Source organism: Aurantimonas manganoxydans SI85-9A1 (assembly GCF_000153465.1).
Lineage (GTDB): Bacteria > Pseudomonadota > Alphaproteobacteria > Rhizobiales > Rhizobiaceae > Aurantimonas > Aurantimonas manganoxydans.
Window position 1 is genome coordinate 981,212 of sequence record NZ_CH672387.1, and the last position, 114,447, is coordinate 1,095,658.

Annotated in this window: 100 protein-coding genes, 1 tRNA gene, 1 other RNA gene and 1 riboswitch (2 of these 103 only partly in view); of the genes, 60 read left to right on the forward strand and 42 right to left on the reverse strand. The window is 65.2% G+C overall.

The genetic code is table 11. The features are described from left to right. From SI859A1_RS04660 to SI859A1_RS04690, 7 genes are all read left to right on the forward strand, one after another. Window positions 1-531, forward strand: partial view of a tetratricopeptide repeat protein gene (locus SI859A1_RS04660; RefSeq protein ID WP_009208692.1) — the 3' portion only. It extends 516 nt beyond the left edge of the window; only the last 531 of its 1,047 coding nucleotides appear in the window; its start codon lies off the left edge, out of view; it ends in the stop codon at window positions 529-531. Between the two features lie 205 nt (window positions 532-736). After that, complete coding sequence (efp, locus tag SI859A1_RS04665) at window positions 737-1,300, forward strand: elongation factor P (protein WP_009208693.1); 564 nt, start codon at window positions 737-739, stop codon at window positions 1,298-1,300. 70 nt (window positions 1,301-1,370) lie between these two features. After that, window positions 1,371-2,192: an inositol monophosphatase family protein gene (locus tag SI859A1_RS04670; protein WP_009208694.1), complete on the forward strand. Its 822-nt coding sequence runs from the start codon at window positions 1,371-1,373 to the stop codon at window positions 2,190-2,192. Between the two features lie 173 nt (window positions 2,193-2,365). After that, window positions 2,366-3,415, forward strand: a complete 1,050-nt coding sequence (locus SI859A1_RS04675) for a MotA/TolQ/ExbB proton channel family protein (protein ID WP_040325270.1) — start codon at window positions 2,366-2,368, stop codon at window positions 3,413-3,415. A gap of 2 nt (window positions 3,416-3,417) precedes the next feature. Then, on the forward strand, window positions 3,418-4,446 hold the full coding sequence (locus SI859A1_RS04680) for a peptidoglycan -binding protein (RefSeq protein ID WP_009208696.1): 1,029 nt from the start codon (window positions 3,418-3,420) through the stop codon (window positions 4,444-4,446). A 211-nt stretch (window positions 4,447-4,657) separates the two neighbouring features. Beyond that, on the forward strand, window positions 4,658-5,872 hold the full coding sequence (locus SI859A1_RS04685) for a PQQ-dependent sugar dehydrogenase (protein WP_420804762.1): 1,215 nt from the start codon (window positions 4,658-4,660) through the stop codon (window positions 5,870-5,872). 71 nt (window positions 5,873-5,943) lie between these two features. Next, complete coding sequence (locus SI859A1_RS04690) at window positions 5,944-6,279, forward strand: c-type cytochrome (protein WP_040325272.1); 336 nt, start codon at window positions 5,944-5,946, stop codon at window positions 6,277-6,279. 95 nt (window positions 6,280-6,374) lie between these two features. Here the strand turns inward: SI859A1_RS04690 and SI859A1_RS04695 are convergent, their stop codons facing one another. Beyond that, the gene (locus SI859A1_RS04695) at window positions 6,375-8,180 is read right to left on the reverse strand and encodes an ABC transporter transmembrane domain-containing protein (RefSeq protein WP_040325273.1); all 1,806 of its coding nucleotides are present in this window, start codon (window positions 8,178-8,180) and stop codon (window positions 6,375-6,377) included. A 230-nt stretch (window positions 8,181-8,410) separates the two neighbouring features. Between SI859A1_RS04695 and rpmE the strand changes: the two genes are divergently transcribed. After that, on the forward strand, window positions 8,411-8,632 hold the full coding sequence (rpmE, locus tag SI859A1_RS04700) for a 50S ribosomal protein L31 (protein ID WP_024348891.1): 222 nt from the start codon (window positions 8,411-8,413) through the stop codon (window positions 8,630-8,632). 127 nt (window positions 8,633-8,759) lie between these two features. Here the strand turns inward: rpmE and SI859A1_RS21825 are convergent, their stop codons facing one another. The 7 genes from SI859A1_RS21825 to rcdA form a co-directional block, all read right to left on the reverse strand. Then, window positions 8,760-8,927, reverse strand: a complete 168-nt coding sequence (locus tag SI859A1_RS21825) for a hypothetical protein (protein ID WP_085931385.1) — start codon at window positions 8,925-8,927, stop codon at window positions 8,760-8,762. Window position 8,928: 1 nt separating this feature from the next. Next, a complete protein-coding gene (locus SI859A1_RS04705) occupies window positions 8,929-10,263 on the reverse strand; it encodes an amidase (RefSeq protein WP_009208699.1) in 1,335 nt (444 codons plus the stop codon). Further along, window positions 10,253-11,671: a TRAP transporter large permease gene (locus SI859A1_RS04710; RefSeq protein WP_009208700.1), complete on the reverse strand. Its 1,419-nt coding sequence runs from the start codon at window positions 11,669-11,671 to the stop codon at window positions 10,253-10,255. The genes SI859A1_RS04705 and SI859A1_RS04710 overlap by 11 nt, the downstream gene beginning before the upstream one ends. Continuing rightward, window positions 11,668-12,252, reverse strand: coding sequence for a TRAP transporter small permease subunit (locus SI859A1_RS04715; RefSeq protein ID WP_009208701.1), 585 nt, complete (start codon window positions 12,250-12,252; stop codon window positions 11,668-11,670). Before SI859A1_RS04715 ends, SI859A1_RS04710 begins: the two co-directional genes overlap by 4 nt. Before the next feature lie 74 nt (window positions 12,253-12,326). Continuing rightward, window positions 12,327-13,487, reverse strand: a complete 1,161-nt coding sequence (locus SI859A1_RS04720) for a TRAP transporter substrate-binding protein (protein ID WP_009208702.1) — start codon at window positions 13,485-13,487, stop codon at window positions 12,327-12,329. A gap of 430 nt (window positions 13,488-13,917) precedes the next feature. After that, the gene (locus SI859A1_RS04725; protein WP_009208704.1) at window positions 13,918-14,925 is read right to left on the reverse strand and encodes a zinc-dependent alcohol dehydrogenase family protein; all 1,008 of its coding nucleotides are present in this window, start codon (window positions 14,923-14,925) and stop codon (window positions 13,918-13,920) included. A 158-nt stretch (window positions 14,926-15,083) separates the two neighbouring features. Further along, on the reverse strand, window positions 15,084-15,614 hold the full coding sequence (gene rcdA / locus SI859A1_RS04730; RefSeq protein WP_024348885.1) for a protease adaptor protein RcdA: 531 nt from the start codon (window positions 15,612-15,614) through the stop codon (window positions 15,084-15,086). 409 nt (window positions 15,615-16,023) lie between these two features. Here rcdA and SI859A1_RS04735 point away from each other — a divergent pair, with 409 nt between their 5' ends. Both SI859A1_RS04735 and SI859A1_RS04740 read left to right on the forward strand, forming a co-directional pair. Then, the gene (locus SI859A1_RS04735) at window positions 16,024-17,031 is read left to right on the forward strand and encodes an NAD(P)H-quinone oxidoreductase (protein WP_009208706.1); all 1,008 of its coding nucleotides are present in this window, start codon (window positions 16,024-16,026) and stop codon (window positions 17,029-17,031) included. Between the two features lie 160 nt (window positions 17,032-17,191). Then, window positions 17,192-17,893 carry a DUF1013 domain-containing protein gene (locus SI859A1_RS04740; protein ID WP_009208707.1) on the forward strand — a complete coding sequence of 234 codons (702 nt, stop codon included), beginning with the start codon at window positions 17,192-17,194 and terminating at the stop codon, window positions 17,891-17,893. 125 nt (window positions 17,894-18,018) lie between these two features. Here SI859A1_RS04740 and SI859A1_RS04745 read toward each other — a convergent pair whose 3' ends face one another. Beyond that, window positions 18,019-18,810: an SDR family NAD(P)-dependent oxidoreductase gene (locus tag SI859A1_RS04745; RefSeq protein ID WP_040325275.1), complete on the reverse strand. Its 792-nt coding sequence runs from the start codon at window positions 18,808-18,810 to the stop codon at window positions 18,019-18,021. A 249-nt stretch (window positions 18,811-19,059) separates the two neighbouring features. Here SI859A1_RS04745 and SI859A1_RS21585 point away from each other — a divergent pair, with 249 nt between their 5' ends. From SI859A1_RS21585 to SI859A1_RS04760, 3 genes are all read left to right on the forward strand, one after another. Then, on the forward strand, window positions 19,060-20,280 hold the full coding sequence (locus SI859A1_RS21585; RefSeq protein ID WP_040325277.1) for a hypothetical protein: 1,221 nt from the start codon (window positions 19,060-19,062) through the stop codon (window positions 20,278-20,280). 132 nt (window positions 20,281-20,412) lie between these two features. Continuing rightward, complete coding sequence (locus SI859A1_RS04755) at window positions 20,413-21,720, forward strand: ATP-binding protein (protein ID WP_148233734.1); 1,308 nt, start codon at window positions 20,413-20,415, stop codon at window positions 21,718-21,720. Between the two features lie 151 nt (window positions 21,721-21,871). After that, window positions 21,872-22,924 (forward strand): PstS family phosphate ABC transporter substrate-binding protein, encoded by a 1,053-nt coding sequence (locus SI859A1_RS04760; RefSeq protein ID WP_009208711.1) that lies wholly within the window; start codon window positions 21,872-21,874, stop codon window positions 22,922-22,924. 52 nt (window positions 22,925-22,976) lie between these two features. Here SI859A1_RS04760 and SI859A1_RS22250 read toward each other — a convergent pair whose 3' ends face one another. Beyond that, window positions 22,977-23,105, reverse strand: a complete 129-nt coding sequence (locus tag SI859A1_RS22250; RefSeq protein WP_276324886.1) for a hypothetical protein — start codon at window positions 23,103-23,105, stop codon at window positions 22,977-22,979. 2 nt (window positions 23,106-23,107) lie between these two features. On the opposite strand from SI859A1_RS22250, the gene pstC reads away from it, so the two are divergent. Genes pstC through phoB form a run of 5 tightly spaced genes read left to right on the forward strand, consistent with a single transcriptional unit; the run spans window position 23,108 to window position 28,262 of the window. Further along, complete coding sequence (gene pstC / locus SI859A1_RS04765) at window positions 23,108-24,598, forward strand: phosphate ABC transporter permease subunit PstC (protein ID WP_009208712.1); 1,491 nt, start codon at window positions 23,108-23,110, stop codon at window positions 24,596-24,598. Beyond that, complete coding sequence (gene pstA, locus SI859A1_RS04770; RefSeq protein WP_009208713.1) at window positions 24,595-25,914, forward strand: phosphate ABC transporter permease PstA; 1,320 nt, start codon at window positions 24,595-24,597, stop codon at window positions 25,912-25,914. Before pstC ends, pstA begins: the two co-directional genes overlap by 4 nt. Before the next feature lie 23 nt (window positions 25,915-25,937). Further along, the gene (pstB, locus tag SI859A1_RS04775; protein WP_420804763.1) at window positions 25,938-26,747 is read left to right on the forward strand and encodes a phosphate ABC transporter ATP-binding protein PstB; all 810 of its coding nucleotides are present in this window, start codon (window positions 25,938-25,940) and stop codon (window positions 26,745-26,747) included. A 25-nt stretch (window positions 26,748-26,772) separates the two neighbouring features. After that, window positions 26,773-27,513, forward strand: a complete 741-nt coding sequence (gene phoU / locus SI859A1_RS04780; RefSeq protein WP_050767670.1) for a phosphate signaling complex protein PhoU — start codon at window positions 26,773-26,775, stop codon at window positions 27,511-27,513. A 5-nt stretch (window positions 27,514-27,518) separates the two neighbouring features. Next, window positions 27,519-28,262 carry a phosphate regulon transcriptional regulator PhoB gene (gene phoB / locus SI859A1_RS04785; protein ID WP_009208716.1) on the forward strand — a complete coding sequence of 248 codons (744 nt, stop codon included), beginning with the start codon at window positions 27,519-27,521 and terminating at the stop codon, window positions 28,260-28,262. A gap of 106 nt (window positions 28,263-28,368) precedes the next feature. Here phoB and SI859A1_RS04790 read toward each other — a convergent pair whose 3' ends face one another. Then, on the reverse strand, window positions 28,369-28,932 hold the full coding sequence (locus SI859A1_RS04790) for a GcrA family cell cycle regulator (protein ID WP_009208717.1): 564 nt from the start codon (window positions 28,930-28,932) through the stop codon (window positions 28,369-28,371). Between the two features lie 449 nt (window positions 28,933-29,381). Here SI859A1_RS04790 and SI859A1_RS04795 point away from each other — a divergent pair, with 449 nt between their 5' ends. Genes SI859A1_RS04795 through SI859A1_RS04805 form a run of 3 tightly spaced genes read left to right on the forward strand, consistent with a single transcriptional unit; the run spans window position 29,382 to window position 32,579 of the window. After that, window positions 29,382-30,596 (forward strand): aspartate aminotransferase family protein, encoded by a 1,215-nt coding sequence (locus tag SI859A1_RS04795; protein WP_009208718.1) that lies wholly within the window; start codon window positions 29,382-29,384, stop codon window positions 30,594-30,596. A gap of 8 nt (window positions 30,597-30,604) precedes the next feature. After that, a complete protein-coding gene (gene argF / locus SI859A1_RS04800) occupies window positions 30,605-31,558 on the forward strand; it encodes an ornithine carbamoyltransferase (protein ID WP_009208719.1) in 954 nt (317 codons plus the stop codon). Then, the gene (locus SI859A1_RS04805) at window positions 31,551-32,579 is read left to right on the forward strand and encodes an Hsp33 family molecular chaperone (RefSeq protein ID WP_009208720.1); all 1,029 of its coding nucleotides are present in this window, start codon (window positions 31,551-31,553) and stop codon (window positions 32,577-32,579) included. Before argF ends, SI859A1_RS04805 begins: the two co-directional genes overlap by 8 nt. An 85-nt stretch (window positions 32,580-32,664) precedes the next feature. Here SI859A1_RS04805 and SI859A1_RS20745 read toward each other — a convergent pair. Continuing rightward, window positions 32,665-33,613 (reverse strand): IS630 family transposase gene (locus SI859A1_RS20745; RefSeq protein WP_085931386.1). Its coding sequence is split into 2 segments (ribosomal slippage): window positions 32,665-33,276 and window positions 33,278-33,613, totalling 948 coding nucleotides; the frame shifts between segments, so codons are not numbered across the junction. Between the two features lie 90 nt (window positions 33,614-33,703). After that, on the reverse strand, window positions 33,704-34,096 hold the full coding sequence (gene apaG / locus SI859A1_RS04820) for a Co2+/Mg2+ efflux facilitator ApaG/CorD (RefSeq protein ID WP_009208723.1): 393 nt from the start codon (window positions 34,094-34,096) through the stop codon (window positions 33,704-33,706). A 94-nt stretch (window positions 34,097-34,190) separates the two neighbouring features. On the opposite strand from apaG, the gene SI859A1_RS04825 reads away from it, so the two are divergent. Together SI859A1_RS04825 and SI859A1_RS20750 are read left to right on the forward strand one after the other, a co-directional pair. Beyond that, on the forward strand, window positions 34,191-34,796 hold the full coding sequence (locus SI859A1_RS04825; RefSeq protein WP_040325282.1) for a CDP-alcohol phosphatidyltransferase family protein: 606 nt from the start codon (window positions 34,191-34,193) through the stop codon (window positions 34,794-34,796). A 195-nt stretch (window positions 34,797-34,991) separates the two neighbouring features. Then, window positions 34,992-35,999, forward strand: coding sequence for an FRG domain-containing protein (locus SI859A1_RS20750; protein WP_009208725.1), 1,008 nt, complete (start codon window positions 34,992-34,994; stop codon window positions 35,997-35,999). A 109-nt stretch (window positions 36,000-36,108) separates the two neighbouring features. On the opposite strand, the gene SI859A1_RS04830 is transcribed toward SI859A1_RS20750, so the two are convergent. Next, window positions 36,109-37,305, reverse strand: a complete 1,197-nt coding sequence (locus SI859A1_RS04830; RefSeq protein ID WP_009208726.1) for an O-succinylhomoserine sulfhydrylase — start codon at window positions 37,303-37,305, stop codon at window positions 36,109-36,111. Between the two features lie 71 nt (window positions 37,306-37,376). Then, a riboswitch (SAM riboswitch) is annotated at window positions 37,377-37,454 on the reverse strand. A gap of 89 nt (window positions 37,455-37,543) precedes the next feature. Between SI859A1_RS04830 and SI859A1_RS04835 the strand changes: the two genes are divergently transcribed. Further along, a complete protein-coding gene (locus SI859A1_RS04835) occupies window positions 37,544-38,641 on the forward strand; it encodes a 2'-deoxycytidine 5'-triphosphate deaminase (RefSeq protein WP_040326289.1) in 1,098 nt (365 codons plus the stop codon). Between the two features lie 32 nt (window positions 38,642-38,673). On the opposite strand, the gene SI859A1_RS04840 is transcribed toward SI859A1_RS04835, so the two are convergent. Next, a complete protein-coding gene (locus SI859A1_RS04840) occupies window positions 38,674-39,213 on the reverse strand; it encodes a YgjV family protein (protein ID WP_009208728.1) in 540 nt (179 codons plus the stop codon). A 105-nt stretch (window positions 39,214-39,318) separates the two neighbouring features. On the opposite strand from SI859A1_RS04840, the gene ssrS reads away from it, so the two are divergent. Further along, window positions 39,319-39,475, forward strand: a non-coding RNA gene (gene ssrS / locus SI859A1_RS20755) — 6S RNA. An 89-nt stretch (window positions 39,476-39,564) separates the two neighbouring features. After that, window positions 39,565-40,146, forward strand: a complete 582-nt coding sequence (locus SI859A1_RS04845; RefSeq protein ID WP_009208729.1) for a 5-formyltetrahydrofolate cyclo-ligase — start codon at window positions 39,565-39,567, stop codon at window positions 40,144-40,146. Here SI859A1_RS04845 and SI859A1_RS04850 read toward each other — a convergent pair whose 3' ends face one another. Continuing rightward, window positions 40,147-40,662: a CAP domain-containing protein gene (locus tag SI859A1_RS04850; RefSeq protein WP_148233735.1), complete on the reverse strand. Its 516-nt coding sequence runs from the start codon at window positions 40,660-40,662 to the stop codon at window positions 40,147-40,149. A 427-nt stretch (window positions 40,663-41,089) separates the two neighbouring features. On the opposite strand from SI859A1_RS04850, the gene SI859A1_RS04855 reads away from it, so the two are divergent. Next, a complete protein-coding gene (locus SI859A1_RS04855) occupies window positions 41,090-41,911 on the forward strand; it encodes a TIGR00282 family metallophosphoesterase (protein ID WP_009208731.1) in 822 nt (273 codons plus the stop codon). A 30-nt stretch (window positions 41,912-41,941) separates the two neighbouring features. Here the strand turns inward: SI859A1_RS04855 and SI859A1_RS04860 are convergent, their stop codons facing one another. Further along, the gene (locus SI859A1_RS04860; protein WP_009208732.1) at window positions 41,942-42,331 is read right to left on the reverse strand and encodes a winged helix-turn-helix transcriptional regulator; all 390 of its coding nucleotides are present in this window, start codon (window positions 42,329-42,331) and stop codon (window positions 41,942-41,944) included. A 98-nt stretch (window positions 42,332-42,429) separates the two neighbouring features. Between SI859A1_RS04860 and SI859A1_RS04865 the strand changes: the two genes are divergently transcribed. Beyond that, complete coding sequence (locus tag SI859A1_RS04865) at window positions 42,430-43,497, forward strand: SDR family oxidoreductase (protein ID WP_040326291.1); 1,068 nt, start codon at window positions 42,430-42,432, stop codon at window positions 43,495-43,497. Between the two features lie 108 nt (window positions 43,498-43,605). Here SI859A1_RS04865 and SI859A1_RS04870 read toward each other — a convergent pair whose 3' ends face one another. From SI859A1_RS04870 to SI859A1_RS04880, 3 genes are all read right to left on the reverse strand, one after another. After that, window positions 43,606-44,415 carry an MBL fold metallo-hydrolase gene (locus tag SI859A1_RS04870; protein ID WP_009208734.1) on the reverse strand — a complete coding sequence of 270 codons (810 nt, stop codon included), beginning with the start codon at window positions 44,413-44,415 and terminating at the stop codon, window positions 43,606-43,608. A gap of 31 nt (window positions 44,416-44,446) precedes the next feature. After that, on the reverse strand, window positions 44,447-45,076 hold the full coding sequence (locus tag SI859A1_RS04875) for a tetratricopeptide repeat protein (RefSeq protein WP_040325283.1): 630 nt from the start codon (window positions 45,074-45,076) through the stop codon (window positions 44,447-44,449). A 168-nt stretch (window positions 45,077-45,244) separates the two neighbouring features. Continuing rightward, window positions 45,245-45,760: a GFA family protein gene (locus SI859A1_RS04880; RefSeq protein ID WP_009208736.1), complete on the reverse strand. Its 516-nt coding sequence runs from the start codon at window positions 45,758-45,760 to the stop codon at window positions 45,245-45,247. Window positions 45,761-45,839: 79 nt separating this feature from the next. Here SI859A1_RS04880 and SI859A1_RS04885 point away from each other — a divergent pair, with 79 nt between their 5' ends. The 6 genes from SI859A1_RS04885 to ruvB all read left to right on the forward strand — a co-directional run bounded on the left by SI859A1_RS04885 (window position 45,840) and on the right by ruvB (window position 50,968). Beyond that, the gene (locus SI859A1_RS04885) at window positions 45,840-46,589 is read left to right on the forward strand and encodes a YebC/PmpR family DNA-binding transcriptional regulator (RefSeq protein ID WP_009208737.1); all 750 of its coding nucleotides are present in this window, start codon (window positions 45,840-45,842) and stop codon (window positions 46,587-46,589) included. Window positions 46,590-46,856: 267 nt separating this feature from the next. Then, entirely contained in the window at window positions 46,857-47,576 is a 720-nt protein-coding gene (locus SI859A1_RS04890) for an SAM-dependent methyltransferase (protein WP_040325285.1), read from the forward strand. A gap of 175 nt (window positions 47,577-47,751) precedes the next feature. Continuing rightward, window positions 47,752-48,243 (forward strand): PRC-barrel domain-containing protein, encoded by a 492-nt coding sequence (locus SI859A1_RS04895; RefSeq protein ID WP_040325286.1) that lies wholly within the window; start codon window positions 47,752-47,754, stop codon window positions 48,241-48,243. A 236-nt stretch (window positions 48,244-48,479) separates the two neighbouring features. Further along, a complete protein-coding gene (ruvC, locus tag SI859A1_RS04900; protein WP_009208740.1) occupies window positions 48,480-48,998 on the forward strand; it encodes a crossover junction endodeoxyribonuclease RuvC in 519 nt (172 codons plus the stop codon). Between the two features lie 151 nt (window positions 48,999-49,149). Continuing rightward, the gene (gene ruvA / locus SI859A1_RS04905; RefSeq protein WP_009208741.1) at window positions 49,150-49,770 is read left to right on the forward strand and encodes a Holliday junction branch migration protein RuvA; all 621 of its coding nucleotides are present in this window, start codon (window positions 49,150-49,152) and stop codon (window positions 49,768-49,770) included. Window positions 49,771-49,921: 151 nt separating this feature from the next. Next, on the forward strand, window positions 49,922-50,968 hold the full coding sequence (gene ruvB, locus SI859A1_RS04910) for a Holliday junction branch migration DNA helicase RuvB (RefSeq protein WP_040325290.1): 1,047 nt from the start codon (window positions 49,922-49,924) through the stop codon (window positions 50,966-50,968). A gap of 10 nt (window positions 50,969-50,978) precedes the next feature. Here the strand turns inward: ruvB and SI859A1_RS04915 are convergent, their stop codons facing one another. Beyond that, the gene (locus SI859A1_RS04915; RefSeq protein WP_148233736.1) at window positions 50,979-52,439 is read right to left on the reverse strand and encodes a DUF2254 domain-containing protein; all 1,461 of its coding nucleotides are present in this window, start codon (window positions 52,437-52,439) and stop codon (window positions 50,979-50,981) included. Between the two features lie 174 nt (window positions 52,440-52,613). Further along, entirely contained in the window at window positions 52,614-52,844 is a 231-nt protein-coding gene (locus tag SI859A1_RS04920; protein WP_040325291.1) for a DUF2188 domain-containing protein, read from the reverse strand. A 250-nt stretch (window positions 52,845-53,094) separates the two neighbouring features. On the opposite strand from SI859A1_RS04920, the gene SI859A1_RS04925 reads away from it, so the two are divergent. Then, the gene (locus SI859A1_RS04925; protein WP_040325292.1) at window positions 53,095-54,759 is read left to right on the forward strand and encodes a hypothetical protein; all 1,665 of its coding nucleotides are present in this window, start codon (window positions 53,095-53,097) and stop codon (window positions 54,757-54,759) included. A gap of 96 nt (window positions 54,760-54,855) precedes the next feature. Here SI859A1_RS04925 and SI859A1_RS04930 read toward each other — a convergent pair whose 3' ends face one another. Next, window positions 54,856-56,967, reverse strand: coding sequence for an esterase-like activity of phytase family protein (locus SI859A1_RS04930; protein ID WP_081451456.1), 2,112 nt, complete (start codon window positions 56,965-56,967; stop codon window positions 54,856-54,858). A 202-nt stretch (window positions 56,968-57,169) separates the two neighbouring features. Here SI859A1_RS04930 and SI859A1_RS04935 point away from each other — a divergent pair, with 202 nt between their 5' ends. The 14 genes from SI859A1_RS04935 to serA all read left to right on the forward strand — a co-directional run bounded on the left by SI859A1_RS04935 (window position 57,170) and on the right by serA (window position 74,154). Then, entirely contained in the window at window positions 57,170-57,616 is a 447-nt protein-coding gene (locus tag SI859A1_RS04935) for a YbgC/FadM family acyl-CoA thioesterase (protein WP_081451332.1), read from the forward strand. Window positions 57,617-57,863: 247 nt separating this feature from the next. Continuing rightward, complete coding sequence (tolQ, locus tag SI859A1_RS04940; protein ID WP_009208748.1) at window positions 57,864-58,580, forward strand: protein TolQ; 717 nt, start codon at window positions 57,864-57,866, stop codon at window positions 58,578-58,580. Between the two features lie 43 nt (window positions 58,581-58,623). Continuing rightward, entirely contained in the window at window positions 58,624-59,073 is a 450-nt protein-coding gene (gene tolR, locus SI859A1_RS04945) for a protein TolR (protein WP_009208749.1), read from the forward strand. Between the two features lie 16 nt (window positions 59,074-59,089). Then, window positions 59,090-60,163: a cell envelope integrity protein TolA gene (locus SI859A1_RS04950; protein WP_009208750.1), complete on the forward strand. Its 1,074-nt coding sequence runs from the start codon at window positions 59,090-59,092 to the stop codon at window positions 60,161-60,163. 250 nt (window positions 60,164-60,413) lie between these two features. Beyond that, window positions 60,414-61,718 (forward strand): Tol-Pal system beta propeller repeat protein TolB, encoded by a 1,305-nt coding sequence (tolB, locus tag SI859A1_RS04955; RefSeq protein WP_420804764.1) that lies wholly within the window; start codon window positions 60,414-60,416, stop codon window positions 61,716-61,718. Between the two features lie 237 nt (window positions 61,719-61,955). Then, complete coding sequence (gene pal, locus SI859A1_RS04960; RefSeq protein WP_009208752.1) at window positions 61,956-62,489, forward strand: peptidoglycan-associated lipoprotein Pal; 534 nt, start codon at window positions 61,956-61,958, stop codon at window positions 62,487-62,489. A gap of 184 nt (window positions 62,490-62,673) precedes the next feature. After that, window positions 62,674-63,621, forward strand: a complete 948-nt coding sequence (gene ybgF / locus SI859A1_RS04965) for a tol-pal system protein YbgF (RefSeq protein ID WP_009208753.1) — start codon at window positions 62,674-62,676, stop codon at window positions 63,619-63,621. A gap of 155 nt (window positions 63,622-63,776) precedes the next feature. Beyond that, complete coding sequence (gene tilS / locus SI859A1_RS04970; RefSeq protein WP_009208754.1) at window positions 63,777-65,009, forward strand: tRNA lysidine(34) synthetase TilS; 1,233 nt, start codon at window positions 63,777-63,779, stop codon at window positions 65,007-65,009. 127 nt (window positions 65,010-65,136) lie between these two features. Then, entirely contained in the window at window positions 65,137-67,074 is a 1,938-nt protein-coding gene (gene ftsH / locus SI859A1_RS04975) for an ATP-dependent zinc metalloprotease FtsH (RefSeq protein WP_009208755.1), read from the forward strand. A gap of 290 nt (window positions 67,075-67,364) precedes the next feature. Beyond that, window positions 67,365-68,711, forward strand: coding sequence for a phosphoglucosamine mutase (glmM, locus tag SI859A1_RS04980; RefSeq protein WP_040325296.1), 1,347 nt, complete (start codon window positions 67,365-67,367; stop codon window positions 68,709-68,711). Window positions 68,712-68,840: 129 nt separating this feature from the next. Next, on the forward strand, window positions 68,841-69,845 hold the full coding sequence (locus tag SI859A1_RS04985) for an outer membrane protein (protein ID WP_244400907.1): 1,005 nt from the start codon (window positions 68,841-68,843) through the stop codon (window positions 69,843-69,845). Window positions 69,846-70,074: 229 nt separating this feature from the next. Then, window positions 70,075-70,923, forward strand: a complete 849-nt coding sequence (locus SI859A1_RS04990) for an outer membrane protein (RefSeq protein ID WP_009208758.1) — start codon at window positions 70,075-70,077, stop codon at window positions 70,921-70,923. Window positions 70,924-71,122: 199 nt separating this feature from the next. Beyond that, window positions 71,123-72,298 (forward strand): phosphoserine transaminase, encoded by a 1,176-nt coding sequence (locus SI859A1_RS04995; protein WP_009208759.1) that lies wholly within the window; start codon window positions 71,123-71,125, stop codon window positions 72,296-72,298. A 248-nt stretch (window positions 72,299-72,546) separates the two neighbouring features. Continuing rightward, window positions 72,547-74,154, forward strand: coding sequence for a phosphoglycerate dehydrogenase (gene serA / locus SI859A1_RS05000; protein WP_009208760.1), 1,608 nt, complete (start codon window positions 72,547-72,549; stop codon window positions 74,152-74,154). Between the two features lie 47 nt (window positions 74,155-74,201). On the opposite strand, the gene SI859A1_RS05005 is transcribed toward serA, so the two are convergent. Next, window positions 74,202-75,113 carry a DMT family transporter gene (locus SI859A1_RS05005; protein ID WP_009208761.1) on the reverse strand — a complete coding sequence of 304 codons (912 nt, stop codon included), beginning with the start codon at window positions 75,111-75,113 and terminating at the stop codon, window positions 74,202-74,204. A 227-nt stretch (window positions 75,114-75,340) separates the two neighbouring features. Here SI859A1_RS05005 and SI859A1_RS05010 point away from each other — a divergent pair, with 227 nt between their 5' ends. Continuing rightward, on the forward strand, window positions 75,341-76,636 hold the full coding sequence (locus SI859A1_RS05010) for an adenylosuccinate synthase (protein WP_009208762.1): 1,296 nt from the start codon (window positions 75,341-75,343) through the stop codon (window positions 76,634-76,636). Between the two features lie 51 nt (window positions 76,637-76,687). After that, entirely contained in the window at window positions 76,688-78,673 is a 1,986-nt protein-coding gene (locus SI859A1_RS05015) for a hypothetical protein (protein WP_009208763.1), read from the forward strand. A gap of 148 nt (window positions 78,674-78,821) precedes the next feature. Here the strand turns inward: SI859A1_RS05015 and rpoH are convergent, their stop codons facing one another. Both rpoH and SI859A1_RS05025 read right to left on the reverse strand, forming a co-directional pair. Continuing rightward, complete coding sequence (gene rpoH, locus SI859A1_RS05020; RefSeq protein ID WP_009208764.1) at window positions 78,822-79,733, reverse strand: RNA polymerase sigma factor RpoH; 912 nt, start codon at window positions 79,731-79,733, stop codon at window positions 78,822-78,824. A gap of 185 nt (window positions 79,734-79,918) precedes the next feature. Further along, window positions 79,919-80,953: an RluA family pseudouridine synthase gene (locus SI859A1_RS05025; protein WP_009208765.1), complete on the reverse strand. Its 1,035-nt coding sequence runs from the start codon at window positions 80,951-80,953 to the stop codon at window positions 79,919-79,921. A gap of 117 nt (window positions 80,954-81,070) precedes the next feature. Between SI859A1_RS05025 and SI859A1_RS20760 the strand changes: the two genes are divergently transcribed. Beyond that, complete coding sequence (locus SI859A1_RS20760) at window positions 81,071-81,409, forward strand: hypothetical protein (RefSeq protein WP_040325298.1); 339 nt, start codon at window positions 81,071-81,073, stop codon at window positions 81,407-81,409. A 70-nt stretch (window positions 81,410-81,479) separates the two neighbouring features. Next, a tRNA-Glu gene (locus SI859A1_RS05035) sits at window positions 81,480-81,554 on the forward strand. A gap of 202 nt (window positions 81,555-81,756) precedes the next feature. Here the strand turns inward: SI859A1_RS05035 and SI859A1_RS05040 are convergent. The 10 genes from SI859A1_RS05040 to SI859A1_RS05080 form a co-directional block, all read right to left on the reverse strand. Continuing rightward, window positions 81,757-83,643 carry an Hsp70 family protein gene (locus tag SI859A1_RS05040; protein ID WP_009208766.1) on the reverse strand — a complete coding sequence of 629 codons (1,887 nt, stop codon included), beginning with the start codon at window positions 83,641-83,643 and terminating at the stop codon, window positions 81,757-81,759. Continuing rightward, complete coding sequence (locus SI859A1_RS21310) at window positions 83,640-84,944, reverse strand: coiled-coil domain-containing protein (protein WP_148233737.1); 1,305 nt, start codon at window positions 84,942-84,944, stop codon at window positions 83,640-83,642. Before SI859A1_RS21310 ends, SI859A1_RS05040 begins: the two co-directional genes overlap by 4 nt. Then, window positions 84,941-86,074 carry a hypothetical protein gene (locus tag SI859A1_RS05050; protein ID WP_040325303.1) on the reverse strand — a complete coding sequence of 378 codons (1,134 nt, stop codon included), beginning with the start codon at window positions 86,072-86,074 and terminating at the stop codon, window positions 84,941-84,943. The genes SI859A1_RS21310 and SI859A1_RS05050 overlap by 4 nt, the downstream gene beginning before the upstream one ends. A gap of 137 nt (window positions 86,075-86,211) precedes the next feature. Beyond that, a complete protein-coding gene (locus SI859A1_RS21315; protein WP_009208768.1) occupies window positions 86,212-86,631 on the reverse strand; it encodes a hypothetical protein in 420 nt (139 codons plus the stop codon). A gap of 8 nt (window positions 86,632-86,639) precedes the next feature. After that, complete coding sequence (brxL, locus tag SI859A1_RS05055) at window positions 86,640-88,700, reverse strand: protease Lon-related BREX system protein BrxL (RefSeq protein ID WP_009208769.1); 2,061 nt, start codon at window positions 88,698-88,700, stop codon at window positions 86,640-86,642. Then, the gene (pglZ, locus tag SI859A1_RS05060; RefSeq protein WP_009208770.1) at window positions 88,660-91,254 is read right to left on the reverse strand and encodes a BREX-1 system phosphatase PglZ type A; all 2,595 of its coding nucleotides are present in this window, start codon (window positions 91,252-91,254) and stop codon (window positions 88,660-88,662) included. Before pglZ ends, brxL begins: the two co-directional genes overlap by 41 nt. Continuing rightward, window positions 91,254-94,799, reverse strand: coding sequence for a BREX-1 system adenine-specific DNA-methyltransferase PglX (gene pglX, locus SI859A1_RS05065; protein WP_009208771.1), 3,546 nt, complete (start codon window positions 94,797-94,799; stop codon window positions 91,254-91,256). Before pglX ends, pglZ begins: the two co-directional genes overlap by 1 nt. 16 nt (window positions 94,800-94,815) lie before the next feature. Beyond that, window positions 94,816-98,427 carry a BREX system P-loop protein BrxC gene (brxC, locus tag SI859A1_RS05070; RefSeq protein ID WP_040325304.1) on the reverse strand — a complete coding sequence of 1,204 codons (3,612 nt, stop codon included), beginning with the start codon at window positions 98,425-98,427 and terminating at the stop codon, window positions 94,816-94,818. A gap of 5 nt (window positions 98,428-98,432) precedes the next feature. Then, entirely contained in the window at window positions 98,433-99,023 is a 591-nt protein-coding gene (locus tag SI859A1_RS05075; protein WP_009208773.1) for a DUF1788 domain-containing protein, read from the reverse strand. Then, window positions 99,020-99,649, reverse strand: coding sequence for a DUF1819 family protein (locus tag SI859A1_RS05080; RefSeq protein WP_009208774.1), 630 nt, complete (start codon window positions 99,647-99,649; stop codon window positions 99,020-99,022). Before SI859A1_RS05080 ends, SI859A1_RS05075 begins: the two co-directional genes overlap by 4 nt. Before the next feature lie 618 nt (window positions 99,650-100,267). Between SI859A1_RS05080 and SI859A1_RS05090 the strand changes: the two genes are divergently transcribed. From SI859A1_RS05090 to SI859A1_RS05115, 7 genes are all read left to right on the forward strand, one after another. Next, complete coding sequence (locus SI859A1_RS05090) at window positions 100,268-100,915, forward strand: hypothetical protein (protein ID WP_040325308.1); 648 nt, start codon at window positions 100,268-100,270, stop codon at window positions 100,913-100,915. Then, window positions 100,912-102,894 carry an AAA family ATPase gene (locus tag SI859A1_RS20170; protein ID WP_009208777.1) on the forward strand — a complete coding sequence of 661 codons (1,983 nt, stop codon included), beginning with the start codon at window positions 100,912-100,914 and terminating at the stop codon, window positions 102,892-102,894. Before SI859A1_RS05090 ends, SI859A1_RS20170 begins: the two co-directional genes overlap by 4 nt. Before the next feature lie 450 nt (window positions 102,895-103,344). Further along, entirely contained in the window at window positions 103,345-103,497 is a 153-nt protein-coding gene (locus tag SI859A1_RS21590; RefSeq protein ID WP_154653358.1) for a hypothetical protein, read from the forward strand. Window positions 103,498-103,520: 23 nt separating this feature from the next. Beyond that, window positions 103,521-104,144 (forward strand): hypothetical protein, encoded by a 624-nt coding sequence (locus SI859A1_RS05100; RefSeq protein ID WP_148233739.1) that lies wholly within the window; start codon window positions 103,521-103,523, stop codon window positions 104,142-104,144. Further along, a complete protein-coding gene (locus tag SI859A1_RS20175) occupies window positions 104,141-106,408 on the forward strand; it encodes a TnsB C-terminal domain-containing protein (RefSeq protein WP_009208779.1) in 2,268 nt (755 codons plus the stop codon). The genes SI859A1_RS05100 and SI859A1_RS20175 overlap by 4 nt, the downstream gene beginning before the upstream one ends. Further along, on the forward strand, window positions 106,408-107,523 hold the full coding sequence (locus SI859A1_RS05110) for an ATP-binding protein (RefSeq protein ID WP_009208780.1): 1,116 nt from the start codon (window positions 106,408-106,410) through the stop codon (window positions 107,521-107,523). The genes SI859A1_RS20175 and SI859A1_RS05110 overlap by 1 nt, the downstream gene beginning before the upstream one ends. Beyond that, entirely contained in the window at window positions 107,520-109,412 is a 1,893-nt protein-coding gene (locus SI859A1_RS05115) for a TniQ family protein (protein WP_009208781.1), read from the forward strand. Before SI859A1_RS05110 ends, SI859A1_RS05115 begins: the two co-directional genes overlap by 4 nt. A gap of 78 nt (window positions 109,413-109,490) precedes the next feature. On the opposite strand, the gene SI859A1_RS21320 is transcribed toward SI859A1_RS05115, so the two are convergent. From SI859A1_RS21320 to SI859A1_RS05140, 6 genes are all read right to left on the reverse strand, one after another. Beyond that, complete coding sequence (locus SI859A1_RS21320; RefSeq protein WP_009208782.1) at window positions 109,491-109,844, reverse strand: hypothetical protein; 354 nt, start codon at window positions 109,842-109,844, stop codon at window positions 109,491-109,493. Between the two features lie 320 nt (window positions 109,845-110,164). Beyond that, on the reverse strand, window positions 110,165-110,821 hold the full coding sequence (locus SI859A1_RS05120; RefSeq protein ID WP_050767438.1) for a hypothetical protein: 657 nt from the start codon (window positions 110,819-110,821) through the stop codon (window positions 110,165-110,167). Between the two features lie 200 nt (window positions 110,822-111,021). Then, entirely contained in the window at window positions 111,022-111,339 is a 318-nt protein-coding gene (locus tag SI859A1_RS05125) for a hypothetical protein (RefSeq protein ID WP_040325314.1), read from the reverse strand. A 22-nt stretch (window positions 111,340-111,361) separates the two neighbouring features. Continuing rightward, complete coding sequence (locus SI859A1_RS05130) at window positions 111,362-112,273, reverse strand: ComEC/Rec2 family competence protein (RefSeq protein ID WP_040325316.1); 912 nt, start codon at window positions 112,271-112,273, stop codon at window positions 111,362-111,364. After that, the gene (locus SI859A1_RS05135) at window positions 112,273-113,448 is read right to left on the reverse strand and encodes a patatin-like phospholipase family protein (protein WP_009208785.1); all 1,176 of its coding nucleotides are present in this window, start codon (window positions 113,446-113,448) and stop codon (window positions 112,273-112,275) included. The genes SI859A1_RS05130 and SI859A1_RS05135 overlap by 1 nt, the downstream gene beginning before the upstream one ends. Next, window positions 113,441-114,447: the end of an anti-phage 6A-MBL system cap2_3 protein gene (locus SI859A1_RS05140; RefSeq protein ID WP_244400909.1), read on the reverse strand. Its footprint extends 1,180 nt past the window's final position; the window shows 1,007 of its 2,187 coding nt (coding positions 1,181-2,187); its start codon lies beyond the right edge, outside the window; it ends in the stop codon at window positions 113,441-113,443. Before SI859A1_RS05140 ends, SI859A1_RS05135 begins: the two co-directional genes overlap by 8 nt.

The window sequence follows — 114,447 nt, forward strand, 5'->3', positions numbered from 1 at the left end:
CAGGGCCTGCCGCTGGCCCAGTACAATTACGCCCAGATGATCGTCCAGGCCTCGCCCTCGGGCGGCTTCGAGGAGGCCTTCGGCTATTTCCAGAAGGCCGCCAATGCCGGCGTCGCCGACGCGCAATATGCCATGTCGCAGCTTTACGAATATGGCCGCGGCGTGCAGGCCGACAGCGCCGTGGCGCGCAAATGGCTGCGCGCGGCGGCAATCAACGGCCTCGGCGCGGCGCAGGTGGAATTCGGCATCTGGCTGATCAACGGCAAGGGCGGCCCGCCGCAGCTCGAGGACGGCTTCCGCTTCCTCAAGCGGGCGGCCGACCGGGGCAATCCCATCGCCATCAACCGGGTGGCGCATCTCTACAAGGATGGGGTGGGAACCGCGCCGGACCGGCTGCAGGCAGCGAAATGGGCGGTGCTGGCCAAGCGGGTGGAAAACTCCGACCCGACCCTCGACGACTTCTTCCGCGGGCTCGATCCGCAGACCCAGAAGTCGGCGCTGGAGGCAGCCAACCGGTTCCGTTCGCGCTGAGCGGCACAGCCGAAACCCGCCACGAGGCTTGAATGGCGGGGTAAATTATGGTCTTGAGCCCCGACCAGCAGAGATCGTCAGACGAAGGCATGGAGCCCGGCACCGGCCGGCCGCCCCCTTCCGGCGAGCGAGCCTGCCGATCAATAACGCTGCCGCTGCCGTGCGACCGGATCGTCGCCGACGCGAGAACCCTTCGAGAGCATCGATGAAGATCAACGGAAACGAAATTCGCCCCGGCAACGTCATCGAGCACAATGGCGGCCTGTGGGCGGCGGTGAAGACCGCCCATGTGAAGCCCGGCAAGGGCGGCGCCTTTGCCCAGGTCGAGCTGAAGAACCTGATCGACGGCACCAAGCTGAACGAGCGCTTCCGCGCCTCCGAGACCGTCGAGCGCGTCCGCCTGGAGCAGAAGGACTACCAGTTCCTCTATGCCGAGGGCGAGATGCTGGTGTTCATGGACACCGAGACCTACGAGCAGCTGGAGCTCCAGAAGGACTTCGTCGGCGAGCGCGCGGCCTTCCTGCAGGACGGCATGATGGTCACGGTGGAAAGCCACGAGGACAAGCCGATCGGCATCAAGCTGCCCGACCAGGTGGTGCTGGCGATCGTCGAGGCCGACCCGGTGGTCAAGGGCCAGACGGCGGCCTCGTCCTACAAGCCGGCGGTGATGGAGAACGGCATGCGCGTGATGGTGCCGCCGTTCATCGAGACCGGCGAGCGCATTCTCGTCGACACCAACGAGATCACCTATCTGCGCCGCGCCGACTGAGGCTGAGCCCGAGATTTCCTGACGGCGGCCGCCATCCGGGCGGCCCTCTCTTATTCGACGAAAGCAGACGATGGCCCGATCCGCGCTTCTCCATGTGATGACGCAGGCCGCCATGAAGGCCGGCCGTTCCCTGATCCGCGACTTCGGCGAGGTGCAGAACCTGCAGGTCTCGATGAAGGGACCGGCGGATTTCGTGTCCAATGCCGACCGCCGGGCCGAGGAGATCGTCCATCAGGAACTGTCGCGGGCGCGCCCGGACTGGGGCTTCCTGATGGAGGAGCGCGGCGTCGTCGAGGGCAGCGACCCGCAGCATCGCTGGATCGTCGATCCGCTGGACGGCACAACCAACTTCCTGCACGGCATTCCGCAGTTCGCCATCTCGATCGGCCTGGAGCGTGACGGCCAGATCGTCGCTGGCGTGGTGTTCAACCCGGCGATGGACGAGCTCTACACGGCGGAGAAGGGCGGCGGCGCCTTCGTCAACGACCGGCGCCTGCGGGTCGCGGCCCGCAAGTCGCTGCCCGAAGCGCTGTTCGGCACCGGCACACCGTTCCTCGGCCATGGCGACCATGCCGGCTATCTGTACGAGCTGCGCCAGATCATGGGCGAGACCTCGGGCGTACGCCGCATGGGCGCGGCCTCGCTGGACATGGCCTATGTGGCGGCAGGCCGGCTCGACGGCTTCTGGGAGCGCAAGCTGAAGCCCTGGGACGTGGCGGCCGGCGCGATCCTAGTGCGCGAGGCGGGCGGCTTCATCAGCGGCATGAACGGCGCCAAGTTCGACCACGAGATCGGCGACGTGGTCTGCGGCAACGAATTCATGCGCAAGGCGCTGAGCGACCAGATCGCCCTGGCCGAGCGCAAGCGCACGGCGGCCGCCCAGAACGGCTGAGACGACCGCGGCCGCATCGTCGGCCGGGGCAGACGGCAGGGGACGACTGGCGGGGCGACGTAACGGGCGTTTAAAAGAGCCGCATTATTCCTTACCTTGCCTTATGGTTCGAGCGAACGCGGGCAGCGGGGTCCGTGCCGTGGACCCGAACCGGCGGAGTTGATTGGAACGCGATGCAGGTCTTCAGATCGTCTACGGACAACACCGGGCGGCCGGATGATTTCGATCCGAACCGGCTGTCGAGCCCCATGGTCTTCCTGTGGTCGATGCTGGTGTTCCTGGCGCTGGCCTCCTTCGTGGCGGCAATCCTCGGCCGGCAGATCTCCACCGCCTTCGCCACCAATCCCGGGCTGAACGGCCTGATCATCGGCGTTCTGGCCGTCGGCATCCTCCTGGCCTTCCTGCAGGTGCTGCGGCTGTCGCGCGAGGTCCGCTGGGTCAACGCCTTCCGCGAGGGCTCCTCGGATTTCGACCGGCTGAAGGACCCGGTGCTCCTGGCGCCGATGCGCGGCCTGATCGGGCGCCGGCGTTCGATCTCGCTGTCGACCCATTCGATGCGCTCGATCCTCGATTCGATCGCCACGCGCCTCGACGAGACCCGCGACATCGCCCGCTACCTGATCGGGCTGCTGGTGTTTCTCGGCCTGCTCGGCACATTCTGGGGCCTGTTGCGCACCATCGGCTCGATCGGCGCGACCATCCAGGGCCTCGATCCGGCCGCCGGCGACACCGCCAGCGTTCTGGACGCGTTGAAGGCGGGTCTCGCCGCGCCGCTGTCGGGCATGGGCACGGCGTTTTCCTCGTCGCTGTTCGGCCTGTCCGGGTCGCTGGTGCTCGGCTTTCTCGACCTGCAGGTCGGGCGGGCGCAGAACCGGTTCTATACCGAGCTGGAAAACTGGCTGTCCTCGGTGACCGATGTCGGCTCCGACATGGTGCTGCCGCCGACAGGCGAGGGGGCGCACGTCGCCGCCGGCGGTTCGGAGCAGCTGCGGCAATTGTCCGAGCAGATCGACAAGATCGCCAAGGACCAGACCACCACGCCGCGCACCAGCGCCGCCATGGCCAATCTGGCCGAGAGCATCCAGGGCCTCGTCACCCACATGCGCAGCGAGCAGCAGATGCTGCGCGACTTCGTGGAGACCCAGGCCGGTGAGCAGCGCGAGTTGCGGCAGGTGCTGGACCGGCTCGCCGGCAGCCTCGACGACAAGCGCAAGGGACCCTAGCCATGGCGCTGTCGCGCAACCGCAGGAGCGATCGGTCGGTCGATTACTGGCCGGGCTTCGTCGATGCGCTGTCGACGCTGCTCCTGGCGATCATGTTCCTGCTGTCGGTGTTCGTGCTGGCGCAGTTCCTCTTGAGCCGCGAGATCACCGGCAAGGACGAGGTGCTCGACCGGCTGAACAGCCAGATCAACGAACTGACCCAGCTCCTGGCGCTGGAGCGCTCGACCACCCAGGACAACGAGGACCAGATCGCCAATCTGCGGGCGTCGCTCGCCGGCGTCGAGGAAGAGCGCTCGCGCCTGCAGGAAGCGCTGGAATCGGGCTCGGGCTCGGCCGCCGCCGCCTCGGCCCGGGTCGAGGGCCTGCAGACGGCGCTCAGCGAGGAGCAGGAGCTGTCGCAGCGGGCCCGCTCGCAGGTGGAGCTGCTCAACCAGCAGCTTGCGGCCCTGCGCCAGCAGATCGGCGCCCTGGAGCGGGCGCTGGAGGTGTCCGAGAGCCGCGACGCGGAAAGCCAGACCAAGATCGCCGATCTCGGCCGGCGCCTGAACGTCGCGCTGGCCCAAAGGGTGCAGGAGCTGTCGCGCTACCGCTCGGACTTCTTCGGCCGGCTGCGCGAGATCCTGTCGGATCGCGAGAACATCCGCATCGTCGGCGACCGCTTCGTGTTCCAGTCGGAAGTGCTGTTTCCCTCGGGCTCGGACGTCCTGCAGGAGGCCGGCACCGACGAGATGGCCAAGCTCGCCGAGGCGATCGTCGCGCTCAATCGCGAGATCCCCTCGGACATCAACTGGATCATCCGGGTCGACGGGCACACCGACAACGTGCCGATTTCCGGTGGCCGGTTCGAGGACAATTGGGAGCTGTCGACCGAGCGCGCCGGTGCGGTGGTCAAGTATCTGATCAGTCAGGGCGTGCCGCCCGAGCGGCTGGCGGCGACGGGCTTCGGCGAATACCAGCCGATCGACCCGGACAACACGCCGGAGGCCCGCGCCCGCAACCGCCGCATCGAGTTCAAGCTGACCGAACGCTGAGCCGGCGCGCCCGCGCGCACCGCCGAAGCTCGAGCGACCATGCGGTGCGCTGCCGGTGCCGGTGGGCGCTGCATGATTGACGTTGTCGCGAACACCATGCCAGCATCCTGCCCGAGGGGACGGGCACCCCCTCCACAACGATCGCGCCAAGCGCGGCAGGGGAGGAAACATGCACAGGATCCTGATGAGTACGGTCGCCGTGTTCGCACTCATGGCGGTATCGCCGGCGGCGGCGCAGTCCGACGACAACATGAAGAAGCTGCAGGGCATGCAGTCGACCGGCACCTCGATGGACTTCCAGACCATCGACCAGACCGGCGAATATGCCGACCAGCTGCGCAAGAACCTCGACGCCATCAAGCTGCCGGACGGCTTCGAGATCTCGCTCTTCGCGGTGGTCCCTGACGCCCGCCACATCGCCGTCGGGCCGCAGGGCGTCGCCACCTTCGTGGGCACCCGCAAGCAGACCGTCTGGGCGATCACCGACCGCGACCGCAACCGGGTCGCCGACGAGGTGAAGCAGTTCGCGCCGTCGATCGACTTTTCCATTCCCAACGGCGTCTGCTTCTCCGACGACGGCTTCCTGTTCATCGCCGAGCAGAACCGGGTGCTGGTGCTGCCGGCCGCCGAATTCTTCTACGAGAGCCCGGACGTGGCCGTCGGCGTGGTGGTCGACAAGGGCAAGCTGGTTCCCACCGCCGAGGAATCCTTCAACCACACCGCCCGCGTCTGCCGGATCGGGCCGGACAACAAGCTCTACATCTCGCTCGGCCAGCCCTACAACGTGCCGCCCGAGGAGAAGAGCGACCTCTACAAGCGCGAGGGCATCGGCGGCATCGTGCGCATGGAGCGCGACGGCAGCGGCCGCGAGGTCTTTGCCACCGGCGTGCGCAATTCGGTCGGCATGGACTTCAATCCGGAGAACGGCGACCTGTGGTTCACCGACAACCAGGTCGACGGCATGGGTGACGACATCCCGCCGGGCGAATTGAACCGGGCGACCGCGGCCGGGCAGAATTTCGGCTTCCCCTGGTATGGCGGCGGCAACGTGCGCACCAACGAGTACAAGAACGCCGAGGTGCCCGCCGATGTGGTGGCGCCGCAGGTCGAGATGGACGCCCATGCGGCCGATCTGGGCATGACCTTCTACGAGGGCGACAGCTTCCCGCGGAAATATCGCGGCGGCATCTTCTCGGCCCAGCACGGCTCCTGGAACCGCACCGATCCGGTCGGCGCGCGGGTGATGTTCACCTCACTCAACGAGGACGGCACGGCCAAGGACACGGAGGTGTTCGCCGAGGGCTGGCTGTCGGACAGCGGCGAGTATATCGGCCGTCCGGTGGACGTGGCCACGTTGAAGGACGGCTCGCTGCTGGTCTCCGATGATCTGGCGGGCGCGATCTACCGGATCGCCTACACCAAATAGGCGTCCTTGACGCCGACAGGGCCGCGCCGGGACACCGGGGCGGCCTGCCTTCCTCCAGACGGATAACCCTCATGACCACGTTTTTGCCGCGCGGCCTTGCCGCAGCGCTGCTCGTTCTCGCTACCCCCGCTGCCATGGCTGCCGATCTGGCGGCCGGCAAGGAGAAGGCCGCCATGTGCGCCACCTGCCACGGCCTCGACGGCGTGGCGACGGCGCCCGACGCGCCGAACATCGCCGGTGACAGCGCCTTCTACCTCGTCGAGCAGCTCAAGGCGTTCCGCTCCGGCGCCCGCCAGCACCAGCAGATGTCGATCATCGCGCAGGGGCTGGAAGACGACGACATCGCCGATCTGGCCGCCTGGTATGCGGCGATCGAGGTGACGGCGACCATGCCCGAGGTGGATTAGCCGGGACGCCAGCCCTGGCGGGCGCAAGGTCCGCCGGTCCGGGGCAAAGGCACGACGGATCGCGCGGCGCGCTGCGGGACGCCGCGTTCGCGCCGCTATTCGGCGGCGCCGAGCATCGCGTCGGTGCGGCCGGCCTCGAACTGCAGGCGGGCGAGGCGGGCATAGATGCCGCCTTTGGCGATCAGCGAGGCGTGGGTGCCTTCCTCGACGATCTGGCCGCCATCGAGGACGAGGATGCGGTCGGCCTTCAGCACCGTGGCGAGGCGATGGGCGATGACCAGCGTCGTGCGGCCCTCCATCAGCTTTTCCAGCGCCCGCTGGACTAGGATCTCGCTTTCGGCGTCGAGGGCAGAGGTCGCCTCGTCGAGGAGCAGGATCGGCGCGTCGCGCAGGATCGCCCGGGCGATCGCCACACGCTGGCGCTGGCCGCCCGACAGGGTGATGCCGCGCTCGCCGATGACCGTGTCGTAGCCGTCCTGCATGGCCTCGATGAAGCCTTCGGCCAGCGCCGAGCGGGCCGCCGAGACCACCTGCGGGCGCGACGCGTCCGGATCGCCGAAGCCGATGTTCTCGGCGGCGGTCGCGGCGAAGATGGTCACGTCCTGCGGCACCAGCGCGATGCGGCTGCGCAGTTGCTCCAGATCGGCCGTGCGCACGTCGACACCGTCGATCAGGACGCGGCCGGCATCGGGGTCGTAGAAGCGCTCGATCAGCGAGAAGATGGTCGACTTGCCGGCGCCGGACGGGCCGACGATGGCGACGGTTTCGCCATGCTTCACGGTGAAGGACAGATCGTGGACCGTCGAGACGTCGGGCCGCGTCGGATAGGCGAAGCTGACCCTGTCGAAGACGACCTCGCCGCGCGCCGGCCGCGGCAGGGCGACGGGATCTGTGGGCGAGCGGATGGCCGGTTCCTCGGCCAGGAGCTCGGACAGCCGCTCGGCGGCGCCGGCGGCCTGGGCGATCTCGCCCCAGACCTCCGAGAGCTGGCCCACAGCGCCCGCGGCGAAGACGGCGTAAAGCAGGAACTGGCCGAGCGTGCCGCCGCTCATCGTGCCCTCGGTGACCTGCTGGGCGCCGATCCACAGGACGGCGATGATCGAGGAGAAGATCAGGAAGATGGCGAAGGCGGTGAGGAAGGCGCGGGCGCTGACCGAGGCGCGGGCCGCCTGGAAGGCGCGGTCGACGGCGGCAGCGAAGCGGTTGCCGGTGGCGGTCTCGCTGGTGAAGGCCTGGACGGTGCGCACAGCGCCGATCGCCTCGGTGGCATAGGCAGTGGCGTCGGCCAGCGTGTCTTGGGCATAGCGCGAGCGCCGCCGCACGGAGCGGCCGAAGGCGACCAGCGGCACGATGATGACGGGAATCGCGGCGATGACGATCAGCGACAGGCCGGGGCTGGTGATGACCATCATGGCGACGGCGCCGATGAACAGGATGGCGTTGCGCAGGGCCAGCGACGCGGTGGCGCCGACGACGGACTTGATCTGGGTGGTGTCGGCGGTCAGGCGCGAGACGATCTCGCCGGTCAGCGCCTTGTCGTAGAAGCCCGGCGACAGGCGCGTGACCCGTGCGAAGACATCCTTGCGCAGATCCGCCACGACGCGTTCGCCCAGCGTGATGACGAAATAGTAGCGGCCGGCACTGGCGACCGCGAGGACGGCGGCCAGGACCACCAGCATGGCGAAATAGGTGTCGATGAAGGCGGTGCTGGGGGCGTCGAAGCCCTTGTCGATCACCCGGCGCACGGCGAGCGGCAGGGAAAGCGTGGTGAGGGCCGCCAGCGACAGGAAGAAGATCGCGCCGACGACCTTGGCCTTGTAGCGCTTCAGATAGGGAATCAGGCGGGCAAGGGGCTTCAGGTCGCGGCGCTTGCGTTCGGCTTCGCGCTCGCCGGCTGTCATCTGGCGCAAGCCCGCCTCCAGTCATTCTCGCAGTTCATGAACCCGCCGCGCACACCGCGACGGGGATGGCCGCCGGCTCTTGTGCCGACAGGTGCCCTCATGTATAGGCTCGTCCTCGAATTTGAAAGCGATCGCGCTTTCCAACTCCGCGACATCGAGACCTGCAGGCGGCCCTGTCCGCAGCTGTGTCGGTTTGGCGGGGATCCGGCCAGACCCAAGGATCGAAGGCGATGAAAGACAAAATCCACCCGGACTACCACACGATCACCGTCGTGATGACCAATGGCACCGAGTATCAGACCCGGTCGACCTGGGGTTCTGACGGCGACAAGATGAATCTCGACATCGATCCGACCAGCCATCCGGCCTGGACTGGCGGCAACCAGCAGCTGCTGGACCGTGGTGGTCGCGTGTCGCGCTTCAAGAAGCGGTACGAAGGCCTCGGCATGTAAGACGCCGACACGGCGTCGACATGAAAAAAGCCCGGCCATCGTGCCGGGCTTTTTGCTGTCTGGGGCTAGGCAAGCACCGGGCCGGCTGGGCCGCGCGATCGCCGGCCGCTGGCGCGCGCGGCGCGCGTCAGGGCCTGGGCGTCGGATCGTGGAAGAACAAATCGTAGCCGGCCAGCAGCACGGTCGCCAGGAGTACCAGGCCGAGATCGGGCGTCGGCACGTGGGTGATGAGAATCAGCAGGAAGGCGCAGAGGATGGCGTAGGCCACCAGCGACAGCTTGCGTTCCAGAGTCATGTCAGGCGCTCCCGTTGGTCAGTTGCGTTTCCAGCCAGTGCGCGGTGCGCAGAAGCCGGCCGTCCTCGCCGCGCCGGCCGACGAGCTGGACGCCGATGGGCTGGCCATCGGGGGTCTCCAGCAGCGGCAGCGTCACGCAGGGCACCCCGAGGAAGGTCCACAGGGCATTGAACACGTTCTCGCCTTCCGGCGCCACGCCGGGGCGGGCGGGCCCGATGGCGGCGGGAGTGAGGATGGCGTCGCAGCGCGACAGCACCGCCTCCAGCCCCGCATAGAGCACGGCGCGCCAGTCGAGGGCGGCGAGGTAGTCGCGGGCGAGGATGGCGTCGCCCTGCTCCAGCAGGGCCGTCAGCTCGGCCGAGACGGCGCCGGGATAGCGCTGGCGCGTGCCGAAGAGGTTCTTGGCGGCTTCGGCCAGCCGGACCCGTTCGGCATGGATCAGCCCGTCGGCGAAGATCTCCGGCAGATCGGCGTCGAAACAGCGCTCGCCGAGTTCGGCCGCGACCTCGCCGATGCCTTCCTGCGTGAGCGGATCGGCGCGGTCCCACCAGGGTGTGCGCACGATCGCCAGCGTCGGCACGACGGGCGGCGTCATGCCGGCCTGGGCGAGGAGCTGCGGATGCGGCGTCGCCTCGGTCGAGGGATCGGCCAGATCGTTGCCGAACAGGCATTCGGCCAGAAGCGCGACGCCCGAGATGCTGCGGGCGCAGACGCCCGGGACGTCGAGGCTGGGGGCCACGTCGCGGACGCCGCGGCGCGGGATCGCGCCGAAGGTCGGCGTGTAGGCGGTGACGCCGCTGGCCGAGGCGGAGCGGATCAGCGCGCCGTCGCCGGACATGCCGACGCCGAGCGACGCGGCGCCGCGGGCGACCGCCGTGACGCAGCCGTCGATGGCGGTGGCCGGCGCATCGGTGTCCGTCGAAGTGATGGCGGGCCCGATGCCGAGTTCGCGCACCGCCGTCTTGCCGGCGATCAGCGCGCCGGCCGAGCGCAGCCGCTCGACGATGGCGGAATCGGCTTCGGGTACGCGACCGGCAAAGGGGGCGAAGCCGGCGATGGCCGGCATGCGCGCCGCGTCGATCATGTCGTCGACGGCGACCGGCAGGCCGTGCAGCGCGCCGATGGAGCGCAGGCGGCCCCGCTGGGTGTCGAGATGGACGCCCTGACGGCGGGCGAAATCGGCGTCGAACCAGGCGAAGGCGGCGGCCGCCGCCGGATCGCTCTCGACGCGGGCGGCGGCGGCGTCGGCGACCTCCGCCGAGCGTGCGGCTCCCCCTGCCAGCCGCTCGCGCAGGACGAGCGGCGGCAGGTCGGTCAGCGAACTCCTAGCGGCCATAGAAGACTTCCGGGAGGTAGTAGACCGACTGCGGGATGACATAGACGACCGCCATGGCCAGGAACACCATCAGCAGGAAGGGCAGGACCCCCTTGAAGATGTCGGTGAGCTTCACGTCCGGTGGCGCGATGCCCTTCAGGTAATAGGCCGACATGGCCATGGGCGGCGTCAGGAACGAGGTCTGCAGGTTCAAGGCGACGAGGATGCCGAAGAACAGCGGGTCGATGCCGAACATTTCCAGCAGCGGCAGGAAGATCGGCACGAAGATGATGATGATCTCCGACCATTCCAGCGGCCAGCCGAGCAGGAAGATGATCAGCTGGGCGAGCAGCAGGAACTGCAGCGGCGTCAGGTCGAGGCCGCGGACGAACTCGGAGATCACCTGCTCGCCGCCGAGATAGGAGAACACCGAGGAGAAGATGTAGGAGCCGACGAAGAGCCAGCAGACCATCGCCGTGGTGCGGACCGTCAGATAGACGGATTCGCGCAGCCGCTGGAAGGTGAGGGCCCGGTAGCCGATGGCCAGCAGGATGCCGCCGAGGGCACCGATGGCCGCCGCCTCGGTCGGGGTGGCGAGGCCGAACAGGATCGAGCCGAGGACGGCGAGGATCAGGAAGGCCAGCGGCAGGAACGACGTCAGGATCATGAAGGTCAGCCGCATGAACGGCACGTCCGGCACCTCGTCCCTGGTCGGGCGCGGGGCGGCGCTCGGCTGCAGGATGGAACGGCCGACGATGTACGCCAGGTAGAGGCCGACGAGGATCAGCCCCGGCAGCAGCGCGCCGGCATACAGCCGCACGATGGAGACGCCGGAGGCCGCCGCATAGACGATCAGCATGATCGAGGGCGGGATCAGGATGCCGAGCGTGCCGCCGGCGCAGATGATGCCCGAGGCGAAGGACTTGTCGTAGCGCGCATTCAGCATCGCCGGCAGGGCGAGCAGGCCCATCAGCGTGACGACGGCGCCGACGATGCCGGTGGCGGTGGCGAAGAGGGCGCAGGTGATCAACGCCGCGACGCCCATCGAGCCGGGCATGTTCTTCGACGCGATGTTGAGGGTCGAGAACAGGCGGTCGACGATGTTGGCGCGTTCGACGATGTAGCCCATGAACAGGAACAGCGGGACGGCCGTCAGCACCTCGTTCGCCATCACCGTATAGGTCTGGTTGATGAACAGGTCGAAGACCGTGTTGCTGAAGAACCCGTCTATCCAGAGGCTGAAGCTGTCCCAGCTGGAGGCCAGTTCGTCGAGCCGGTTGTAGCTGCGCCACATGCGATTGGGGTCGAAATAGGCGTAGTAGCCGAAGCCGATACCCATCGCCATGAGGGTGAAAGCGATGGGGAAGCCGAGGAAGACGAGGAAGATAAACAGCCCCAGCATCAACAGGGCGAGTTGCGGGTCACTCATGGATGGGCATCTCTCTCGGCCGCGGTCGCCTTGTTGAGGATCGTGTCCTCGGTTTCCTGGACGTCTTCCTCGGGCCGGATCCATTCACCACCGCGGATGCACTGGATGCAGCGCATCATCTCGGCAATGCCCTGGATGAAGAGGAGGATGCCGGCGGCGACGATGACGGTCTTGAACTGGTAGATCGGAATGCCGGCCGGGCTGTTGACGCTGACCTCGCCGTAACGCCAGGAGCGCGCGGCGTATTTCCAGCCGGCCAGGATCAGCGCCGTGACGCCGGGAAAGAAGAAGAAGACGTAGAGCACCAGGTCGACCATGGCCTGGGTGCGGGGCTTCCACATCCGGTAGAGGAAGTCGCCGCGGACATGGCCGCTGCGCGACAGCGTATAGGCGCCGCCCATCATGAAGAGCGTGCCGTACATGATGAAGGAGACGTCGAGGGCCCAGGCGGTAGGCGATCCGAGGACGTATCGCACGAAGACCTCGTAGCTCGTCCCGAACGTCATGAGAATGATCAGCCAGGCGAAAGCCTTGCCGAAAGCTGCCGACAGGGCGTCGGCAAAACGAATGAATGCGATCATGGACTCCCGATCCTCGTACAGAAATGTCCGGCGGTATCAGCCGCCGGACATTCCGTTCTTCGACGCAGCCGGCGTCAGCTCGGCAGCTTGCCCGGGAAGAAGAAGTTGTAGGCCAGACGGTAATCCGGCGAGTTGAGCAGCTCGTAATAGGAGACGCGCTCGACCCATTCGCGCTGGCTGTCGAGGATCTTCTTGAAGAAGGTGTCTTCCTCGAGCCCGACGATCAGCTCCTTCCAGGCCTCCAGCTGGGCTTCCAGGATCTCCGGCGGGGTCTGGCGGACCGTCACCCCGTCGACGTCCTGCAGTTCCTGCAGGTCCTTGGAATATTCGTTGAGGGCGAGCGCGGTGTTGGCCGTGGAGGCTGCCTCGACGCTGTATTCCATGATCGCCCGCAGGTCGTCGTCGAGATCCTCCATGAAGTCCTTGTTGAACAGGAACTCGAAGGCCTCGCTCGCCTGGTGGTAGGAGCCGAGATAGTAGTTCTTGGCCACGTCCTGCGCACCGAAGCGACGGTCGGAGGAGGGGTTGTTGAACTCGAAGGCGTCGATGACGCCGCGCTCCATCGCCGGGACGATTTCACCGCCCGGAAGCTGGGCGACGCTCATGCCCATGGACTGCATCAGATCGGCGGCCAGACCTACGGTGCGGTACTTGAAGCCGTTGATGTCGGCGACCGAGTTGACCGGCTCCTTGAACCAGCCGAAGGGCTGTGCCGGCATCGGGAAGCCCATCATGCCGATGACGTTCAGGCCCATGACGTCCTGGGTCAGCTCCTTGTAGAGCTCGCTGCCGCCGCCCTGGTAGAACCACGACAGCATGGTGGTCGGATTGCCGCCGAAGACCGGGCCGGTGCCGAACAGCGAGGCGGCCTTGTTCTTGCCGTACCAGTAGGCCGACACCGAATGGGCGGCATCGATGACGCCGTCATTGACCGCGTCCATCACCTGGAAGGCGGCGACGACGGCGCCGGCCGGCAAGAGATCGATCTTGAGGCGGCCGCCAGACATGGTCTCGACGCGCTCGACATATTGCCGGGCGAAATCCATCCAGATGTCCGAGGCCGGCCAGGACGTCTGCATCTTCACGACCAGCGGCGACTGGGCCAGCACGGCCGGTGCAGCGAGAGTGCCGGCAGCCGCTCCCGCAGCAACGACGCCACCCCTCAGGAACTTGCGGCGAGAAACGCCGTCATTCGACTTGGACAGGCTCTCAACGTTGTTATTGCGGCGCAGCATTATCTACTCCTCCCTTATGAATTCACTCGGAATGACCTGTTGCCTCCCAGCGCGTGCAAGATTGCCGATTAAAAACTCCACGTCAATCAAGGCAGAAGCCAGTCGTCTTGAGCAGCCACTCATGTGAGGAAGGCAGCGCGCCGGGCGGGGCCGGCCAATCGCGGGCCAGCCACAGGGTGCAACGGCGCTGCAGCAGGTGGAACAGCCGCCAGCCGATGGTTTGCAGGGGGTTGCGTGCGATTTACGTTTACGGAAGAGGCAGGTTCGGATGCGCCAGGGCGGGGTCCGCTGGGACCTGCGCGCAGCGATGCGGGGCCGCGATCACGATGGCGGGAAACGCTGCGTCGGCCGCGCCGGGTCGCAAGATGAGACCAAAGTCTAACGTGCCGGGCGGTGCAAAACCGCGCCGCCCGGCTGTGCCGATCGGTGCCTAGAATTCCAGGCAGATCTTGCCGAAATGCGCGCCCGATTCCTCGTGGCGGAAGGCGTCGGCGATGTCCTCCAGCGCGAAGCTGCGGTCGATGACCGGCTTCATGCCGATGGCGTCGATGGCGCGGACCAAGTCCATCTGGTGCCGCCGGCTGCCGACGATGAGCCCCTGCAGGCGCTGGTGTTTCGCCATCAGGGCGGCGGTCGGCACCTCGCCGGCGCGACCGGTGAGGACGCCGATGAGGGCGATGTGGCCGCCGATCCGACAGGCGGTGATCGACTGCGGCAATGTGCCCGGACCGCCGACCTCGATGACGTGGTCGACGCCGCGGCCCTCGGTGAGGTCGAGGACGGTCTTTCCCCAAGTTTCGTCGCGCTTGTAGTTGATGGTGTGGTCAGCGCCCATCTCGCGCAGCCGTTCCAGCTTCTCGTCAGAGGAGGAGGTGGCGATGACGCGGGCGCCCATCAGCCGCGCGAATTGCAGCGCGAAGATCGAGACGCCACCGGTGCCCAGAACCAGCACGGTGTCGCCGGCCTTGATGCCGCCATCGACGACGAGAGCGCGCCAGGCGGTGAGGCCGGCGGTGGTCAGGGTGGCGGCTTCGGCGTGGCTGAAACCCTTCGGGGCATGGGTGAACCAGGTGGCGGGACGCACGACCTCCTCGCGGGCATAGCCGTCGACGCCGTCGCCGGGCGTGGTCTTGAAGTCGGCCACCGGCGGTTCGCCGTCGAGCCACAACGGGAAGAAGGTCGAGACGACATGGTCGCCAACGGTAAACTCGCTGACGCCGTCGCCGACGGCCTCCACGGTGCCGGCGCCGTCGGACATCGGGATCCGGCCGTCCTCGGTCGGCATGCGGCCGCTGACGACGCCGTAATCGTGGAAATTGAGGGAACTGGCGCGGATGCGGACGCGGATTTCACCGGGGCCGGGCGCGCCCGGTGCGTCGCGCTCGACGAGTTGCAACTGGTCGAGGCCGCCGGGCTTGCTGAGCTGGATTACGCGCATCGCGTTGTCTCCTGGGTTCGCTGGAAGGGGTGGGGAGCGAACGCAAGGAGGCGAGGGCGGTTGCGGCTTGGCGGCGAACACACCGTCGCCTGCGTCGCTCGAGAGCGGGCCGTGGACCCGCAGATGAGGCGATCGGCGTTCGCCGACCGCGGTGGCGATCAGCCGTGGAAGGCGGTCTTCAGAAGGTCGATCTGTTCGCCGACGGGGTTGCGCGCGGCGTGCTCCGGCTCGGCAGCGTTCTCGCCGTAGATCTCGCGATCCAGCATGGCGATGCGGCGTTCCAGCATGAGGGCGCGTTCGACGAGATCGCGGAAGGCTTCCGGCAGTTCGCCGTAATTCGGCGAATCCTTGGCGCTGCCGAGACCTTCCAGACGGACCTTGACCTTCTCGGCCTCGACCTGGGCGCGCGACATGTCGCCCTGATTGGCGGCGCGCTGGAGCAGCAGCCAGGAGGCGACCTGCATCAGCCGGGTGGTCAGGCGCATGGATTCGGCGGCGTAGAGCGTGGTGCCGTGCTTGGACAGCGCCTTCGCCTCGACCCGGCCGGCGCCGTCGAGATAGATCGCCGTCTCGTCGACCAGGGCCATGCCCTGATTGAACAGCGGCTGGAAGGAGCGCGAGAAGGCCAGATGCTCGGCGAGCCGGATCGTGCGGTCGCCGTCCGATGTGCCGTTTGATTGGATCGTCATCGGGCCGAATTCACTCCCCATCGCGGACACCTTTTCGCACTGCCAGAATCGGTCGGACCGCGAACAGGGCGCGATCGTCGAACGAGAACAGGGTGCGTCCGTTACCAAGGCTTTGCAAGCGAGGGCGCCGGATAAGGTTAATTGCTGTTAAGCAAGCGCGGCAGGGGCGGGACGGTTCCGCCGGTCCGTCAAAAAAAGGGGCCGCGTGAGCGGCCCTTCAGGAGTTTTCAACAGGGAGGCGTCAAACGGGGCGGAAACCGCTCCGTCTATCCATCAATCCGGCGTTCCTTCAATCTGGACTGATCTCAGTTAAACCCCGGAAACCTTACTCAGGGCTTAACGGTGGTTCGCTTTCGTAGGAATTTCTCTACGTTTCGAGGCGACGGCCAACACGGAGATCACGCAGACCATGACGATACCCCAGGACATGCAGGCGGCCCTTCTCGACGGATTCGGCGGCCCCGAGGTGCTGAAGCCCGGCACGCGGCCGGTGCCGAAGCCGGCCGCCGGCGAGGTGCTGGTGGCGGTGGCCGCGGCCGGGGTGAACCGCCCGGACGTGATGCAGCGCCAGGGGATGTATCCGGCGCCGGCCGACGCGCCGGACTGGCCGGGCCTGGAGATCGCCGGCACCGTCGCGGCACTGGGCGAAGGCGCCAGCCGCTTTGCCGTGGGTGACCGGGTGATGGCGCTGGTGCCGGGCGGCGGCTATGCCGAATACGCCACCGTGGCCGAGGTGAACGCGATCCCGGTGCCGACATCGCTGTCGATGATCGAGGCGGCCGGCGTGCCGGAGACCTATTTCACCGTCTGGCACAACGTCTTCCAGCGGGCCAGGCTGACGGCGGGCGAGAGCTTCCTCGTCCATGGCGGCACGTCGGGCATCGGCACGACGGCGATCCAGCTGGCGAAGCATTTCGGGGCGCGGGTGTTCGCCACGGCGGGCAGCGACGACAAGTGCCGCGCGGCCGAATCCCTCGGCGCCGAGGCCTGCATCAACTACCGCACGCAGGATTTCGTCGAGGGGCTGCGCGAGAAGACCGATGGCAAGGGCGTCGACGTGATCCTCGACATGGTCGGCGGCGAGTACACGCCGCGCAATCTGCAGCTGGCTGCCGAGGACGGGCGGATCGTGCAGATCGCCTTCCTGAAGGGGCCGAAGACGCAGATCGACCTGACGCCGCTGATGCGCAAGCGGCTGACCTTCACCGGCTCGACCCTGCGCAACCGGCCGGTCAGCTTCAAGGCGGTGATCGCCTCCGAACTCACCGAGCAGGTGGTGCCGCTCCTGGAAGCGGGGACGGTGAAGCCGCTGATCGACGAGGTCTATCCGCTGGAAAAGGCCGCCGATGCGCATCGCCACATGGACGAGGATCACATCGGCAAGATCATCCTGACGACGCGCCATCTGGAGAGCTGAGCGCGTCGCGGCGGCCCCTGCCGGGCCGCCGCGACGGGAAATCCGGCGATTTCCTTGCACCAATATGGCTAACGGCCTATAAGGGCGCCCGAATTCCCGTACATGTGGTGAGTATCCACGGCCGGCCCTTTCCGGGGCAGGCACTTAGGAGGATTGTATCGTGGCACAGCAATTATTGATGCCAAAAGCGACCGCCGTCTGGCTGGTCGACAACACTTCGCTGTCCTTCGAACAGATCGCGGATTTCTGCACGCTGCACCATCTCGAGGTGAAGGCGATCGCCGACGGCGAATCGGCCCAGGGCATCAAGGGTCTCGACCCGATCATGACCGGCCAGCTGTCGCGCGAGGAGATCGAGGCGGCGGAGAAGGATCCGAACCGCAAGCTGAAGCTCGCCGCGCCGAAGGTGCGGGTGCCCGAGGCCAAGCGCAAGGCGCCGCGCTACACGCCGGTGTCGAAGCGCCAGGACCGCCCGAACGCGATTCTATGGCTGGTGCGCAACCATCCGGAGCTGAAGGATTCGCAGATCTCGAACCTGGTCGGCACGACCAAGAACACGATCCAGCAGATCCGCGACCGCAGCCACTGGAACTCGGCCAATCTGCAGCCGATGGACCCGGTGACGCTGGGCCTGTGCACGCAGATCAATCTCGACCTGGAAGTCGAGAAGGCCTCGCGCGGTATCATCCGCCCCGAGGAGATCGCCGAGGAAGAGCGCCTGCTGTCGGCCTCGCAGACCCAGAACTGGGACCGCTCGCGCGAAGACCGCGAGGAGGGCGAGCTCGACGCGGCGGCAGTGTTCGCCAAGCTCTCCTCGATGCAGAGCACGGACACCGACGAAGACGACGGCAGCCAGAACTGAGATCGCCCGCGGCCGCACAGGCTTCGGGACATGTCAAAGCGGCGCCGGAGTGATCCGGCGCCGCTTTCGTTTGTGGGAATGTTTCGGGAGGCGGGACGGCGGCCGGGCGGCCTGCCGCCCTGCGCTCAGTCGGGCTCGGGCGGCGCGACGGTGTAGTTGAGGCCGAGGCGGCCGCCATCGGCATAGAGCGTCTGGCCGGTGACGTAGCTGGCCTCGGCGGAGGCGAGGAAGGCGGCCAGCGCGGCGATCTCCGACGGCTCGCCGATGCGGCCCATCGGGGTGCGCGACAGGATGCGCGCCGTGGCGTCCTTGTCGGCGACGACCGAGCGCAGCATGTCGGTCATGATCGAGCCCGGTCCGATGGCGTTGACGCGGATGCCGTAGGGCGCCAGCGACTGGGCCATCACCTTGGTGAGCTGGTTCATGCCGCCCTTGGAGACCGAATAGCCGACCTGGTCGGGCAGAGCGAAGACGGCGTTGACCGACGACATGTTGACGATCGATCCCGCCTCGCCGCCATCCTTGACCTTCTGCACCAGATGCCGCGCCACAGCCTGGCCGCACAGGAAGGCGCCCTTCAGATTGACGTTCAGCACCCTGTCGAAGGCTTCCTCTTCCAGATCGAGGAAGTCGGCCTTGTGAACGATGCCGGCATTGTTGACCAGGATGTCCACGTCGCCGAAATCGTCGAGGGCGGTGGCGACGAGATTGTGGACATGCAGCCGGTCGGCGACGTTGCAGACCACCGAGCGGATCTCGCCCAGTTCCTTCAGTTCGGCCGCGGCAGCGAGGCCGGCCCGCTCGTCGACATCGGCGATGATCACCCGGGCGCCGTCCTGCAGGAAGCGGCGGGCGATGGCCTGGCCGATCCCCTTGGCGCCACCGGTGACGATCGCGACCTTGCCTTCGAGTGACATGGCGCTTCTCCTTTGACATCTCAGCCGCGCCGAACGCGGCAACGCGCTCTCCATACCAGAATGGGCGGGCAAGGGCAGGGGCGCCGGCCCGGTTCGCCGGTCGCCGCGTCAGCCTCGGTCCAGACGGCGATGCTTATGCTGCCGGCAGGCACGGGATTGAACGCCGCAGGGGCGCCGATTAGTGTCGCCCTGTCTCTTCCCATCGCGCGCAAGGCGCCGAGGGGCTCTTTGCAAGTGGAGTGACCGTCCTTGGCCAGCGCGATCGAACAGAGCGTCAGACGCGCGCTGCAGAAGGGGAATGCCGCCGATCCGGATTTTCGCCTCGTGGTCTACGAAGCGGCCGAACGCGCCATTCTCCGCGTGCAGTCGGCGCAGCACAGCGACGAGGCGGAAGCCGATCGCAAGCGCCAGGCGCTGATCAGCGCGATCGAGGCGATCGAGGCGGAATATCCGGCGCCGGGCGGCTATGGGGACGATGCGGTGTCCGGGGACGGCGACGCGACGGCATCGGCCGAGCCGGAGGTCGCCGCGCCCGCGACGCCACCGCGCCCGGCGGAAACACCGGACGCGATGCCGACCCCCGACGACGAGACGCAGGCGGGCGAAACGCCGTACACCGCCGCGCCGGTGGCTGGTGCGACGCGCACCGCCGAGGCGGCGCCCACGTCACCGACGCCCGCCGCAAAGGCGACTTTCGCAAAGACGCCGGCCGCCAAGGTGCCCCCGGCCAAGGTCGATGCGAAGGCCGCCAAGCCCGGCGCCGCGACATCGACCAAGCCGGTACGCGACCGCTGGTCGCCCGACCACAAGCCGAAGCGCGGCCGTCCGTTCAGCGAGGCCAGCAACAAGCTGATCGGCGCGGTCATCGTCGTCCTGTTGCTGCTGCTGATCGCCGCGGCGGCCTGGGTCGTGCTGCCGCTGTTCTCCACCACGCCGGCGCCGGTCGCCAGCGAGGATGGGCCGACCATCGCCGAGACGATCCAGTCGGCCGGCGAGGACCCGGCGCTGACCGGCGGTCCGTCACCGGACAACTGGATCGACGTCTTCGCCGGCACCGACCTGGAGAAGATCGCGGCCGAGGGCGGCGCGCGCGCCAGCGCGGTGGCGGGATCGGGCGGCCGGATGGCCGTGCAGATCGCCGCGCCGGCCGATGGCGACGGGTCGGAGGTCAGCCTGGTCATCGGCGCCGGGATCGTCGAGCAGATCGCCGGCAGCCGGGCCCGCGGCGAACTGGCCGTCGGATCGCCCGACGACCAGGGGCGCGAGTTCAGCGTGAGCTGCCTGTTCGCCGGCGAAACGGTCTGCGGACGCCAACGCTTCCAGGTGAGCGCCGCGGAGGAGACCTTCGTCTTCGACATGGCGGTGCCGGAAGGCGCCATGGGCGCCGCGCAGCTGGTCATCGATCCGCAGATCGGCGCCGGGGCGGGCGACCTGAACGTCTACGGGTTCCGTGTCCAGGCCATCGACTAGCGCCGCCGCCGCGCGCTCGCGAACCGCGCCGGGCGCCAACCGGCGTCATCGATCTTGGACAATTCTGCGCTAGGAAGGACGGATGTCGCATTCGTCCCGCCGCTATCCGATTCCAGCCCGCAGGGTGCCCGCTTGAGCCCGCTTGAACCCGGCGAGCCGGAGACCGCATCCACCGGCCCCTCTGGCGTGCGGGCCCGGTCCGTGGCGCTGGCGGCGCTGATCGGGCTCGGCGGGCTGGGCTGGTTCGTGCCGCAGGCCGCACCCGGATGTGTGGCGGTTTTCCTATTTCTCATGGCGGTGCTCTACGTGCCGCAGCGGGTCGATCGGCGCGGACGAGCGGTGACGGCCAGCGAACGCGCCGACACGACCTGGCCGGGCCGCGGCGTCAAGGCGGTGGTCGAGGCGTTGCAGCAGCCGGCCTTCATCATCGACCGCCAGATGCTGCTGCGCTACCGCAATCCCGCCTCGCTGATCGGTTTCGGCAACATGGCGCTGGGCGACGCGCTGTCGCTGCGCTTCCGCTCGCCGGAATTCCTGGCGACGGTCGAGGCGGTGCTGCGCGACAACCAGCCGGGCAGGGTGACGATCGAGGAGCGGCGCCCGGTCGAGCGGGTCTGGCAGATCGAGATCCTGCCGATTCCGCCCTATCAGGGCGAGCGGCCGCATTTCTTCCTGATAAGGTTCAGCGACCGGACCGCCGAGCTGCGCATCGAACGGATGCGCACCGATTTCGTCGCCAATGCCAGCCACGAATTGCGCACGCCGCTGGCCTCGCTGTCGGGTTTCATCGAGACGCTGCTGGGGCCGGCCAAGGACGACCCGGCGGCGCGCGAGAAATTCCTCGGCATCATGCGCGAGCAGGCGACCCGCATGTCGCGGCTGATCGACGACCTCCTGTCGCTGTCGCGGATCGAGATGAAGCGGCATGTGCCGATCTCGACCCGTGTCGATCTGGGGGCGATCCTGCGCAAGGTGGAGAGCCAGCTGGCGCCGCTGGCCGCGCAGCTGGATGTCGAACTGTCGCTGGACGTGCCGGACGAGCCGGTGGCGATCCCCGGCGACGAGGACGAGCTGATGCAGGTGTTTTCCAATCTGGTCGAGAACGCCTGCAAATACGGCGAGACCGGCAAGCGCGTGGAGATCAGCCTGACGCGGACGGTCGAGGCGGGCGAGAGCTTCGTCGACGCGGCGGTGCGCGATTTCGGTCCCGGCATTCCGGCCGAGCACGTGCCGCGGCTGACCGAACGCTTCTACCGCGTCGATCCGGGCCGCTCGCGCGCCAAGCGGGGCACCGGCCTCGGCCTGTCGATCACCCGCAACATCCTCCTGCGCCATCGCGGGCGACTCCTGGTCGAGTCGACCATCGGAAAAGGCTCGGTGTTCACGGCCCGGCTGCCGTTGCCGCAGGTCGAATCCGGCGATCCCAGAGAAGAGGTATAGAAAACAGCGGCTTGCGCTGTCATAAAGGTGCAATCCGACTGTCATATAGACTTCTTCCAGCGCCGCTAGACGTGTCGGCGAGCAGCAGCTGCCAGACAGGGTGGCCCAACAGCGCTCGGTTCGAAACGAAACTCCTTGAGGAGACGCACCCGTGAACAAGAAGCTCATTGCCAGCCTCGCGCTCGGTACCGCCCTGGCACTGACCGGTCAGGCCGCCGCGCAGTCGAACGAACAGGTCCAGGTCGCCGGTTCCTCCACGGTTCTTCCCTACGCCCAGATCGTCGCCGAGAATTTCGGCGAGGTCTTCCCCGATTTCCCGACTCCGATCGTCGAGTCCGGCGGTTCCTCGGCCGGCCTGAAGCAGTTCTGCCAGGGCGTCGGCCCCGACACCATCGACGTCGCCAACGCCTCGCGGGCGATCCGCCCGAGCGAACTCAAGGCCTGTGCCGACGCCGGCGTGACCGACGTGCAGGAAGTCCGGTTCGGCTATGACGGCATCGTCTTCGCCTCGGACGCCGCCGGCCCGGACTTCGCCCTGACCCCGGAAATGGTCTTCAAGGCGATGGCCGCCAAGATCGTTCAGGACGGCAAGGTCGTCGACAACCCGTACGGCAACTGGTCGGAGATCGACGCGTCGCTGCCGGACCAGAAGATCACCGCCTTCATCCCGGCGTCGAACCACGGCACCCGTGAAGTCTTCGAGGAGAAGGTCCTGGCGGCCGGCTGCGAAGCCTCCGGCGCCATCGAGGCCTTCACCGCGTCCGGCATGGACGAGGATGCGGCCGAGGACCAGTGCCTCCAGATCCGCAACGACAACACCGTCTCCGAGATCTCGGGCGACTACACCGAGACCCTGTCGCGCATCGACGCCGACAAGCAGGCCATCGGCGTGTTCGGTCTCGCCTTCTACGAGCAGAACCAGGACAAGCTGAAGGTCGCCACGATCAACGACATCGTGCCGTCCGCCGACGCCATCGCCTCGGGCGAGTACCCAGTCTCCCGGCCGCTCTACTTCTACGTCAAGAAGGCTCACATCGGCGTCGTACCGGGCCTCAGCGAGTATGTGCAGTTCTTCCTGTCCGACCAGATGACCGGCCCGGACAGCCCGCTGGTCGAGTACGGCCTGGTTCCGGCGCCGGAGGCCGAGCGCGAGGAGCAGCGCTCGACGTTCGAAGCCGGCGACACGATGAGCGTCGAAGGCTGATACCGCCGACCCGTGCGCCGCGGCGCATGACAGCATCGAAGCCGCCGGTCCTCTACGGCACCGGCGGCTTCATCCGGTCCGAGACGGCCACCGACGAGACCGCCCGGTTCGCGCCGCGCTTCGCAGCCTTCACCTCGACGCCGACCTCATCGGCGGCGCAGCCGTCACTGGCGGGAGACATGCATGCCGACCTCCACCCTCGTCCTGATCCTGCTGCTGATCGGCGCAGCCGCCTTCTATCTCGGATACCGGCGGTCGAAGTCGCTGGCCGCCGAGGCGGGACGCAAGCTCCATTCGCGTCCGGTCTATCACGGCTCCTACGCCCTTTCCTGGACGCTGGTGCCGTCGCTGTTCGTCCTCGCCGCCTGGCTGCTCGCCGCGCCCGTCCTCATCGCGACGGAGATCCGCAGCGAGTTTCCCGAGGGCGTGCTGGCCGAGACGGGACTGACCGAGGATCTGGCCTACGGCATGGTCGAATCCATCGGCGCCGGCCTGCGTCTTCTGCCCGATGACGAGCGCGCGACGATTTCGGCAAGCTCGCAGATCGCGACGCTGAAGCCGCTTCTGGAAGCGCGCGGCATGCCGGTCGCCTCGTCGAGCGCCGACTTCATGATCCCGCTGGCGATCCAGCGCAATCGCCTGGAGGCGATCAGCCATACGGCGATGACGGTCGTCGTGCTGGTGCTGGCGCTGGCTGGCGCCGCCTGGGCCTACCGTTCGATCGCGGTGCGCCTGCGGGCCCGTAACGGGGTCGAGGCGGTGGTCCGCAACGGCCTGATCGTCTGCTCCTCCATCGCCATCCTGACCACCGCCGGCATCGTCTTCTCGATGCTGTTCGAGACGATCGACTTCTTCTCGCGGGTGTCGCCGGCGAATTTCTTCTTCGGCACGGTCTGGGAGCCGCGCTTCGCGGCGGCCGGGTCCGGCGGGGCGGAAGGCCAGTTCGGCCTGATCCCGCTTCTGGCCGGCACGCTCTACATCGCCGGCGTGGCGATGGCGGTGGCGGTGCCGGTCGGCCTCTATGCCGCGATCTACATGGCCGAATACGCCACCCGCACGACGCGCTCGGTGGTCAAGCCGCTGCTGGAGGTGCTGGCCGGCATCCCGACCATCGTCTACGGCTTCTTCGCCCTGGTGACGGTCGGCCCGTTCCTGCGCGACCTGTCCGGCCAGCTGGCGGGGCTGGTGACCGGCGAGTATACGAGCTTCATCCAGGCCCAGAGCGTGCTGACCGCCGGGCTGGTGATGGGCATCATGCTGATCCCCTTCGTCTCCTCGCTGTCGGACGACATCATCACCTCGGTGCCGCGCAGCCTGCGCGACGGCTCGCTCGGCCTCGGCGCGACCCGCTCTGAGACGATCAAGCGGGTGATCATGCCCGCCGCGTTGCCGGGCATCGTCTCGGCGCTGCTCCTGACCGCCTCGCGGGCCATCGGCGAGACGATGATCGTGGTGCTGGCGGCGGGCGTTGCCGCCAATCTCACCCTCGATCCGTTCGAGGCGATGACCACCGTCACCGTCAAGATCGTCAACCAGCTGACCGGCGATCTGGAATTCACCTCGCCGCAGACGCTGGTCGCCTTCGCGCTGGGCATGACGCTGTTCGTCATCACCCTGTGCCTCAACATCTTCGCCCTCTACATCGTCCGCAAGTACCGGGAGCAGTACGAATGACCGACGCGACAGCCAACGGCGTGCGCGACGGCACCGCCGCGCCCGGACGCCGCGACATCGGCATCAAGCGCCGCTACCGTGCCGAACGCCGCTTCAAGATCTACGGCATCGTGGCCATCGCCATCGGCCTGTTCTTCCTGGTGGCGCTGCTGTGGAGCGTCGTGTCGAAGGGCTACACCGCCTTCTGGCAGACCGAGATCCAGGTGCCCGTGACCTTCTCCGAGGAGGTGATCGGCAGCCGTCAGGACGCGCTCGACAATCCGACCAAGCTGATGATGGCCAATTATCCGACGCTGGCCCGCGACGGGCTGGTGCAGATGCTCGGCGTCGACGCCGAGGACCGGGCCGCGGTCAAGGAGGTCGGCAAGCTGATCTCCTCGGGCGTCCGGGTGCAGCTGCGCGACATGGTGCTGAACGATCCGTCGATCATCGGCACGACGCAGGACATCTGGCTCTATGCCGGCTCGGAACTCGATAGCGCGCTGAAGGGCCAGTACGATCTCACCGTGGCGGAGGGACGCCGTCCGATCAGCGACCGGCAGCTCGGCTGGATCGACCGGCTGCAGGAAAGCGGCGCCATTGAGAAGCGCTTCAACTGGGGCCTGTTCACCTTCGGCGCGTCGAGCCGGGCCGAGACGGCCGGCGTTGGCGTGGCAATCGTCGGCTCGCTCTACATGATGGGCATCGTGCTCGTCCTGGCACTGCCGATCGGCGTGGCGGCGTCGATCTATCTGGAGGAGTTCGCGCCGAAGAACCGCTTCACCGACCTGATCGAGGTGAATATCAACAATCTGGCGGCGGTGCCCTCGATCGTGTTCGGCCTTCTGGGCCTGGCGGTGTTCATCAACTGGTTCGGCCTGCCGCGTTCGGCGGCGCTGGTCGGCGGCCTGGTGCTGACGCTGATGACCCTGCCGACGATCATCATCGCGACGCGCGCGGCGCTGAAGGCGGTGCCGCCGTCGATCCGCTCGGCGGCGCTGGGGCTCGGCGCTTCGAAGATGCAGATGGTGTTCCAGCACGTCCTGCCGCTGGCCATGCCGGGCATCCTGACGGGCACGATCATCGGGCTGGCCCAGGCGCTGGGGGAGACGGCGCCGCTGCTGCTGATCGGCATGGTCGCCTTCGTGGCGGATTATCCGTCCTCGCCGATGGACGCGTCCACGGCGCTGCCGGTGCAGATCTTCATGTGGGCCAACGAGGCCGAGCGCGCCTTCGTCGAGCGGACGTCGGGGGCAATCATGATCCTCCTGGCGTTCCTGGCGGTCATGAACATCACGGCGATCCTTCTGCGACGCCGCTTTGAGAGGCGCTGGTAGACATGCGACAGGAGACCTCCATGATGGAAAATATCCAGGTGACGTTAGCGAAAGGGCCTGTCGTGCAACCCAGACGTCCGATCAAGATGCGATCCGAGAAGGTGACCGTCCATTACGGGACCAAGCAGGCGCTCTATGACATCGATCTCGATGTCGAGGAGAACCAGGTCACGGCGCTCATCGGGCCGTCGGGCTGTGGCAAGTCGACCTTCCTGCGCTGCCTGAACCGGATGAACGACACGATCGACATCGCCAAGGTCGGCGGCAAGATCACGCTGGACGGCGAGGACGTCTACGATCCGGCGATCGACGTGGTCGAACTGCGGGCACGGGTCGGCATGGTCTTCCAGAAGCCCAACCCGTTTCCCAAGTCGATCTTCGACAATGTCGCCTATGGCCCGAAGATCCACGGGCTCGCCTCGACCAAGGCCGAGCTCGAGGAGATCGTCGTCACCAGCCTGCGCAAGGCCGGCCTCTACGAAGAGGTCAAGGACCGGCTCGCCGAGCCGGGCACCGGCCTGTCGGGCGGCCAGCAGCAGCGCCTGTGCATCGCCCGCGCCATCGCGGTGTCGCCCGAGGTGATCCTGATGGACGAGCCCTGTTCGGCGCTCGATCCGATCGCGACCGCCAAGGTCGAGGAACTGATCGACGAGCTGAAGCAGAACTACACCATCGTCATCGTCACCCATTCGATGCAGCAGGCGGCGCGCGTCTCGCAGCGCACGGCGATGTTCCATCTCGGCTATCTGGTCGAGGTCGGCCCCACGGAGAAGATGTTCTCCAACCCGGACGACAAGCGCACCCAGGACTACATCACCGGCCGCTTCGGCTGAACGAAGGCAAGGAAGCGTCATGCCCATGACCGAACATACAGTCACGTCTTACGAAGACGAGCTGAAGCTGATCGTCCGCCGGATCTCGGAAATGGGCGGGATGGCCGAGCGGATGGTCGAGCAGTCCGTCGCCGCGCTGATGCGCAGCGACTGGGGGCTGGCCCAGTCGGTGGTCGCCGACGACATGCAGCTGGACGATGCCCAGCGGGCGCTCGACGAGCGCGCGATCATGACCATCGCCAAGCGCCAGCCGATGGCCGTCGACCTGCGCGAGATCGTCGGCGCCATCCGCATCTCCAACGATCTGGAGCGGATCGGCGACCTGGCCAAGAACATCGCCAAGCGGGTGATCGCGGTGCACGACCATGCCCATCCGGTGCAGCTGGTGCGCGGCATCGAGCATCTGTCGGAGATGGCGCTGGAGCAGCTCAAGGAAGTGCTCGACGCCTATGGCGAGCGGGACTACGAGCGCGCCCTCGCCATGCGCGAGAACGACGAGCAGATCGATGCGATGTACACCTCGATCTTCCGCGAGCTCCTGACCTACATGATGGAGGATCCGCGCAACATCACGTCGTGCACGCATCTCCTGTTCTCGGCCAAGAACATCGAGCGGATCGGCGATCACGCCACCAACATCGCCGAGACGGTCTATTACATCCAGACCGGCAAGCAGCCGGCGAACGAGCGGCCGAAGGGCGACACCACGGCGACGATGACACAGCCGGTGCCGAACGACCCGCCGACCCAGGCTGACGAGGGCTGAAAGCGATGAGCGCACGGATCGTCGTCGTCGAGGACGAGGAAGCCCTCGGCATTCTCCTGCGGTACAATCTCGAGGCCGAGGGCTACGTCGTCGACGTCATCGACCGGGGCGACGAGGCCGACATCCGGCTGAAGGAGGAGGTGCCCGACCTCCTGATCCTCGACTGGATGCTGCCCGGCCTGTCGGGCGTCGAGCTCTGCCGGCGGCTGCGCCAGCGCGAGGAGACCGAGCGCCTGCCGATCCTGATGCTGACGGCGCGCGGCGAGGAGAGCGAGCGGGTACGCGGCCTGTCGGTCGGCGCGGACGACTATGTCGTCAAGCCGTTCTCGACGCCGGAGCTGATCGCCCGGGTGCGGGCCATGCTGCGCCGCTCCAAGCCCGAGAAGATCTCCAGCCAGCTCGTCGCCGGCGACATCGATCTCGACCGCGAGACCCACCGGGTGCGCCGCGCCGGCCGCGAGCTGAAGCTCGGACCGACCGAGTTCAAGCTGATGGAGTTCTTCATGCAGTCGCCGGGCCGGGTGTTCTCCCGCGAGCAGTTGCTCGACGGCGTCTGGGGCCGGGACATCTATGTCGACGAGCGCACCGTGGACGTGCATGTCGGCCGGCTGCGCAAGGCGATCAATCGCGGCCGCGAGCGCGACCCGATCCGCACCGTGCGCGGCGCCGGCTATGCGCTGGACGAGCAGTTCAGCGCCGCCAGGTCTCCGGCCGCGCCGGCCCGCGCCCGACTGAGCGCCGGCGCCTGACTGGCGGCCGCCCGGCGCCGGGCGGCTTCTTCACGCGCCTGAAACGCAAACACCCCGCGCGGCCTGGCCACGCGGGGTGTTTCGCATTCGGTGGGACCTGCGACGCCTAGCGGGCGCGCCGGCGATCCGAGAAGGGCTGGAAGGCCAGCTTGGCGTGATAGGCGCAATAGGGCGAGGCATCGCGGGCGCTGTTGCCGCAGAAATGAAAGTCCGGCTTCATCGGGTCGCCGACCGGCCATTTGCAGGTCGTCTCGGTCAGCTCGACGAGGCTGAGCTTGCGGGCGATCGGCACAACTTCGGCGCTCTCGCGCTCCTGCGGCTGGTCCATCACCTCCAGCTCTTCCTCCGGCTCCATCTTCAGCGCGGTGGCGCCCATGGTGCGCGGCATGGAGCGGCTCGGAGCCTGCTGCTGCGAGGCGGCGACCAGACGGGCCGGCACCACCATCTCGACGGTCTCGACCTCGGCCGTGCGGCGCGGGGCAGGGCGCTCGACGGCGACCGGCTGCGCGACGTTCGGCTGGCGGGCCCGTGATTCGAGTTTCAGGCGGTGCACCTTGCCGATCACGGCGTTGCGGCTGACGCCGCCCAGGCGGTCAGCGATCTGGCTGGCACTCAGGCCTTCGGTCCAGAGCTGCTTGAGCAGCTCCACGCGTTCGTCAGTCCAGCCCATGGCAAGCTCCTTTCGGCATAGTCGCGACGGCTGGAATCCCTCCACAAGCGCGACGGCTGACCGCGCCAGAACGCACAAGATATATTGAGGAACTAGGTCCGCCGCACGAAATCTAGTATCTTGACGGCAAGATAGCCCAGCCGCGGACTCGCTGACAAGGCTCGTCGGGGACGCTAGGGAATCGTTTGGGGCTTTTCCCCAGCCTTTGTTGCCGCCCGTGACGTTCGTCAAGCCTATGACCGACAAGCAGGGCGAAAATGCGGTTCGATTGACACCGCGTCGGCTCGCCATGGTATAGCGAAAGCTCCGAAGTCTCGGAAAACGCTCGAAAGCCTGCCCCATCGGCAGGCTTTGGCGTTTCAAGCATCCCGCCCCAGCGGTTCGCGCGCCGAACCGATCTCGCAACAACAACCGGATCCGACCCTTACGATCCAGCAAAGTCAAAGGCCATGGCTGACACGACGGACCATTCCTCGCCGCTCTTCGAGACCTACGCACGCGCGCCGCTCGCCTTCGAGCGCGGCAGCGGTGTCTGGCTGGAGACGCGCGACGGCCGACGTTTCATGGACTTTGGCGGCGGCATCGCGGTGAACTGTCTCGGCCATGCCCATCCCCATCTCGTCGAGACGATGAAGGCGCAGGCCGAGAAGCTGTGGCACGTCTCCAATCTCTACGAGATCCCGGACCAGACGCGGATGGCCGAACGGCTGACGGCGGCGACCTTCGCCGACCGCGCCTTCTTCGCCAATTCGGGCGCCGAGGCGGTGGAATGCGCGATCAAGACCGCGCGGCGCTATCACTACGTCAACGGCGCGCCGGAGCGCTACCGCATCCTGACCTTCGAGGGCGCCTTCCACGGCCGCACCCTGGCGACCATCGCGGCCGGCGGGCAGAAGAAGTATCTGGAGGGCTACGGCCCGAAGGTCGAAGGCTTCGACCAGCTGCCCTTCGGCGACCATGACGCGCTGCGCGAGGCGGCGGCCCAGCCGGACGTCGCGGCGATCCTGATCGAGCCGATCCAGGGCGAGGGGGGCATCCGCAGCGTGCCGCCCATGTGCCTGACGGGCCTGCGCGAGATGTGCGACAATCTCGGCATCCTGCTGATCTACGACGAGGTGCAGACCGGCGTCGGGCGGACCGGCAAGTTCTTCGCCTATCAGCATTCGGGCGCCGCGCCCGACATCCTCGCCTCGGCCAAGGGCATCGGCGGCGGCTTTCCGCTCGGCGTGTGCCTGGCGACGGAGCGGGCGGCCAGCGGCATGACGCCGGGCTCGCATGGCACCACCTATGGCGGCAGCCCGCTGGCGATGGCCATCGGCAACGCCGTGCTCGACGTGGTGCTGGATGACGGCTTCCTCGACCATGTCCGGGACATGTCGCTGCAGCTCAAGCAGTCGCTGGCCTCGCTCTCGGACCGCTACCCCGACGTGATCGAGGCGGTGCGCGGCGAGGGGCTGCTGATCGGCCTGAAGGCCAAGGTGCCGAACGGCGAACTCGTGGCGCAGATGCGCGAGGAAGGACTTCTGGCGGTGCCGGCGGGCGACAATGTCGTGCGCCTGCTGCCGCCGCTCAACGTCACCGCGGACGAGGTCCGGCAGGCGATGGATCGGATCGAGGCGGCGGTGGCGGCCATGTCGGCCGGCAACCGGCGCGAGAGCGCGTGAGGCGGATGATGACGATGGCAAACGGCCCCAAGCACTTTCTCGACATCTCCGCCGTCCCGAGCCGCGACCTGCACGACATCATCGACGATGCCGCCAGGCGCAAGGCGCTCGGCCGCGACGGTCCGAAGCCTCTGGCCGGCAAGGTGCTGGCGATGATCTTCGACAAGCCGTCGACGCGCACGCGGGTGTCCTTCGACGTCGGCATGCGGCAGCTCGGCGGCGAGACGCTGTTCCTGTCGGGCACCGAGATGCAGCTCGGCCGCTCGGAGACCATCGCCGACACGGCGCGGGTGCTGTCGCGCTATGTCGACGCGATCATGATCCGCACCACCACCCATGACCGGCTGACGGAAATGGCGCAATACGCCACGGTGCCGGTGATCAACGGCCTGACCGACGACACCCATCCGTGCCAGATCATGACCGATCTTTTGACCTTCGAGGAAAAGCGCGGCCCGGTGCGCGGCAAGACCTTCGCCTGGACCGGCGACGGCAACAACGTGCTGTCGTCCTTCGTCGAGGCCTCGGCGCGCTTCTCGTTCAACCTGACCATCGCCACGCCGGCGGGGTCGGGGCCGGACATGCGCTTCGTCGAACGGGCTCGCAAAGACGGCGCCTCGATCCTAATTACGGAAGACCCGGTGGAAGCGGTGACCGGCGCCGACTGCGTCGTCACCGACACCTGGGTGTCCATGGGCCGCGAGGAACAGGCACGCGGCCACAATGTCTTCATGCCCTATCAGGTCAACGAACGCCTGATGGCGCATGCCAAGCCCGAGGCGCTCTTCATGCATTGTCTCCCTGCCCATCGCGGCGAGGAAGTGACCGACGCCGTCATGGACGGCCCGCAGTCGGTGGTCTTCGACGAGGCCGAGAACCGTCTGCACGCGCAAAAATCCATTCTGGCCTGGTGCTTCGACGCACTCGGCACCGAGACGTCCGCGGGGCAGAGCCGTGGCTGATCCGCAGAAGGCGCTCGGTGAGTTCAACTTCGCCGGCGACGATGCCGTCGTGCCGTTCGCGGTCGAGGGCCTCGACGCCCGTGGCCGGGCGGTACAGCTCGGACCCATGCTCGACCAGATCCTCGGCCGGCACGACTACCCCGAACCGGTGGCGCGCCTCCTGGCGGAGATGGTCGTCCTGACGGTGCTGCTCGGCACGTCGCTGAAATTCGACGGCAAGTTCATCGCCCAGACCCAGACCGATGGTCCGGTGGACCTGTTGGTCGTCGACTTCACCACGCCGTCGAGCGTGCGCGGCTATGCCCGCTTCGACGCCGACAAGCTGGCGGCGGCCGTCAGCGTCGGCGCGACCTCGTCCGAGGCGCTCCTGGGCAACGGCATCATGGCGCTGACCGTCGACCAGGGCGAATACACCCAGCGCTACCAGGGCATCGTGGAACTGGCCGGATCGTCCATGGAGGAGGTCGCCGAGGCGTATTTCCGCCAGTCCGAGCAGATCCCGACCGCGGTGAAGCTGGCGGTGGCGCGGATCGCCAAGCGCGGCGAGAACGGCTTCGTGGAAAGCTGGCGCGCCGGCGGTCTGGTGGCGCAGTTCCTGCCGGAATCGCCGGAGCGCATGCGCATGCCGGACCTGCCGGGCGGCGACGCGCCGGAGGGCGTCGAGGACGAGCTCGGCGATTTCGAGCCGGACGATTCCTGGGTCGAGGTGCGGGCGCTGGTCGACACGGTCGAGGCATCGGAGCTCGCCGATCCGGATGTCGGTGTCGAGCGGCTGCTGTTCCGCCTGTTCCACGAGCGGGGCGTGCGGGTGTTCCCGCCCAATCCGGTCGCCGACGACTGCTCGTGCAATCGCGAGCGGATCAAGGGCGTGTTGTCGAACTTCTCCGCCGAGGAGATCACCGAGAGCGTTGAGGACGGCGCAATCGCGGTGACCTGCGAGTTCTGCGGGGAATCCTACAGCTTCGATCCGTCGGAATTCACGGACGCCGAAAGCGACAAGAGCCCCGACGGCGAGAGCTGATCCGACACATTTCGCCCGCGGCCGGTTCGGGCGCGGGGGGCGGGGCGCTGACGGCGGGCCGGCAGGTTCGTGCGGCTAGAGCGGTTCATGTTTTGACGGAAGCGTATCCGGCATTGGCGAAGTAGTTTGCGCATTCGCCGGGCTGGATGGTTTCGACGAGGGCGCCGAGATGGCGCCAGGTATCCTCGATGCTGCGCTTCTCGGCCATGCGCATCCAGTGCTTGATCTTGGCGAAAGCCTGCTCGATGGGATTGAGGTCGGGCGAGTAGGCCGGCAGGTAGCGCAGGCTGGCACCGGCCGACCGGATCAACTGCCGGATGGCAGCCGATTTGTGACTGCCGAGATTGTCCATGACGACGATGTCGCCGGGCTTGAGGACCGGCAGCAGGACCTGCTCGACATAGGCCCGCAAGCAGATGCCGTTGACCGGTCCGTCGAAGACGCAAGGGGCGGCAAGGCGGTCGCAGCGCAGGGCGCCGACAAAGGTCAGGGTTCGCCAGTGGCCATGTGGCGCAAAACCACGCAGGCGCTTGCCCTTCGGGCTCCAGCCGCGCAACGGCGCCATGTTGGTCTTGATCCAGGTCTCATCGATGAAGACCAGCCGCTGTGGATCGATCCGGGCCTGCCCCGATCGCCAGCGCCGCCGTCTGCGGGCGACGTCGACGCGTGCCTGCTCCAGGGCGTGAAGAGTTTTTTTTGAACCGCAGCCCCTCGCGGCGCAGGAACAGCCAGACGGCATGATGCGAGACCTTGATCCCGCGCGCGCCCAGTTCGTCCTTCAGCCCGTGCAGCGTCAGATGCGGGATCGCGTTGATCCGCTCGATGATGAAGTCGCGATGCGCATCGAGCACCCGCTTGCGGTGCCCACCCATCTTGCGCGGCGCCACCGAGCCGGTCTGGCGGTAGCGCTGCGACCACTTCACCGCCGAGGAAACCGCCACCCCGAACCGACTGGCGGCTGACCGGCAACTCTCGCCAGCCAGAACCGCTCCCACAACGCGCTCACGCAGATCATTGGAAAGAGGTCGGGTCATCGATGCTGGCCTCCTACTCCAGCCAGCATCTTGAATCACACATCACGCCCCAACGGAATCCGCACGGATTCCATCAGCCGATGAACCGCTCTAGTTCAGCACCCGCTGGCGGGCCGGCACGTCGAGCGAGAAGGCCGGGATCTCCACCTGGAACAGCGTGCCATCCTCCTGCTGCATGCGGTAATGGCCGCGCATGAAGCCGGACGGCGTGCCCAGCGGGCAGCCGGAGGTGTAGGTGAAGCTGTCGCCGGGGGCGAGCTGCGGTTCCTCGCCGACGACGCCGGGGCCGCTGACTTCCTCGACGTGACCGGTGGCGTCGGTGATGTGCCAATATCGTGATCGCAGGCGGGTCGTTTGCCGGCTGCCGTTCTCGATCTCGACCGTATATGCCCAGACCCAGCGTCCGTCGTCCGGCATCGACTGGTCTTCCAGATAGGTCGGTGTCACCGTGACCGTGATGCCGTGCGTCGTCGCCCTATACATGGCCCCATACCCGAATGGCGTGTCGCGTCGCTTACGTTATCGCGGTGCGGCCGGTTCGGGTCAACGGCGGGTCGCCGCGTGGACGGAGATAGCCTTGCTCGACGGTGTTCTGAAACGGCAGATCGACCCGCCGATCGACTGGCTGGCGGGCGGGCTGGCGCGGCTGAAGATCGGCGCCAACACCGTGACGGTCGCCGGCCTCGTGCTGGGACTGGCGGCTGCCGCCGCAATCGCCTTCGGCGCGCTGATCACCGGCCTCGTGCTGATCCTGCTGTCGCGGCTCGCCGACGGGCTGGACGGGGCCGTGGCGCGGCAGACAAGGCCGACCGATTTCGGCGGCTATCTCGACATCGTCTTCGATTTTCTCTTCTACGGATCGATCCCGCTGGCCTTCGCGATCCTCGATCCGCAGGCCAATGCGCTCGCCGCGGCGATCCTGCTGATGAGCTTCTACGCCAATGGCGCGAGCTTCCTCGCCTATGCGGTGATGGCCGAAAAGCGCGGCATCCGAACCGTGCAGCGCGGCACCAAGTCGCTCTATTTCACCACCGGGCTGGCCGAGGCGTCGGAGACGCTGGCCGTCTTCGTGCTGTTCTGCCTGCTGCCGCAGCATTTCGCGCTGATCGCCTGTGTCTTCGCGGCGATGACGGCGTGGACGTTTGCATGGCGGGTGCGGCTGAGTTTCCAGGCGTTCGGGTAAGGGCGAAGGTGCTGATGGGAAACGCGCCGAACGATTGAGCACATGCGACATAATCTCCGGTATCGAACCCGGCGACCGTTCTTGGAGGCCTTCGGCGACTTCGGCAGTTCCATCTTGTTTATACATGTCTGTTGCGGCTAGCTATCCATGTATTTAACGGAAACGACATACTCGCAGTAAGGGCAATTTCAAGCGATGGCTATAGGTATCTCGTGGATTACTGAAATGTTCTCCGGTGCGATATATGTCGATTCGTCGGATTGCAACGAAGTACACTTCGAAAACCCTGAAGAATTCCTGAGTTGCTTAAGTGTAATTCCATTTCGACAAAAACCGGTTTGGGGCAGCGATTCGCGTCGTGGTGGGAAATGGTTGTTTCGGGGGCATTGGGACGAAGCCTGGGCACTGAAGCCTTCAGCGCATCGTAACGCACAACCGTTCTACGACATTGGGCTAAAGAAGCTTCCTGAGCGGAGTGTTGTGAGACATGACCAATATTGGCCCAAGATGGTGGAATCCGAGGTTTTCGCCCTGCGGAAATTTATGACTCTTGCGAATTCATCATCGTTGCCATGTGAGTTCTCTGCTGAAATCCTCGATGAGATTGCTGAAATGAGGAAGGACGTTCAAGGGAACTATTACCGTAACATGGAATTCTTCCCCAAGTCGAAGTGGTACCCTATCATGGCAAGGGCCCAGCATCACGGTATGCCAACACGACTTCTCGACTTCTCAAGTGATGGCTTGTACGCGGCTTTCTTCGCGGGGATACGCCGCTGGAATGTTCAAGATTCGGAAGAAAATCTTGAGGGCAAGCTGTGTGTATGGGCCTTTTTCACCTCGGACTTTGCGGATTTGGATTCTGAGCCTGATACGGATACAGAGTCCAAGCGCTGGCTAGAGGTTCCGGCTATTTCCCAGCTAGGGTCAAACTTGGCCTCTCAGCGTGGGAGTCTAATCCTCCATGAGGGCGCAAATAACTATTACAGCAAAAACGGCGAATGGCCAGACTTCTTCTCCAGCAGCGGCGATGGTCCCGATCCTGATAGGAAAAGAAATTTTTTAAAGCTGACTTTGGATAGGCCGAAAGTAAAGCAGATGCTTTGTTGTTTAGTACGGCACGATGTGACGCCTGTACGGATTTACCCTTCATTGGACAACGTGACTGCCACGCTCAAATATAGGTCATGGCTCTCAATTTAAATGAGTTGCGTCAATTCTACCTAGTGAAGTGCGTGTTCTACATGGGGGGATGCCGAGATTCTATGCGGAGAGTACGGTCACCCCCTCCCTTCATTTGGATTACGAGTATCTACACCGCCGACAGGGCGCCTTCGATGTCTTCGAGCAGGTCGTCGACGTCCTCGAGGCCGATGGAGAGGCGGAGGAGGCCGTCGCTGATGCCGAGTTCGGTGCGCGCTTCCGGCGTCAGGTTCTTGTGGGTGGTGGTCGCCGGATGGGTGATCAGGCTCTTGGCGTCGCCGAGATTGTTGGAGATCAGGATGATCTCCAGGGCGTTGGAGAAGCGGAAGGCCGCCTCCTTGCCGCCGGCCACCTCGAAGGCGAGGAGGGTGGAGCCGCCGGTCATCTGGCGGGCGATGATGGCCGCATCCGGATGGTCGGCGCGGCCCGGATAGATCACCTTGTTGACCTTGCCGTGCTCGGCCAGCGTGTCGGCGATGCGGGCGGCCGAGCGGGTCTGCTGGGCGACGCGCAGCGGCAGCGTCTCCAGGCCCTTGAGCAGCGTCCAGGCATTGAACGGCGACAGCGACGGGCCGGTGTGGCGGAAATAATTGTGGAGGTTCTCGTCGATCCATGCGGCGGAGGACAGGATGATACCGCCCAGGCACCGGCCCTGGCCGTCGATATGCTTGGTGGCGGAATAGACGACGACGTCGGCGCCGAGCTCCAGCGGGCGCTGCAGCATCGGCGTGGCGAAGACATTGTCGACCACGAGGGTGGCGCCGGCCGCATGGGCGATCTCGGCGACCGCGGTGATGTCGATCACCTCCAGCGTCGGATTGGTCGGCGTCTCCATGAAAAAGACCTTGGTCTCCGGCCGCACGGCGGCGCGCCAGGCGTCGAGATCGCGGCCGTCGACGAGGGTGCAGGCGACGCCGCATCGGTCCAGCACCGTCTCGACCACGTAGCGGCAGGAGCCGAACAGGGCGCGAGCCGCCACGACATGGTCGCCGGCCTTGACCTGGCACTGCATGGCGGCGGCGACGGCGGCCATGCCGGAGGCGGTGGCGCGGGCGTCCTCGGCGCCTTCCAGCGCCATCATCCGCTCCTCGAACATGCGGGTCGTGGGATTGCCGTAGCGCGAATAGATGAAGCCGGGCTCGTCGCCGCGGAAGCGGGCTTCGGCGGCCTCGGCGCTCGGATAGACGAAGCCCTGGGTGAGGAACAGCGCCTCGGAGGTCTCGCCGAAGCTTGAGCGCGTCGTGCCGCCATGGACCATGGCCGTGGCCGGGCGCAGTTTGCGTGCCGTATCCGTCTTCTTCTGCATGGGTCGTCTCCGAACAACAAAAACCGGCTGTCGCGTCGCCGCAAAGCCGGTTCGTCGGGAGGCACGATCGCCATATCGTCAGAACGGCCCTTTAGCGACTTCTTTAACGTGGCTGCAAGCCGGCCGGCCAAATCACCACTTCTGCTTTGCAAATAGACCCGTTCCGGCTAGGCGTCAATCCGGGAGCGCGACGCCGCGGGCGGCGCGGACGCAATGCAAGGCCATGACGGGGCAGCCGATGTCGGACACATACGCGCAGGGCGGAATCCTGCCCGACCAGGAGATTGCGGGGCTGTTTGCTGCCGGTGCCATCGCCGTGCCGATCGAACGCGACGGCGACCAGATCCAGCCGGCCAGCCTCGACCTGCGCCTCGGGCCGAAGGCCTACCGGGTGCGCGCCTCGTTCCTGCCGGGGCAGGGGCAGTCGGTGGTCGACAAGCTCGACCGGTTCTCGCTGCACGAATTCAGCCTCGCCGACGGGGCGGTGCTGGAAACCGGCTGCGTCTACGTCGTGCCGCTGCTGGAAAGTTTCCGCCTGCCGGCCGACATCCGGGCGACCGCCAATCCGAAATCCTCCACCGGCCGGCTCGACATCTTCACGCGGGTGCTGGCCGACGGGGCGCAGGAATTCGACAAGCTGCCGGCCGGCTATGACGGCCCGCTCTATCTGGAAATCTCGCCCCGGACCTTCCCGATCCTGGTGCGGCAAGGCTCGCGCCTGTCGCAGATCCGCTTCCGCGGCGGCGAGCCGCTCTTGAACGAGGCGGAACTGGCGGCGCTGCACGGCGAACAGGTGCTGACGACGGCGGCCGAGGCCAACATTTCCGGCGGCGGCATCGCCCTGTCGATCGATCTCGTGGGCAATCAGGACGGGCTCGTCGGCTATCGCGGCAAGCGGCATACGGGCGTCGTCGACGTCGACCGGCGCGGCGCCTATGCGCTGACCGATTTCTGGGAGCCCGTGCTGCGCTCCAAGGCCGGCGAGCTGGTGCTCGACCCGGACGAATTCTACATCCTGGTGTCCAAGGAGGCGGTGCATGTGCCGCCGGCCTTCGCCGCCGAGATGACGCCCTTCGATCCGCTGGTCGGCGAATTTCGCGTCCATTATGCCGGCTTCTTCGATCCGGGTTTCGGCCATTCGGCGGCCGGCGGCTCGGGCAGCCGCGCGGTGCTGGAGGTGCGCAGCCACGACGTGCCCTTCATCCTGGAGGACGGGCAGATCGTCGGCCGGCTGGTCTATGAGCGGATGCAGGCGCTTCCGGAGAAGCTTTATGGCAGCGACCTGAAGTCGAACTACCAGGCCCAGGGGCTGAAGCTGTCGAAGCATTTCGTCTGACGGCTGGCGCGGTCGAAGCCGCGCCGCTGCCCTTAGGCGAGCGCTTCGCGGCGGTCGCGGCTGAGGCGCCAGATGGTGACGGCGTTGGTGGTCAGGACGAGGAGTTCGGCCAGCGCCGCCCCGACCGAGCCGACGAGGACGTTGCTGGCGACCCAGCAGAGCGCTGCGCCGGCCAGAAGCAGGCGCATGGGAATGCCGTCGAGCATGAACATGGCGATGGTGCCCAGCAGGCCCGCCGTGAGCGGAATGACGTCGAGCAGCCGCTCCCAGCTGATCCAGCTGACCAGTCCGGTCGCCGCGAGCATCGTCGCCATCACCGGCCAGCTTCCCTTGTAGCGCCGCGCCAGGAGGATGCGCAGGATGATCAGCGCGCTGATCGCGCCGGCGACCTTGGCGCCGAACAGGAAAAACTGCACCGCGAAGGCGACATTGGCGAAGACCAGCAGCAGCAGCAGACGGTCGTCGCGCTTGCTGGCGAAGGCCATGATGCAGATGACCAGCGCGGCAAAGCCGGTCGCCTGACCGGCGATGAAGCGGAAATCCCAGAGCTCCAGTTGTGATCTCCCGATCATATGGGCGGCGGTCGAACGAAGCCGTCCGCCGGGTGTGAGAAGAAACTTCGGGCGGGGCCCTTGCAGCTATGGCTGGATGGGGCAGCGTCGCCTATATTGGTGTTCGACGGGCTGCGCGGTGCGCCAGGAGTAACATATTCTCGGGGCCTTAGTCATTCCTAGGGAGCTGTCCCTGCCTTGGCCCGTGGGCCTGGGGCACACGGCGCCCACCTACTCTGTAGGTTCCCGGGATCGACATCTCCATCGGCCGGGTGGCTCGTCACTTTCCACCCTTCTCCGGCCAGCCGACACGGCAGACCACTTTTCTTCCGTCGCGAAATCGTCCACCTCTGCCCGGCAGGGGGAGAGCCGATGAACGATGCGAAAGAAGCCAAGGCAAGCCTGCGCCAGGCGGCACTGGCCCGGCGGGACGCGATGCCGGAAGACGTCCGGATCGAGGCGTCGCTCGCCGTCGCCGATCGCTGCGCCGAGCTCCTGCCGATCACGCCGGGCATGGTCGTCTCGGGCTTCCTGCCGATCCGCTCCGAAATCGATATCCGTCCCTTGATGATGCTGCTGGCCGACCGCGGCGCGCGCCTCTGCGTGCCGGCAATCGTCGACGGCCGTCTGCAGTTCCGTCATCTGGTGCGCGGGGCGCCGCTGGAGCCGCAGGGCTTCGGCACCTATGCGCCGGGTGCGGAAGCGGCTGTGCTCGACCCCGAACTGATGCTGGTGCCGCTGGCCGTCTTCGACCGGCAGGGCGGCCGGATCGGCTATGGCCGCGGCTATTACGACAGCGCCATCGCGGCGCTGACGCAGAAGGGCGCGCCGCCGATCCTGGCTGGCGTCGCCTTTGCCGTGCAGGAGGCGGAGGCGGTGCCGATGGAGCCCCACGATATCCGCCTGCCGATGATCGTCACCGAGCGCGAGACGATCCGCCCCGACGCGGGCTGATCAGCGCCGGTTCTTCTGGCGGCCGAGGATCAGCGCCCAATAGGGCTCGCCATCGGCGCCGGTCGCCGCGGCAAAGCCGATCTCGGTGACATTGGCGTTGAGCAGATTGCGGCGATGGCCCGGCGAGCGCTTCCAGCCGGTGATGACGGCCGGCGTCGAACGGTAGTTCCAGCCGATATTCTCCGACACCGCCGCCCAGTCATAGCCGAAGGAGGCGACCCGGTTGGGCAGGGCGCCGTCCAGGGAGTGGCTGAGATTGCCCCTGGCGGCCATGGCGCGGGCCTGCCGCTCGGCGGCCTTGCCGAGCACCGGGTCGAAGCGGACGGCGCCGAGGCCGTTCTCGGCGCGGAAGGCGTTGATCGTGGCGAGCGCGACATTGCGGTCGACGCTGATCTCGCGGGTCGAGCCGACATCGACCGAGCCGGGCGAGCCGACACAGGCGGCCAGAAGCGCGATGGGCAGCAGCGCCAGAAGGCGCAGGACGGGAGCAAGAAGCGTGCGGCGGACGAAGGTCATGGCGTCTGGTCTGTCCTGTCGGTAGCGGCGCGCGATCGGGGGAGGCGCGGCAGGCGGTCGGCGGCCCTGCGCCCAACGGGACGCAGATGCACGATGATGACGGCGGGGATTGCTCACCGAAATCTGAAGGTCGTCGGCCCCGCCGGCATGTCGGCACGGCTATTAACCGCGCCCGGCCGGCGGCAGCGGCGAGACATGGGCCTCATGCCTCCGCAATCTGGCGGTTTTTCGACCGGCCGGCGCGACGATGTTGCGCAGGGGCGGGCGAGGGCGGCACTGTTGCCGGCGCGCGACCCCCGCATTGCGGGATGCCGCGGCCGAGTTGACGGGGCGGGCGGCATGGGCCAAGCGGATCGCTGCCGGTTTGTCGTCAGGGGCGGGCCGGCGCGGCGCGAGGCCGCGGGACAGACAGCGACAGGCGAGCGCGATGCGATTTCTCTTTCTCGGCGACATGGTCGGCCGCTCCGGACGGACCGCCGTCTTCGACAGGCTGCCCGGCCTGATCTCCGACTGGAAGCTCGACTTCGTCGTCGTCAATGGCGAGAACTCGGCCGGCGGCTTCGGCATTACCGAGGAGATCTTCGAGCGCACGCTGGAGGCCGGGGCCGACGCGGTGACCACCGGCAACCACGTCTGGGACCAGCGCGAGGCGCTGGCCTTCGCCGGACGGCAGGACCGCTTCATCCGGCCGGCGAACTATCCGGCCGGCACGCCCGGCCACGGCTCGGGCCTGTTCGAGGCGAAGAACGGCGCGCGGGTGCTGGTCGCCAACATCATGGGCCGGGTGTTCATGCATCCCGATCTCGACGATCCCTTCGCCTGCGCCGACAATCTGGTCTCGGCCTGCCCGATGGGCGAACAGGCCGACGCCATCATCATCGACTTCCACGCCGAGGCGACCAGCGAGAAGCAGTGCTTCGGGCATTTCCTCGACGGGCGGGCGAGCGTCGTGGTGGGCACCCATACCCATGTGCCGACCTCCGATCACCAGATCCTCGTCGGCGGCACCGCCTACCAGTCCGACGCCGGCATGTGCGGCGACTACGATTCCTCGCTCGGGATGGAGAAGGAGGAGCCGCTGAACCGCTTCGTCACCAAGGTGCCGCGCGGCCGCTTTGACGCGGCGCAGGGGCCGGCGACGATCGCCGGGCTGGCGGTGGAGATTTCCGACCGCACCGGCCTCGCCGAGAAGGTTGCGCCGGTGCGCATCGGCCCGCGGCTCGCCGAGGCGGTGCCGGACTTCTGGTAGCCGCCTTCTGGTCGCCGCAATGCGTAAGGGTCAGCTGCCCGGATTGCGGCGCGAGGTCGCGCGGGGCCCGAGCCGATCGAGCGCGTCGGCATTGTCGCGTCCCCAGGCGTAAAGCAGTTCGACCGGCTCGACGAAGCGCTGGCCGAGCCCCGTCAGCCTGTATTCGACCGCCGGCGGAACCGTGCCCTCGACATGGCGGGTGACGAGGCCGCTCGCCTCCATTTCGCGCAGGGTCTGGGTCAGCATCTTCTTGGAAATGCCCGGGAGGCTGCGATGCAGGACGCCGTTGCGCGCCCGACCGGCATGGCGGGCATGAAGCGTGTGCAGGATCATGCTCGTCCATTTGGTCGCGAACAGTTCGAGCACCCGGCGCGGGGCGCAATCCTCGCGCCACGCTGCATCGTCGGTACCTGGTTCCATGCTGGTTACCCTCTGGTGCCTATGTCCCGGATTGGTTCCGTCTAGTTGGTTCGGCCGGCGCTGCCTAGGTGATGGGCCGAACAGGAATGGAGACGACCATGACCAAGACCGCACTTGTGGTGGGCACGACGGGAATCCAGGGAAGCGCCACGGCCGAGCGGCTCGTTGCCGAGGGCTGGACGGTCTACGGCCTCGCCCGCAATCCCAAGCCCCAGGACGGCGTCACGCCGATCGCAGCCGATCTTCTGCAGCCGGAGGCGCTGGCCCGCGCTCTCGACGGCCTTCGCCCCGACACGGTCTTCCTGACCACCTGGCTGCGGCAGGCCACGGAAGCCGAGAACATTCGCGTCAATGCCCTCATGCTGCGCAATCTCTTCGAGGCCCTGCGTCCGTCGCGCTCGGTGCGCCATGTCGGGCTGGTGACCGGCCTGAAGCATTATCTGGGGCCCTTCGAGGCCTATGGCAAAGGCAGCCTGCCGCAGACGCCGTTCCGCGAGGAGCAGGGCCGGCTCGACGTCGCCAACTTCTACTACGCACAGGAGGACGAGGTCTTCGCTGCCGCCGAGCGCGACGGGTTCACATGGAGCATCCACCGCCCCCATACGGTGATCGGCAAGGCGGTCGGCAACGCCATGAACATGGGAACGACCCTCGCCGTCTATGCCGTGCTCTGCCGCGAGACCGGCCGGCCCTTCCGCTTTCCCGGATCGGCCGCGCAGTGGAACGGCCTCACCGACATGACGGATGCCCGCCAGTTGGCGGCGCATCTGCTGTGGGCGCAGGCAACCCCGGCCGCCGCCAACGAGGATTTCAACGTCGTCAATGGCGACGTCTTCCGCTGGAGCTGGATGTGGTCGCGCCTCGCCGGATGGTTCGGCCTCGAGGCGGCTCCCTTCGACGGAACGGAAAAGCCGCTGGAGACACAGATGCAGGACGATGCGGCGTTGTGGCGGCAGATTGCGGAGCACGAAGGGCTCGTCGAGCCGGATCTCGCGCGGCTTGCATCGCCCTGGCATACGGACGCCGATCTGGGACGGCCGATCGAGGTCGTGACCGACATGTCGAAGAGCCGGCGCATGGGCTTTCCCGGCTATCAGCCGACCGATGATGCGTTCTTCGACCTGTTCGAGCGCCTGCAGGCCGACCGCATCATTCCGACGCGCTGATCCGGCCACACAGGACGCGGCCCCACGATCTGGAAGACGGCTGGCGCGAAGGCGGGCCGGCGGGCCGATCGCGGTGACGGATGGAAGACGCGGCGGGCTTCGCCGCGCCTAGACGCCTTCCAGCACCACCACCGTCGGTGCGCCCGGCAGTGTCTTCACCGACACCGTCAGGCTGGGTTCGGCGCGCCGCTCCACGGCGAAGCCGGGCATGCGGTCGAGGAAACGCTCGATCGGGCCGGCGAAGCGATGCATCGGCAGGACGATGGACGAGCGCAGGCGGTCGGCGATCTCGCCCATGCCCTCCTGGCTCATGGTCATGCCGCCGTCCACCGGCACCATCAGGACGTCGAGCCGGCCGATGCGGGCGTAATCCTCGTTGGTGAGCTGGTGGTGCAGATGGCCGAGATGGCCGATGCACAGGCCCGCCACCTCGAAGATGAAGATCGAATTGCCGTCCGCCTCCATGCCGCCCATGGAGCGTATGTCGGTCGGCACGTTGCGCACATAGAGGTCGCCGACGGTCAGGGCATGTTCGGCCGGGCCGCCCTCCGGGTTCCAGCCGAGCAGCACATGCGGGATCGCCGGGTCGGGATAGGGCGTGTTGTGGGACGAATGCGCCTTGTTCATCGTGACGATGTCCGGCATCGCGCCGCCCGCATAGCCGGCATAGTCGGTAGCCGCGACGACCCCGCCGGGGCTCTCGATCAGGTAGGTCGCGTGGGAGACATAGGTGATCGTCACCTCGTCCGACGTTGCGGCAAAGCGCCGGGCGGCCGGGCTGTCCATCGCGACATAGGTCGCCCCCGGCAGGCTTTCGGCCATGGCGATGCAGGTGCTCGGCACCATCTGGGCGGCGGCCGGGGCAGGCGCCAGGGCAAGGCCGGCGAGAAGCGCGGCGAGGGCGACGAGGCGGTTCATGGGCGGGCTCCGGGTCGGCTGGACGGGCGGGTCAAAGCTCGATCCCCCCGGGCGCGGCGGGCGTTTCGCGCGCCTCGGGCACGATCATCGCGCGCTCCTTGAGGAAGGGATGGATCGCCACGGCCTCGCGAAGCTGGGTCTGGGCGAGACGGAAGCGGCCCTGGCGCATGAGGATGATGGCGCGGCCGGACATGGCGGCGAAGTGCCTCGGCTCCAGCGCGATGGCGCGGTCGACATCGGCCAGCGCCCCGTCGAAATCCTCCTGCAGGAAGCGCACGAAACCCCGCTGGTTGAAGGCCTCGGCATAATCGGGGGCGGCCGCCACGGCGGCGTCGAGAAGAGCGCGGGCGCCGGCGAAATCGTAGCTGCCGCGCCGGTCCATGGCCGCTTCGACGAGGCGGCGGGTGGCGGCATCGGGCGCGGCTTCCATCCAGTGCCGCCAGATGGCGGCTTCGGCGGCGCGGCCCTCGGCCTCGGTGGCGGCGTTCTTCAGCGCGGCGAAGAGGTGGGCTTCGGTCAGGCGGTAGGAGCGCTCGGGTTCGGCCGGCGGCAGGGCGCGGTCCTTGCCCGGCGCAGCGGTGTCGGCCAGGGCCGGGACGGCCGCGGCGAGGACGAGGGCCGCCCAGAGGGCATAGCGGAACAGCGCAGCGCGATATCGCATGGTCGCGTTCTCCCCTGACCGTCGGCGCGGCAGCAGCAGGGGCGATCGGGCGCCGACGGTTCGAGGCTACCCCGCCGGCGCCAGAAGCGAAATCAACATGGCGTCATCAAGCGGCTGTCGCCGCGGGCGAAGCGCAGGAGGGGACGCGGGAGCAGGGCTGCGAGGCGTCTATGCGCCGTCGGCGGGGCGGACCATCTCCTGCCAGCGTGCGATCAGCGCGGTGAAATTGTCGGCCGGCGCCTGGGGATAATCGAGTTCGTCGGGGCCGATGGCGACGAAGGGCTGGCGCGAGGCGGTCCAGATGTGGCCGGCGGGGACCAGCCAGCTCGTGTCATCGAGGGTGCCGGCCTTGATGTTGACCCGGCCGGGATTGCCCTCGGAGCGGTGCTGGATGCGCACGCCGCAATCGGGGCAGAAATCGCCGAGCCGCACCGCGCCGCTGTCGGCCATGCGCCGGGTGGTCGCCATCTCGCCGCGGATGACGAGGCTGGCGGGATCGACGCGCAGGCTTTCGCCATAGGCGCTGGAGGTCTGCCGCTGGCACTCGGTGCAATGGCACAGATAGAAGACCTGCGGCGCGGCACGGATCTCGTAGCGCACCCTGCCGCACTGGCAGCCGCCGGTCAGCGGCAGGGCCGGAAGGGTGGTCCTGCGGTTCGCGGAAGCCTCGGGGGCGTTGGACATGGAAAACCTCGTTCTGGACGTTTGCCGCCCGATTTTTTATATGTCGCGCAATTCTTCCGCATTGATAGACAGGTTCGCCATGGCCGGCCACTCACAGTTCAAGAACATCATGCATCGCAAGGGCCGCCAGGACGCGGTCCGATCGAAGATGTTTTCCAAGCTCGCCCGCGAGATCGTGGTGGCGGCCAAGTCGGGCCTGCCGGACCCCTCGATGAACGCGCGGCTGCGACTGGCGATCAACAACGCCAAGGCGCAGTCGATGCCGAAGGACAACATCGACCGGGCCATCAAGAAGGCCTCGGGCGGCGATTCGGAGAATTATGACGAGGTCCGCTACGAGGGCTACGGCCCGGGCGGCGTCGCGATCATCGTCGAGGCGCTGACCGACAACCGCAACCGCACCGCCTCCAACGTGCGCTCCTGCTTCACCAAGGCCGGCGGCTCGATGGGCGAGACCGGCTCGGTGTCCTTCATGTTCGATCATGTCGGCGAGATCGTCTATCCGCTGTCGGCCGGCGACGCCGACACGGTGATGGAAGCGGCGATCCTGGCCGGCGCCGACGACGTGATCTCCGACGAGAACGGCCACACCATCGTCACCGCCTTCGAGGATATCGGCGACGTGTCGACGGCGCTCGAGGAGTCGCTGGGCGAGGCCGAAAGCGTGCGCCCGACCTGGCGGCCGCAGACCGGCACGCCGGTGGACGAGGACAAGGCCGAGAGCGTGATGCGGCTGATCGGCAATCTCGACGACGACGACGACGTGCAGAACGTCTACGCCAATTTCGAGGTCGACGACGAGGTGATGGCGAAGCTGTCGGCTGCCTGAGCCAGGCTGGCGCCCCGTCCGTGACAGGTGGCGGCCTGCGGCGACGTAGATCGCCCGGTTGCCGCTCGTCCTGCGGCACGGTGGCCGTCCGGGGGGTAAATGGCCCCGTCCGGCGGCCGCTCTTCCCTCACGACTGCGTGTTCTCGGGCGCCGTCTGGCTGCAAACCCCGGTCCACCGGGCTTTGCGGCGTTAACCATTTGTTAACGATTAACGCGACGTCACTTAAGGGAAAGTCCTACATCGACGTGGGAAACAGGAACCACGTCATGCAGATTTCAGCCTATCTCGGGGCCCTTCGCCGTCGCTCGGACCCCTATGTCGACGATACCAGCCTGGAATTCCAGTTCCGCGCCAAGCGCTTCGTGCGCATCCGCAACCTGATCGACGCCGTTCTGGCCGAGCAGGAGCGCTGCGAGATCGTCGATCTCGGCGGGACGGAAAAATACTGGGCGGTCGCCGGCGACTATCTCGACCGGCGGCGCGGGCGGGTCTTCGTCACGCTGGTCAATACCGAGCCCCAGGTCGTGGCGCGGCCCGACCAGTTTCGCGCCGTGCGCGAAAGCGCCAGCGACCTGACTCTGTTCGACGGCCGGGGCTTCGATCTGGCCCATTCCAACTCGGTGATCGAGCATGTCGGCTCGCGGGCCAACATGCGGGACTTCGCCCTGAACATGCGCCGGCTGGCACCACGCTATTACTGCCAGACGCCGAATTACTGGTTTCCGTACGAGCCACATTTCCGCACCGCCGGCTTCCAGTATCTGCCCAAGGCGGTCCGGATCGCCATGCTGCAGCGCTTTGCGCTCGGCTTCTTCGATCGCATCGAGGATTTCGAGGACGCACGCAACGTGGTGCGCGACCACGATCTGATCGGCCGGCGGCAGATGGCGGCGTTCTTCCCGGATGGCGAGATCTCCTACGAGACCGTCCTCGGCTTACGCAAATCGGTGATCGCGACCCGGGACGCGGGCGCACGGGATTCCTAGCTCCCGGTTCGCCGCCCGCCATCCGGCGGCGAAGTAGAACGCGCGCGCTGGGCGTTCCTCTGAAGCAACCGGCATCCGTATGGGCGGGCGGCGGCAGACTGTGTCGCGCGTTCTGGAACAATGGCGGGCTCTCTCCGTTGATTCGGTGAATTCGAACGCCAGAGAGGAGGCTCTCATGAAGTATATTGCAGCCACTGCGACCGCCATCATCTTCGCCGCGACGCCCGCTATCGCGCAGGACACTGCTGGCACACCGGCCACGACGCCGATGGCCTCGGAAGATACTGCAGCGGCCGACTGGGCGCAGCTGATCCGAACCCGCGACATCGTGGGTGGCGCCGTCTACACGACCAACGAAGCCCATGACGAGGGCTCCTGGGGCGACCGTAACGACTACGCCTGGGGCCGTTCGGGCTATGACGCGGTCGGCAGCGACTGGAACCAGATCGGCGAGATCGAGGACGTTGTGCTTGATCGGTCGGGCAACCTTGCCGGCGTCGTCGCCGAAGTGGGCGGCTTCCTCGACATCGCCGACAAGCACGTCATGCTGCGGGTCGGCGACGTCGATCTCGTCCCGGTCGACGACCAGTCCTACGCGTTCATCACGCGGTTATCCGAGGAAGAGCTCGAAGGCCGTCCGGGTGTCGATGAAGCCTGGTGGAACTGAGACGTCTCGCCTGACCGGCGACGCTTGAGCCGGAGCTGATCCGGTGCAATTCGAAGGCCCGTCGCGGGAAACCGCGGCGGGCCTCTTTCTTGGGTGCCTCGTTTCGGTGAGGGAACGGCGCCTCACGCGCAGTGAGCTGTGCGGCTCCCGGTGATCAAGCCCGTTTCGTTTTTGGTTTGTTCACTTTTCGTCTTCTCAATGGCACCTGATTCGGCTAGTCGGAGAGGGTTAACGAAGTGTTGCAGGAGCGGACCATTCGCATCATCGGCATCGATCCCGGCCTGCGCCGGACCGGCTGGGGCATCGTCGAGACGCTCGGCAATTCGCTGCGCTTCGTCGCCAGCGGCACGGTGATGTCGGACGGAAAGATGGATCTCGCCTCGCGGCTGCGCACGCTCTACGAAGGGCTGACCGACGTGATCCACGCGCAGCAGCCCGACGAGGCGGCGGTGGAGCAGACCTTCGTCAACAAGGACGCCGTTGCCACGCTGAAGCTCGGGCAGGCCCGCGGCATCGCCATGGTGGTGCCGTCGCTGGCCGGGCTGCCGGTCGCCGAATACGCGCCCAACGCCGTGAAGAAGGCGGTGATCGGCGTCGGCCATGGCGAGAAGAAGCAGATCCACATGATGGTGAAGGTGCTGATGCCCAAGGCGACCTTCGACACGGACGACGCCGCCGACGCGCTGGCGATCGCCATCTGCCACAGCCATCACCGGCAGTCGGCCCAGTCGCGGGCGCTGCTTGCCGGCCTGTGAGTGCGCGCGCCGATCCGTCTGCCCGTCGCGGTCCGCGTCCTGTACGGCCAGCCGGGACTGTCGGCGATGATGCGCCGATCGTGGTAAGCGACGGCTTCGGCATTCATCATCGGATGGCCAGCTTCGATTCCCACCGCCTGGAGACGCATTCGTGATCGGCAAACTGAAGGGCACCGTCGACGAGATCGGCGAGGACCACGTCGTCGTCGACGTCCACGGCGTCGGCTATGTCGCCTTTTGCGGCGCGCGCACCCTGGCGGCGCTGCCGGGCGAGGGCGAGGCGGTGGTGCTGTTCATCGACACCTATGTGCGCGAGGACATGCTGCGGCTCTACGGTTTTGCGACGCGGGCCGAGCAGGACTGGTTCCGGCTCCTGCAGATGGTACAGGGCGTCGGCGCCCGGGTGGCGCTGGCGGTGATCGGCACGCTGTCGGCCGGCGACCTCGCCAATGCGGTGGCGCTGCAGGACAAGGCGATGGTCGCGCGCGCACCCGGCGTCGGCCCGAAGGTCGCCGCCCGGATCGTCGCCGAGCTGAAGGACAAGGCGCCGGCCTTCTCTGGCGCCGGCAGCGACGAGAGCCTGGGGCTGAAGCGCGACATCGGTGGCGGCACCGCCGCCGCGCCGGTGGCCGATGCGGTCTCGGCGCTGGTCAATCTCGGCTATCCGCGCGACCAGGCGGCCGAGGCCGTGGCGAAGGCGCTGAAGGATGCCGGCGAGGCGCCGGACAGCGCGAAGCTGATCCGGCTGGGGCTGAAGGCACTGAGCCGCTGAGACGCCGAACGGCGCAACCGGGGCTCCGGGCTGAGCGCGGGCCGAGCGGTTTTGACATGACGGCGCCGAACGGCCATTGCGGAACCTGCCCGCGACCGGCCGCGCCTCTGGTTTTGCAGGCAGATTGTCCCATCGCGACGGAACGGCCCTTATGAGCGACGCCCGCCTGATCACTCCCGAGAAGCACGGCGAGGACATCGACGCGACCCTGCGGCCGCAGCGGCTGGACGATTTCGTCGGCCAGGCGGCGGCGCGGGCCAATCTGAAGATCTTCATCGAGGCGGCGAAGAATCGCGGCGAGGCGCTGGATCACGTGCTGTTCGTCGGCCCGCCGGGGCTCGGCAAGACGACGCTGGCGCAGATCATGGCCAAGGAGCTCGGGGTCAATTTCCGCTCGACCTCTGGCCCGGTGATCGCCAAGGCCGGCGATCTGGCGGCGCTGCTGACCAATCTGGAAGAGCGCGATGTCCTGTTCATCGACGAGATCCACCGGCTGAGCCCGGCGGTGGAGGAAATCCTCTATCCGGCGATGGAGGATTTCCAGCTCGACCTGATCATCGGCGAGGGGCCGGCGGCGCGCTCGGTGAAGATCGACCTGTCGAAATTCACCCTGGTCGCGGCGACGACGCGGCTGGGCCTGCTGACGACGCCGCTGCGCGACCGCTTCGGCATCCCGGTGCGGCTGAATTTCTACACGGTGGCGGAGCTGGAGCACATCGTCACCCGTGGCGCGCGGCTGATGCGGCTGCCCATGGCCGAGGACGGCGCCCGCGAGATCGCCCGCCGGGCCCGCGGCACGCCGCGCATCGCCGGCCGGCTGCTGCGCCGGGTGCGCGACTTCGCCGACGTCGCCGGGGCGGCGACGGTGGACCGCAAGGTCGCCGACGAGGCGCTGTCGCGGCTGGAAGTGGACAGTCTCGGCCTCGACCAGCTCGACCGACGCTATCTGGAACTGATCGCGATGAATTTCGGCGGCGGGCCGGTGGGTATCGAGACCATTGCGGCAGCGCTGTCGGAGCCGCGCGACGCCATCGAGGACATCGTCGAGCCGTATCTCCTGCAGCAGGGGTTCCTGCAGCGCACCCCGCGCGGGCGCCTGCTGACCCAGCGGGCCTTCGCCCATCTGGGGCTGGCGGTGCCGAGCACCTATCAGGGATCGCAGGCGAGCCTGTTCGAGGACGGCGCCGACGCCGAATGAGGCGGATGCGTCAGGCGGGCGCCGGGTGGTGCCCGGTGTCCAGCCGCGCCATGCGCTCGCCGTCGGGCACCGGATAGGCGAGGCGATGGGCCGGATGGTCGAGGGTCGCCGCCAGATGCGCGGCGCGGGCCTCGACCACGGCGAGGGCGGCGCCGTCGAGACCGAGACGCGAGAGACCCATGAAGGCGTCGCACTGGCGGCGCAGCGCCGCGATGTCGCGCGGCCGCGTGGCGGCCGGGGCGATCTGCTCCAGACAGGCGAGGTAATGCTCGCCGGCGATCATGTCGGTGGCCGCGTACTGGCGCAGATGGCCGAAGGAATATTCCAGATATTCGGCGAAGCTGCGCGGCAGGTCGATGACCCGCAGCTTGCCGTCGCTGTCGACATGCAGCGGATCGGCCTTGCCGCGTCCGACCATGCGGGACATGGCGGCGGTCAGCCAGTCCATGCAGGTGATCGCGGTGAAGGGGTCGTTGACGCCCGGCGACAGCGCCCGCCCGGCGATCTCGACCAGTTCGTCGACGAGGAAGACCTGGTCCTGATGCGGGCTGCGCTGGTTGCCGCAGGCGATGGAGGCGACGAGGGCGGTGCGGGTCTCGTCGGTCACGCGCTCGCTTGGCCAGGCATGGAAGATCACCTTGCCGGGATGCACGAACATGCCGGTCCGGCAATTCATCCGCACCACGATGTCGGCCTTCTGCGCCGCCTCGATCAGGGTCTCGTGGTCGATGATCTGGAGATAGCCGCTGCGGTCGGAGACGATCTCGGCATAGGGCACGGTCGCCGCCGCCTCGTCGATGTCGTCGCCGAAGCAGGGCGGCACCTGCCACAGGAGGCCGGCCGGCTGGGCTTCGCCGGTCGCCTCGCCGTCCTCCACGTCGCCGCGGACCGGGAAGGCCTTCTCGATCTGCTTGCACAGCGCCTCGCCGATGCCGGCGATGACGTTGGAGATGTGGATGTTGGACGGGACGTGGTGGATGAAGAAGATCAGCACGCCGATCGATCCGATGGCCAAGATGATGGCGCCGAAGATCGCGATGTTGGGCACGAACATCGCGGCATAGACGTCGTCCTCGCCGCCGTCGCGGACGCTGCGCAGCACCAGCATGGAATAGATGAAGGTCGCGACGAAGACGCCGAGGGTGATCTGGTTGCCGCGATCGTTCATGAAATTGGTCAGGAGCCGCGGGCCGTAGCTGCCGGAGGCGAAGACCACGGTCGCCATGGTAACCGAGAAGACGGTGCCGGCCACCCCGATCATCGAGCCGCCGATGGCGCTGAGGATGGCGCGAGCCCCGTCCGGCTGGGTGGCGTAGAAGAATGGGCTCTCGCCGAAGGCGTCGAGCGGGACCCGGGCGTCGATCTCGATCAGGACGAAGGCGAGAACCGCGGCGCTGATCGCCATGATCGAGGGGATGAACCAGTAGCTTGCGACGACGCGCTGGTAATATTGCTGGATGAACGCACGCATCGCGGCTCCTCGGGTCGGGCGAGTGCAGATATGGCCCGCGCGGCCCGGCACAAGCACCAGGCCGCCATTGGCGCGTGAATCGGGGACGATCGGCGCCCCGAGCCGGGGGGAGGCGCGGGGACCGGCCGCTTCGTCAGCAGCCGATCCGGCCAAGTGGTGGCTGGACGCGCCGGGTCAGCCGGCCGGCGGGTAGGGATCGTTGCCGTAGGTCCATTCCGTCTGCCACTGGCCGTCGCTGCCCTGCACCAGGACCTGGGAGTCGGTGCCGCTGTCGTGCATCTTGTGGGCCGCGTCGCGGGCAGCCTCCATCGCCTCCGCCTGGGTGTCGTAGGGCGTGTCCTTGTCGTTGTGACGCACTTTCCAGCCGTCGCCATCCTTCAGGACGTAATAGCGTTCGCGTGCCATGCCGCTCTCCTCGAAATCGGGTCTCTCGTGCTGGCGAAAGCTAGCGAGGCACGGCGAGGCGGGAAGGCGGGTCTGAGCAGGACAACGATGACGCGAAGGCTGTTCACACGCATGTTGCGCTGGTAGAATTCCCTTACGGAACACTCTGCCGGCCACGGGATCACCTGTTGCAGGAGCGTGACGCTGCCGGCGGCCTGAGGTCATGGGCGTGCGAGGCGTTCCCACGACCAGGCATCAACGGGAGGACGGCATGACCCATCGAACGATCGCCCGATCGCTGCTTGCGGCCACTGTGTTGCTGGCGGCCGGCGCTGAGGCGCAGGGACAGGCGGCGGCGCCGAACCAGATCCAGCAGGCGAGCCTGTTCCGGGCCGACGTGCGGGACCGGCCGGGCTGCGAGCCCACCGCCGCGAACGGCACGGTGACCTGGCCCGAGGCGATCGGCAATCCGGCGGTGAGCTGTCCCGACGCCTTCGGCTGGACGTCGTTCCTGACGGCGGTCGAGCAAGCGTTCTGGACATGGGGCACCGACCAGACGATCTGGATCGACGACCCGAAGGCGATCTGCGGACGCGAGGGCTCGCCGGCGGATTGCTGCGACCCGGCGGTGTTCGACGAGACGCCGCCGCTGGGCGAGGCGCCGCCGGCCGGCTGCCCGTACTATCCGCCGGACTGGACCAATCCGCCGCCGATCATCGTGGCGCGGCCAAGCCCCAGCCACACCCACGACTTCCTGGAACGGCTCGATCCGGCACGGGTGCTGCGCCAGGAGGAGGCGGAGATCGTGTTCCGCAACCGGCCGTTCGTGCGCTACACCCTGGCGCAGAACCTCTACAACAAGGAGAGCCTGGGCGCCCGCTTCACCGCGATGCAGGACTGGGTGAACGTCAATGCGCCCTACAACAACGCGGCGCTGGCGATCGACTATCCGACCGACGCGGTGATGTTCAAGGTCGACTTCCTCAGCCAGTCGCTGATGCTGGAGAACGGCCTGATCCGGGGCGAGGACGACGGCGGGCGAACGCTCGACCCGCCGAACAATCCCGACGCGCCCTATGTCACGATGCTAATCGAGGAGACGCTGGCGCCGGGCGACGAAGAGCCGGAACTCTACTACCTCGTCGCGGTCACCGCGGCGTCGAAGGCGATCCCGACCTGGCACTGGTACGCCATCGAGCATGTCGGCAATCTCGGCCGCTGCGATTTCACCGGTTGCAACGATGCCTACGGCTACAGCGCCGCCGGCGTGACGGTGGACGGCGAGAGCTTCGGCCAGAACTACATTCCGCCGAAGACCGAGAACTCCGAGGACGCCACCCTGGACATCGTCTTCGACCTGGGCACGCCCTACACGCCGGAGGAGACCGGCGAGCGGATCACCCCGGCGCTGGACGGCCTGATGGCCGCCATGGGCATTGGCACGGGTGACGGGCCGCAGGATCCGGACACGCCGTCGGCGGCCGATCCGGCGTGGCGCAGCTACCGGCTGAAGGCCTCGCAGACGGAGTTCGTCACGGCGACGGGCATGCCCACCCATGCGGGCCAGTCGATCACGGAAGGCGGCTTCGTCAACTCGGCCTCCTGCATGACCTGCCATTCCCAGGCCGGGCCGGACGCGACCGGCAATCCCGGCGTGCCGGGGATCGGCGCGACCAACGACCTCAATCTGTTCGGGCTGAGCCAGACGGTGAACGGCGCGCCGGACCCGGACTGGTTCCATGCCACGGGCACGAACCAGATGCGGGTCCTGCCGATGGACATGGTCTGGGGCATGCTGAACGCGAGCTGCGTCGCGCCGAAGGGCAAGACCGGGCTGTGCGAGACCTATGAGGGCGCGCAATTCTCGCCGCCCGGACGCCCCCATGCGGCGCCATCCGCACCGGCAAGGGCTACATCCGGCAGGCCCGCGCGCTGACAACGAAAAGGGCGCGCCCGGCTCATGCCGGGGCGCGCCCTTTCGACGACGGTGGGGCGATGGGGCCGGCTGGCCCCAAAGCCGCGGGACGACGGGCTAGAGCTTGCCGATCGAGAAGAACAGCGTCTCGCCGGAGGAATCGTCGACGCCGTCATTGTCGGTGACCGCATAGGCGGTGCCGTCGCCAGCGATGGTGAAACCCTCGATCTTGTCGACGACATAGCCGCCGGTGGCCTTCAGGTCGGGCAGGAAGTCGTGGACCTCTTCCTTGGTGACCGTCGGCAGCTCGCCGCCGAGCGGTGCAGGCTTCAGGTCGGTTTTGGCGACCCGGTAGAGCTTCTTCAGCCGGGCGGCGTTGCCGATCTGGTTGTCGCGCTCGAGAACGTAGAGCCAGTCGCCGTTCGCGGTGATCTCCGACAGGCCGACCCAGCCCTTTTCGGCGCTTTCCAGCGGGTAGCGGACGGCGCTCCATTCCTGCGAGGCCGGCTTGTAGGCCAGGAGCTTCACGGTGCCCTTGGCATCGTCCTCCCATTCGCGCTGGATGGCGACCCAGAGGGTCTCGCCGTCCATGGTCACGCCCTCGGCGCCGAAGCGCGTGGAACCGGCGACGAGCGCCTCGGGGAAGGGGACTTCCTCGGTGATCGCCCCTTCGCCATCCACATGCAGGAGCTGGTGCGGCACGTCCTTGTCCGGATTGCCCTCGCTGGCGAGCCAGAAGCCACCCGCGCCATCGGCGGTGATGCCCTCGAGGTCGAGCGCTTCGGCCGGCTTGCCGTCACGGGTGACGATCATCTTGGCGGTGATGCGGGCCGGCTTGCCCGACGCGTCGATGGTGAAGATCGCCGGCTGCTTCTTGTAGAAGCTGTCGCTGACCGCATGAAGCGTCGTGGCGCTGTCGGCGTCGGCGGCAAGGCCCGAAAGGGCGCCCCAGCCGACCGGGCGGCCGTCGGCATCGTCTTCGGAGACGATTATCGGGTAGGCGTTCTCGCCCTCGCCGCGCTCGTAGATCATCACGTGGGAGCGGGCGCCGCCGTCCTCGACGAGATCGGCTTCGTTGGAGGTGACCAGCAGGTTGCGCGACGGGATGGCGATGGCGCCCTCGGGGGCGATGCCGGACGGCAGGAGCTGGGTGAAGACCGGATCGCCGTCGCCGAGCCTGTAGACGCCGACGGCCGAGCCGCGCTCGGACAGGACGAAGGCGTAGGTGGTGCCGTCGAAGGTCGCGATCTCGAGACCCTCGGGCTCGACGCCCTTGGCGTCGGAGCGCTTGTCCGGATAATGGCCGGCGCGGATGACCTCGTATTCGAAGGACGGGCCGGATTCCCAGGCGACGCTGCCGTCCCGGTTCCAGACGGTGAAGGAACGCGAGCCGCCCTCATAGTCGCCCTCATTGGCGGAGATGAAGTGGTCGTTGTCGATCCACTGGACGGTGTCGGGCTCGCGCTTGCGGCCGGCCTGGCTGCCGGTGAAGGCAAGTCCGCGGTCGTCCTCTGTGTCGATGCCGTCGAGATCGACGGCGCCGGCGGAAAAGTCGGCGATGACTTCGCCGGTCGCCGCCTCGACGATGGCGAAGTGGTTGTTCTCCTGCAGCGAGACGACGATCTCGCCGGCCTCGTTGAAGTCGACATATTCGGGCTCCGGATCCTCCGGCGCGATGTCGGCGAGGCCGGTCAGTTCGATTTTCGTCAGGGAGGCGCAGTCCGGCACGCCGTCGGCCAGCTTGACCACCGCGAGAAAGCCGGCCGGCATCTGCGGCAGGGCGCCCTCATCGAGGTCTTCGTCGCGCTCGTTCTCGATGGCGATGGCGGCATAGGCGCCATCCTTCGAGACTGCGACGGAATCGGGCTGGCCGCCGAGATCGCAGGAGGCCGTCTCGGCCTTGGCGGCGATGTCGATCACGGCCAGGCGGCCCGACGGCGCGGTGTAGCTCGGCGAGGTGTTGACGCCGACCAGAACATTGCGGCCGGCCACCGCCACGGAGGTGGGCTCGCCGTCCATCGACAGGAAGCCGCCGGGCTGCGGGGCTTTCGGATCGGTGATGTCGATCAGGCCGATGCCGCCGGCCGGGCTGTCGGAGTAGATCAGGGTGTTGCCATCGGTGCTGGCCGCGATGATCTCCGAGGAGGTTTCGGTCTCGGTGGGCATGTCGGCCGGCAGGTTGCGGGCGACCGGGAAGGCGGCGATGCGCCGGAACACCGGCTCGGCCATCGCGGTGGCCGGCGCGGCGAGCGCGCTGGTGGCGAGAAGGGCGGCGAGGCTGAGGCGGAGCGGCGAAATCACGGCGGCGGTTCCTTTTGCTTGACGTGGATGGGGCGTCTATGAGGTCGGCCTGTTACAGAGGCGTGACACAGTGCAGGGACGGGGCGGGCGACCGGCGCGCGCCGCGTCGGTGATGCGAAAGGAGCTGGCGATGACCGATGGACTGGCCGGACGGCTGACCGAAGACGGCCACGCGCTCGACGTGCGCATCTATTTCGAGGACACCGACTTTTCCGGCGTCGTCTACCACGCCCGCTATCTGCACTTCCTCGAGCGGGGACGCTCGGACTTCCTGCGGCTGAAGGGGATCGGCCACGGCGAACTGATGGACGGGCGCTACGGCGCGCCGATGGCCTTTGCCGTGCGGCACATGGACATCGACTTCCTGCGGCCGGCGCGGATCGACGATGTGGTCACGGTGACCACCCGTACGGCGCTTCTGGGCGGCGCGCGGATCGTCCTTGCGCAGCGGATCACCTGCGGCGACGCGGTGCTGATCGAGGCGAAGGTGAAGGTCGCGGTGATCTCCCCCGGCGGCAAGCCGATGCGCATGCCCAAAGAGATGCAGGCTCTGCTGCAGCCCGCCGCCGAGGCGTGAGGTGCGGGCCGGCCCGGCGCGGGCGGTAACGGCTCGTTAACCCTACCGGTGCATCAATGACGCGAATCGGATTTGAGCCGAACCACGCCATTCTTTCACCGGATTCGCTTGTGAAAGGGCATCAGGGGTTTACGCGGCCGAATGGCCGAATTTGCTGCATGTCGGGGCCGATATGGGCGGGACGGTGCCGAAAGGCGCGCACCCGCTGCGGGCTGCCGACGGTTCCGAATATCGAGGATGACTGGGAATGGACGCTGACGTCGTTCAGGGAACGCTACACGCCGCCGGTTCGGTGTCCCTCTGGGACCTGTTCTGGCAGGCCGGCTTCATCGTGAAGCTGGTGATGATCGGGCTCATGGCTGCTTCGGTCTGGACCTGGGCGATCATCATCGACAAGTCGATGCGCTACGGCCGGTTCCGCCGCCAGCTCAACAAGTTCGAGAGCAATTTCTGGTCCGGCCAGTCGCTGGAGGACCTCTATCACAACCTGTCCGAGCGCAAGACGTCGGGCATGGGCGCGTTGTTCGTCGCGGCAATGCGCGAGTGGAAGAAGTCGTTCGAGAAGGGCGCCCGTTCGCCGCTCGGTCTGCAGACGCGGATCGACAAGGCGATGGACGTGACCCTGGCCCGCGAGATGGACGAGCTGGAATCGCGGCTCGGCTTCCTCGCCACCATCGGCTCGGCGGCCCCCTTCGTCGGCCTGTTCGGCACGGTCATCGGCATCATGACCTCCTTCCAGGCGATCGCCGGGTCGCAGCAGACGAGCCTTGCCGTCGTGGCGCCGGGTATCGCGGAAGCGCTGCTGGCGACCGCCATCGGCCTCGTCGCCGCCATCCCCGCCGTCATCGCCTACAACAAGCTGTCGGCCGATGCCGGCAAGCTGGGCATGCGGCTGGAATCCTTCGCCGACGAGTTCTCCGCGATCCTGTCGCGGCAGATCGACGAGAAGCTGTCCTCGCGCTGAGCGCGTGAAACGCCGGTCCGTGCGACCGGGAAGGGAATGACAGATGGGCATGTCTGCCGGAACCGGGCGTTCCAGCGGGTCGCGACGCGGTCGGGGCCGCGGCCGCCGTCAGCCGATGAGCGAGATCAACGTCACGCCGATGGTCGACGTGATGCTGGTGCTGCTGATCATCTTCATGGTCGCGGCGCCCCTCCTGACCGTGGGCGTGCCGATCGAGCTGCCGGAGACCCAGGCCAAGGCGATGAATTCGGACACCCAGCCGATCACCATCTCGGTGAATTCGGACGGCGAGGTCTATCTCAACGACACGGTGATCCCGATCGACGAGGTCGTGGCCAAGCTGCAGGCCGTGGCCAAGGCCGGCTACGAGGAGCGCATCTTCGTGCGCGGCGACCGTTCGGCCGATTACGGCACGGTGATGCGCGTCATGGCGCGGATTTCGGCCGCCGGCTTCCGCAACATCGGTCTCGTGACCGATCAAGAAAACGCTTGAGCGAAACCAGCTTTCGATGAAGTCCGGCGTCGTCCTTTCCACCCTTCTGCACGGAGCGGTCCTGACCTGGGGCCTGTGGTCCCTGTCGGCGCCCGAGCCGCTGCAGATGGCGCCGGTGGAATCGCTGCCGGTGGACCTCGTGCCGATCGAGGAATTCTCGCAGTCGGTGATCGGTGCCAAGGACGCGCCGGTCACCGAGACGCCGGCGCCCAACCCGACCGAGACGCCGCAGACGCTGCCGATGCCGGCCGAGAATGTCGGCGACAACGAGACCGATCTCGCCACCCCGCCGACGCCGATCAAGCGCCCGACCCCGACCGAGCAAGCGGCCGCCGCCCAGCCGTCCGAGCCGACGCCCCCGACGCCGGAGCCCGAACCCGCGCCGGAGCCGGAGCCCGCGCCCGCGCCGACCCCGCCGGAGCCGCAGCCCGAGCCCGAGCCGACGCCGGAACAGCCCGCCGAAGTGACGCCGCCGCAGCCCGATCCGGTCGAGCAGGCGATCGCCGAGGCCGAGGCCGCGCCGGAACCCGATCCCGTGCCGCAGAACGTGCCGGTGCCGGCGACCAAGCCGAAGCCACCGGCGCCCGCGCCGAAGGTCGCCGAGACCAAGCCGGTCGAGACGAGGAAGCCCGAGCCGACCAAGAAGGCCGAAACGCGCACGCCCGAAGAGAGCCAGTTCGACGCCGACCAGATCGCCGCGCTTCTGAACAAGGAGAAGTCGGCGGGCGGCGGCGCCAAGCGTTCGGACCAGCAGGCCTCGCTGGGCACCGATCGTCAGACCGGCGGCAAGCTTTCGCAGAGCGAACTCGACGCGCTGCGCGGGCAGATCCAGCGCTGCTGGTCGCCGCCCTCGGGCGTGTCGGAAGCCGGTTCGCTGCGGATCTCGATCCAGATGCGGCTCGATCCGTCGGGCGAGCTGGAAGCGCGGCCGCAGATCATCGGCGGCGGCGGCGGCTCGATGATCGAGCGGGTGGCGGGCGAAGCGGCATTGCGCGCCGTGCAGCGCTGCGCGCCCTACAATCTGCCGGCCGAGAAGTACGACACCTGGGCCGACGTCGTGGTCAATTTCGATCCGAGCCAGATGTTCTGATGGCGACGGTGCGGCGACCCGGTTTCGACCATGATCCGGCCGCGGGATCGCCGGTCCAAACGCAGGCCGACCGGTCGCCGTTGCGGCAGGACGCCATACAATCCCCCTATTGGATGGTAGGAAGCGGACGAGGGAAGATCGATTCCCCGGCCCAGCCTGCCGGGGGATTTTCCGTACCAGTTCAAACAGGAGCGGCGCGGCCAGACGGCCGGCGCAGGTCTCCGACCGCAGTTGAAGGTCTGACATGAAGATGATCATCAAGGGCGCGCTCGTGATCGCAATGGCGATCTCCGGCGCTTTCGTGGCACTGGCACCGGCCGCCGCGGCGGTCGAGATCGACGTGACCCAGGGCAATGTCGAGCCGCTGCCGATCGCCATCACCGACTTCCAGTCGGCCGACGGCATCGGCAAGCAGATTTCCGACGTGGTCCAGGCCGACCTGAAGCGCTCCGGCCTGTTCGCGCCGATCGACCGGGCGGCCTTCATCCAGTCCGGGCTGACCACCGACACGACGCCGTCCTTCAAGGACTGGACCGTCATCAACGCCCAGGCGCTGGTGGTCGGCCGGGTCTCGCCGGAGGCCGACGGCCGGCTGCGCGTCGAGTTCCGCCTGTGGGACACCTTCGCGGGCCAGCAGCTCGACGGCCAGCAGTTCTACACCAATCCGGAGAACTGGCGCCGGGTCGCCCACATCATCGCCGACGCGATCTATGAGCGGCTGACCGGCGAGAAGGGCTATTTCGACACCCGCATCGTCTTCGTCGCCGAGAGCGGCACCAAGGACAAGCGGGTCAAGCGTCTCGCCATCATGGACCAGGACGGCGCCAATCTGCGCTATCTGACCGACGGCAGCGAGCTGGTGCTGACGCCGCGCTTCTCGCCGAGCCGCCAGGAGGTCACCTACATGTCCTTCGGCAATGGCGAGCCGCGGGTCTACCTGCTGCAGCTGGAGACCGGCCAGCGCGAGATCGTCGGCAACTTTCCCGGCATGACCTTCTCGCCGCGCTTCTCGCCGGACGGCCAGAAGGTGATCATGAGCCTCCAGCAGGAGGGCAACGCCAACATCTACGCCATGGACCTGCGCTCGCGGGCGACGACCCGGCTGACCTCGACCACAGCCATCGACACCTCGCCGTCCTATTCGCCGGACGGGCGCCGGATCGTGTTCGAATCCGACCGCGGCGGGCGCCAGCAGCTCTACGTGATGGGGGCCGACGGCTCGGGCCAGCAGCGCATCTCGTTCGGCGACGGCTCCTATTCGACCCCGGTCTGGTCGCCGCGCGGCGACCTGATCGCCTTCACCAAGCAGAGCGGCGGCCAGTTCCAGATCGGCGTCATGCGGCCGGACGGTTCGGGCGAGCGCATCCTGACCTCGGGCTTCCACAACGAGGGGCCGACCTGGGCGCCGAACGGCCGCGTCGTGATGTTCTTCCGCGACCAGCGGGGCGGCGGCGGACCGCAGCTCTATTCGATCGATCTGACCGGCTACAACGAGCAGAAGATCCCGACCCCGAGCTACGCCTCGGACCCGGCCTGGTCGCCGTCGCTCGAATAGGGCCGCCGCGAGGCCAGCCCCGGGCAAGCCCGGGGCCCGATTATGGCGTGAATGTTGCGGAAATGCCGCAACATGGCGGAAACCGGGCGGGTGCCCGGCGGCGGCCTCATTCGGGCGATAATTCAACGGGATGAGCCGCGTCGGGCGCGCCGAAGCGCCGCCGTTTTTACGTGTCGTTAAGTGGCGTCAGGGTAAACGTCGCGTAACCCAAACCTATCGTTTTCAAAGGAGCTGGCCATGCGCCGGAGCATTTTCGGGGTGAAGAGCCGCATCGCATTCGCCGTCGTCGCCAGCCTGGCGGTCGCTGGCTGCGCCAGCAAGAAGGACGCCCTGCCGGACAACGCGGCAGGTCTCGGTCTGAACGGGGCCAACGGCGCGAATGGCGCCTATGGCAGCGCGACGCCGGGCTCGACCCAGGACTTCACCGTCAATGTCGGTGACCGGGTGTTCTTCGACACCGATTCGACCTCGCTGCGGGCCGACGCCCAGCAGACGCTGACCCAGCAGGCGCGCTGGCTGAACCAGTATTCGCAGTACTCGATCGTGATCGAGGGCCATGCCGACGAGCGCGGCACCCGCGAATACAACCTGGCGCTGGGCGCACGCCGCGCCGCCGCGACCCGCGACTACCTCGTGCAGCAGGGCGTCCCGGCCAACCGGATGCGCACCATCTCCTACGGCAAGGAACGTCCGGTCGCCGTCTGCGACGACATTTCGTGCTGGTCGCAGAACCGCCGCGCCGTCACCGTTCTGAGTGGCGCCGGCAGCTGATCGGCCTGAGGGATCGTCGCCGGTTCGCTTTGCGACCGGCGGCATCCACGGCGAAAGCGGGGCGCTGCCCAACTTTGGCCGAACTGCCTCGTTCCATGCTAGGAAACCGCGCCGTCGCTGCTCGAACCATTGCGTTCGCGCCGCGGCGGCCATTGCCGTTTCCAGCCGTCGAGGAACTGTGTTCATGATGTTTCGACAAACGATCCTTGCCGTATCGGCGCTGGCCCTGATGGGCACCGCGACCGGCGGGGCGTCGGCCTTCGAATTGCCGGGGCTCTTCGGCGAGTCCTCGCCGGGCGCAGCGCGCCAGGCGCCGGCCGAGACGCGAACCGCCCCCGTGCGCATGGCGCAGGCCGGCGACGTCAGCGTGCGCATCAACCAGCTCGAGGAAGAGGTCCGCCGGCTGAATGGCCGGGTCGAGGAGCTGAGCTTCCAGCTGCTGCGCACCCAGGAAGACATGCGCAAGCAGCTCGAGGACAACGAGTTCCGCTTCCAGCAGCTCGAGGGCGGCGGCGGCGGTGCGGCGGGCACCTCGGTCAACGAGCAGCGCGGCGACGCCGGATCGGCCATGCCCGAGCAGCCCGGCGACAGCCAGCAGGCCGCGACAGGAGACGACATCGGTCGTCTCCTGGAGGATGGCGAACTTGCCACCGGGGCGCTCGACACGACCAATCTGCAGACCGGCGTGCCCGGCCTTGGCGACAGCGCGCCGTCGGGCGGCTCCGAGACCGTCGCAGCGATCACGCCGGGCGGGCAGGGCGAGACCTACGACCTGGCCTACAACTACCTCCTGGCCGGCGATTATCAGCTCGCCGAGCAGGCCTTCCGCCAGTATGCCCAGACCTATCCGACCGCCGCGGATGCGCCGGACGCGCGCTACTGGCTGGGCGAGAGCCTGTACCAGCAGCAGAAATTCGCCGACGCGGCCGAAGTGTTCCTCGAAGCGCAGAAGAGCGCGCCGGAGAACGGCAAGGCGCCGGAGATGATGCTGAAGCTGGGCATGTCGCTGGCCAAGCTCGACAATCGGGAAACCGCGTGCATCACCTACAAGGAAGTGGCCAAACGCTACCCGCAGATGAGCAGCAACGTGCGCAAGAAGCTGGCGAGCGAGGAAAAGTCGGCCAACTGCTGACACCTGCAGCGGACCGCCGCGGCCTGCGCCTGGGCATTCCCCGCGCCCGGCCCGACGCCGCGCCGTTCGACCGGCTCGCCCTTGCCGAGCTCCTGACCCATTCGCTTCATCAGGCGGCCGCCCTGACAGGCTCCCGCGACCGCGCGATCCTTGCCGTGTCAGGTGGCCCCGATTCGCTGGCGCTGGTTCTCGCGGCCATCGCCCTGCAGGGCACCGCGGCGCTGCCGCAGACCCGATTCCACATCGCCACCGTCGACCACGGCCTGCGCGACGCTTCGGCAGCCGAGGCGCGCTACGTCGCGGGCGTTGCGGCCCGCTTCCGTATCAGCCACGAAACGCTGCGCTGGGACGCGCCGGCTCGGACCGGCAACATTGCGGCGGCGGCCCGCGAGGCCCGCTACGCGCTGCTATCCGATGCGGCCCGGCGCTTCGGCGCGACAGTGATCCTGACCGCCCATCACGAAGACGACCAGTGCGAGACCCATCTGATGGCGCGCGAACGCGGCGCCGGGGTCGTCGGGCTGGCAGGCATGCGCCCGGTGCGGTCGCTGGCGTCGGATCTCGTCCTGGCGCGGCCGTTCCTTGACGTGGCGGGCGACCGGCTGAAGGCAAGCGTGGCGGCGCATCGCCTGCCGGCCGTCGCGGACCCGACCAACGACGATCCGGCGTCGCGCCGGGTGCAGCTTCGCCGGCAGATCGCGGCGGGCGCGCTGGACCGGGACGCGCTGCGGGCGCGAATCGCGGGCCATCGATCGGAGCGCGACGCGCTGGAGGCCGGGCTCGGCGACGCCATCGCCGCGATGCAGGCGGCGGGTGAGCTTCGCCTGACGGACGCCGGCACGCTGGAGATCAGCCGGAATGCGCTGCGGCGCCTTGGCGACGATGCGGCGTTCACCTTCCTGCAACGCGCCGTCGCGGCGGTCGGGGGCAGGGGGCACGGTCCCGAGGGACCGGCGACGATCCGGCTGCTGGATGCGCTGCGCGGCAAATCGGATGCGGCCCGCACGCTGGCCGGGGTGCGGGCTGTGCCCGGCGAAACGATCACCCTGATGCGCGAATACGGGCGGGCCGGGATCGCGGGGCTGGCGGCGACGGCGGGAGACCTGGTCTTCGACGGTCGCTTCGTGGTGGATGCCGGTGCCGGGCCCTCACATTCCGGGGCGCGGCTCGTGGCCTTCGGCGATCTGGGGCGCGGCAATCCGGTCGAGAAGACCTTGCCCGTGCTCGTTGCCGGCGATAGCCTTGTCGCCATCCCCGCACAGCTCGGCGGCAAGGTCGCCGCGGGAACGCCGCTGCTGGCGATCCGGTCGCTCGTCGGCTGGAGCCTGACCCGCGATCTGCCGCCGCCAACGGACGACCGGGCCGGGCCGAGTGCAAAGCCGCGGTAACCACCCTGCGCCGCCAACCGGTGCAAATTGCCGCAAAACCGCCTGACCTTGTTGGCAAGAAGGGGGGCAGCACCTATCTTTGAGCCAATCGTCCTCGTGACTTCGGGCGTCCATTCCAGGAAGATCGATGAACCAGAACTTTCGAAACTTCGCGCTGTGGGCGATCATCGCTCTCTTGCTGATCGCGCTTTTCCAGCTGTTTTCGAACGGTTCGCAAACCGCCGGCGCCCGCGACATCCCGTATTCGCAGTTCCTGTCCGACGTGAAATCCGGCCGTGTCGAGGCCGTGACGATCCAGGGCCAGCGCATCAGCGGCAAATATTCGGATTCCTCGCCGCCCTTCCAGACCTATGCGCCGGAAGACGCGCAGCTGGTCGAGCGGCTCGAGGCCCAGAATGTCCAGATCAATGCCAGCCCTCCGGGTGACAACAGCAACCCGATCTGGTCGATGCTGCTGTCCTTCGGCCCGATCCTCCTGATCCTCGCGGTCTGGATCTTCCTGATGCGCCAGATGCAGGGCGGTGCCGGCGGCAAGGCGATGGGCTTCGGCAAGTCCAAGGCTAAGCTCCTGACCGAGGCCCATGGCCGCGTCACCTTTGCCGACGTCGCCGGTGTCGACGAGGCCAAGCAGGATCTGGAAGAGGTCGTCGAGTTCCTGCGCGAGCCGCAGAAGTTCCAGCGCCTGGGCGGCAAGATCCCGCGCGGCGTGCTGCTCGTCGGCCCCCCGGGAACCGGCAAGACACTGCTCGCCCGTTCGGTGGCTGGTGAAGCCAACGTGCCGTTCTTCACCATCTCCGGTTCGGACTTCGTCGAGATGTTCGTCGGCGTCGGCGCCAGCCGTGTCCGCGACATGTTCGAGCAGGCCAAGAAGAACAGCCCCTGCATCATCTTCATCGACGAGATCGACGCGGTCGGCCGCCATCGCGGTGCGGGCCTGGGCGGCGGCAACGATGAGCGCGAGCAGACGCTGAACCAGCTTCTGGTCGAGATGGACGGCTTCGAATCGAACGAGGGCGTGATCCTGATCGCCGCGACCAACCGTCCGGACGTGCTGGACCCGGCGCTGCTGCGCCCGGGCCGCTTCGACCGGCAGGTGATGGTGCCGAACCCGGATGTCGGCGGCCGCGAGAAGATCCTGAAGGTGCATGTGCGCAACGTGCCGCTGGCGCCGAACGTCAATCTGTGGACGATCGCCCGCGGCACGCCCGGCTTCTCGGGCGCCGATCTCGCCAACCTCGTCAACGAGGCGGCTCTGATGGCGGCGCGGCGCTCCAAGCGTCTCGTCACCATGCTCGAATTCGAGGATGCCAAGGACAAGGTCATGATGGGCGCCGAGCGCCGGTCGATGGCCATGACCGAGGAAGAGAAGACGCTGACCGCCTATCACGAGGCCGGCCACGCCCTCGTCGGCATCATCGAGCCGTTCAACGATCCGCTGCACAAGGTGACGATCATCCCGCGCGGTCGTGCGCTGGGCGTGACCATGAACCTGCCGGAGCGCGATCGCTACGGCATGCGCAAGAACGAGATGGAGGCGCGTCTCGCCATGATCTTCGGTGGCCGTGCCGCCGAGGAGATCATCTACGGGCTCGACAACGTCACCACCGGCGCGTCCAACGACATCCAGCAGGCGACCAACATGGCGCGGGCGATGGTCATGGAATACGGCATGAGCGACAAGCTCGGCCGGCTGCGCTACAAGGACAACCAGGACGAGGTGTTCCTCGGCCATTCGGTGGCGCACCAGCAGCACATGTCCGAGGACACAGCGCGGCTGATCGACTCCGAGGTGCGCGGCATCATCGAGACGGCCGAGAACAAGGCGCGCAACATCCTCAACACCCATATCGACCAGCTCCACATCCTGGCGAAGGGGCTCCTGGAATACGAGACGCTCTCGGGCGACGAGGTCCGCGACCTCCTGGCCGGCAAGCCGCTGGCCCGCGACATGGGCGACGACACGCCGCCGTCGCGCGGATCGGCGGTGCCCAAGGCCGGTTCGAGCCGCGGGCCGGATTCCCGTGCGGGCGAGGCGGGCGACAGCCTGGAGCCGCAGCCGACCTGATCACTCGGGGTCCGCTCCGGCGGGATCGCAAGACAGTCTAAGGGAGCGGCCTCACGGCCGCTCCTCCTTTTTTTTTGCGGGGTCGGCATCAGCCGCCGCGTACACCGGCGGGGTTGCAGGCAACGTCTCCGCAATCCATTGATGCGAGAGTATGACGACAGGGAACGGCGCAGCGCGCTCGTCCCGGTCCGCGAGACCGTCCATGACGGCGTCCGGGCCGGGCGACGCCGCGCGCGGCAGCCGCCACCGGACGGACGGTCCGGCAGAACAGGAACAGACGGGGTCAGGTGATGAGCAGACGCTATTTCGGCACGGACGGCATTCGCGGCACGGCCAACCGGCACCCGATGACGGCCGAGGTCGCGATGCGGGTCGGCATGGCGGCGGGCCTGGTCTTCCAGCGCGGCTCCTACCGGCACCGTGTCGTGATCGGCAAGGATACGCGGCGCTCGAGCTACATGATCGAGAACGCCATGGTGGCCGGCTTCACGGCGGCTGGAGTCGACGTGTTCCTGCTCGGCCCCATGCCGACCCCGGCGGTGGCCATGCTGACCCGGTCGCTGCGCGCCGATATCGGCGTGATGATCTCGGCGTCGCACAATCCGTTCGAGGACAATGGCATCAAGCTGTTCGGGCCGGACGGCTACAAGCTTTCCGACGAGCTGGAGCTGCGCATCGAGGCGCTGCTCGACGAGGATCTGACGCCGCGGCTGGCGACGGGTGACGGCCTCGGCCGGGCCAAGCGCATCGATGGTGTCCACGACCGCTATATCGAGGCGGCCAAGCGGACGCTGCCGCGCGAACTGTCGCTGGAGGGCGTGCGCGTCGCCATCGACTGCGCCAACGGTGCGGCCTACCGGGTGGCCCCTGATGTCCTGTGGGAGCTCGGCGCGGAGATCGTCAAGCTGGGCGTCGATCCGGACGGTACCAACATCAACCGCAATTGCGGTTCGACGGCGCCGGCGGCGCTGATCGAGAAGGTCAAGGAAGTGCGGGCCGACATCGGCATCGCGCTCGACGGCGATGCCGACCGCGTGCTGATCGTCGACGAACGCGGCGAGGTGGTCGACGGCGACCAGCTGATGGCGGTGATCGCCGAGAGCTGGGCAGAGGACGGGCGCCTGGCGGCCGGCGGGATCGTGGCGACAGTGATGTCCAATCTCGGCCTCGAGCGCTTCCTGTCCGATCACGATTTGCAACTGGCGCGCACGGCGGTCGGCGACCGCTATGTCGTCGAGCACATGCGCCAGCACGGCTACAATGTCGGCGGTGAGCAGTCCGGCCACATCGTCCTGTCGGATTTCGGCACGACGGGCGACGGCCTCGTGGCGGCGCTGCAGGTGCTGGCGGTGGTTCAGCGCAAGGGCGGCACCGTGTCGGAGGTCTGCCGCCGTTTCGAGCCGGTACCGCAGATCCTCAAGAACTTCCGCTATTCGGGCGGCGCGCCGCTGGAGCGCCAGCGCGTGCAGGACGCCATCAGCGCCGGGCGCGATCGCCTCGGCGAGGGCGGGCGCCTGGTCATCCGCGCCTCGGGGACGGAACCGCTGATCCGGGTGATGGCCGAGGGCGACGATCGCGGGCTGGTCAACGCGGTGGTGGACGACATCCTCGGCGCGCTCCAGCAGACCGCAGCGTAAGGTAAGGTCACCAAGTTCTGAAGGCCGGCTATTCCTTAAACTTCGTATTAACCATTCCGATTTACCGTCTTCGTTAAGGTAACGGCGTCTGCCAATCCCGGCCGCCGGATCGAATCGGAGATGAGAGCAATGAAATCTCGCCTTTTGACGACCGTGGCATTGATCGGCGCGGTCTCATCCTTCAGCAGCTTCGCCAAGGCCGCCGACATCATCGAGGAGCAGCCCTACTTCCCGCCGCCGGCCCCGGTGATCGTGGAAGAAGTCGCCACGGGCGGCTGGTACCTGCGCGGTGACGTCGGCTACGTCTTCAAGTCCAAGACCGACGGCTATTACGACTTCTACAACATCGGTAATACGTCGCCCGAAGCGTATGACGATGATTGGGTCCGGGGAATTGACAGCACCGAGCACTACGACGAGATAAGCTTGAAGAACTCGGCCAACTTCAGCATTGGCGCCGGCTACCGAGTCAGCGATCACTTTCGCACGGATTTGACTGTCGACTACATGCGGACTGGTGTAAGCGGTTCGAGCAAGTGTGCCTATCTCGTCGAGATCGGGTACGGTCTTGACCCGACGAATAACAATTGCCGCTACGATGACTCTTCGCGGGCGTCGATCTGGACTACGATGGCCAACGCCTACGTTGACGTCGGAACCTATGGCAAGATCACGCCCTATATCGGCGCGGGTCTTGGCTTTGCCCACGTCAAATACGATGACATGAACAACACCATTTCCTGCGATGGCGGCCTCTGCGGCAGCGAGACGAGCATCTACAAGGGCGTCCACAAAGGCGAATCTTCCTGGCGTTTTGCCTCGTCCCTCATGGCCGGTGCCAGCGTCGACATCACCCACAAGCTAAAGTTCGACGCTGGTTACCGCTATACCCGAATCTCGAGCGGCGACGCCTTCGCCTTTGACGAGCAAGACCGCAGCTTCGGCGCTTCCGGCGTCCAGGGCAGCGACAACGGCTTCAACATCCACGCCGTGCGCGCCGGCCTGCGCTACGAGTTCGGCGGTGGGGGCGGCGGCTTCGGCAAGGGCAAGGGCAAGGGCGTCGAGCCGATCTACGCCTCGACCCCGCTCTACGAAGAGCCGGCGCCGATCTACGAAGAACCGATCTACAAGTAAGCTGGCCGGCAACGGCCGTGCATGAGACGGGCCGCTGCCTTCGGGCCGCGGCCTTTTTCGTGCGCGCAGTCGCGGCGGTCATCGCCTTGGCGATCGTAACCTTCGTAAAGGTTTACGGTTAAGAAACAGGGTTAATCGGGCGTTAATCTTTGTGCGGCAGGATCGGGTGAGACGAGGGGTGCGGTGCCGCACTTCTCGTGAAGCAAAGACTGCAACGGGAAGCGGCTCCATGAACCTTGCAACCAAACTGATGGCCAGTGCCGCGCTGATCGGCTTCACCATGCCGGTGGCGAGCGCCGCCGACCTTCCGCCCATCTACGAGACCCCGATCTACCAGGACGTGCCGGAAGTGCAGCCTGTCGAGATCGGCAGCGGCTGGTATCTGCGCGGCGATGTCTCCTACGATTTCCAGTCCGACGTCGACGTCAACGGCAGCGGATACCGCCCGGACTTCGCTGACGGATTCGAGCTGAATGGAGCGGGCTCCTTCGGCGTCGGCTTCGGCTACCAGTTCACCGATTATTTCCGCGGCGACCTGACCGCGCGCTACTGGTCGGCCGATCTCGACGGCGGCGACCGGATCGGTGCCTGCTTCGACAGCGCGACTGCGTCCGGTGGCGCCGGCGGCCAGGCCTTCTGCGATTCCACATCCGGCGCCAGCGCGACCGGCCTGGAACTGATGGCCAATGCCTATGCCGATCTCGGCACCTTCGTCGGCTTCACGCCGTATGTCGGCGCGGGTGCCGGTGCGGTGAAGGTCAAGTACGACGACGTCAACGTGTCTGATGGCTGCACGCTTGCTGGGGCGGCCTGCGTCGGAAGCTTCTACAACAGCGAGGGGGCCTACGACGGCGGCTCAAGCTGGCGCTTCGCCTACTCGCTGATGGCCGGTGTCTCGTACGACATCTCGCGGAACCTGAAGGTCGATCTCGGCTACCGCTTCCTCGATGTCGATGGCGGGGACGCCTACAGCTATTCGGGCGATGTCGCGGCGAACGGCCAGCTTGGCCTCAGCGCCGAGGATGACGGTTTCCAGCGCCATTCGGTCCAGGCCGCGATCCGCTATTTGCTCTGGTAGGCGACACGTCACAACAAGTTCATGGACAAACGGCAGGCGCCTTGCGGGGCCTGCCGTTTGTGCGTTCGGGGCAGGGACGGGGCGGGGGACGGGCGGGCGCGCGGCCCGAATGTGCTTGACGGGTGCCGGCCGCAGGAGTAGCGCCATTCGCGGGACACGCCTCCCCAACGAGGCGCTTCTATCTGTGAGGGTAGCTTAGATGGCACATACCGCGAAGCCGGACCTGCGTCCGGCCAATCCCCGTTTTTCCTCCGGCCCCTGCGCGAAACGACCCGGCTGGTCGCTCGACGCACTGAACGATGCCGCGCTCGGTCGCTCGCATCGCGCCAAGGTCGGAAAATCCAAGCTTCAGCAGGCAATCGACGAGACCCGTGAGGTTCTCGGCGTGCCGGACGACTACCGCATCGGCATCGTGCCGGCGTCGGACACCGGCGCGGTCGAGATGGCGATGTGGTCGCTGCTCGGCGCCCGCGGCGTCGACATGCTGGCCTGGGAATCCTTCGGCGCCGGCTGGGTGACCGACACGGTCAAGCAGCTCAAGCTCGACGATGCCCGCGTCTTCGAGGCGCCCTATGGCAAGATCGTGGATTTCGCAGAGGTCGATTTCGACCGCGACGTGGTCTTCACCTGGAACGGCACGACCTCCGGCGTGCGCGTGCCGAACGGCGACGCGATCCCGGCGAGCCGCGAAGGCCTGACGATCTGCGACGCGACCTCGGCGGCCTTCGCCCAGGACCTGCCCTACGACAAGCTCGATGTGGTGACCTTCTCCTGGCAGAAGGTGCTCGGCGGTGAAGCGGCGCACGGCGTCCTGATCCTGTCGCCGCGCGCCGTCGAACGGCTGGAAAGCTACAAGCCGGCCTGGCCGCTGCCGAAGATCTTCCGCATGACCAAGGGCGGAAAGCTGATCGAGGGCATCTTCAAGGGCGAGACCATCAACACGCCGTCGATGCTGTGCGTCGAGGACTATCTCGATGCGCTCGGCTGGGCGAAGTCGATCGGCGGCCTGCCGGCCCTGAAGGCACGGGCCGACGCGAACCTGGCGGTCATCGAGAGCTTCGTCGACACGCATCCCTTCCTGGCGTTCCTGGCCGCCGACACGGCGACCCGGTCCAACACGTCGGTCTGCCTGACCTTCGCCGATCCGGCCGTGGCCAATCTCTCCGACGATGCGCAGAACGCCTTCTCCAAGGCGGTCGTCTCGCTCCTGGAGAAGGAGGGCGTCGCCCTCGACATCGGCGCCTATCGCGATGCGCCGGCGGGCCTGCGGATCTGGTGTGGCGCGACGGTCGAGACCTCCGACGTCCTGGCGCTGATGCCGTGGATCGAATGGGCCTTCGAGACCCAGAAGGCCGAGCTCGCCAAGGCAGCCTGATCCGGTCGCGGATCGTTCCCTTCCCTGATGGGGGAGGGATGTCTGCTCCGGGCTCGAAGGGCGAAGGATCCGGGACGGAGCGTCGCGCAGCGAGCCTCGTTCAGGCCTCTTGCGACGCGTCGCCCGATCCTTCGGACCATCCTCGCCCGCATGTGGGCGAGGGGCGGCGGCCTCGTTCCAGTTCACAGCATTCAGTGTTTTCGCGACGCCGGACCACCGCGTCGCTCATCAATCAAAGGACCATTCCCATGGCACCTCGCGTTCTCGTTTCCGACAAGCTTTCCAAGACTGCCGTCCAGGTCTTCACCGACCGCGGCGTCGAGGTCGACTACATGCCGGATCTCGGCAAGGACAAGGACAAGCTGCTCGAGATCATCGGCCAGTATGACGGCCTTGCCATCCGCTCGGCCACCAAGGCGACCGAAAAGCTGATCCAGGCGGCGACCAATCTGAAGGTCATCGGCCGCGCCGGCATCGGCGTCGACAATGTCGACATCCCGGCGGCCAGCCGGAAGGGCATCATCGTGATGAACACGCCCTTCGGCAATTCCATCACCACCGCCGAGCACGCCATCGCGATGATGTTCGCGGTGGCCCGCCAGCTTCCGGCCGCCGACGCCTCGACCCAGGCCGGCAAGTGGGAGAAGAACCGCTTCATGGGCGTCGAGATCACCGGCAAGACGCTGGGCGTGATCGGCTGCGGCAATATCGGCTCGATCGTCGCGACCCGCGGCGTCGGCCTGAAGATGCGCGTCGTCGCCTTCGACCCGTTCCTGTCGCATGAGCGCGCCGCGCAGCTCGGCATCGAGAAGGTGGAGCTCGACGAGCTGCTCAAGCGCGCCGACTTCATCAGCCTGCACACGCCGATGACCGACAAGACCAAGGGCATCATCAACGCGGCGGCGATCGCCAAGATGAAGGACGGCGTGCGCATCATCAATTGCGCCCGCGGCGGTCTCGTCGTCGAGGCCGATCTCGCCGAGGGGATCAAGTCAGGCAAGGTCGCCGGTGCCGGCGTCGACGTGTTCGAGACCGAGCCGGCGACGGATTCGGTGCTCTTCGGCCTGGAGAACGTCGTCTGCACCCCGCATCTGGGCGCATCGACCTCGGAAGCCCAGGAGAACGTCGCGGTGCAGGTCGCCGAGCAGATGTCGGACTATCTCGTCCGCGGCGCGGTCTCCAACGCCATCAACATGCCGTCGATCACCGCCGAGGAAGCGCCGATCCTGACGCCCTTCGTCAAGCTCGCCGAGATCCTCGGCGGCTTTGCCGGGCAGGTCACCGAGGAGCCGATCACCTCGGTCGAGATCCTCTATGACGGCACGGTGGCCGGCATGAACACCAATGCGCTGACCAGCGCGGCGCTGTCGGGCCTGATCAAGAGCCAGGTGTCGGACGTCAACATGGTCTCGGCGCCGATCATGGTGAAGGAGCGCGGCATCCACGTGACGGAATCGCGCCGCGACCAGTCGGGCGTGTTCGAGACCTACATCAAGCTGACCGTGACGACGGAGACGATGACCCGTTCGGTGGCCGGCACGGTGTTCTCGGACGGCAAGCCGCGCTTCATCCAGATCAAGGGCATCAACCTCGATGCCGAGGTGGGCCAGCACATGGTCTACACGACCAACAACGACGCGCCGGGCATCATCGGCCTTCTGGGCACGACCTTCGGCGCCGCCGGGGTCAACATCGCCAACTTCCAGCTCGGCCGTAACCGTCCGGGCGGCGACGCGATCGCGCTGCTGTATCTGGATTCGCCGATGCCGGAGGACCTGTTGAAGACGGTGCTCTCCCATAAGGAGATCATCAGCGCCAAGCCGCTGCGCTTCGACGTTGCCGAAGCGACCGTCTAAAGGCCTGAGAGCAGGATCGCGGCGCCCCGATTCTGGCGGGGCGTCGCTTACGCCTCGCTCGCCTTGCGGGCGCGGGCGGCGCCCCGCTCGGCGAGCATGATGCCGCCGAGGACGAAGGTGAGGGCGGCCACGTGATAGGCGTGCAGTTCCTCGCCGATGATCAGGACCGCCAGGATGGCGCCGAAGATCGGGACGAGATTGACGAAGAGATTGGCCCGGTTGGGGCCGATCAGCTCGATGCCGCGGATATAGAGAACCTGCGCCAGCAGGGACGGGAAGATGGCGGTATAGAGCGCCGCGGTCATGCCGGACGTGTCGGGCAGCTGGGTATGGCCCATGGCCCATTCGATTCCGGCCAGCGGCACCGAGACGACGAGGGCGGACAGGGCGAGGACGAAGATCGTCGAGCGCCAGTGCAGCTTCGGCTTGAAGCGCAGCGCCACCGTGTAGCCGCCATAGATCAGCACCGCGAGCATCATCAGTGCGTCGCCGCGATTGAGATCGAGGGCGAGCAGGGCGGACAATTCGCCGTGAGAGGCGGTCAGGGCGACGCCGACGAGGGTCAGGCTGAAGCCGATGATCTGGAACAGCGTCACGCCGGTGCGGAACAGAAGGAAGTTCGCCACGAAGACGATCAGCGGCATGGCCGACTGCTCGATGGTGACGTTGATGGCGCTGGTATAGTTCACCGCCAGGTAGAAGATGGCGTTGAAGCAGGTGAAGCCGATCGCGCCCAGGCCGAAGAGGAAGGGCAGGTTGCGCCGGATCTCCGGCCATTCGCGGCGCACGTCGCCCCAGGCGAAGGGCGCCACGAACAGGCAGGCCAGCGTCCAGCGGATCAGGGTCAGAAGCATCGGCGAGACGTGGCCGACGGCCAGCTTGCCGGCGATGGCGTTGCCGGCCCAGAACAGGGCGACGGTGCCGAGGACGAGATAGGCGTTACGGAAATAGGACGTCATGCTTCGCGTTTACGCGCGCGAGGACGATGCGCCTAGAGGGGCGGATAAAATAAGGTTCGCTGACGAGTGGCGCGGCCGGCATTTCGCGCCGCCACGCAGCTTGCATGTCGGGCCAAATTGTCGGAAGTCCGCCGCAGGACCGCCTCGCTTCGTGCCGGGCGCTTGACTATAGTCCGCGCGCCTTCGGCAGCAGGGTGCGGGGCGAACATTCGCGAGAAGGACATATCATGGCCAATGTCGTCGTCGTCGGTTCCCAGTGGGGAGACGAGGGTAAAGGCAAGATCGTCGACTGGCTGTCGGAGCGGGCCGACGTGGTCGTGCGCTTCCAGGGCGGGCACAATGCCGGCCACACGCTGGTCGTCGACGGCGTCTCCTACAAGCTGTCGCTGCTGCCCTCGGGCGTCGTGCGCCAGGGCAAGCTGTCGGTGATCGGCAATGGCGTGGTCTTCGACCCGCATGCCTTCGTGGCGGAGAAGAACCGCCTGCAGGAGCAGGGCGTGTCGGTCAGCCCAGAGACGCTGCGGATCGCCGACAATGCGGCGCTGATCCTGTCGCTGCACCGCGAACTCGACGCCACCCGCGAAAACGCCAGCGCCGCCGGCACCAAGATCGGCACGACGGGCCGCGGCATCGGTCCGGCCTACGAGGACAAGGTCGGCCGCCGCGCCATCCGGGTGATGGATCTCGCCAATCCCGAGAGCCTGCCGGGCCGCATCGAGCGGCTTCTGGCGCATCACAACGCGTTGCGGCGCGGCCTTGGCCAGAGCGAGATCGACCCGGCGGCGATCCTCGACGAGCTGACCTCGGTCGCCGACGAGATCACCCCCTATATCGACCGTGTCTGGCGGCTGCTCGACCAGCGGCGCAAGGCCGGCGACCGGATCCTGTTCGAGGGCGCGCAGGGCACGCTGCTCGACATCGACCACGGCACCTATCCCTTCGTGACCTCGTCCAACACGGTGGCCGGGCAGGCCGCGGCCGGCTCCGGCCTCGGCCCGTCGAGCCTTGGCTTCGTGCTGGGCATCACCAAGGCCTACACGACGCGGGTCGGCGAGGGGCCGTTCCCGAGCGAGCAGGACAACGAGATCGGCCAGTTCCTGGGCGAGAAGGGCCGCGAATTCGGCACCGTGACCGGGCGCAAGCGCCGCTGCGGCTGGTTCGACGCGGTGCTGGTGCGCCAGGCGGTCGCCCTGAACGGCATCCACGGCCTCGCCCTGACCAAGCTCGACGTCTTGGACGGCCTCGATGAGATCAAGATCGTGGTTGCCTACAAACTCGACGGCAAGACGATAGACTATCTGCCGGCAAGTCTTGCCGAGCAACAGCGCATCGAGCCGATCTTCGAGACCTTGGAAGGCTGGCGCGACACCACGGCCGGCGCGCGCCGCTGGACCGATCTTCCTGCCCAGGCGATCAAGTATGTCAGGCACATCGAGGAACTGGTGGAAGCGCCTGTCACGCTTCTGTCAACCTCGCCGGAGCGCGACGACACAATACTTGTTCGCGATCCGTTTCAGGACTAGAGTCCCGGCGCCGGCGCACCCGAAATCAAGACGAGTGAGTGACTGCGATCCATGGCGGATTTGAGCGGCGTACTTCGCAAGACCATCGATGGCCTGCCACGCGCAACGCCGCAGATGCGAGCGAAGGTCTACGAGAAAGCCCGCGCGGCGATCCAGCGGCAGATCCAGGCGGCCAATCCTCCTCTTGCCGAGGAGGTTGTCGCCGCACGCCAGTCGGCGCTCGAGGACGCCATCGCGCGCACCGAGCAGCATTATCTCGACCAGGGCGCCGAAGCGGATGGCGACGCTGGCGAGCCAGCGGCAGCGGCCGCGCCACTGGCCGCGCCGGTCGCAGCGCCGCCCGCGTCTGCGCCTGCCGATGCGCCGGCAGCAGCTTCGAAGGAGATGTCCCCGCGGTCCGACCTGCGACCGTCCGAGCCGCCACGGCCGCAGACGCCGCCGGCCGAGCGCCCGCGCGCGCCGCAGCCGGACAGCCGCATCGAACCGTCCTTCGACGGTGGACGCCCAACTGCTGATGCCGCCGGCGGGGCCAACACGCATTCGGCCTGGGAGCGTGAGACGCCCGCCACCCCGACGCCGTCCGCGACCAAGCCGCAGGGGGCCGGCGCCGGCGCGGCTTCGCCGGCAAGGCCGGGACCGGCCAAGGATGCCGGGCGCAGCGATCCGCCGCCTTTCTTCCCGGTCTCCGCGGAAGAGCCCGAGGGCGGGGCCCGTCCCGCCGCCGTGGGGGCACCGTTCATCGTGCCGTCGCAGGAGAGCGGTCGCGATGGTCCCGCCGTTGCCGGGACGGACGATGCCCATGACGACGAGGACCGGCTGCCGGCCGGCATCCGCTCGGACGACGACCTGATCCCCGCTGCCGACCTGACCGCGCCGCGCTACTCCGCGCGCCAGCGTCGCAAGTCCGGCGGTGCCGGCAATCGCGGTGCGATCACGGCCGTTGCCGCCGTGCTGATCCTCGGCGGGCTGGGAACGGCCGGCTGGATGTATCGCGAGGACATCCAGGCGATGCTGGTCGATCCGGCCGGCCTGGAGACGATCGCCACGAATAACGCCGACGGCACGCCCGCGCCGACGCCGACAGACGAGGCCGGGACCGGCGTCGCCGCGGTCGATCCGGCAGCCGAAACGCCGGACGCCGAGGGCGAGACCGCGCCGGAGACCACGACGCCCGCGCGGGAATCGACGCGGCAGTTCACCCAGAGGTTGCTGCCGGACGGCACCGAAGTCGACGAGGGCCCGGCCGAGGTCGCGCCGAACGCCTTCGACGAGGGCACGAACATCGCCGCCGCCTCGCCGGTGGAGACGCCGGACCTCTCGGGCAGCCCGACCGTTGCCAGCGAAATCGGCGAGAATCCCGAAGTCGTTGGCGCGCCAGCGGAGACGCCAGCCGAGACCGCGGCGGAGACGCCCGACGCCGCGCCGGCCGAGGATGCGGCCGCCGGGGAGACCGAGGTCGCCGCCGTCGATCCGTCCGAGGACGGGGTGGGCGTCGCGCAGGACGCGGTGTTCTACCAGGAGCGCACCGAGACGGTGCCGGGCACGCAGGAAAGCGGCGACGTCGTCTGGTCGGTGGTCAATGAGTCGCCGACAGAAGGGCAGCCGCCCGAGCCGGCGATCCGGGCCGAAGCCGAGATTCCGGACGAAAACCTGAAGATGACCATGACCATCCGGCGCAATGCGGACCCGACGCTGCCGGCCAGCCATGTCATCGAGCTGCTGTTCACGACGCCGGAGAACTTTGCCGGCGGCAGTGTCGCCAACGTTCAGCGGCTGGCCCTGAAGCCCTCCGAGCAGGCGCGCGGCGAGCCGCTGATCGGGGTCGCGGGCAAGATCTCCGACGGCTTCTTCATCATCGCCCTGAACAATCTCGAACAGGCGATGCAGAACAACATGGCGCTCCTGCAGAACGAGCAGTGGATCGATATTCCGATCGCCTATGCCTCGGGCCGCCGAGCGCTGATGTCGATCGAGAAGGGCGTGCCGGGTGACCGGGTGTTCAAGGAAGCGATCGAGGCCTGGAAGGCCAAGACCTGACGCGCATTGCCCGCCGTGCCTGACCGCCGCCGCGCCTGACGGCGGGGACGGTTGCGGGCCGCGGCATCCGCAGGAAGTGCATCCTACGAAAAGGGCCGGCCCGCGGATTGCGGACCGGCCCTTTCTTTATTTTCGCTGATGCCTCCGGTCAGGCGGCAGGCTGCTCGACCGTGCGCAGCGCCCGGTTGGTCGCGTCGGCGGTGTCGCGCACCGCCTTCTGGACCTTCTCGAAGGCGCGTACCTCGATCTGGCGCACCCGCTCGCGGCTGATCTCGAACTCGCCGGAGAGGGTCTCCAGCGTCAGCGGATCCTCGGCGAGGCGGCGGGCCTCGAAGATCCGGCGTTCGCGATCGTTGAGCACGCCCATGGCCTGCTGCAGCATGCCGCGACGCTGGTCGAGCTCGTCGTTGCGGGCGAGCAGGTCTTCCTGCGTCTCGCTGTCGTCGACCAGCCAGTCCTGCCACTCGCCGGATTCGCCCTCGGTGGCGCGCAGCGGCGCGTTGAGCGAGGCGTCGCCGGACAGGCGGCGGTTCATCGACACGACTTCCTCGTCCGACACGCCGAGATTGGTCGCGATCTGCGAGACCTGATCGGGGCGCAGATCGCCCTCGTCCAGCGCCTGAATGCGGCTCTTCATCTTGCGAAGATTGAAGAACAGCCGCTTCTGGTTCGCCGTGGTGCCCATCTTCACGAGGCTCCAGGACCGCAGGATGTATTCCTGGATCGAGGCCTTGATCCACCACATGGCATAGGTGGCCAGACGGAAGCCGCGCTCCGGATCGAAGCGCTTGACGGCCTGCATCAGGCCGACATTGCCTTCCGACACGACTTCGCCGATCGGCAGGCCGTAGCCGCGATAGCCCATGGCGATCTTGGCGACGAGCCGCAGATGGCTGGTGACGAGCCTGTGCGCCGCGTCGCGGTCGTCATGTTCCGCGTAACGCTTCGCCAGCATGTATTCTTCCTGCGGCTCCAGCATCGGGAACCGCCGAATCTCTTCCAGATACCGGCTGAGGCCGGCTTCGCCCGAGGAGATGCTCGGGAGATTGGCTTGGGCCATATGTGCGCCCTCCATCGTTGCAGACGACCGCTTTTCGCGAAAGCCGGTCGGTGTGCGGGCCGCCTGCGCCTGCCCGCACCTTTCAGATATGGGGATTACCCCGGCCGATTGCACGGCAAAATCATGGGATCAGCGCGCTGAACGATCTGTTCGCGAACGCTCACCAATGGCCTCGGCAACGGGTCTTACCCTGTAGAAATCCCGAAGGCGGCGCACAGTTCCACCATATCGGCCGGCAAATCGGCCTGGAACGCCAGATCCTCGCCGGTGACCGGGTGCACGAAGCCGAGACGGAAGGCGTGCAGGGCCTGGCGATCGAAGCGCTCGACGACATGGCGGGCGTCGTCCTCCAGCCGCCGCGACTTGCTGCGGAAGCCGGCGCCATAGACGTCGTCGCCGACGAGGGGATGGCCGATATGCGCCATGTGGACGCGGATCTGGTGGGTGCGGCCGGTTTCCAGCACGCATTCGACCAGCGACGCGATGCCGTCGTCCAGCATCGAGGCCTTGACCAGATTGAAGCGGGTGACGGCATGGCGGGCGTCGGCGCGGTCGGCGGCGACGACGGCGCGCTTGACGCGGTCGGTGGTGGAGCGGCCGAGCGCCGCGTCGATCGTGCCGCTGGGGCGCAGCGGGACGCCCCAGACCAGCGCCAGATAGGCGCGCGACAGGCGGCCGTCGCGGCCATGGGCGGCGAACTGGTCGGCAAGGCCCTGATGCGCCGCATCGGACTTGGCCACCACCAGCAGGCCGCTGGTGTCCTTGTCGAGACGGTGGACGATACCGGGCCGCTTGACGCCGCCGACGCCGGAGAGGCTGTCGCCGCAATGGTGGATCAGCGCGTTGACCAGCGTGCCGGTCCAGTTGCCCGGACCCGGATGGACGACGAGGCCGGCCGGCTTGTCGATCACGACAAGGTGCTCGTCCTCGAAGACGATGGTCAGCGGAATCGGCTCGGGCAGGGGCTCGGGATCGGACGGCGGCGGAATGTCGACGGCGACGATCTCGCCCGCCACCAGCTTGCGCTTGCCGACGGTGACGGTGACGTCGTCGACGGTGACCTGGCCGTCGGCGATCAGGGCCTGGGCGCGGCTGCGCGACAGCGCGCCGTCGCTGGCGGCGGCGACGAAGGCGTCGAGCCGGATGCCGGCCCGGTCGTCCTCGACCAGAAAGCGGCTTGTGTCGGCGGCTTGCGGCCCTGTAGGAGCGATGTCGACCATCACAGTGCCCGATCCGCTGGAGTGACAGGCATTTTGATCCCTCTCAATGCGGTGTCCCGTCCCGAGGTCAGATGCATCCTTCGGGACGATGCCGCCGCCAGACCGACCGGACGCGCCATGAGCATCGAGGACAACGACGACACCGAAAAGCCGCTCGACCCGGCGACCGAACGGCTGCGGCGCAAGATGGTGCGGCTGCTGGTGGTCTCGATCGGGATCATGACGATCGGGCTTATGGCCGTGCTGGCGGCCATTGTCTACCGCACCATGGGCGGGCCGGGGCCGCTGGAGGGCATCGAGACGACCATCGCGCTGCCGGCGGGCAGCGAAGTGCTGGAAAGCTCGCTCGACGGCAAGCAGGCGCTCCTGCGCGTTCGCAACGGGTCCGAGGTCTCGCTGTACCTTGTGTCGCTCACCGACGGCAGCATCACGGCCCGCTACGCGCTGCCGCAATAGTTCGCAGAATTTGCCCGATGTCCCCCTTGCATCGAGCAAATCGCCCGGTTATATCCTCGCTCACCAGCAAGCGCCCATCGTCTAGCGGTTAGGACGGCGCCCTCTCACGGCGCAAACAGGGGTTCGATTCCCCTTGGGCGTACCACTTGTCTCGCGACACATAGTTTGCTGATTCACCCCCAAAGAACGCATTTCTTCCCGCCTGACGGGAAAATTCCTCGCATAACGTGCAACGGTCGGGCGGCTGTTGTTTTCCTGCCTGCCGAGAACGGATTCCTTGGCAGGTGGGGTCTGGGATACGTACTTAGACAGAGCGAATAGTGATTCTGATTTCTCTGGGCCGGGAATCAGCCGGTCCGACATTCAACCCTTCCCAGGCATGATTCGATCGGGCCATCGGCCATGATCACCGAAATCGATCGTCCACAATGCACACAAGGCTGGTAGAACAGCCTTTCCTCTCGCTGCCGCGGTGAGGCTGTGTCCGAACGAGTGTCGAAGTGATTCGGCTTGTATCTATCTACGAGATCGCCCGGAACCACTCGCCAATACGGGTCTGTTCGGTTATCCCCCTTCACGTCCAGTGCCACGTTCGTACGCTGAGCCAAATTCACATCCCGGACTCTGATCAAGTCAGGCCCGACAGACGGCTTCTTTGACGCCGGTGGGAGCGGTTCATCCTCTTCATCGTCGAGGTCTGGTCGGTCTATCGGCAGCGAAAGAGCAAAATCGAGATCGTGAAACTCGATCTGCTGGGTATCCTTTCGCCCCAGAGAGCGAAGAACGGCCTTGGCAACGTAATCATGGTCGATCTCTAGATTGCAGGTAACTCGCTCGATCAATGGGTTTGCTTTTGGATCCACGGCAACACTGACAGAGTGCAGCGTAACCCGGGGAGCGGTGGAGGGCACCCGTCCGGGGGCAACCGGTTTGGCAAACTCTATGCAAGCCACGCCTTCCGTTGGATCGGTACAGAACAGCCTTGAATTCGGCGCCGATAAGACCTGGCCTTCCATCGGCAGTTCCGTCCCAGCGGGAACAAGGGTGTGATAGGTGCCTCTACCGGAACTGTCGGCGCTGAGAATTTCGATGGGTTTCGACAGGCGAAGCCGAAGGGCGTCGTGAGCGATCCAAGCGGCACCTTCCGAGATAATCCTGTCACCGTTCGCAGGAGCGTTGTACCGACCCGGGAAATACTCCGCGAGGGCGTTTCGGATAGCGGGCATGTTCACCATCCCACCTGTTGCGAGGCAAAGAGCAACGTCCTGGCTTTCGAGCCCAGCTTTTTCCAGGATCGCGTTCACCAGCGCCAATCCACGGTTGACGATCTGCCGGCTGGCGTCCTCAAACTCCTCGATCGTAATCGTCTGAACTAGGTTCCGCTCCGGGCCTGGCAGGTTGAGGTAGTCCCTGACAATGATTCGACCGGTTGTCGTGCCAGGCTGAGACAAGGCAATCTTCAGCTTCTCGCACTCGGCCAGAAGCTTCGCCCCCATCCCGGGATGCTCGAGGGAAACAACATCGTCGATGTCCCGTGCCTGACCATGTTTCGCCCGAATCAGGTTCCGGAGTCGCTCGTCAAACCGGTCTCCACCTACCTCGTTGTCGCCGAGACTCTCGATCTGGTGGATCGTTCCGCCCTGGATGCGGCAAAGCGTCAGATCGAGGGTCCCACCGCCCCAATCGAAGACAAGCATGTTTCGATCGCCCATTCGGGCGACCTCACGTGCGAAGTTGTCCAGTGATCGAAGATGAGCGTATAGCGCCGCGACGGGCTCATGGACGAACTGGACGACGCCAATGCCAGCCTTGCTCGCGGCTGCGCGCAAGGCTCGTCTTTCAGGGCCGCCGAAGTTGACGGGGATCGTCATTACAGCCTGGCGAACATTGGCGCCGTCCCGTCCTTCGCGTGATCTGGAGGCATCCTTGACGAGGTACCGCAGAACCTCTGCAATCGCGTCCGAGGGATCGATCGATCGGCCGTCGACCAATATCGGTGTGCCTTGACGCAGATGCATCTTGGGCGATCGCACGAAGCCGGGAGGGGCGCCGCCTTCGTCAAGGTCCAAGCTGTTTCGCGCATCGGTACCGACAACAACCTCAGTACCGCGGTACCAGAGGACCGAAGGGTGCGGCCTGGTCTCGTGATTGAGCAGATGGAGCGCCCGCTTGTTACTGATCCTGGTAATCAGACTGTTCGTCGTGCCGAAATCAATACCGTAAATTTCGCTCATCGCCCCATCTCCTCGATCATTGCCTGGATCTGGCGAATTCGCTCGTCGGCGGCATCCATGGCTTCTTTGCCCACACCAGACGTTTCCTCGGCGGCGATCGCGACGGCGTCCGCAGCATCGGATACGAAGTCACCGACCCGTTTCAGTCTGACCCGGAAATCTGCCTTCAACTGCTCAATGTCGTTTCCTGCGTGCTGGTCGGCGTTGCGTGCCTCTAGTCGCGTCTGATCCAGAAGCGCGGCCATATCCTCTTTTTCACGCTCCAACCCCGTGAGCTTCTGGCTCAATTCGGCATTGCGAGCTTCTTCCCGATCGAGACGTGTCCGAAGATCCGTTTTCTGATTTCGCTCGTCATCCCGTGCGGCCACTGCACTCCGAACTCGGTCTTCAGCCATGGCAAGTGCCGTGACTGCGGTGCGAAGTTCCGACATGGTGCCGCGAGTAATCGCTCGCCGAATTCGAACCTCGGCCTCATTCGGCTTCTCGACGTAGAGGTGCTTAAGAACATCGACGACCGGAAGCACTTCAAGGCCTCGCTTCTCGATCAGCCATGCGATCCCGAGTCGCAGATCAGTCTCCAAGGATCTCGCTGATTGCCGATCTTCGTCACTTTCCGTCAATCGGCCGACACCTGCGATGAGGCGACGAAGAATTTGCGTGGGGGGCGCCGAAAACAGATCAATCTCTCTGCCAACGATCGCCGAGGTTCTCAATCGTACATAAGGCCAGACCCAAGCTTCCACTGCTGGTGCGGACGACGCGTTGTTTGCCAGCACCCAAAGCCGGCTCCCGTCAGGGTCGTTTGACCGCTGTGCAGCCTCTGCTACCTGAGTATCATCGTGATCGAAGCGCCGTTTATTGGCTGCTTTCAACGCTTTCAGGAATGCTGCGATGTTTACTTTTTCCGGACCGAACCAAGCCGCCAGAAGAGGCTCTACCCGAGTCTTCTTCTCACTTCCTGTGGCGTCCGCGTCGGTCTGAACCGCCTTGCTCGAAGAACCTTCATCGAGGCTATCGCTATTCGCCTCAATGTCGTTGGCCACGGCACCATCCAGCTCGGCAACCATTTCCATTTCGCTGCCTGGACGCGGCCCGTTCCGAACCGCTGTTTCCTCTTCTTCCGGCGCAGCTTTGGTTGGGCGGCGCTTATCGGTATCCTTCAAGAGGGGCTTGGTGCTATCTGGCCGCTCCGCAGCGAAGTCGGCTGCAATCTCATTCTTCCGACTGGCATTCTGCCGAGACGACTTTCGCTTCCTGCTCATTTCGCGGTGACGGTTCTTCGGAGCCGTTTTATCGTTCATGCGTTTGCACCTGCCATGTGTCCGGCCGCCCACTTCTCGAAGGGATAGATTCCGGCGATCTGCGTCAGAGGCTCCTGAGCCTTGTCTTTTCGTCGGAATCGAAGCGCAGTGACCGCCCAGAACGCAAGCACCTTCCTGCGATCGCGGAGGTCGAAATTCCGACTGGAGGAGACCTCTCGGCACTCTTCCTCTATCAGGTCGCTCCAACGATCGTAGTTTGCGAACCGCTTCGCCATTTCGAGCATTCTGCTCGTCCCATGATCAACGGGACATGGTATCCGCGGAGGGGCGACGCCCCGAACCTCAGCGGGCGACGAGTGGGATTTCCCGGCAAGCATGTCCGAGGCGATGTCCAGATCGGCGAAGCCGCTCGACCCAGTCAGCGCGCTCAGGTCATTGAGCATGAACGAAGTGATCGTGGAAATCAGACGGGCGAGGGGCCGATCGAAATTCCGGAGTGCCTCGTAGGCCCGGGCAAGTCGCTCAGGATATTCGGAGAACGCCGTCACTTGGCCCTCACCTGGGTTTTCCTTCAGGAGCAGGCCGAGCGTGTAGAGGTAGAGTCCCTCGGCGTAACTCTTGCCAATCGCGGAGCAGCGCGCATCTTCGACGAACAACCGCATGTTCGTCTTCGTCATGCCTCTGCCGCGAACGTGTTCCTCGAAAGCGTTTTCGATCGCGATGAGGGCCTGCTCATCTGCAATGCGGAAATCGAGGCGATACTCGCTTTCGGTTGGCATCATGTTGGGCTGGCAGCCATTCGCGAGCCGCACCCGGACATGCCTATCCCGAAGTCCTTCAAGAAGAAGGGGCAGATCGCTCCTATCGACCTTCATCCAGGCCTGGCCGTCGACTTCAATCGCTGTGTCAGTCACATTTGCCAGCGCAAACATTGCTCGCCCGCGGACCTTCACTTCTCGAGGGCACTCCTGAGAGTTGAGAAAAAGGACCGGCCGCTCCTGCCGGTGCTGGTTCGCTACGTGCAACTGCCGGGCACCTGCACTCGGGAAGGCGGATTTACAGAACGGACAGATGAACGACGGCTTCACAGACCCGCCCGGGGCCGCGGTACGGTCTATACGCTCAAGAACTGCATCCAGCGTGTCTTCGAAGACGTATGTGATACCCATCGTACAGCCATAACCGAATCATCACTCGGATTGATTGTAACGCTTGCTGCCTATATCCGTCAGGTGTCGGCCATTATCGTTCAACATCGCGATTGCGCGGTTTCGCATTGCGGCCCGCGGCTAACTGGAAGCCGGTTTTAGCCTCCAGCCGATTGTGATGGGGTCGGAATGCTGTGTGCTTTGAATTGTCCGGTTTCGTCGTCGAATTCCACGATCTTCATGAGAACCCTCGGAAGTGGATGAGCGCTCGCGATTTTCCGAGGCCTCGCTTTAGTGTCTTCCGCAGTCGCGACCACCACGCGGACGACTCCGCCTAGTTTGGCAAGTGCAAGCCTGATGTATTCACGTCGTTCGGAATTGCCGGGTCGGTTCACCTCGTCGGCAGCCTCCCATGCCGAATCGTCGTAGGAGTATGTCTTTGTCGCCTTGTCGAAGAGGAGCTTATCCTTCCAGAATGTGAGAACGACCAAGCTGTCGTCCGTTGCTTTTGCAGACCAACTCCAACGGACGTTCTTCAATTTTACACCGTAGGACCCAAAGGCTTCCGTCTTGTTCATGATCGCACTCAATTCAGCCCCAATGCTTTGAAGGCGGCGTCGACCGGATCCGAAAAGAACGACGTCTGGAATTTGGTGAACAATTCCGCTGGGATCGTTGGGATGTCTGCAGCACTGGCCATCGGGATCAGGATTTTCTTTGCCCCGCTGTCAAAAGCCATCTGGAGCGATTCGGCGAGATCCTGAACCGGCACTACGCTGCCGCCGAGACTCATATCGCCCAGGATCACCATCTGACCTTGCACCGGCTTCTTCAGGATGCCCGAGCAGAGGGCCACGAATCCCGCGAGGGTGATAGCCGTCGGGGCCCCTGCATTGTGTAGCTCCACGGTGTGGACGTGGACATCGTGGTCACTCGGCCGAGTGCTCGCGCTGATCCGACCCGCATTCGCCTTGAAGAAATCAAAGGCAATCCCGAGCGCCTCCTTGGCTTTCTGGTTTGATCCCAGGCCGGACACGGTGAACTTCCCGCTGCCGGTCGTTGTCTGCACCTCCAGGCGATACAGGCTACGGTGGCCCGACTTCGCCCCAGCGGCGATCGTGTGGAGCGTCCCGGGATTCATTTGGCTTTCCGGGATCAGCTTCCCGCCACCCTGTTCGGGCACGCTCACGAAAGTCTCCTCCAGCGTCTCGTTATCGAGATAGGAGAAGTGAACGTCGTAGAACTCCATGCCGCCGATCTTCTTCAGCTGCTCCTTTACCCTCCGGCGGGCTTCGAGGGCATATTCGAGGCAGCGGCGGACAGCTTCCTTGTCGTAGTCGGCGCTGGGATGGAGAAGCTTCAGGAGTCCCGAAACCGTGCGACGGACAGCAATCGTGTCCCGCTGGTTCAGATTGTTGCCGAGCTTGAAATAGTGGTCGATCGCGTCGGAGAAGTTCCTCTTCCGCATCTCCCTCATGTACTCAGCCAGGTAATCGGTGATGAGGCCGAACCGGTTGGTGAAGAATTCCGGGCGCATCTTCGGAATCTCCCAGCCGGGGATATAGGCGTGGAAGCGATCGAAGAACGCGGAATCGATCATTGCCTCGGGGAACGGCGCCAGGAGGTGGCTGGTCTTCACCAGCGTATCGACGGGCTGGTTGATGTTGCCGACGAAGACCATCGACGCCGAACCGGCCACTGACTCTCGCCCGCGGACAAAACTGCCCGACGCCATGAAGTCCTTCATGATCTGGACGCCATCCTTGTCCTTGAAGCTGATGCCGGCAACCTCGTCGAACGCGACGACGTCCCACATGCCGACGAGCCCCACGACCCGGCTGGCCATGTTATAGAAAAGGTTCGCAACGGTCGTCTGGCCGCCCGACACCAGAATGCTGTTCGGGCTGCATTCCTTATAGACGTGGCTCTTGCCGGTGCCGCGAGGGCCCAGTTCGCAGCAATTGTAGTTATTTTCGACGAACGGTATGAGACGGGAAAGGAGGTGCCATTTCACCCGGTTATCGAAGTTCGATGGCTCCATGCCCGTCGATCGCAAGAGGACGTCGAGCCACTGCTCCTCAGAGAAGTGAGAGCGTCCCTCAAGAAGCTCCGGCATATCCATGTTCGGCATCTGGATCGGCTTCAGATCCGAGATCGAGAACGGCGAGGACTTTGAGCCCTCCTCGTAGAGGTAGTGCATGGTCACGATGCACCAGATCCCGCCCGAGAGGAGCTTTTCGTATCTGCGGACGTCGGCGCTGGAGATGAAGGCGTCCTTCACTCCGAGATTCGAGAGCAGTGCTTCGTACCGGTCCTTCTTCTCGTTGAGCTTGACGGTCACCTTGTCGATGACCTTGAAGCTGCCCCGCTCCTTGATCGTCGATTTGATCTTTTCGGCCTCGTCCGGGCGGACGTAGTTCTCCGAAAGGATACGCTTCACGCTCTCCAGGCCATCGCGGATCGTCGCCTCGTCGTCGGACGCGCAGTACATGCCGAGCAGGTACTCGAGCACATAGACCGGGACGTTCGCACCTTCCTTCAGGAGCTTGGTCAGATCCTTGCGGACGACCTTGCCACCGAAATGCCGAACGACGAGTTCGTCGACCTCAGTCGAAGTCGCGGGCGATGGCGAGATCGATAATGACATGCTGACTCAACTCCTGAACCTTGGTCTCGGCGTTCCGGACGACGAGGAAAAATCGCTGCGACTTATCGAACGCCGTCCCGGCCAGAGTCAGCCGAACGGTCTGCTTCCAGTCTTCCGACATCGTCGGCGTCTTGCTGTCGAACGTGACCTTCTGGATATCCGAGACCGGACGCCCGTCGGAGCCGACGATCGCGACAGTAACACTCATCGGACGAACGCGGTCGGAGACGGGCTCGGTCTGCATAAGGTCGAAGCTGCGACGCGGCGTCGTGATCCGGTTATTCGCGCCGAGGACGGTGATCTGCACCGGCCGGGACTTTACGTCGTTCGCATCCTTGTCTTTCGAGTAGGCGATCCGCAGGACCGGCACACAAATTTCCTGGAGCATGGCGCCGCCGTGAAGGAAGCGGGCACCCCCCATGAAGTGGAAGCGGGACGTGCCCTTCGGAACCCAGAACTCAGTGTCGTCGCGGACGTCCGAAGTGCGCGAGAGAGGAGCGGACCAAGCACCTGGATGCGATCCGAGCTTCGCGCCCACGTAATAGCGCTTCTTCGCCAAGACGACGCCTTCAGGCTTGTCCTCGACCGCGTTCTTGTCGACGCTGGTCGGAGGGCTCTCCTGGTAGAGAAATCCGTGGTCTGCGGTGACGAAGAGGTTCGTTCCGTTCAGGCTGCCGAGAATACGGATCGCCAGCGACGTGATGTCGTTGATCGTCCTGCGGACGGCGTCGAATGCTTTTTCCTCATCGCCGCCGTCGGCCGTCTTGTCGATGTGGTTATGGTAGACGTAGACGACCTTGTTCGACCTGAGGAAGCGACGCCCCTCGTCGACGGACATCGCATGAAGTTCCTCCGCGCCGATCACGCCACCGCCGTGCTTCGCGAGGATTTCGCCACGGTTCTTCATTCCACTCGAAGACTTCCCGTCCACGGTGACGACCCCGCCTGAAAATGCGAGATCCTTGTGGGGAAGAAGCGAGGCCATGCCGAGCGCGGTAAAGGATGGAAGAACACCCAGCTGCGTCGTCAGCTTCGCTTCCATGCGATCGCGGCTGTTTATCTGGTCCGCGAGTTCCTTTGCGGCCTCAAAGCGGAAGGCATCGCTGATGATAACGATGGCCCGCTTGTCGTCTTCTTGCACGATGGGAGCAATCCGCTTCTCGTAGAAGCGCGACTGTCTTGGCACGCCGGAGATCTGCCACTTCGAGCTGATCATCTCTGCCGCGAATGGGCCCCAGGCGGTCGCCAGCTTCGCGACGTATCCGTTCCCATAGACGTCCTCGACCTTCTGGCGAAGCGTCTTGAGGATATCCCATCCCTGCCTCTCGACCTGATCCGCAGCTTCGCAGAAATGGCGGTAGAGCTGATCGAACCGATACAGGTCGGTTTCGTAGGCCTGCCAGAACTCCTCGACCGTCTCGAACGAAAAGCCTGAGGCGTAGGCGCCGCGCAGACTGAAGAGGCGCGCCGCGTACTCCAACGCGTCGTATGTCCGCGCATAGGCCTTGCGAGGTGCTGTGTCACCCAGGCTTTCGTTGGCCCAGTACCCGTCCTTCCGCCGACGGCACAGGGAAGCGACTTCCTCGACGTCGACCGCGGTATCGGTGTCGATGATCCGATTCCGGAGGCCGGAGGCGAGCCGCCGCTCGATCAGAGAGAACGTGCGTGTGTCTTCGAGATATTCGGGATCGACCGAACCGACATGATCCCCTAGCTTGATCGCGTTAGAGACCGCATCGGAAAGCCTATCGAAGCTCGAATGCCGGGCGTGACTGTCCTGCCACTGTGCCACGCAGACGGCGGTGTTCGACGTACCTTGCCCACGAAGCTTCAGGTGCTCGAGCGCCTTAGGCGTTTTGCCATTCAGCTTTCGCGTGAAGTCGGTGACGAGAAGACGGATCAGGAGGTTTCCGAGCGAGGGACGTGGATCAGCAAATCCGAACACCGCATCGACCTGTCTCCAGAAGGACTCCTCGACATCGTACTTCGCGAATTCGCTGAAGACCTCCGGTGGGCGGGAAATGTCGGACTGGTCCGGGAAGGCATCGAAAATCGCGATGACGATGCCGAAGAAGTCGGCGTTGTCCAGCCGGAGCAGGTTCGCCATGATCTTCCGATCGATATCGACCTCGTTGTCCTTCGGCGAGACGAAACGCTTGAACCTTGTCAGGCGCTCGCGGCTCGCGAAAAACTTGGCTCGCTGCGCGATATGATCCCGCAGGGCCGGCGTATGTAGGCCGAGATCCTCAAGGATATGGGTCGAGCGATCCGCAGCGAAGCCCTTCGCGTAGAGGCGGATGTCGAGAAGCCAATCGTCGGCCGGTTCCGGCCGAGACTGATCCTCATAGACCAGGAACCGAGAATCGGCGGCGCCGGCGGCGATCGCCAGTTTCGCTTCGAGAGCCGGCGATCTCGACACCCTAATGACCGTCGCGCCACCCACGTCGAGCGACGACAGCACATCCTCGAATTCTCTTTCTGGATCGGACCAGAAGACGACCTTGTTCTCAGCGAGGAACCGGCTGAGCGCGACCTGGATGCGATCGGTATCCATCAGCCCTCGTCCTTCGTGCCACAGACCAGCTTCGTCGCGGCGAGGAGGTCGCCAAACCTGCTGTAATTGACCTTCACGCCGTCATCGAGATCGAGCGCGATCCGTTCTTCGGCCACGTGCCGAAGATTGGCTTCGAAACGATCGAGTTCAGCCTTCTTGGCTTCAAGAACGGCAAGTTCCTTCGTGCGAGCTTTCATTTGAGCGCTCGACAGATCTCCCCGAGAAATTTCGCCCTCGATCGTCTGGATTCGATTCTGCATCTTGGTTTGAAGTGGAATGACATATTCGGCCCGCATGCGGCCGAGGGTACTTTCGTTGTACCGATGCAGATAGACGAGACACTCGAAAGCGCGCTCCTTCCCGGACGAAAATAGCCAATAGATCGGCCGGTTCTTGTATGTTCTCAGATGGTCCTTAAAGAATGCTCGGGAAATATATTTTCGGATCGTCTCCGAAGCGGACGTCTTGCTTTTCGGTTCGAGCGAGTCTGCGACGAAATCGAGGTCCCCGCCGAGCCTCTCTTCGCCGAACGTCAGTCGAAGGAAATCGATGAAGCGCGTTGTTGCGTCATCAGGGAACCACTCGACGTCGGTGACCGGAACGATGCCATCGTCGTCAGCATGAAAACCGCCGTACCTACTCGGATCAAATCCGACGTTTCCGGCATTGGCGTAAACGAGCCCCGGCTCGGCCACCGAGTATCGTCCCATCATGCAGCCGACGGCATAAGAGATGAGTTCGCGGATCGTGTCCCGCTGCTGGAGGTCCTTCCGCTCATCTTCCGTCCCCTTAACGCCATAGCGATAGGCGGGGTTACAGGTGAGCGTGATCTCCTCGATCGGCACTTCGGCAGTCAGCTCGTCCTGCAGTCCGTAAGCGTCAATGAAGATGCGATTGTTCTCTTCCTCCAACCGCTGCATCTCGTCAGTCATGGACTGCCAATGGTCGCGGAGCGTTGCGTAGCTGTCCTCCATCGTCTCGCCGCGGTGAGCGAGTGAGAGCAGCGGGAGCGTGGTGAAATCCCAGGAGGTTTCGTAGGCGTCCCAGTCGGCGCGGGCATATGAAACGAGAGCCGTTGCCGGTGCAACTTTCGGCAACACAGCCTTGGGAAAAAGTGCCGCTCCGATATCGCCCGGCTGAAAGTTGAGAGTTGGCGACAGGAACTCAAGATACCTGCTCATCACAGTGGAATTTAAGAAAGCTCCGAATTTCCAAAGATCAGAATCAGCGAAAAGTGTGCAGCCGCCGTTGTCGAAGACTGCACCCTTCGGTGAATATCGAGCAGAAAATCCACCCGACGAAACGGTAGTCCAGGTGAAACCTTCTTCAAAGAAGTGCTTGCTATTCCGAATGGTCGGCTTTTTCTTTTTCCAAGTGAGGCGGCTCTTGACTTCCGATCCGTTGCCCTCCCAGTTTAGGACAATGTCCCTATTGCCATACCAGCGACGAAACTCTCCACCTTTATTATAGGGGACCCACCTGCGGCCTTGTTCCTGTCCTCCCGTTAGATCAGCGCGGTCTTGGGAGACTTCGTGCCAGAATCTCAGGAAATGTTCATTCTCGCCCGTATCCATTCCTTTCCTCGGCGCAGAAATGTCCTTTAAGAGTTCGCCGCTGGAATAAAGATCACGTTCCTTTTCGCTAATCCAATATGCGAAAATAAGGCCCGGGATCTTGCGAAACTCCTCCTGCGATAGGGGGAAATAGCCAACATCCCGATCTAAGAAGAGGTCACGAATTGTTTCGGGTTTGCGAACGTCGACATGTCTTTCGAAAAGACGGCGGTACGTGCCCTTGTGTCCTGGAAAATGCTGCCTTTTCGACACTACAAATGCAACGCTGCCGAAGTCGGAGCCAAAGATGCCTCGACCAAGCTGCAAAAGCGATTCAACTGTTAGGTGGTTTATCAGTTGGCGTCGAGTGTCTTCAAATGAACTTAGGAACATCCAAGACGGAAGATTGATCATCCCCCATTTACCATTTTCTAAACAAAGGATCGACGCTCGGTCCATGAAACACGTCATGAGATCGGAATAGTGGTTGGGATAGTGTTCCTTGGCCCAGTTAACCAGCTTCCCATTCATTCCCTTCCCGCCCATATACGGCGGGTTGGCCACCACCACATGATACTTCGGCGACAGCGCCTCGGCCATGCGCAGCACGGCCACGACGCGCTCCTGCACCTCTTTCAGCAGCAGATCGCCGCCGAATTCCCGCGCCTCGACCACCCGCAGCGTCTCGGCCGGATCGCGCAGCTTCGGCACGATCAGCGAGCCAAAGTTCTTCGCCTGCTCGAACTGACCCAGCGTCTCGCCCAGCTCGTCCGTAAATAAGTTATTGCCCACCACGGCGGAGACGTCCCGCATCTCCGTTTCGGTGAAGACAATGTCCTCCAAAACGCAAATCTGCGGCTCTGCTGAACGTGTGAAGAACCGGCTGTCCTGCACTCGAGCTTTCATCGTCAGCGAAAAGGCTGCAAGCGCCCCAGCGCGGTCATCGATCTCGATACCCTGAAGGTTCTTCTCGATAATAAGCGCCGGGATGTCGCGAGCCCGGTAACCGGCCTCTTCGTAGATCATGTACAGGAGGTCGAAGGCGTAAGTCAGCATGTGGCCAGAGCCGCAGGCGGGATCGCAGACCTTAATCTCCTCGGGAGAACCGATCTTCAGGAAATCGGTCTCAGGCTCCTCAGGCGCGATGTAATAGTCCATCTTCTCGGCGAGCCTCGAAGATGGATTGTTCAGAAGCCAGAGCCGACCGAGTGAGTTCTCGACCAGATATCGCACGATCCAGTGGGGCGTGAAAAGCTGCGTGGCGGCCGGGATGTTTGCCGCAGTGATCTTGATGTTTTTCTTCTTCAGCTTGTCGAAAACGTCATCTTTCTTTTCGGAGATGTAGAACTGGTACAGCCAGCCGATGACCTCGACATCCTGCCAAGAGGCTGTGTCCGAGTTCTGCACGAGCTTGCGGATGAGGCCGTCTGTCGCGAGCAGATTGTCAGGCAGCAGAAGTTCGGTTGCATCGCCGATCTTCTCGAACATGAAGCCCATGGTCTCGCTGAGGGCATTGCACTGGGCGATCAGGATCGCTCGATAAAGCTTTTCTTCGTAGTCACCGGCGATCTTCATCTCGCGGACGCTGTTGATCGGAAGCCGCGGCAGGTTCAACAGCTCGGCGTTGACAAGAGCCTCAGGGAGCGTTCCGCCGGCCGTGCCGGGCCCGACGATCTGGAAACCATGATCGAGATATTCGTGCAGCTCCATGAATCGAAGCGCGACAAGGCGATTGAACCATGTGTAGGCGATCCCCTCAATCGCTTGATCGAAACCTTCGGTTTTCACCTTGGAGATGAGGGCGTCGCGCTGCTTCCCGAACGTCTTGTCGTAGGCCGTACCGCCTACGACGAAGACGTCGCCCTGCCGCTGCGCCTCGACGATGCCGCCGGCGGTGATTCCGATTCGAGCCGCCCGCTCCATGACGGCCTTGCGGAAGTCCTTGCGTGCCTGCGGTGCGTATGCCTTCAGGCGGGAAAGATCAACGCTCATACTCTACAGTTCCCGGTCAGCGGATTTCGATGCGTTCGTTCTTGGAGACGGCTTCGGAGAGTCGCGATCTCAGGCGGTCAATGAAGTCGTCGACCTGCGCCTGGCTTTCGAGGTAGCCATCTGCGGAGACGAGGCTTGCCGGCTGAATGACCCGTTTCGGCTTGAATACCACCACCGGAGGTTCCGGTAATTTTCCGTACGGCACGCCGCCCTCAGGACCCCCTCCAACCGTTTCGGGCTGCCTGACGGGCTCCGCCACCTTCATTACCGAGTTGCCGATCATCTCGAAGGCATCATCATAAGCTTCCCGCGCTTCGGTCTGCGCCATGAAGATCGCAGAGATGCTCGGGCTGGTCTCAATCCGCTTGCGGATGGTCTGGATCGGATGGAGGGAACGGTTGCGCAGATCCGACCCAGACGAAACATCGTCCAGCTCCGCCTTGATCTTCGCGATCAGAGGATCGACGATCCCGTAGGCATGATTCCGGCGCTTCTCGAGCAAGATCCGGTTCGCCTCGGTCACTGTTGCGATCAGCGCCGATGCATCCTGTATCCGGGAGTAGGGAGCTTCGAGCGCCAGGATGTCCTTGATCGACGTCAGAGCCTTGGCGGCCGCCTCGTCCTTTTCGATCTCCTTTTCGTTGACGGCGAAGTCCATGACGGCCTTTCGCATAAGGTCCCAAGCGGGCCGCTGCGACGAATGGAAGTCGGACAGGTCCTCGTAGTCTTCGAAGAGGCCGGTGAGGTCAGCCTTCGCGGTGACGAAGGCCTCGATTAGCTCGTAGCTGCCACGCTTCTGCATGATCGGAGCAATGATGCCCTCGATCTCCGCGATCGCCGATTTACCTGGAAACTCGCCGTCGTCGGCGAGCGCGCCCCAGGACTTCAGGTTGTCCTGCCAGTTCGTCAGGTTCAGCCGGATGTCCTCGGCGATCGCGTCCTCGCCGACGCCCGGCATCCGGCCGAAGATGTCCTTCGCCAGCTGGCGAGCGCTATGAAGCGTTGTCTCGTCGAGCATCTTGCGTCGCTGGATGACGATCTTGCGCCATTTGTTCTGTCCCTCGATCTCGGACGCAAGCTGGCTGCGGTCGAGGCGCTCGCTGTTCATCAGCAGGTCCGCGGAACCTCGCCGGAATAGCTTGACAACAAGGAGCGCGGTTTCCCGCAGACCCCAGCCGTAAGGCCGCTTGTTGAAGTGCTCGGCTATGTCGAAAAGGATGGGCTGCTTGCTCTGCTTTTCGATCAGGCCGACATGGTCGAGAACTTCGTCAAGAGCCGCTTTGTTCGGATCCTCGTCCTTCAGGTCGAGTGTGTCGTCGGAGGTCGCGAGGATGACCTTCGCGTCCCGGATCGGGTCCTCGGAGAGGTGAACGAGAAGCCCGATCTTTTTGAAGGTGTTGGCTATGTAATAGTCGAGCGCCTCGACGACGATGGCGTCCGCGGTCGTCGCCTTCGGATCGAGCCGCCGGCCGTTGACGTAGATGCGAGCGTCGCGGATCAGCGCCTCGATCGTCTGGTGGAGACGCTTCCGCCTCTCGGTGTTCTCGTGCTGGCGCGCCCGGACGATCCGCTTGACGGATTCCGACTGCGTGCCGTCCATCTTCTGCGTCGCGTATTTCTCGACCTTGAGATAGTCGTAGACGTCGCGAGCGAGGTCCTTCTCATTGCCGAGGACGACGAGCACCTCGTCATGACTGCGCATGGTGACCGTCGCATCGGCGAAGTCCTCATAGTTGTCAGCGAGAGGGGTGACGATCTTGAGAGGAATCGCCTTGTCTTTCAGCGCCGAACGCGGTGCATCGTCGACAAAGCGCATGACATCGAGATTACTCTTGATCGGCTTATAGGTGAAAAGCCCCCGGTCGACGCTCTGCAGCGTGTCATCGAAGATAAGATTGCCGAGCAAGCTGGTCTCCTCGCCCGGATTCAGCCTGATCGCCTTGATCTCCTTGCCAATGTCGCGCTCTTCGTCGGTCAGAAAGAAGAAGTTCTCACCGTTCCGGCTGATCAGTGTCTCGCTTTCGAGGCGGCGGAGGCTGGCCTCGATTGCCTTACGAAGCGCGACGCGGTCCGCGTCGATCCTGTCGAGGAACAAGGTGACGAGATTGTCGACGTTGCCGCTGATCTCGTCGACGTAGCGAATGAGAAACAGCGTTTTGAGAACCTCGGAGTCGAAGGGCTCGAGCGACGGGTTCGTCCGAACGCCGTTGATGGCGCGCCGGACGATGTCCTCCAGGAAGCTCTCGATTGCCGGGTAGAAGAAGTGAAGCGGGATAAGAGCACCGACAGGCTTGGAAGCACTGTAAACGGCAGCCGTCTGGAAGGCATCCAGCATCGAACGCTCCCCCTTGGCGAGGTGCGCTCCGGTCATGCCGTGGGTGCGGCTCGCATCGAAGATCTTCTGGACGAGCTGGAACTGGTAGGGAATGAACGGATAATGGCGGACGAAATCGTCCTCTCCGTCGAAGGAACGAAGGGTCATCCGGTTGTCGCGGAAGGTGACCTGGTGGCGAAGGATCTCGCCATTCATCCCGAAGTTGGTTTTCAATTCATCCTTCGCCGGCTCGGTCTTGCCGAGAAGGCGCCGTTGGATCACTTCGTCCGCGTGAGATCCCGACAGCGAGAGGCGAGCCTTGAACCGACCCTGAATCTTGGAGAAGTCTTCCTCGACGGTGCTCCGCATCTCGCCCAAGATCGCTTCGATGTTGGCTTGCGACGTGACAACGACCCATGCACCGCCCTTGCAGACCGTTCCAAGATTCTCGGTGATGGTCTGCAGATTCAGCATCATTTTGCCGTTTCTGCCAATGAAGCCGCCGATTTCGTCGGCTAGGAAAACGATACGGTGATCTGGGCCTTGGCGGTCCAGATACTCCGCGACCCAGTGCGCGAAGTTCTCCGGAGTTGGCTGGAAATCCTTTTCGTACTTGTCGAGCCATTCGCCAGCTTCGGTACGGGGTTTCCCCAAAACCTCGGCGATTGCTCCAATCAGTGCATCCTCATGGAATCGGACGGCGCTACGCTCCTCGATCCAGGGAGATCCAGTCTCTTTTTCAAAGGCGGCCTTGAACGCCTCGTACTTCCCCTTTCGCTCCAGGAAGCGTTCCATGTCTGCGATGTAGGGAAAATCAGCGCAGTAGCCGAGCTTCTCGTTGAACACCCGAATGAAGACCTGGAGGATCGCACGCTCGTCGTTCGACGACGCCTTGCTGTCGACGTTGAAGAGCACGACATCCGTTGGAATGCGGGTCGCCTTCTCGATGTCGGCCGCGAACATCGGGTCGACGATCTTCGTCCTGAAGAAATCGAGCGCGGTCTTTGAAACCCCATCCTGCTCCACCGATCGGTTCTCGAGGAGGTAGGAAATGATCTTGATGAAATGCGACTTTCCCGACCCGAAGAAGCCGGACACCCATACACCGTTCCGGCACGCTGCGTCGCCGCTCCGGCTCAGGGTTTCCGGGGCGAGGTAGGCGGACAGGAACTCACGCATATAGCGATCCAGCTCCTGCGTGATGACGTATTCATCAAGCTCCTGCCAAACGCTCTTGGCGTCATCCTGATCGGCTTTGATGACGCCGTTGATCTGACGGTCGATCGGACGGACGAAAAGGTCGGCGATGTTCATGGATGTCATTCTGATCCTTCGGAGTCACTCACCAGCCGGAAGGCGCGGTAGTAGGCGCTGTGCGGCGTCGCATCGAAGAGACGGAGGTACTGGCCGTCGTAGCGACCAGGATAGAAGAAGACGATCGGCACGTGACCGGTCCGCGAATGAAGCGTGTTCATGAGGCTGTGCGTCCGCACCAGCGGATAGGAGGCGCCGACGCCAGTCACGAGGACGAAGCTGCAAGATTCGATCGAAATCGATTTGATGAACGCATCGGCGATACGCTCAGGGTCCATCTCGGCGGCGAGTGCCTTCGAGACTGCCGCATTACCCTTGTTCTTCTGCATCTCGATCGCCCGGTCGAGAAGACGCCGTCCCTCAAGCATCGTCTTGACGAGATCAAGGAGGTCGACGTGACAGGCCTTGACCGTGGACGCGTCGCTATTCAGTCGCCGCAGTAAATGATTGACGTGCTCACGGACTCGCAGTTCGTCTGCGGGCGGGTAGTCGAATATCCAGTAGGGGATGTCGCCACCAAGTTGACGCCCTGTCAGAAATTCCTTGGACGTGATTTTGGCCTGAATTGCCCCAAGGCGCTGCTCAAGATTGTTCATGCCGACACCCGAATCCGCTCTAGGGCGCGGTCGTGATGCCAGGCCTTCAGGTTCTTGATGATGGACGGATCAATGCCAACGGGCCGGAGAAGATTACGCCGGCCGCCTGTCAGGAAGCCAACTTCGTGAAGGATGCGGAAGGCGGTGTCGCCAAGCTTGTCAATCGTGGAGATTTCCCAACGCGGCATCCGCGGATCGACGTCGTGGCATCGCTCGACATAGTCGATCCAGATCCGACGAGGGAGATCGGAATGGAGGACGCGGAAGCGGGCGCGGACCACGGGAAGGAAATCAGCCAGAAGCGGGCTGTGCTCGATCGCGGCCGCAAACAGAGCCTGGGTCGCAACAGTTGACGGACCCTCGACGATGAGCTGCCAAAGCTCTGAGTTCGTCGACTGCAGACGACTGCGGATGAGATTAGCCTGCCGGATCGCGGTCGACGGGGATCGCTTCTGCAGGATGTTCTCCTGCTCGATCTTCCGACGCCATTCTTCCTTGCCGACACCATCGATCAGCAGGCGAGCGACACGCCGGCTTTCTGGCAGCATCAGAGCGCCGCCTGCGATGTCAGCTTTATAGAGAGGCGCTTCCACAGAATCGTCGATCCATATCGGTCGGTTATGCATTCGTACTTCCTGGAACGTCCTGGCTTTTCGGCATCTGCAAATGTTCCCGAACCAATTCCTCGACGATCTCGTAGACGTGACACCGTCGATCGAGAGCGGCCTTTTTGAGAGCCAGTTTCAGATCTGGGTCGAGGTAGAGAAGTATGCTCTCCCGCCCGTCCACTCGACCTTTTGCTCCACCCCGATTTTCCGCCATCGCCACGTTTCCGCTAATCTGGATATCTAGCGATCTTGCAATCATGCATGATTCGCCGCCTGACACCACCGACAAAGACCCCTGTTTACGCGTCACACCAATCTATTCCAAGGTATGCTTAACAATCGCTGCGAGTTGCGCTTCTTAGGACACAACCCCTGGAATCGCTGATGCTGCGAAACATCGGATGCTCATAAGGAAGCGTTTACCTTGCCGTCTCATTCCGTTCGGTAGTGCGCGATCACGATAGATGAGGGACTTGCGAACTCCAATCCGTTCTGCATATGTCCCGCCATGACGAACGCGACGCTCATTCTGCTGTCGGCCGCGAAACCCGTGGCCATCACCCGCCGGGGTTAGACGACATCGTCCTCCGGCGCTGACAGCGTTTGCCGCCATGGCGCGGCACCGGAGCGACCTCCATGATTTCCGACTTGCCTATCCGCCTTCCGAGAGAGGGCGGCCTCGCCGCGCATTCCGATCCCGTCGATCTTGGCCGGATCCGCCGCAAGGCATTCACACGCCGTTATCTGCCGACGGGCACCGTCCGCTGCGTCGGCCTTCCGCTGTTCCGATCGTCGCTGGCCCGCGACCTTGGGCTGCTCCTCGATCTCGATGATGAGGTCGAAGCCTGGCAGTGCCTGCCGCGTGCCTTCGACTTTGTCGATGGCGACGGCGTGATCCTCCAGCATGTGCCGGATTTCCTCGTTCACTATGCATGCGGATCGGAGGTTCTCCTCGATGCCAGTCTGGATGGGTTGGCGCCGATCGACGCGTCCATCGCGTGGAGTGCCATCTGCGAGAGCGATATCCGGGCGGAGCCCGCCATCTCCAATGCCCGTGAGATGCTCCGGTATGCCCGGAGAATGGTGCCCTTGGGCGATCGCATCCAGCTGGTCGCCCACCTCGAGGACGCGGGATCGGCGACCCTCGTCGAGGCCGCCGCCGGCATGCGCGAATCCGCCGAGCCGATCGGCGCCGTGATCGCCATGGTGCTGCAGCGGGTCATCCGGATCGACTGGCGCGAACAGCGTCTCGGCCCTGACAGCCGCGTGGAGCCGGTCCGATGAGTGCGGGGCGCGGCAAGTTCCGCGGCCTGAAGGAACGGACTTTCGACGGAACGTCAGGCGACGAACTTACGGCAAAGGAGGCGAAGGAAGCCCAGGCTGAGGTCGATCGGGAGATCGACGACCGCCTCGCCAAGCTGTCGCCGGCGACGCGCCTGCTCTTCGATCGCATTCGCCCTGCGATCACCGATGCCCTGGTTCGCCGCGTCGAGGGGCGAAAGCCGGCTTTCGTCATCGTGCGCATTGCATCGCCAGAATGGCGCCATTGCACCTTCGAGGCCGTCGCGATGGCGCTGGAGGACGCAGTCCGGACCGAGTTCATGCTCTACGGCGTCCGGTACCAGCATGTTCCCGGTGACGACTTCGGGGATCGCGCCTGGCAACGCAAGAAGCCGGCGGACAAGACGCAGCACGTGCTCTCGATCCTGTCGACCGGCATCACCATCGTCGCGCTGTCCATCGGCGAGGAGCTGGACGGCGCGGTCTCGGCGATCGCCGATCTGGAAATCGACCTGTCGCGGATCGAGGCGAGCGAACTGGAGGCAGCGGTTCGGCGCGCCTTTCCCGAATCCACGTGCCCGTGGCCGGAGAACATTGCGGTCTCCAAGATCGAGCCGCGGTGGATCGACCTTGCGGTGGGACGGTCGGCATCGACCGAAGAAGCATTCCGGATGATCGCCGCGATCCTCGGTCGTCAGGAGCCGGCGTCAGGCGGGGTTACGGCGCCCAGGCTCGAGGATCTGCATGGCTATGGCGAGGCCGGCCAGTGGGGGCGCCGCCTCGTCGCGGCGCTGAAGGATCATCAGGCCGGTCGGATTCCCTGGACCGACGTCGACGCCGGCGCGCTGCTCGTCGGCCCGCCGGGCACCGGCAAGACGCTGTTCGCGAGTGCATTGGCCCGGTCGGCGGATGTCGCCTTCTTCCCGACCTCGTATTCGGCCTGGCAGGGAACCGGCGAGGGGCATCTGGGCGACGTCGTCCGGGCGATCCGGAAGTCCTTCTCGGAAGCGGCGGCCAATACGCCGTGCATCATCTTCGTCGACGAGGTCGACTCGGTGCCGGCCCGGTCGTCGGGCCATCACCGTGACGACTGGTGGCGGACCATCGTGAACTGCCTCCTGGAATGCCTGGATGGCACGGGTCGGCGCGAAGGCGTCGTCGTCCTGGCGGCATGCAACGACGACACGGGGCTCGATCCGGCGCTGGTCAGGTCCGGCCGTCTCGACCGTCGGTTCCATATCGGGCTGCCGCGTGAGGATGATCTTCTGAAGATTCTTCGACACCATCTGCCGATGATCCCTGAGAACGAGATCCAGCCTGCGGCCGTCACGCTTGCGGGATCGACGTCCGGCGCCGACGCAGCCCGCATTGCGAGGGATGTCCGGCAGCGGGCGCGGGGCCAGGGGCGCTGCCCGACCGGATCCGATCTCCTGACCGTCGCGCTTCCTGCGGACAATCGCCCCGAGGCACTCCGCCGCCGGATCGCCGTCCATGAGGCCGGGCACGCCGTGGCGATCTTCTGCCAGGGCCAGATCCCGAGCAGCCTGTCGATCGTCGCCTCCGGCGGCGGCGCGGTGATCCTCGAGCGACAGGAGACCGAACTGGTTCTGGGCGACCTGAACGATCAGCTGGCGATCAACCTTGCTGGCCGGGCGGCAGAGGAGGTCATCCTTGGCTCTGTGTCGGCGGGCGCCGGCGGCACGGCGGATTCCGATCTCGGTCAGTCTACGAAGCTCGTCATGATGATCGAGGGGCGCCTTGGCCTGGGCAGCCGCATCGGCGTCGTCGACCGCGTCGAGGAAATGGCGATCGAACGGCGGCTCCGTCTGGCCTATGCAGACGCGCTGCTGGCGGCGATGCGCAACCGGCGCGCCATCGAGGCGCTGGCCGAACTCGCCCTGGAGCGGCGGGTGCTCGGCAGGACGGCGCTTTCCGAGTTCTGGTCCGCAATTGGACCGATTTCCTTAAGCAATCCTCATTGAGTTTGTGGAATCCTAATTTCCCCCTGCCGCCATGGCCGGGGAGGGCGCTCCGATCTGCGGAGCCCCCGCATCGGAGCAGAGACCTTATGATCGCCAATCGTCCCAAAGGCATAGCCATACCGATACCACGGCCTGTCCGTGTGCCGGCGGCGTTTGCCCGGGCGATCCTCGCTCCGGTCATCTGACGCAACCAGCGCACTTCGGACATCGTCGTCGCAGTCGCACCCGGATGCTGACCAGCATCTGGCCCCGCAATCTATTGTCCTGGAGTCCCAGCACATGACCAAAGTGAAAGCCTGCCCGCGAAAACGGGACTGAATGGCTTAGCGCGCCATCCGGCGCGTCTCGACCTGACAGCCCTGTAGGTTTTCCAAGCCTTCGGCACGCGCCATGCGCGTCCGGGGAACGGGAGAACCTTGTCTTTACCGAGATATTTCAGGGGTCTTTCAGATGTTCAACTCTATCAAGTTCGCCGAACGGGAGAAGTCGTTCGGTACTGCTTCGCTGCTGCAGAAGGCAGCAAGCATCGACGCCGGTAAGAAGGCTGTCGCGACCGAAGGACGGAGGGGATCTAAACCGGGGCATCTCGCCGCCGGAATCTAGAAGTTGTCCGCAGCATGGGCCGCATGACTGCGATTTCGTCGGACCGTGCCGTGACGGGAACGGTCCACGTGATGGGAGGTGTCGTGACGCATATCGAGAGCGCCATGGAGATGTACGGTTTGGCGACGGCGCTGGCCCGGGCGGATGCCCGGCGTGTCGCTGTCCAGTTGGGTCCGTATTTCTACGTTCGGGAAGCCAAGCGTCGGCGGCATTTTTTCGATGCCGGCGTCTGGCTTGCCGACGGGACGCTGCATCTCTTCGCGGTGAAGCCGAAGCGGTCGTCCCGCTACGCCGAGCTTGTGGAGATCCTGAAGCGCCTCGCCCAGGACGATCCCAGGCTGGCGGATGCGTATCTCCACGTCGTCACCGAGGATCACATCGCTCCCTGGCAGGTCCAGCGGGCGGGGATCATCAATCTGGCCCTCGACTGGCCCGATGACGAAGCCGACGAGATCGCAATGGACTGCATCGCGAACGCCGACGGTCCGATCCAGATCGCCGACGTCGATCTCGACACGGGGCTTGGTCATCGCTGCCTTTCGGCAGTGGCCCGGCTCATCGCCCACGGCGTGGTGGCGATCCCCCATGGGGTTCGGCTCGACACCGACGCCTTCGTCCATGCCGTCGATAGGGAGCCGGTCCATTGACCGTCCAGCAGAAGGTGACCGGGTCGTTCCGGGAAGTGCAGCGGTACCGGCTTGGCGTCGACGATCGCATCATGATCGACGGCGTCCAGCACAAGTGGGTCGAGACGAACGAGATGGCGTACATCCTGAAGGATGTCGCCAACGGCGCAACCAGGGAGGTCTCGCTCGAGGAATTCGAGCGAGACCTCCACCTCGAAAAGATCGAGGTGGATCGCGGCTACTTCTCGCTCGAATCCATCAGGCGCCGGGCTCGGGGCGCCACCAGGTTGACGGATCTGGACCCGCAGTCCGTTGCGATCGTGATGCATCGCCTGCGCTGGGTCGAGACCTTCAACGATCTTTACAAGCAGGGACTGGTGAAGAAGTCGCCCCCGCGGCTGGCCGAAGCCGTGGCTCTGATCGCCAAGCTGTTCGTGGACGACGATCGACCGGAGCTGGAGCCCGGCCAGCGGGCGAAGCGGGGAGGTGGCCCGAGGTCGGGGTTCGCCGATCCGTCGCCGTCGCAGCTCGGTCGCTGGGTTTTCAATTATGCAAAGCAGAGAGATCCGATGGTACTGAATCCGAACTACGACAGAAGCGGCAATCGCAGGATGCGCCTGGAGCCTGTCGTCCAGCGCCTCGTTGACCGGATGGCGGCCCGCTATTGTCGCCCGACCCAGCCGAGCGTCCCGCATCTTTACCAGAGGCTTGTGGGCATTCTGACCCGCTCGAACGAGCGGCGGGGCACGCACTACACCATTCCGTCGAAGCGGACGCTGGAGCGGGCGATCGCCGATCTCGACGAGCATGACAAGATGGCCGGCCGCCGCGGCATAGCCTGGGCACGTCGGAACTATTCCCCTGCCTTCGAGGGCCCGATGGCGACCCGCCCGCTGGAGCGGGTGGAGATGGACGAATGGAAGGTCGATCTGATGACCCTCTGCGTCGATGCGGGACTCTGGGCCCGGATGAATGACGAGCAGCGGGCGACGGTGGCCAAGGCGCGCTGCTGGATGACTGCGGCGATCGACTGCGCCACCCGGTGCATCCTCTCCATCTATCTGACGACGGAATCTCCCTCGGCGCGCAGCGCCCTGGAGGGTCTGCGCTGGATCGTCACGGACAAGGACAGTCTCCGCAAGGCTGCTGGCGCAAAGACCATCTGGGCGGCCCATGGCAAGCCGGAGAACCTGTTCACCGACAAGGGCGCTGGCTTCAAGTCGCACGAATTCCAGGCCGCAGCCCATTCGCTGGGGATCGGTACGTTGAAGCCGAATGCCGGGAAGGCGCAGTTCCGCGGCAAGATCGAACGGCTGTTCCGGTCGCTCGACATGGGGCTGGTGTCCCGGTTCGAAGGGCGGACGTTCTCGAACTCCAAGGAGAAGGGTGACTACGAAGCGGAGAAGACCGCTTCGATCACCTGCGAGGAGCTGAACCGGGCGCTGATCCGCTATGTCTGCGACATCTATCACGTATCGGCGCATGCCGGTCTTGGTGGGCGCTCGCCCGCCACGGAGTGGAACCGCCTCACGAGGGTCCACGGCGCCGAGATCTGCCCACCGAAGCATCAGATGCGCGAGATCTTTGGTGTTCAGTTTGAGCGGGTCGTCGGCAAGAAGGGCGTCCGGCTTTTCGGAACGTTCTACCAGTGCCAGGATCTCACCGAGATCTGGCTGCGCAAGCGCGGCACCGAAGTACGGGTGCGGGTCGACGATCGCGACGTGACCGAGATCTCGGTGGAGGTCGCGCCGGGCATCTGGCGGACGGCGACGGCCGTCGAGACGAGCGTCGGCGCCGTGTCGATCGAGCGGCTGGCGACGAGCTTCGCTGACCTTGTGGCTGCCGGTCTTCCGGCATTCGATGTCGACGATCCGATCGAAATCCGGAACCGGATCCAGGAAGCGCTGGACGACATCAACAGTCTCGTCCGGCACTCGGCGGCCCGTGCCGGCCTTGTCGACGAGAAGACGCTCGAGGCGCAGATCGCCAGCCTGCGTCGGGATGCGACCAGCGCGACGACGGCGTGGCTCGACCGGCGGAATTCGCCTGGCATCGATATCTACAGCGAACAGGTGGCAGGGCCCCGCTCCGCAAAGTCGCAAGGCGGAAAGCCCCGCAGCGCAAAGCCGCCGGTCGAGCCTGATGCCGCCGCCGATGGCAAGGCTGCCGTTCCCGGGAGCGATGTGCCGCCCCTGTCTCCGTCTGTCGACGAGATGCTCGAACGCCGGGACAACCGGACCGACACCGCCGACGATTCCGACAACGAAGAATTCTGGGTCGAGTGATGCCAAGGTGGAATCTGGAAGTATCACCCGACCGGAACGAGGAAGATGACGACGCCGTCGCGGCGGCGCTCGGTCAGGCACTCGAAACGCTGAACGTCCTTCCGCCGGACTACAGCCGACGGCTCAATGCCGCGACCAGCGTCTACCTCGCGCACGAAAAGCGCGACAATCCGTTCCTGACCGAGTTCTCCAAGCGGATCAGTGCGGCGCGTGATCAGGTGATGGGCAAGAGCAGGCAGCCTTTCGAGTACCTGAGCCTGTTGGGCAGCTCGGGCTCGGGGAAGTCGAGAATGATCCGGCATTGCCTGGACCGGTCGGGGCTGGCCGAACCGATCGAGCTAACGGGGAGAACCCTGCGGCCGGTCATCCGGATCAATGGGCCGCGCCCCTTCACCCCCGGTCAGCTCGCCATCTCCATTCTCAAGGAGGTGGCGATGCAGACCGACACCCAGCTAACTGCCAACAACGCATGGCAGATCGTGCGAAACCATCTGCCGCGCTCGAAGACTGCGCTCGTCATCGTTGACGAGGCCCAGCATGCGCTTCGGCACAAGGCACCGGCATCCACGATCGAAGTCCGCGACGCCATCAAGATCCTTGCGGAGGACGCCCACTGGCCGGTCGGCTTCATATTCGTCGGCATCCCGGTGTTCGAACGCTTTCTCATGACGGACAACCAGGCGAAGGGGCGCAACGTCATCGTCCGGATGCCGAACCTGAATCCCAACCGGAAGCAGGACCAGGCGTTTGTGCGGATGCTGCTGACGCAGATGGTGAGAGCAGCCGAGCTGTCCATCGACGACGGCGGCGACGATGAGTTCTGTCGTCGCCTGATCTGCGCCGGTGGCAAGCAGTTCGGTCGCTGCCAGAAGCTGATCCGCATGGCGATCGAGGAGACACTGATGGCGCGGCGACCCACTGTCGGGGTCGAGGATTTCGCGGAATCCCTTCGCAAGCGAACCGGGTGCGATGACGATCACAACTCATTCCTTGCCACTCGGTACGAAATGATACCGCACTGGCTGAACGACCCCGAACTCGAGACCTACGTCGCCGCGAACGACATTCTGGTCAATGACGACCAGGCCGGGGCGCGGGAAAGGGGGCGTAAGTGAGGCCGTGGTCGCTCAGGCCGGCGTTCCACCCGCTGGAGACGCCTGGTGGGTATGCGTCTCGCTTTGCCAGCGCGAACGGGCTGCCCACCATTCATTCCCTTGCCGGGTTCCTCGAGACACGGGCGTCGTTCATTTCCAGCGACCGGGATGGCGCACTCGAGCTTTTGGCCCGCGTGTCGGAGAGCCGTGCGGCGGATCTGAAGAAGAATGCCAGCAGGGCCATCGATCGGGCGAAGGAGGGCGCTTCGACGATCCGCGGCGAGGTTGTGTCGCGGCATCTGGTCCGGCGATCCTGGTGGGCCGGCTGCGCGGCGTGCATCGAGGAGGACCTGAAGAATGGCCCCGACTGGCTGGAGCCGGTGGAACGGGCCTGGGAGAGGGTGACATGGCGGCTCCGGCCGATCACGGCCTGCGATCGTCATGGCCTTCGGCTTGTCGAGGCTCCGTATCCGAAGGGCGTCGCCTATAACGACTTCACCCGCGGGCTCGAGAAGCTTCTGGATCACGTTCTGGGAAGCGAGCGCATTCTGGCGCCGTTCTCGGAACGCCAGCACTATCTTTCCGGTCGACTAACCGGCGCGGAGCATGCGCCCAACGACCTTCTCGATGACCTCGAATGGCATGCGGCGGCCAGGCTGGCGACGCTGGTCGGATATTCGGCGCTCTATCCCGGCCAGGTCCGCAGGAACGGTATTCTCGAGGCCGATATCGACAACACGATCGACGACCACGGCTTCGATATCCTCAAGGGTGGCCGGGCCGGATTCAGGACCTGGGTCGAAGAGATGATCGAAGATGCCCGTGTCAGTCGGGATCGCCGCTTCGGCCTTCAGTCCATCCTGGGGATGCTTGGAGAGAGTCTGGACCGGACCGACGATTCGTTCTGGGAGCCGGTGAAGGACGAGATCTGCGCGGTGGCCTTCGCGAAGCTGCCGATGTCGACCACCGGCCATTTCTTGCAGCGTCACCCGCCGAAGCGGATGGTCCATTCGATCGTCAGCGCCGCCCATGAGTACGACATTTCGGTAAAGAGCATGCGCCACTACCTTCGCCGGGCGAACGTCATTGGCCCGGAGACGGACGGTCTCATGCCCGACAAGGTGACGTTTCCGGCAAAGGCTCTGCCGACACGAGCGCGGCTTCTGACGGAGAGACTACGGCCGGGCAGGGGCGGCAGCCCAGGGAGAACACTGACGGTGACCGAGACCGCGGCAATCCTCGGCATCGGGGCAAATTACCTGACAGGCTGCGATTTCTTGCTGGCGGAGCGCCAGAACGGCCTGTGGCGCCAGTTCGACCGGAAGAAGGTGCTGGCGATGCGGGACGTCATGCTGGCCGGCGCTGTGTCGGTCGATGCCGCCGGTCCGGACGAATGCCGCATCGAAGAGATCGCCCGGCGCTGCCATGTCACGTTCGCGGCCCTCGTCGGATATCACGATGCCGGCAGGATCGCTTGGAAGGGCCGTCTGGTCGGATCGCAGTCCCTGGACGGTCTCCTGTTCCGGAAGGCCGAGATCGACCAGCTTCAGTCCGCCATGGAGGAGGGCGAGATCGCGCTGCGGATTGCGGCCGCACGCGTCGGATACGGCAAGGCGGTTCTCTGTCGGCTGGCCCAGGACGGCCACTTGCCAGCACGGCAGGTCACCAATGGTCGGGGAGGACGGCTCGGCTGGGTCGCTCGCCAGGCCGACGTCGAGGCGTTGATGAGCCGGATCATGCGCTTTAGCGAGGTCGCCGAGGCGCTGTCGATGAAGAAGCATCAGGCGAAGAAGGCTCTGAAGCAGGCCGGCATCGAGCCGATCTTCGAGGATGCCAAGATCCGGACCATCCTGTTCTGGAGGCCTGAGATCGGCGAGTATGTCACCGGGCAATATCAACCGGATCGGTAATAGCAGAGGCCGAATCCGTTCTTATCAAAGAGATTGCTCATGACAAAGGGAAACCCAATTCCCCGATGACAGTACCGCTCACTCACATATTTCAGGATTTGCCCTACGGTGAAGAAGTACCATAACAGCGACGCGGCTCCTCTCAAGCTCACTGAATTTATCTGCAAGCGTAAATCCCTCAGGTACTCCTCGATCTTTCTCTGCATAATACCATTGAGCGCTAAGCTTCTCTGACTTACAGCGTCCCTCTGCCGCCAGTGCGGTATCAAGAAGCCCGAAGCAATCTCCGGAGAACTCTACCGCTGCTTCCTCCATGCAGATGCCGTATATCTGTGGAGCTTTAAGCTCATCTGCGATGGAGGAACCGCTCCACATTACAAAATTTGAAGCCGTGATTCCAAGAGCAATGATTATTTTGTGTTCTCGTCTCACAGTGCGATCCAGTCCAATCCGGGCAATACATGAGCCGATGTTGAACAGCTCTGATCGTCACGATATCAAAAAATATGATTCGCAAGCGACTTGCCGTAAACTGCAGGCTGGACGCATACGCTACGCCTTCGACAGGCTGAAATGCCCTCGCGTGAGCGCAGTCCCAGGGTAGGATTTCTGCTCCGGAAGGTCGAGGTCAACCACATCCAGTTTCCTTAGTAAGGAGACCGCACGGTCAACCTCGGCCAAACGGGTCAACATAAGAAGCCGTTTCTAAGAAACGGCGATGCCGCAACCTTTTAAGACTGCAGCGACGCGTATCAGTCGTAGTAGCCAGACATATCGACTTCGCCCCCCAACTCAATTTCAGGCGCTGAAAACCCGAATCTCCCAGCAACGCAATCTAGATTCACGACAGCCTCAAACTTAATCGATGTCCCTGTAAACGGCTTGTCTGGATCGTTTTCACCATCGAGAGTTCCGTTGATGATAAGCTGAACGCCGTCCTCGGACTTTCGGATCTCAACATCGTTGACGTCGATCCCCTCGAAGTACGCATTCGTGGTGGCCATCTCCCCAGCAAGCCCGTCCAAGATCTGTGAGCCATATTCTGGGATAATGTGACTTTCGACGAGGTCGATTAGGTCGCTCTCGTCCCAGACCTTCCCGGTAAAATGCCCCTCAGAAACGAGGTGTTCGCAGAGACTGCGAACAATCCGTTCTACATGCGGTGCGACAGCCGCCAAGCTTGGAATCTGGCTGATCCTCAATGCGATCATGGCATAGTCGGGAATGATGACATCAGCCTCTGGGAGGTTGACGAGCGCACACTTCTTTTCGGCACGCAGGCCGGCAGCCGTCGAATGGCCGCAAAACGCCGCGACGAACTCATGCGCATGTCCTGCGCTGAGCGGCCCAATTCCAGATGACGTGCAGAAAGCGCGGAGATGATCCACGCAGCTCTTGTGGATGTTCATGGCGATCTCTTTTCGCCGGCGTCGATATGGCAATCACAAGCGTTTCACGATCACCATGCGCCGGCTGAAAGAGAGCCGTAGAATGTGAACATCGGGTATGTGCCGTCTTCAGGGTCGCTTGCAGCCCAGGCGCTCGGCTCCTGTACCCATATCCGCATTTCGGAGCGCGATCGTCAAGGCGCCATCAACATCCGTGACGACTAATCCGGGAAACGGATCGACATGATGACCAGCAACGCCGCCAGCATCACCAACCCCACCAAGCCAGCGAGTGCGCAGATCGCGAAAATGGAGGCGAACTTCTCGGCGACTATTTCGAACACTGACAGACCGTGACCACTTGGCTGCATAACGGTGGATCCGACCATTCCGACCGGCAGCAGAATCCCCGCCATAAAGCAGGCGTAAGGCGTCGACCAGACGACGACCCGTTCGATTAAGCTGATCTCGTCCCCAGCCTCGTCGAGCACTCTGTAGCGGTAAGGCAGGTTCGATATGAAATTTATGATGCCGAGCATTCGTGTCTCCCTTTGTGAATTGCTAGCCAGATCTCGCCGTCAGGAATCGCCGCAGATCGACATCGATCACACCCGGTAGCCGGCGGAATTGGGCCGACTTGGTCGTGAGGCTGTAGCTTCCGTCTTCGTCAGCTATGATTCGCATGCTCCCGTCACGACGGGTGGTGAAAACATGACGGCGATCAGGCGGCAGCCCGAAGGGCTGAAGAGCTTGAATCCCAGGAACTCTGGAGCGGTACCAATCATCCGCGCTCTCCTGAGTGCCGTGTTGGATTGCCGAGTCCGAGAAAACGACCGCGTCGGGCGCCATGATCCTCATCGCCTCGTCGCTCTGCCCGTTCTCTCGACCATGATGCGAGGCGATCAGGATGCTCGAGTTGCTCAGTTCCGCTGCGATGTCCGGATTTGCCAGAAGGTTCCTCCAGCCGGCGGTTTCGAGGTCGCCCCCAAAAACGATGCGGAATCGGCCGTGGGTGAAGATATTCAACAAGCTGAGATTGTTCGTGCTGGTGGGGAAAACGGCAGGATTGTTCCAGCCGACATACCAGCGGAGGAAAATAGGCCAGCTACGATAGAGATCGCGATGGGTCCATGTGCCTGGTTGCAGGTGCACAAGCATCTGATTGAAAGCCGTGATCCCGCGGCCCATCCCACCGTTTCTGAACTTGATGGCTTGAAGCGTGCGAGAATCCACCGATGGATTCGCGATGATCAGTCCGGGCTCGACAACGCTAGCCATGTTGTCGAAGTCGGCAACATGGTCTTCATCGAGATTGCTGATTGCGAGTGCGCCGATGGAATTCCATGGGTAATGGTCCGACGGTGACCATCTTTCGTTCCTCCCGCAATCAATCATGACCCGGTAGCCGTCGGCGCAGGTGATGACAGCGCATGCGCCATGGCCGACATCGTGGATATCGATTTGAATTGTCATCAAGTCTCCCCGCCGTTTTGCCCAGGCCGCCGCACTGCTCTCGATTTCAGGTATGGGTTTGTCGAATGGGTGCCTATTGTCAGATGCACCGCCTCGGACCCATGGCGCGCTATGCGATCGAAGTCGTCAGTCTCGATCTGCGTCAGCGTCGTGGGATAGGTGAGGCACAAGTCGCAGGCAGCGTCGGTGAGGTAGTCATCCGTCTCGGGCGATCTGAGGCCGAATTTGCGCGCCGGGACGCCGATCCGGAGTAGATAGCCCTCGATTTCGTTGCTTTCGATGGACTTCATCAGCACGCGAGAGCGCAGCGCACGGATCTGGTCGCTCGCAATGTCAAAGAGGCGGGGCGAGGCCAACCGTCCCGCGAGCAGCGACTTGGCAACCGTTTCCGGCTCACCGAGAGGCCCGGACGCGTCACTGCAGATCAAAGCATCACAGTTTTGCAGTCCTTCGACGGGCTTATAGAGGGCTTCGAGAGCCATGTTTTCGTAGGCGCCGCCGTCCCATAAATGGACTTTTCGATATCTTGGCTTGACCTTCTGGATGGGCTCTTTCGTCGCCGGATCCGTCTGCCACCATCCCTGCGGGGAAATCGTCAGTGGCATTGCGCCAATCACGTACGGCACGGCCGCAGAAGCGGCGATAGCGTCGGCGACCGTCACATCCGGGGAATAACGACGACCAAACTGCCAGTCGCCCATCGCTTCCTGGCTGAACCGCCAGTTCTTGCCCGTCTCGATACAGGTCGTATTGATGTGCCAGAGAGGCGACTTCGGCAGATCTGAGATCTTCATCCGAATCCGCCAGCGTTGGTGGAGCAGGCGCGAGAGAATCCCAGCTCTTCCGGAAACGAGGTGGACATTCTCGCGCAGAACACCTCTGACACCCAAAGCCTTGAGGCTGAACAGGTCTGTCGTCGTCAGCATCTCCCTGATCGAAGGATAGACCTTACCCAGGAAATCGGCGGATGAGGGCCATCGCCCGCCCGCATGCGCGAAAATCGCGCCGCTCACGAGACTCCCTCCAGACACCGTCGATATCTGAGTCACGTCTTCCAGGAGATCGCCTTCGGCTAGCTGCCGAAGAACCCCGAGATGGAAGACGGCGGCACGGATACCACCGCCTGAAAGGGCAAGACCGATCCTCGGTGAGACGCTCCTCGTCGCATCATCCATGATGAGCTTCTCGAATGAGGAAGCCGATATCAGTCTCGCCAATAATCAGGGAGACGGCAGGCAGGCCGTCGATCTCCAGAGCGACCGACAAATCCTCGATCTGCTTCATGTCCACCGAACTCGGCGCTGCCGAGTGCCCGGCCGGGTGCGAGTGCCACTCGCCGATGTATCGGACCTGACCCCCGGAGCGAGTCTGGGCGTCGTCAATCCGCCGACGAAGACCTCGCTTCCCTCGCTCGAAACTGGTCGGCGTTCCCACGCTGTCTTTCGGCGCTGGTAGCGCATGTACGACCGAAATGATGCGCGCCTCGTAATCGATCATGCCCATCAGCGAACCGCCGGTCTCGTTCGGCAATGCGATCTTCCGTTCTCCGACGAGTTCATCGAGCAGGGAGTGAACGAACAAGACGGTCCAGTCTGCGGCTTCTGCGCGAACGGTCGCGACAGGAACTGGGAGGCAGTCGATCGCGCCGTCGTCCCGCATCGTCCAGATTTTCAAAGCGGGGTCTTCGGCGGTCGAGGCTTCCGGCACAGACCCTGCGATCAAGCCACTCAGCACGGCGACGGAGGATGTCGGAATACGATTGGTCAGGGCACGGCATGCGCCGGTAAAGCGCATCTGCTGTCCGGACTGGTGGTGGTCGTGCAGACTCGGATTGGTCAGCACTTCCCGCAGATACACGGCCTCGACATCCCTGAGTGTCACCTTCCTGTCCGCAGATTCACACATCAGAACTGCCGATCGTCCCGCCGGCGTGAAGAAGGTACTGAGAACCCGCGGCGTGCTAGGGCGGTCCACGAGCCAGCGCGAAACCGTCACGGAGGCGGAGGCGTCAACGATCAGGTCCGCACTGTCCAGCGCCCCGGCCGCCTTTCCGTCAGGTCCGCCCCGAAGAACGTTCTCGTGGATTGGGATGAGATCGGCATCGCCACGGATCGAATGAAGACGGCTGGCAAGTCGGCTGACTTTGGAGCGGCCGAGATCGTCAGCAATCAGGG

Bases quoted from the DNA above. Each gene is read 5' to 3' on its own strand.
- phoU (WP_050767670.1), top strand. From the start codon at position 26,773: ATGACCGAACATACAGTCACGTCTTACGAAGACGAGCTGAAGCTGATC.
- efp (WP_009208693.1), top strand. From the start codon at position 737: ATGAAGATCAACGGAAACGAAATTCGCCCCGGCAACGTCATCGAGCAC.
- rcdA (WP_024348885.1), bottom strand. From the start codon at position 15,614: ATGACGATCCAATCAAACGGCACATCGGACGGCGACCGCACGATCCGG.
- SI859A1_RS04790 (WP_009208717.1), bottom strand. From the start codon at position 28,932: ATGGGCTGGACTGACGAACGCGTGGAGCTGCTCAAGCAGCTCTGGACC.
- SI859A1_RS20760 (WP_040325298.1), top strand. From the start codon at position 81,071: ATGAGCATCGAGGACAACGACGACACCGAAAAGCCGCTCGACCCGGCG.
- SI859A1_RS04835 (WP_040326289.1), top strand. From the start codon at position 37,544: ATGTCGGACACATACGCGCAGGGCGGAATCCTGCCCGACCAGGAGATT.
- SI859A1_RS04720 (WP_009208702.1), bottom strand. From the start codon at position 13,487: ATGCTGCGCCGCAATAACAACGTTGAGAGCCTGTCCAAGTCGAATGAC.
- rpmE (WP_024348891.1), top strand. From the start codon at position 8,411: ATGAAAGACAAAATCCACCCGGACTACCACACGATCACCGTCGTGATG.
- SI859A1_RS05125 (WP_040325314.1), bottom strand. From the start codon at position 111,339: ATGCTCGGCATCATAAATTTCATATCGAACCTGCCTTACCGCTACAGA.
- tolB (WP_420804764.1), top strand. From the start codon at position 60,414: ATGATCATCAAGGGCGCGCTCGTGATCGCAATGGCGATCTCCGGCGCT.
- SI859A1_RS04925 (WP_040325292.1), top strand. From the start codon at position 53,095: ATGACCCATCGAACGATCGCCCGATCGCTGCTTGCGGCCACTGTGTTG.
- SI859A1_RS04930 (WP_081451456.1), bottom strand. From the start codon at position 56,967: ATGGCCGAGCCGGTGTTCCGGCGCATCGCCGCCTTCCCGGTCGCCCGC.
- SI859A1_RS04715 (WP_009208701.1), bottom strand. From the start codon at position 12,252: ATGATCGCATTCATTCGTTTTGCCGACGCCCTGTCGGCAGCTTTCGGC.
- SI859A1_RS04840 (WP_009208728.1), bottom strand. From the start codon at position 39,213: ATGATCGGGAGATCACAACTGGAGCTCTGGGATTTCCGCTTCATCGCC.
- SI859A1_RS04880 (WP_009208736.1), bottom strand. From the start codon at position 45,760: ATGTCCAACGCCCCCGAGGCTTCCGCGAACCGCAGGACCACCCTTCCG.
- SI859A1_RS04705 (WP_009208699.1), bottom strand. From the start codon at position 10,263: ATGGCCGCTAGGAGTTCGCTGACCGACCTGCCGCCGCTCGTCCTGCGC.
- SI859A1_RS04735 (WP_009208706.1), top strand. From the start codon at position 16,024: ATGACGATACCCCAGGACATGCAGGCGGCCCTTCTCGACGGATTCGGC.
- SI859A1_RS22250 (WP_276324886.1), bottom strand. From the start codon at position 23,105: ATGTCTCCCGCCAGTGACGGCTGCGCCGCCGATGAGGTCGGCGTCGAG.
- SI859A1_RS04850 (WP_148233735.1), bottom strand. From the start codon at position 40,662: ATGACCTTCGTCCGCCGCACGCTTCTTGCTCCCGTCCTGCGCCTTCTG.
- ruvB (WP_040325290.1), top strand. From the start codon at position 49,922: ATGAGCGACGCCCGCCTGATCACTCCCGAGAAGCACGGCGAGGACATC.
- SI859A1_RS04675 (WP_040325270.1), top strand. From the start codon at position 2,366: ATGCAGGTCTTCAGATCGTCTACGGACAACACCGGGCGGCCGGATGAT.
- SI859A1_RS21310 (WP_148233737.1), bottom strand. From the start codon at position 84,944: ATGAACGATAAAACGGCTCCGAAGAACCGTCACCGCGAAATGAGCAGG.
- SI859A1_RS04915 (WP_148233736.1), bottom strand. From the start codon at position 52,439: ATGCGTGCGTTCATCCAGCAATATTACCAGCGCGTCGTCGCAAGCTAC.
- SI859A1_RS05005 (WP_009208761.1), bottom strand. From the start codon at position 75,113: ATGACGTCCTATTTCCGTAACGCCTATCTCGTCCTCGGCACCGTCGCC.
- SI859A1_RS04860 (WP_009208732.1), bottom strand. From the start codon at position 42,331: ATGGAACCAGGTACCGACGATGCAGCGTGGCGCGAGGATTGCGCCCCG.
- SI859A1_RS04865 (WP_040326291.1), top strand. From the start codon at position 42,430: ATGACCAAGACCGCACTTGTGGTGGGCACGACGGGAATCCAGGGAAGC.
- ybgF (WP_009208753.1), top strand. From the start codon at position 62,674: ATGATGTTTCGACAAACGATCCTTGCCGTATCGGCGCTGGCCCTGATG.
- SI859A1_RS04895 (WP_040325286.1), top strand. From the start codon at position 47,752: ATGAAGTATATTGCAGCCACTGCGACCGCCATCATCTTCGCCGCGACG.
- SI859A1_RS04830 (WP_009208726.1), bottom strand. From the start codon at position 37,305: ATGCAGAAGAAGACGGATACGGCACGCAAACTGCGCCCGGCCACGGCC.
- SI859A1_RS05090 (WP_040325308.1), top strand. From the start codon at position 100,268: ATGATTTCCGACTTGCCTATCCGCCTTCCGAGAGAGGGCGGCCTCGCC.
- SI859A1_RS04745 (WP_040325275.1), bottom strand. From the start codon at position 18,810: ATGTCACTCGAAGGCAAGGTCGCGATCGTCACCGGTGGCGCCAAGGGG.
- SI859A1_RS04870 (WP_009208734.1), bottom strand. From the start codon at position 44,415: ATGAACCGCCTCGTCGCCCTCGCCGCGCTTCTCGCCGGCCTTGCCCTG.
- SI859A1_RS04680 (WP_009208696.1), top strand. From the start codon at position 3,418: ATGGCGCTGTCGCGCAACCGCAGGAGCGATCGGTCGGTCGATTACTGG.
- pstC (WP_009208712.1), top strand. From the start codon at position 23,108: ATGCCGACCTCCACCCTCGTCCTGATCCTGCTGCTGATCGGCGCAGCC.
- brxC (WP_040325304.1), bottom strand. From the start codon at position 98,427: ATGAACATCGCCGACCTTTTCGTCCGTCCGATCGACCGTCAGATCAAC.
- SI859A1_RS05110 (WP_009208780.1), top strand. From the start codon at position 106,408: ATGCCAAGGTGGAATCTGGAAGTATCACCCGACCGGAACGAGGAAGAT.
- SI859A1_RS05080 (WP_009208774.1), bottom strand. From the start codon at position 99,649: ATGCATAACCGACCGATATGGATCGACGATTCTGTGGAAGCGCCTCTC.
- apaG (WP_009208723.1), bottom strand. From the start codon at position 34,096: ATGTATAGGGCGACGACGCACGGCATCACGGTCACGGTGACACCGACC.
- tolQ (WP_009208748.1), top strand. From the start codon at position 57,864: ATGGACGCTGACGTCGTTCAGGGAACGCTACACGCCGCCGGTTCGGTG.
- SI859A1_RS21590 (WP_154653358.1), top strand. From the start codon at position 103,345: ATGTTCAACTCTATCAAGTTCGCCGAACGGGAGAAGTCGTTCGGTACT.
- SI859A1_RS04725 (WP_009208704.1), bottom strand. From the start codon at position 14,925: ATGCGCGTAATCCAGCTCAGCAAGCCCGGCGGCCTCGACCAGTTGCAA.
- SI859A1_RS04855 (WP_009208731.1), top strand. From the start codon at position 41,090: ATGCGATTTCTCTTTCTCGGCGACATGGTCGGCCGCTCCGGACGGACC.
- SI859A1_RS05135 (WP_009208785.1), bottom strand. From the start codon at position 113,448: ATGGATGATGCGACGAGGAGCGTCTCACCGAGGATCGGTCTTGCCCTT.
- SI859A1_RS04670 (WP_009208694.1), top strand. From the start codon at position 1,371: ATGGCCCGATCCGCGCTTCTCCATGTGATGACGCAGGCCGCCATGAAG.
- SI859A1_RS04950 (WP_009208750.1), top strand. From the start codon at position 59,090: ATGAAGTCCGGCGTCGTCCTTTCCACCCTTCTGCACGGAGCGGTCCTG.
- SI859A1_RS05040 (WP_009208766.1), bottom strand. From the start codon at position 83,643: ATGAGCGAAATTTACGGTATTGATTTCGGCACGACGAACAGTCTGATT.
- tolR (WP_009208749.1), top strand. From the start codon at position 58,624: ATGGGCATGTCTGCCGGAACCGGGCGTTCCAGCGGGTCGCGACGCGGT.
- SI859A1_RS04885 (WP_009208737.1), top strand. From the start codon at position 45,840: ATGGCCGGCCACTCACAGTTCAAGAACATCATGCATCGCAAGGGCCGC.
- SI859A1_RS04795 (WP_009208718.1), top strand. From the start codon at position 29,382: ATGGCTGACACGACGGACCATTCCTCGCCGCTCTTCGAGACCTACGCA.
- ftsH (WP_009208755.1), top strand. From the start codon at position 65,137: ATGAACCAGAACTTTCGAAACTTCGCGCTGTGGGCGATCATCGCTCTC.
- SI859A1_RS05015 (WP_009208763.1), top strand. From the start codon at position 76,688: ATGGCGGATTTGAGCGGCGTACTTCGCAAGACCATCGATGGCCTGCCA.
- SI859A1_RS05130 (WP_040325316.1), bottom strand. From the start codon at position 112,273: ATGACAATTCAAATCGATATCCACGATGTCGGCCATGGCGCATGCGCT.
- SI859A1_RS04995 (WP_009208759.1), top strand. From the start codon at position 71,123: ATGGCACATACCGCGAAGCCGGACCTGCGTCCGGCCAATCCCCGTTTT.
- serA (WP_009208760.1), top strand. From the start codon at position 72,547: ATGGCACCTCGCGTTCTCGTTTCCGACAAGCTTTCCAAGACTGCCGTC.
- SI859A1_RS05075 (WP_009208773.1), bottom strand. From the start codon at position 99,023: ATGAACAATCTTGAGCAGCGCCTTGGGGCAATTCAGGCCAAAATCACG.
- SI859A1_RS04690 (WP_040325272.1), top strand. From the start codon at position 5,944: ATGACCACGTTTTTGCCGCGCGGCCTTGCCGCAGCGCTGCTCGTTCTC.
- SI859A1_RS04935 (WP_081451332.1), top strand. From the start codon at position 57,170: ATGACCGATGGACTGGCCGGACGGCTGACCGAAGACGGCCACGCGCTC.
- SI859A1_RS04875 (WP_040325283.1), bottom strand. From the start codon at position 45,076: ATGCGATATCGCGCTGCGCTGTTCCGCTATGCCCTCTGGGCGGCCCTC.
- SI859A1_RS20170 (WP_009208777.1), top strand. From the start codon at position 100,912: ATGAGTGCGGGGCGCGGCAAGTTCCGCGGCCTGAAGGAACGGACTTTC.
- brxL (WP_009208769.1), bottom strand. From the start codon at position 88,700: ATGTCATTATCGATCTCGCCATCGCCCGCGACTTCGACTGAGGTCGAC.
- SI859A1_RS04710 (WP_009208700.1), bottom strand. From the start codon at position 11,671: ATGAGTGACCCGCAACTCGCCCTGTTGATGCTGGGGCTGTTTATCTTC.
- argF (WP_009208719.1), top strand. From the start codon at position 30,605: ATGACGATGGCAAACGGCCCCAAGCACTTTCTCGACATCTCCGCCGTC.
- rpoH (WP_009208764.1), bottom strand. From the start codon at position 79,733: ATGGCCCAAGCCAATCTCCCGAGCATCTCCTCGGGCGAAGCCGGCCTC.
- SI859A1_RS05010 (WP_009208762.1), top strand. From the start codon at position 75,341: ATGGCCAATGTCGTCGTCGTCGGTTCCCAGTGGGGAGACGAGGGTAAA.
- glmM (WP_040325296.1), top strand. From the start codon at position 67,365: ATGAGCAGACGCTATTTCGGCACGGACGGCATTCGCGGCACGGCCAAC.
- pstA (WP_009208713.1), top strand. From the start codon at position 24,595: ATGACCGACGCGACAGCCAACGGCGTGCGCGACGGCACCGCCGCGCCC.
- SI859A1_RS05050 (WP_040325303.1), bottom strand. From the start codon at position 86,074: ATGGGTATCACATACGTCTTCGAAGACACGCTGGATGCAGTTCTTGAG.
- pglX (WP_009208771.1), bottom strand. From the start codon at position 94,799: ATGAGCGTTGATCTTTCCCGCCTGAAGGCATACGCACCGCAGGCACGC.
- SI859A1_RS04695 (WP_040325273.1), bottom strand. From the start codon at position 8,180: ATGACAGCCGGCGAGCGCGAAGCCGAACGCAAGCGCCGCGACCTGAAG.
- pglZ (WP_009208770.1), bottom strand. From the start codon at position 91,254: ATGGATACCGATCGCATCCAGGTCGCGCTCAGCCGGTTCCTCGCTGAG.
- pal (WP_009208752.1), top strand. From the start codon at position 61,956: ATGCGCCGGAGCATTTTCGGGGTGAAGAGCCGCATCGCATTCGCCGTC.
- SI859A1_RS04845 (WP_009208729.1), top strand. From the start codon at position 39,565: ATGAACGATGCGAAAGAAGCCAAGGCAAGCCTGCGCCAGGCGGCACTG.
- SI859A1_RS21315 (WP_009208768.1), bottom strand. From the start codon at position 86,631: ATGAACAAGACGGAAGCCTTTGGGTCCTACGGTGTAAAATTGAAGAAC.
- SI859A1_RS21825 (WP_085931385.1), bottom strand. From the start codon at position 8,927: ATGACTCTGGAACGCAAGCTGTCGCTGGTGGCCTACGCCATCCTCTGC.
- phoB (WP_009208716.1), top strand. From the start codon at position 27,519: ATGAGCGCACGGATCGTCGTCGTCGAGGACGAGGAAGCCCTCGGCATT.
- pstB (WP_420804763.1), top strand. From the start codon at position 25,938: ATGGAAAATATCCAGGTGACGTTAGCGAAAGGGCCTGTCGTGCAACCC.
- SI859A1_RS05120 (WP_050767438.1), bottom strand. From the start codon at position 110,821: ATGAACATCCACAAGAGCTGCGTGGATCATCTCCGCGCTTTCTGCACG.
- SI859A1_RS05025 (WP_009208765.1), bottom strand. From the start codon at position 80,953: ATGGTCGACATCGCTCCTACAGGGCCGCAAGCCGCCGACACAAGCCGC.
- SI859A1_RS04985 (WP_244400907.1), top strand. From the start codon at position 68,841: ATGAAATCTCGCCTTTTGACGACCGTGGCATTGATCGGCGCGGTCTCA.
- SI859A1_RS04685 (WP_420804762.1), top strand. From the start codon at position 4,658: ATGGCGGTATCGCCGGCGGCGGCGCAGTCCGACGACAACATGAAGAAG.
- SI859A1_RS20750 (WP_009208725.1), top strand. From the start codon at position 34,992: ATGGCTATAGGTATCTCGTGGATTACTGAAATGTTCTCCGGTGCGATA.
- SI859A1_RS04890 (WP_040325285.1), top strand. From the start codon at position 46,857: ATGCAGATTTCAGCCTATCTCGGGGCCCTTCGCCGTCGCTCGGACCCC.
- SI859A1_RS04920 (WP_040325291.1), bottom strand. From the start codon at position 52,844: ATGGCACGCGAACGCTATTACGTCCTGAAGGATGGCGACGGCTGGAAA.
- SI859A1_RS04990 (WP_009208758.1), top strand. From the start codon at position 70,075: ATGAACCTTGCAACCAAACTGATGGCCAGTGCCGCGCTGATCGGCTTC.
- SI859A1_RS05100 (WP_148233739.1), top strand. From the start codon at position 103,521: ATGACTGCGATTTCGTCGGACCGTGCCGTGACGGGAACGGTCCACGTG.